General features: G+C 65.2%; 116 protein-coding genes, 1 tRNA gene and 1 pseudogene (2 of these 118 running past the window's edge). 36 read left to right on the top strand and 82 right to left on the bottom strand.

What is annotated here, in order from left to right:
* The 4 genes from BB28_RS09075 to BB28_RS09055 form a co-directional block, all read left to right on the top strand.
* On the top strand, nucleotides 1–1,358 hold the 3' portion of the coding sequence (locus BB28_RS09075; protein WP_046255682.1) for a hypothetical protein. 283 nt of this gene lie to the left of the window's left edge; 1,358 of the gene's 1,641 nt are visible here — the last part of the coding sequence; its start codon lies beyond the left edge, outside the window; its stop codon occupies nucleotides 1,356–1,358.
* Nucleotides 1,359–2,013: 655 nt separating this feature from the next.
* On the top strand, nucleotides 2,014–2,580 hold the full coding sequence (locus BB28_RS09070; protein ID WP_109550597.1) for an LppU/SCO3897 family protein: 567 nt from the start codon (nucleotides 2,014–2,016) through the stop codon (nucleotides 2,578–2,580).
* Between the two features lie 452 nt (nucleotides 2,581–3,032).
* Nucleotides 3,033–3,224: a hypothetical protein gene (locus BB28_RS25020; protein ID WP_157889432.1), complete on the top strand. Its 192-nt coding sequence runs from the start codon at nucleotides 3,033–3,035 to the stop codon at nucleotides 3,222–3,224.
* An 824-nt stretch (nucleotides 3,225–4,048) separates the two neighbouring features.
* Nucleotides 4,049–4,741, top strand: a complete 693-nt coding sequence (locus BB28_RS09055) for a hypothetical protein (RefSeq protein WP_225422014.1) — start codon at nucleotides 4,049–4,051, stop codon at nucleotides 4,739–4,741.
* A 943-nt stretch (nucleotides 4,742–5,684) separates the two neighbouring features.
* Here the strand turns inward: BB28_RS09055 and BB28_RS09050 are convergent.
* A tRNA-Asn gene (locus BB28_RS09050) sits at nucleotides 5,685–5,757 on the bottom strand.
* A 214-nt stretch (nucleotides 5,758–5,971) separates the two neighbouring features.
* Here BB28_RS09050 and BB28_RS09045 point away from each other — a divergent pair.
* Nucleotides 5,972–6,220 (top strand): hypothetical protein, encoded by a 249-nt coding sequence (locus BB28_RS09045; RefSeq protein ID WP_030095233.1) that lies wholly within the window; start codon nucleotides 5,972–5,974, stop codon nucleotides 6,218–6,220.
* Between the two features lie 11 nt (nucleotides 6,221–6,231).
* Here the strand turns inward: BB28_RS09045 and dnaG are convergent, their stop codons facing one another.
* Entirely contained in the window at nucleotides 6,232–8,136 is a 1,905-nt protein-coding gene (gene dnaG, locus BB28_RS09040; RefSeq protein WP_046253264.1) for a DNA primase, read from the bottom strand.
* 25 nt (nucleotides 8,137–8,161) lie between these two features.
* The gene (locus BB28_RS09035) at nucleotides 8,162–9,451 is read right to left on the bottom strand and encodes a deoxyguanosinetriphosphate triphosphohydrolase (protein WP_046253263.1); all 1,290 of its coding nucleotides are present in this window, start codon (nucleotides 9,449–9,451) and stop codon (nucleotides 8,162–8,164) included.
* A gap of 60 nt (nucleotides 9,452–9,511) precedes the next feature.
* Here BB28_RS09035 and BB28_RS09030 point away from each other — a divergent pair, with 60 nt between their 5' ends.
* The 3 genes from BB28_RS09030 to BB28_RS09020 all read left to right on the top strand — a co-directional run bounded on the left by BB28_RS09030 (nucleotide 9,512) and on the right by BB28_RS09020 (nucleotide 13,367).
* Nucleotides 9,512–11,545: a TPM domain-containing protein gene (locus BB28_RS09030; RefSeq protein ID WP_046253262.1), complete on the top strand. Its 2,034-nt coding sequence runs from the start codon at nucleotides 9,512–9,514 to the stop codon at nucleotides 11,543–11,545.
* Between the two features lie 69 nt (nucleotides 11,546–11,614).
* Nucleotides 11,615–12,295 carry a GntR family transcriptional regulator gene (locus tag BB28_RS09025; RefSeq protein WP_046253261.1) on the top strand — a complete coding sequence of 227 codons (681 nt, stop codon included), beginning with the start codon at nucleotides 11,615–11,617 and terminating at the stop codon, nucleotides 12,293–12,295.
* Between the two features lie 49 nt (nucleotides 12,296–12,344).
* Nucleotides 12,345–13,367 (top strand): 1-aminocyclopropane-1-carboxylate deaminase, encoded by a 1,023-nt coding sequence (locus BB28_RS09020; RefSeq protein ID WP_046253260.1) that lies wholly within the window; start codon nucleotides 12,345–12,347, stop codon nucleotides 13,365–13,367.
* On the opposite strand, the gene BB28_RS09015 is transcribed toward BB28_RS09020, so the two are convergent.
* The 24 genes from BB28_RS09015 to BB28_RS08900 all read right to left on the bottom strand — a co-directional run bounded on the left by BB28_RS09015 (nucleotide 13,364) and on the right by BB28_RS08900 (nucleotide 38,675).
* Nucleotides 13,364–14,758: an aspartate aminotransferase family protein gene (locus BB28_RS09015; RefSeq protein WP_046253259.1), complete on the bottom strand. Its 1,395-nt coding sequence runs from the start codon at nucleotides 14,756–14,758 to the stop codon at nucleotides 13,364–13,366. The genes BB28_RS09020 and BB28_RS09015 overlap by 4 nt on opposite strands.
* 13 nt (nucleotides 14,759–14,771) lie before the next feature.
* Nucleotides 14,772–16,178, bottom strand: a complete 1,407-nt coding sequence (locus BB28_RS09010) for a glycine--tRNA ligase (protein WP_046253258.1) — start codon at nucleotides 16,176–16,178, stop codon at nucleotides 14,772–14,774.
* A 100-nt stretch (nucleotides 16,179–16,278) separates the two neighbouring features.
* Nucleotides 16,279–17,175 carry a metal-dependent hydrolase gene (locus tag BB28_RS09005; protein ID WP_109550611.1) on the bottom strand — a complete coding sequence of 299 codons (897 nt, stop codon included), beginning with the start codon at nucleotides 17,173–17,175 and terminating at the stop codon, nucleotides 16,279–16,281.
* A gap of 3 nt (nucleotides 17,176–17,178) precedes the next feature.
* Nucleotides 17,179–18,378 (bottom strand): MlaD family protein, encoded by a 1,200-nt coding sequence (locus BB28_RS09000; RefSeq protein ID WP_046253256.1) that lies wholly within the window; start codon nucleotides 18,376–18,378, stop codon nucleotides 17,179–17,181.
* A complete protein-coding gene (locus BB28_RS08995) occupies nucleotides 18,375–19,520 on the bottom strand; it encodes an MlaD family protein (RefSeq protein WP_046253255.1) in 1,146 nt (381 codons plus the stop codon). Before BB28_RS08995 ends, BB28_RS09000 begins: the two co-directional genes overlap by 4 nt.
* Complete coding sequence (locus tag BB28_RS08990; protein WP_046253254.1) at nucleotides 19,520–20,629, bottom strand: MCE family protein; 1,110 nt, start codon at nucleotides 20,627–20,629, stop codon at nucleotides 19,520–19,522. Before BB28_RS08990 ends, BB28_RS08995 begins: the two co-directional genes overlap by 1 nt.
* Nucleotides 20,626–21,642, bottom strand: a complete 1,017-nt coding sequence (locus BB28_RS08985) for an MCE family protein (protein ID WP_046253253.1) — start codon at nucleotides 21,640–21,642, stop codon at nucleotides 20,626–20,628. Before BB28_RS08985 ends, BB28_RS08990 begins: the two co-directional genes overlap by 4 nt.
* Nucleotides 21,643–22,710 (bottom strand): MlaD family protein, encoded by a 1,068-nt coding sequence (locus BB28_RS08980; protein ID WP_046253252.1) that lies wholly within the window; start codon nucleotides 22,708–22,710, stop codon nucleotides 21,643–21,645.
* Nucleotides 22,707–24,149, bottom strand: coding sequence for an MlaD family protein (locus BB28_RS08975; protein ID WP_109550612.1), 1,443 nt, complete (start codon nucleotides 24,147–24,149; stop codon nucleotides 22,707–22,709). Before BB28_RS08975 ends, BB28_RS08980 begins: the two co-directional genes overlap by 4 nt.
* 67 nt (nucleotides 24,150–24,216) lie before the next feature.
* Entirely contained in the window at nucleotides 24,217–25,011 is a 795-nt protein-coding gene (locus BB28_RS08970) for an MlaE family ABC transporter permease (RefSeq protein WP_109365355.1), read from the bottom strand.
* Between the two features lie 62 nt (nucleotides 25,012–25,073).
* Nucleotides 25,074–25,802: an MlaE family ABC transporter permease gene (locus tag BB28_RS08965; RefSeq protein ID WP_412457871.1), complete on the bottom strand. Its 729-nt coding sequence runs from the start codon at nucleotides 25,800–25,802 to the stop codon at nucleotides 25,074–25,076.
* Between the two features lie 137 nt (nucleotides 25,803–25,939).
* Complete coding sequence (locus BB28_RS08960; protein WP_109550598.1) at nucleotides 25,940–27,601, bottom strand: fatty acyl-AMP ligase; 1,662 nt, start codon at nucleotides 27,599–27,601, stop codon at nucleotides 25,940–25,942.
* Complete coding sequence (locus BB28_RS08955) at nucleotides 27,598–27,840, bottom strand: acyl carrier protein (protein WP_030095215.1); 243 nt, start codon at nucleotides 27,838–27,840, stop codon at nucleotides 27,598–27,600. The genes BB28_RS08960 and BB28_RS08955 overlap by 4 nt, the downstream gene beginning before the upstream one ends.
* Before the next feature lie 13 nt (nucleotides 27,841–27,853).
* On the bottom strand, nucleotides 27,854–28,624 hold the full coding sequence (locus BB28_RS08950) for an ABC transporter permease (protein WP_046253249.1): 771 nt from the start codon (nucleotides 28,622–28,624) through the stop codon (nucleotides 27,854–27,856).
* Nucleotides 28,621–29,559, bottom strand: coding sequence for an ABC transporter ATP-binding protein (locus BB28_RS08945; RefSeq protein ID WP_046253248.1), 939 nt, complete (start codon nucleotides 29,557–29,559; stop codon nucleotides 28,621–28,623). The genes BB28_RS08950 and BB28_RS08945 overlap by 4 nt, the downstream gene beginning before the upstream one ends.
* 2 nt (nucleotides 29,560–29,561) lie before the next feature.
* Entirely contained in the window at nucleotides 29,562–30,314 is a 753-nt protein-coding gene (locus tag BB28_RS08940; RefSeq protein WP_046253247.1) for a hypothetical protein, read from the bottom strand.
* Complete coding sequence (locus BB28_RS08935) at nucleotides 30,311–30,829, bottom strand: SRPBCC family protein (RefSeq protein WP_046253246.1); 519 nt, start codon at nucleotides 30,827–30,829, stop codon at nucleotides 30,311–30,313. Before BB28_RS08935 ends, BB28_RS08940 begins: the two co-directional genes overlap by 4 nt.
* Nucleotides 30,826–31,536 carry a hypothetical protein gene (locus BB28_RS08930; protein WP_046253245.1) on the bottom strand — a complete coding sequence of 237 codons (711 nt, stop codon included), beginning with the start codon at nucleotides 31,534–31,536 and terminating at the stop codon, nucleotides 30,826–30,828. Before BB28_RS08930 ends, BB28_RS08935 begins: the two co-directional genes overlap by 4 nt.
* Nucleotides 31,533–33,041: a pyridoxal phosphate-dependent decarboxylase family protein gene (locus BB28_RS08925; protein WP_046253244.1), complete on the bottom strand. Its 1,509-nt coding sequence runs from the start codon at nucleotides 33,039–33,041 to the stop codon at nucleotides 31,533–31,535. The genes BB28_RS08930 and BB28_RS08925 overlap by 4 nt, the downstream gene beginning before the upstream one ends.
* Nucleotides 33,038–34,393: an aminotransferase class III-fold pyridoxal phosphate-dependent enzyme gene (locus BB28_RS08920; RefSeq protein WP_046253243.1), complete on the bottom strand. Its 1,356-nt coding sequence runs from the start codon at nucleotides 34,391–34,393 to the stop codon at nucleotides 33,038–33,040. The genes BB28_RS08925 and BB28_RS08920 overlap by 4 nt, the downstream gene beginning before the upstream one ends.
* The gene (locus tag BB28_RS08915) at nucleotides 34,390–35,448 is read right to left on the bottom strand and encodes a fatty acid desaturase family protein (RefSeq protein WP_046253242.1); all 1,059 of its coding nucleotides are present in this window, start codon (nucleotides 35,446–35,448) and stop codon (nucleotides 34,390–34,392) included. The genes BB28_RS08920 and BB28_RS08915 overlap by 4 nt, the downstream gene beginning before the upstream one ends.
* Complete coding sequence (locus BB28_RS08910; RefSeq protein ID WP_046253241.1) at nucleotides 35,445–36,425, bottom strand: NAD-dependent epimerase/dehydratase family protein; 981 nt, start codon at nucleotides 36,423–36,425, stop codon at nucleotides 35,445–35,447. Before BB28_RS08910 ends, BB28_RS08915 begins: the two co-directional genes overlap by 4 nt.
* On the bottom strand, nucleotides 36,425–37,621 hold the full coding sequence (locus BB28_RS08905) for an N-acetyltransferase (RefSeq protein ID WP_081252235.1): 1,197 nt from the start codon (nucleotides 37,619–37,621) through the stop codon (nucleotides 36,425–36,427). Before BB28_RS08905 ends, BB28_RS08910 begins: the two co-directional genes overlap by 1 nt.
* The gene (locus BB28_RS08900; protein ID WP_081252360.1) at nucleotides 37,593–38,675 is read right to left on the bottom strand and encodes a hypothetical protein; all 1,083 of its coding nucleotides are present in this window, start codon (nucleotides 38,673–38,675) and stop codon (nucleotides 37,593–37,595) included. Before BB28_RS08900 ends, BB28_RS08905 begins: the two co-directional genes overlap by 29 nt.
* A gap of 489 nt (nucleotides 38,676–39,164) precedes the next feature.
* Here BB28_RS08900 and BB28_RS08895 point away from each other — a divergent pair, with 489 nt between their 5' ends.
* The gene (locus BB28_RS08895) at nucleotides 39,165–39,524 is read left to right on the top strand and encodes an ArsR/SmtB family transcription factor (protein ID WP_030095203.1); all 360 of its coding nucleotides are present in this window, start codon (nucleotides 39,165–39,167) and stop codon (nucleotides 39,522–39,524) included.
* A gap of 35 nt (nucleotides 39,525–39,559) precedes the next feature.
* Nucleotides 39,560–39,952, top strand: a complete 393-nt coding sequence (locus BB28_RS08890; RefSeq protein WP_272936687.1) for a Fur family transcriptional regulator — start codon at nucleotides 39,560–39,562, stop codon at nucleotides 39,950–39,952.
* On the opposite strand, the gene BB28_RS08885 is transcribed toward BB28_RS08890, so the two are convergent.
* From BB28_RS08885 to recO, 3 genes are read right to left on the bottom strand one after another with little or no spacing between them, the layout of a single operon-like run.
* Nucleotides 39,949–40,356: a hypothetical protein gene (locus BB28_RS08885; RefSeq protein ID WP_046253238.1), complete on the bottom strand. Its 408-nt coding sequence runs from the start codon at nucleotides 40,354–40,356 to the stop codon at nucleotides 39,949–39,951. The genes BB28_RS08890 and BB28_RS08885 overlap by 4 nt on opposite strands.
* Nucleotides 40,356–41,264, bottom strand: coding sequence for an isoprenyl transferase (locus BB28_RS08880; RefSeq protein WP_030095200.1), 909 nt, complete (start codon nucleotides 41,262–41,264; stop codon nucleotides 40,356–40,358). Before BB28_RS08880 ends, BB28_RS08885 begins: the two co-directional genes overlap by 1 nt.
* The gene (gene recO, locus BB28_RS08875; protein ID WP_046253237.1) at nucleotides 41,227–42,012 is read right to left on the bottom strand and encodes a DNA repair protein RecO; all 786 of its coding nucleotides are present in this window, start codon (nucleotides 42,010–42,012) and stop codon (nucleotides 41,227–41,229) included. Before recO ends, BB28_RS08880 begins: the two co-directional genes overlap by 38 nt.
* 73 nt (nucleotides 42,013–42,085) lie before the next feature.
* Here recO and BB28_RS08870 point away from each other — a divergent pair, with 73 nt between their 5' ends.
* Nucleotides 42,086–43,486: an amidase gene (locus BB28_RS08870; protein WP_046253236.1), complete on the top strand. Its 1,401-nt coding sequence runs from the start codon at nucleotides 42,086–42,088 to the stop codon at nucleotides 43,484–43,486.
* A 78-nt stretch (nucleotides 43,487–43,564) separates the two neighbouring features.
* On the opposite strand, the gene BB28_RS08865 is transcribed toward BB28_RS08870, so the two are convergent.
* The 9 genes from BB28_RS08865 to hrcA all read right to left on the bottom strand — a co-directional run bounded on the left by BB28_RS08865 (nucleotide 43,565) and on the right by hrcA (nucleotide 51,708).
* A complete protein-coding gene (locus BB28_RS08865) occupies nucleotides 43,565–44,413 on the bottom strand; it encodes a DUF559 domain-containing protein (protein ID WP_046253235.1) in 849 nt (282 codons plus the stop codon).
* Between the two features lie 140 nt (nucleotides 44,414–44,553).
* On the bottom strand, nucleotides 44,554–45,468 hold the full coding sequence (gene era / locus BB28_RS08860; protein WP_046253234.1) for a GTPase Era: 915 nt from the start codon (nucleotides 45,466–45,468) through the stop codon (nucleotides 44,554–44,556).
* On the bottom strand, nucleotides 45,465–45,791 hold the full coding sequence (locus tag BB28_RS08855) for a cytidine deaminase (protein ID WP_030095195.1): 327 nt from the start codon (nucleotides 45,789–45,791) through the stop codon (nucleotides 45,465–45,467). Before BB28_RS08855 ends, era begins: the two co-directional genes overlap by 4 nt.
* The gene (locus BB28_RS08850; protein ID WP_046253233.1) at nucleotides 45,784–47,100 is read right to left on the bottom strand and encodes a hemolysin family protein; all 1,317 of its coding nucleotides are present in this window, start codon (nucleotides 47,098–47,100) and stop codon (nucleotides 45,784–45,786) included. Before BB28_RS08850 ends, BB28_RS08855 begins: the two co-directional genes overlap by 8 nt.
* Nucleotides 47,100–47,612, bottom strand: coding sequence for an rRNA maturation RNase YbeY (ybeY, locus tag BB28_RS08845; RefSeq protein WP_005060346.1), 513 nt, complete (start codon nucleotides 47,610–47,612; stop codon nucleotides 47,100–47,102). Before ybeY ends, BB28_RS08850 begins: the two co-directional genes overlap by 1 nt.
* Nucleotides 47,609–48,652, bottom strand: coding sequence for a PhoH family protein (locus BB28_RS08840; RefSeq protein WP_046253232.1), 1,044 nt, complete (start codon nucleotides 48,650–48,652; stop codon nucleotides 47,609–47,611). The genes ybeY and BB28_RS08840 overlap by 4 nt, the downstream gene beginning before the upstream one ends.
* Before the next feature lie 46 nt (nucleotides 48,653–48,698).
* Entirely contained in the window at nucleotides 48,699–49,499 is an 801-nt protein-coding gene (locus tag BB28_RS08835; protein WP_046253231.1) for a 16S rRNA (uracil(1498)-N(3))-methyltransferase, read from the bottom strand.
* A gap of 3 nt (nucleotides 49,500–49,502) precedes the next feature.
* The gene (gene dnaJ / locus BB28_RS08830) at nucleotides 49,503–50,648 is read right to left on the bottom strand and encodes a molecular chaperone DnaJ (protein WP_046253230.1); all 1,146 of its coding nucleotides are present in this window, start codon (nucleotides 50,646–50,648) and stop codon (nucleotides 49,503–49,505) included.
* 34 nt (nucleotides 50,649–50,682) lie between these two features.
* Nucleotides 50,683–51,708: a heat-inducible transcriptional repressor HrcA gene (hrcA, locus tag BB28_RS08825; RefSeq protein ID WP_046253229.1), complete on the bottom strand. Its 1,026-nt coding sequence runs from the start codon at nucleotides 51,706–51,708 to the stop codon at nucleotides 50,683–50,685.
* Nucleotides 51,709–51,832: 124 nt separating this feature from the next.
* On the opposite strand from hrcA, the gene BB28_RS08820 reads away from it, so the two are divergent.
* On the top strand, nucleotides 51,833–52,141 hold the full coding sequence (locus tag BB28_RS08820) for a type II toxin-antitoxin system VapB family antitoxin (protein WP_030095189.1): 309 nt from the start codon (nucleotides 51,833–51,835) through the stop codon (nucleotides 52,139–52,141).
* A 6-nt stretch (nucleotides 52,142–52,147) separates the two neighbouring features.
* On the opposite strand, the gene hemW is transcribed toward BB28_RS08820, so the two are convergent.
* Entirely contained in the window at nucleotides 52,148–53,323 is a 1,176-nt protein-coding gene (hemW, locus tag BB28_RS08815) for a radical SAM family heme chaperone HemW (RefSeq protein ID WP_046253228.1), read from the bottom strand.
* Between the two features lie 89 nt (nucleotides 53,324–53,412).
* On the opposite strand from hemW, the gene BB28_RS25805 reads away from it, so the two are divergent.
* The 7 genes from BB28_RS25805 to BB28_RS24500 all read left to right on the top strand — a co-directional run bounded on the left by BB28_RS25805 (nucleotide 53,413) and on the right by BB28_RS24500 (nucleotide 59,215).
* Nucleotides 53,413–53,553, top strand: coding sequence for an Ms4527A family Cys-rich leader peptide (locus BB28_RS25805; RefSeq protein WP_418039178.1), 141 nt, complete (start codon nucleotides 53,413–53,415; stop codon nucleotides 53,551–53,553).
* Between the two features lie 106 nt (nucleotides 53,554–53,659).
* Nucleotides 53,660–55,342, top strand: coding sequence for a nitrite/sulfite reductase (locus tag BB28_RS08810; protein WP_046253227.1), 1,683 nt, complete (start codon nucleotides 53,660–53,662; stop codon nucleotides 55,340–55,342).
* Complete coding sequence (locus tag BB28_RS08805; RefSeq protein WP_046253226.1) at nucleotides 55,339–56,052, top strand: phosphoadenylyl-sulfate reductase; 714 nt, start codon at nucleotides 55,339–55,341, stop codon at nucleotides 56,050–56,052. Before BB28_RS08810 ends, BB28_RS08805 begins: the two co-directional genes overlap by 4 nt.
* A complete protein-coding gene (gene cysD / locus BB28_RS08800) occupies nucleotides 56,049–56,978 on the top strand; it encodes a sulfate adenylyltransferase subunit CysD (RefSeq protein WP_046253225.1) in 930 nt (309 codons plus the stop codon). Before BB28_RS08805 ends, cysD begins: the two co-directional genes overlap by 4 nt.
* Before the next feature lie 37 nt (nucleotides 56,979–57,015).
* Complete coding sequence (locus BB28_RS08795; protein WP_046253224.1) at nucleotides 57,016–58,296, top strand: sulfate adenylyltransferase subunit 1; 1,281 nt, start codon at nucleotides 57,016–57,018, stop codon at nucleotides 58,294–58,296.
* Nucleotides 58,289–58,984, top strand: a complete 696-nt coding sequence (locus BB28_RS08790; RefSeq protein ID WP_046253223.1) for a sirohydrochlorin chelatase — start codon at nucleotides 58,289–58,291, stop codon at nucleotides 58,982–58,984. Before BB28_RS08795 ends, BB28_RS08790 begins: the two co-directional genes overlap by 8 nt.
* Before the next feature lie 78 nt (nucleotides 58,985–59,062).
* Nucleotides 59,063–59,215: a hypothetical protein gene (locus tag BB28_RS24500; RefSeq protein ID WP_057968846.1), complete on the top strand. Its 153-nt coding sequence runs from the start codon at nucleotides 59,063–59,065 to the stop codon at nucleotides 59,213–59,215.
* Nucleotides 59,216–59,288: 73 nt separating this feature from the next.
* On the opposite strand, the gene BB28_RS25800 is transcribed toward BB28_RS24500, so the two are convergent.
* The 7 genes and pseudogenes from BB28_RS25800 to BB28_RS08760 form a co-directional block, all read right to left on the bottom strand.
* Nucleotides 59,289–59,615 (bottom strand): TOBE-like domain-containing protein, encoded by a 327-nt coding sequence (locus BB28_RS25800; RefSeq protein ID WP_419952892.1) that lies wholly within the window; start codon nucleotides 59,613–59,615, stop codon nucleotides 59,289–59,291.
* A 30-nt stretch (nucleotides 59,616–59,645) separates the two neighbouring features.
* Nucleotides 59,646–60,308 (bottom strand): annotated as a pseudogene (locus BB28_RS08780) (sulfate/molybdate ABC transporter ATP-binding protein); the annotation flags it as partial.
* A gap of 14 nt (nucleotides 60,309–60,322) precedes the next feature.
* Nucleotides 60,323–61,138 carry a sulfate ABC transporter permease subunit CysW gene (gene cysW, locus BB28_RS08775; RefSeq protein ID WP_046253220.1) on the bottom strand — a complete coding sequence of 272 codons (816 nt, stop codon included), beginning with the start codon at nucleotides 61,136–61,138 and terminating at the stop codon, nucleotides 60,323–60,325.
* Nucleotides 61,135–62,031 (bottom strand): sulfate ABC transporter permease subunit CysT, encoded by an 897-nt coding sequence (gene cysT / locus BB28_RS08770; protein WP_081252234.1) that lies wholly within the window; start codon nucleotides 62,029–62,031, stop codon nucleotides 61,135–61,137. The genes cysW and cysT overlap by 4 nt, the downstream gene beginning before the upstream one ends.
* Nucleotides 62,028–63,071 (bottom strand): sulfate ABC transporter substrate-binding protein, encoded by a 1,044-nt coding sequence (locus BB28_RS08765; protein WP_046253219.1) that lies wholly within the window; start codon nucleotides 63,069–63,071, stop codon nucleotides 62,028–62,030. Before BB28_RS08765 ends, cysT begins: the two co-directional genes overlap by 4 nt.
* Nucleotides 63,072–63,203: 132 nt before the next feature.
* Nucleotides 63,204–63,299: an Ms4533A family Cys-rich leader peptide gene (locus BB28_RS25795; protein WP_367398660.1), complete on the bottom strand. Its 96-nt coding sequence runs from the start codon at nucleotides 63,297–63,299 to the stop codon at nucleotides 63,204–63,206.
* 167 nt (nucleotides 63,300–63,466) lie between these two features.
* Nucleotides 63,467–63,727 carry a hypothetical protein gene (locus BB28_RS08760; RefSeq protein WP_046253218.1) on the bottom strand — a complete coding sequence of 87 codons (261 nt, stop codon included), beginning with the start codon at nucleotides 63,725–63,727 and terminating at the stop codon, nucleotides 63,467–63,469.
* A gap of 60 nt (nucleotides 63,728–63,787) precedes the next feature.
* Here BB28_RS08760 and BB28_RS08755 point away from each other — a divergent pair, with 60 nt between their 5' ends.
* From BB28_RS08755 to BB28_RS08735, 5 genes are read left to right on the top strand one after another with little or no spacing between them, the layout of a single operon-like run.
* Nucleotides 63,788–65,338, top strand: coding sequence for a hypothetical protein (locus BB28_RS08755; RefSeq protein WP_046253217.1), 1,551 nt, complete (start codon nucleotides 63,788–63,790; stop codon nucleotides 65,336–65,338).
* Nucleotides 65,335–65,748: a hypothetical protein gene (locus BB28_RS08750; RefSeq protein ID WP_046253216.1), complete on the top strand. Its 414-nt coding sequence runs from the start codon at nucleotides 65,335–65,337 to the stop codon at nucleotides 65,746–65,748. Before BB28_RS08755 ends, BB28_RS08750 begins: the two co-directional genes overlap by 4 nt.
* A 43-nt stretch (nucleotides 65,749–65,791) precedes the next feature.
* Entirely contained in the window at nucleotides 65,792–66,907 is a 1,116-nt protein-coding gene (locus BB28_RS08745; protein ID WP_419894521.1) for a hypothetical protein, read from the top strand.
* Nucleotides 66,904–67,425 (top strand): hypothetical protein, encoded by a 522-nt coding sequence (locus tag BB28_RS08740; protein WP_052740175.1) that lies wholly within the window; start codon nucleotides 66,904–66,906, stop codon nucleotides 67,423–67,425. Before BB28_RS08745 ends, BB28_RS08740 begins: the two co-directional genes overlap by 4 nt.
* On the top strand, nucleotides 67,412–68,665 hold the full coding sequence (locus BB28_RS08735) for an FAD-dependent oxidoreductase (protein WP_046253214.1): 1,254 nt from the start codon (nucleotides 67,412–67,414) through the stop codon (nucleotides 68,663–68,665). The genes BB28_RS08740 and BB28_RS08735 overlap by 14 nt, the downstream gene beginning before the upstream one ends.
* Here the strand turns inward: BB28_RS08735 and BB28_RS08730 are convergent.
* Genes BB28_RS08730 through BB28_RS08710 form a run of 5 tightly spaced genes read right to left on the bottom strand, consistent with a single transcriptional unit; the run spans nucleotide 68,655 to nucleotide 73,419 of the window.
* Entirely contained in the window at nucleotides 68,655–69,443 is a 789-nt protein-coding gene (locus tag BB28_RS08730) for a hypothetical protein (RefSeq protein WP_046253213.1), read from the bottom strand. The two genes, BB28_RS08735 and BB28_RS08730, sit on opposite strands and share 11 nt — an antisense overlap.
* A gap of 14 nt (nucleotides 69,444–69,457) precedes the next feature.
* Nucleotides 69,458–70,222, bottom strand: coding sequence for a hypothetical protein (locus BB28_RS08725; protein ID WP_046253212.1), 765 nt, complete (start codon nucleotides 70,220–70,222; stop codon nucleotides 69,458–69,460).
* Nucleotides 70,219–72,189, bottom strand: a complete 1,971-nt coding sequence (locus tag BB28_RS08720) for a glycoside hydrolase family 15 protein (protein ID WP_030095163.1) — start codon at nucleotides 72,187–72,189, stop codon at nucleotides 70,219–70,221. The genes BB28_RS08725 and BB28_RS08720 overlap by 4 nt, the downstream gene beginning before the upstream one ends.
* Before the next feature lie 40 nt (nucleotides 72,190–72,229).
* Nucleotides 72,230–72,412 (bottom strand): hypothetical protein, encoded by a 183-nt coding sequence (locus tag BB28_RS08715; RefSeq protein WP_030095162.1) that lies wholly within the window; start codon nucleotides 72,410–72,412, stop codon nucleotides 72,230–72,232.
* On the bottom strand, nucleotides 72,409–73,419 hold the full coding sequence (locus BB28_RS08710; protein WP_046253210.1) for an NAD(P)H-dependent flavin oxidoreductase: 1,011 nt from the start codon (nucleotides 73,417–73,419) through the stop codon (nucleotides 72,409–72,411). The genes BB28_RS08715 and BB28_RS08710 overlap by 4 nt, the downstream gene beginning before the upstream one ends.
* A 55-nt stretch (nucleotides 73,420–73,474) precedes the next feature.
* Between BB28_RS08710 and BB28_RS08705 the strand changes: the two genes are divergently transcribed.
* Nucleotides 73,475–74,239 (top strand): DUF899 domain-containing protein, encoded by a 765-nt coding sequence (locus BB28_RS08705; protein WP_046253209.1) that lies wholly within the window; start codon nucleotides 73,475–73,477, stop codon nucleotides 74,237–74,239.
* A 19-nt stretch (nucleotides 74,240–74,258) separates the two neighbouring features.
* Here the strand turns inward: BB28_RS08705 and lepA are convergent, their stop codons facing one another.
* Nucleotides 74,259–76,112 (bottom strand): translation elongation factor 4, encoded by a 1,854-nt coding sequence (gene lepA, locus BB28_RS08700; RefSeq protein ID WP_046255676.1) that lies wholly within the window; start codon nucleotides 76,110–76,112, stop codon nucleotides 74,259–74,261.
* A gap of 77 nt (nucleotides 76,113–76,189) precedes the next feature.
* Here lepA and BB28_RS08695 point away from each other — a divergent pair, with 77 nt between their 5' ends.
* Nucleotides 76,190–76,789, top strand: coding sequence for a type II toxin-antitoxin system PemK/MazF family toxin (locus BB28_RS08695; protein WP_046253208.1), 600 nt, complete (start codon nucleotides 76,190–76,192; stop codon nucleotides 76,787–76,789).
* Nucleotides 76,790–76,808: 19 nt separating this feature from the next.
* Here BB28_RS08695 and gplR1 read toward each other — a convergent pair whose 3' ends face one another.
* The 4 genes from gplR1 to BB28_RS08675 all read right to left on the bottom strand — a co-directional run bounded on the left by gplR1 (nucleotide 76,809) and on the right by BB28_RS08675 (nucleotide 80,990).
* Nucleotides 76,809–77,456 (bottom strand): TetR/AcrR family transcriptional regulator GplR1, encoded by a 648-nt coding sequence (gene gplR1 / locus BB28_RS08690; RefSeq protein WP_046253207.1) that lies wholly within the window; start codon nucleotides 77,454–77,456, stop codon nucleotides 76,809–76,811.
* Between the two features lie 62 nt (nucleotides 77,457–77,518).
* Nucleotides 77,519–78,358, bottom strand: coding sequence for a transglutaminase family protein (locus tag BB28_RS08685; protein ID WP_046253206.1), 840 nt, complete (start codon nucleotides 78,356–78,358; stop codon nucleotides 77,519–77,521).
* Nucleotides 78,358–79,335 (bottom strand): alpha-E domain-containing protein, encoded by a 978-nt coding sequence (locus BB28_RS08680; RefSeq protein ID WP_030095155.1) that lies wholly within the window; start codon nucleotides 79,333–79,335, stop codon nucleotides 78,358–78,360. Before BB28_RS08680 ends, BB28_RS08685 begins: the two co-directional genes overlap by 1 nt.
* Nucleotides 79,335–80,990, bottom strand: a complete 1,656-nt coding sequence (locus tag BB28_RS08675; protein ID WP_046255675.1) for a circularly permuted type 2 ATP-grasp protein — start codon at nucleotides 80,988–80,990, stop codon at nucleotides 79,335–79,337. The genes BB28_RS08680 and BB28_RS08675 overlap by 1 nt, the downstream gene beginning before the upstream one ends.
* A 244-nt stretch (nucleotides 80,991–81,234) precedes the next feature.
* On the opposite strand from BB28_RS08675, the gene rpsT reads away from it, so the two are divergent.
* Complete coding sequence (gene rpsT / locus BB28_RS08670) at nucleotides 81,235–81,495, top strand: 30S ribosomal protein S20 (RefSeq protein WP_030095153.1); 261 nt, start codon at nucleotides 81,235–81,237, stop codon at nucleotides 81,493–81,495.
* 67 nt (nucleotides 81,496–81,562) lie between these two features.
* Here rpsT and holA read toward each other — a convergent pair whose 3' ends face one another.
* Complete coding sequence (gene holA / locus BB28_RS08665; protein WP_046253205.1) at nucleotides 81,563–82,513, bottom strand: DNA polymerase III subunit delta; 951 nt, start codon at nucleotides 82,511–82,513, stop codon at nucleotides 81,563–81,565.
* 131 nt (nucleotides 82,514–82,644) lie between these two features.
* On the opposite strand from holA, the gene BB28_RS08660 reads away from it, so the two are divergent.
* From BB28_RS08660 to BB28_RS08640, 6 genes are all read left to right on the top strand, one after another.
* A complete protein-coding gene (locus BB28_RS08660; RefSeq protein ID WP_046253204.1) occupies nucleotides 82,645–84,498 on the top strand; it encodes a hypothetical protein in 1,854 nt (617 codons plus the stop codon).
* Nucleotides 84,495–84,653: a hypothetical protein gene (locus BB28_RS25330; RefSeq protein WP_046253203.1), complete on the top strand. Its 159-nt coding sequence runs from the start codon at nucleotides 84,495–84,497 to the stop codon at nucleotides 84,651–84,653. Before BB28_RS08660 ends, BB28_RS25330 begins: the two co-directional genes overlap by 4 nt.
* A 19-nt stretch (nucleotides 84,654–84,672) precedes the next feature.
* Nucleotides 84,673–85,038, top strand: coding sequence for a hypothetical protein (locus BB28_RS08655; RefSeq protein ID WP_052740372.1), 366 nt, complete (start codon nucleotides 84,673–84,675; stop codon nucleotides 85,036–85,038).
* Entirely contained in the window at nucleotides 85,035–86,360 is a 1,326-nt protein-coding gene (locus BB28_RS08650; protein ID WP_046253201.1) for a hypothetical protein, read from the top strand. The genes BB28_RS08655 and BB28_RS08650 overlap by 4 nt, the downstream gene beginning before the upstream one ends.
* 84 nt (nucleotides 86,361–86,444) lie before the next feature.
* The gene (locus BB28_RS08645; RefSeq protein WP_046253200.1) at nucleotides 86,445–87,860 is read left to right on the top strand and encodes an FAD-dependent oxidoreductase; all 1,416 of its coding nucleotides are present in this window, start codon (nucleotides 86,445–86,447) and stop codon (nucleotides 87,858–87,860) included.
* Between the two features lie 6 nt (nucleotides 87,861–87,866).
* A complete protein-coding gene (locus BB28_RS08640) occupies nucleotides 87,867–88,601 on the top strand; it encodes a maleylpyruvate isomerase N-terminal domain-containing protein (protein WP_046253199.1) in 735 nt (244 codons plus the stop codon).
* Between the two features lie 7 nt (nucleotides 88,602–88,608).
* Here the strand turns inward: BB28_RS08640 and BB28_RS08635 are convergent, their stop codons facing one another.
* The 10 genes from BB28_RS08635 to BB28_RS08590 form a co-directional block, all read right to left on the bottom strand.
* Nucleotides 88,609–90,126: a ComEC/Rec2 family competence protein gene (locus tag BB28_RS08635; protein ID WP_046255674.1), complete on the bottom strand. Its 1,518-nt coding sequence runs from the start codon at nucleotides 90,124–90,126 to the stop codon at nucleotides 88,609–88,611.
* Nucleotides 90,127–90,140: 14 nt separating this feature from the next.
* Entirely contained in the window at nucleotides 90,141–90,935 is a 795-nt protein-coding gene (locus tag BB28_RS08630) for a ComEA family DNA-binding protein (RefSeq protein WP_046253198.1), read from the bottom strand.
* A gap of 87 nt (nucleotides 90,936–91,022) precedes the next feature.
* Complete coding sequence (locus tag BB28_RS08625) at nucleotides 91,023–91,859, bottom strand: DegV family protein (RefSeq protein ID WP_046253197.1); 837 nt, start codon at nucleotides 91,857–91,859, stop codon at nucleotides 91,023–91,025.
* 3 nt (nucleotides 91,860–91,862) lie between these two features.
* The gene (octT, locus tag BB28_RS08620; protein WP_046253196.1) at nucleotides 91,863–92,606 is read right to left on the bottom strand and encodes a diglucosylglycerate octanoyltransferase; all 744 of its coding nucleotides are present in this window, start codon (nucleotides 92,604–92,606) and stop codon (nucleotides 91,863–91,865) included.
* Nucleotides 92,593–93,258: a glucosyl-3-phosphoglycerate phosphatase gene (gene gpgP, locus BB28_RS08615; protein ID WP_046253195.1), complete on the bottom strand. Its 666-nt coding sequence runs from the start codon at nucleotides 93,256–93,258 to the stop codon at nucleotides 92,593–92,595. The genes octT and gpgP overlap by 14 nt, the downstream gene beginning before the upstream one ends.
* Nucleotides 93,255–93,668 (bottom strand): ribosome silencing factor, encoded by a 414-nt coding sequence (gene rsfS, locus BB28_RS08610; RefSeq protein WP_046253194.1) that lies wholly within the window; start codon nucleotides 93,666–93,668, stop codon nucleotides 93,255–93,257. The genes gpgP and rsfS overlap by 4 nt, the downstream gene beginning before the upstream one ends.
* Nucleotides 93,665–94,294 (bottom strand): nicotinate-nucleotide adenylyltransferase, encoded by a 630-nt coding sequence (gene nadD / locus BB28_RS08605; RefSeq protein ID WP_263854228.1) that lies wholly within the window; start codon nucleotides 94,292–94,294, stop codon nucleotides 93,665–93,667. Before nadD ends, rsfS begins: the two co-directional genes overlap by 4 nt.
* 71 nt (nucleotides 94,295–94,365) lie before the next feature.
* Entirely contained in the window at nucleotides 94,366–95,778 is a 1,413-nt protein-coding gene (locus tag BB28_RS08600; RefSeq protein WP_046253192.1) for a vWA domain-containing protein, read from the bottom strand.
* A gap of 31 nt (nucleotides 95,779–95,809) precedes the next feature.
* Nucleotides 95,810–96,658, bottom strand: coding sequence for an AAA family ATPase (locus BB28_RS08595; protein ID WP_046253191.1), 849 nt, complete (start codon nucleotides 96,656–96,658; stop codon nucleotides 95,810–95,812).
* A 38-nt stretch (nucleotides 96,659–96,696) separates the two neighbouring features.
* Entirely contained in the window at nucleotides 96,697–98,001 is a 1,305-nt protein-coding gene (locus tag BB28_RS08590; protein WP_046253190.1) for a glutamate-5-semialdehyde dehydrogenase, read from the bottom strand.
* A 56-nt stretch (nucleotides 98,002–98,057) separates the two neighbouring features.
* Here BB28_RS08590 and BB28_RS08585 point away from each other — a divergent pair, with 56 nt between their 5' ends.
* Complete coding sequence (locus BB28_RS08585; protein WP_075874199.1) at nucleotides 98,058–98,924, top strand: ribokinase; 867 nt, start codon at nucleotides 98,058–98,060, stop codon at nucleotides 98,922–98,924.
* 1 nt (nucleotide 98,925) lies between these two features.
* Here BB28_RS08585 and BB28_RS08580 read toward each other — a convergent pair whose 3' ends face one another.
* From BB28_RS08580 to rplU, 8 genes are all read right to left on the bottom strand, one after another.
* A complete protein-coding gene (locus tag BB28_RS08580) occupies nucleotides 98,926–99,468 on the bottom strand; it encodes a hypothetical protein (protein WP_046253188.1) in 543 nt (180 codons plus the stop codon).
* Nucleotides 99,469–99,537: 69 nt separating this feature from the next.
* Entirely contained in the window at nucleotides 99,538–100,131 is a 594-nt protein-coding gene (locus BB28_RS08575; RefSeq protein ID WP_030095134.1) for a hypothetical protein, read from the bottom strand.
* 172 nt (nucleotides 100,132–100,303) lie between these two features.
* The gene (locus BB28_RS08570; protein WP_046253187.1) at nucleotides 100,304–100,927 is read right to left on the bottom strand and encodes a hypothetical protein; all 624 of its coding nucleotides are present in this window, start codon (nucleotides 100,925–100,927) and stop codon (nucleotides 100,304–100,306) included.
* Nucleotides 100,928–100,955: 28 nt separating this feature from the next.
* Nucleotides 100,956–101,594: a hypothetical protein gene (locus BB28_RS08565; RefSeq protein WP_046253186.1), complete on the bottom strand. Its 639-nt coding sequence runs from the start codon at nucleotides 101,592–101,594 to the stop codon at nucleotides 100,956–100,958.
* Between the two features lie 89 nt (nucleotides 101,595–101,683).
* Nucleotides 101,684–102,790 carry a glutamate 5-kinase gene (gene proB / locus BB28_RS08560; RefSeq protein ID WP_046253185.1) on the bottom strand — a complete coding sequence of 369 codons (1,107 nt, stop codon included), beginning with the start codon at nucleotides 102,788–102,790 and terminating at the stop codon, nucleotides 101,684–101,686.
* On the bottom strand, nucleotides 102,787–104,235 hold the full coding sequence (gene obgE, locus BB28_RS08555) for a GTPase ObgE (RefSeq protein WP_046253184.1): 1,449 nt from the start codon (nucleotides 104,233–104,235) through the stop codon (nucleotides 102,787–102,789). The genes proB and obgE overlap by 4 nt, the downstream gene beginning before the upstream one ends.
* 54 nt (nucleotides 104,236–104,289) lie before the next feature.
* Entirely contained in the window at nucleotides 104,290–104,547 is a 258-nt protein-coding gene (gene rpmA, locus BB28_RS08550; protein ID WP_046253183.1) for a 50S ribosomal protein L27, read from the bottom strand.
* Nucleotides 104,548–104,560: 13 nt separating this feature from the next.
* Entirely contained in the window at nucleotides 104,561–104,872 is a 312-nt protein-coding gene (rplU, locus tag BB28_RS08545) for a 50S ribosomal protein L21 (RefSeq protein ID WP_030095128.1), read from the bottom strand.
* Nucleotides 104,873–105,195: 323 nt separating this feature from the next.
* Here rplU and BB28_RS08540 point away from each other — a divergent pair, with 323 nt between their 5' ends.
* Entirely contained in the window at nucleotides 105,196–105,525 is a 330-nt protein-coding gene (locus BB28_RS08540) for a hypothetical protein (RefSeq protein ID WP_052740170.1), read from the top strand.
* A gap of 46 nt (nucleotides 105,526–105,571) precedes the next feature.
* Nucleotides 105,572–105,904 carry a heme-binding protein gene (locus BB28_RS08535; RefSeq protein ID WP_046253181.1) on the top strand — a complete coding sequence of 111 codons (333 nt, stop codon included), beginning with the start codon at nucleotides 105,572–105,574 and terminating at the stop codon, nucleotides 105,902–105,904.
* A gap of 14 nt (nucleotides 105,905–105,918) precedes the next feature.
* Here BB28_RS08535 and BB28_RS08530 read toward each other — a convergent pair whose 3' ends face one another.
* From BB28_RS08530 to BB28_RS08505, 6 genes are all read right to left on the bottom strand, one after another.
* A complete protein-coding gene (locus BB28_RS08530) occupies nucleotides 105,919–108,759 on the bottom strand; it encodes a translation initiation factor IF-2 N-terminal domain-containing protein (RefSeq protein ID WP_109550600.1) in 2,841 nt (946 codons plus the stop codon).
* A 410-nt stretch (nucleotides 108,760–109,169) separates the two neighbouring features.
* Nucleotides 109,170–109,580, bottom strand: a complete 411-nt coding sequence (gene ndk, locus BB28_RS08525) for a nucleoside-diphosphate kinase (protein WP_046253179.1) — start codon at nucleotides 109,578–109,580, stop codon at nucleotides 109,170–109,172.
* Between the two features lie 10 nt (nucleotides 109,581–109,590).
* Entirely contained in the window at nucleotides 109,591–109,935 is a 345-nt protein-coding gene (locus BB28_RS08520; RefSeq protein ID WP_101312220.1) for a DUF4233 domain-containing protein, read from the bottom strand.
* A gap of 74 nt (nucleotides 109,936–110,009) precedes the next feature.
* A complete protein-coding gene (folC, locus tag BB28_RS08515) occupies nucleotides 110,010–111,446 on the bottom strand; it encodes a bifunctional tetrahydrofolate synthase/dihydrofolate synthase (RefSeq protein ID WP_046253177.1) in 1,437 nt (478 codons plus the stop codon).
* Nucleotides 111,443–114,082, bottom strand: coding sequence for a valine--tRNA ligase (locus tag BB28_RS08510; protein WP_046253176.1), 2,640 nt, complete (start codon nucleotides 114,080–114,082; stop codon nucleotides 111,443–111,445). The genes folC and BB28_RS08510 overlap by 4 nt, the downstream gene beginning before the upstream one ends.
* Before the next feature lie 125 nt (nucleotides 114,083–114,207).
* Nucleotides 114,208–114,799, bottom strand: the 3' portion of a protein-coding gene (locus BB28_RS08505) for a DUF937 domain-containing protein (protein ID WP_030095120.1). The gene runs 20 nt beyond the window's last position; only the last 592 of its 612 coding nucleotides appear in the window; the start codon falls outside the window, past its right edge — the gene reads right to left on this strand; its stop codon occupies nucleotides 114,208–114,210.

The following is a 114,799-nucleotide window of genomic DNA, read 5'->3' as shown; positions in this document are numbered from 1 at the left end:
ACTCCGGAATCTCCATCTATAACACGGGATCGCCTGGCGCACAACAGGTTCCGGGTCAACAAGCTGGCCCGCAGCCCCAGCAGGCGCAGCAGCCCGCCCATGGCACGCAGATCCCGGACTATCAGACCGCAACTCCCTACACACAGGGGCCAGGTAAGGCGAACCCCGACTACCAGGCGCCGCAACAGAACTCGCCGCAACAACCGCAGCAGGGACAGCAACAGCCAAACCAACAGCAGCCGCAAAACAAACAAGATGACACCACGCAGCAGTTGGATCAGCAGCAGCAACAGCGTCAGCAGCAGTGTATGTCTGCAGCCCAGGATTATGGGATAGCTGAGCAGATGCTCAGTTTCATGGCTTCGGCGGTCGGTGGTGCCGGGTCGATGTTTCAGCAGCCAAGCCGGAAAGTGGGTCCCGACGGCGAATGCAACTGCGCCCCCGAACAAGCAGGGCCGCAAGACTCCGAACCATCACAGGACCAGCCAAAGACAACTCGCTCTGACCAACAGATCAATTGCCAGCCGCCTACGCAGGGGGCGGTAGGTGATGATCTGGATTCCACGATCCCCAACACCGGCGAAAATATCGGCGGCGACCCCAAGCCAAGCCTTAAGAAACCGCCCCAACTCAACGGCCGCGACAACCCCTTAAACAAGGTGGTTCCGCCGGGAACTCGGCCCATCCCTACCGGCACAGCTCTAGGCCCCAACGGCGAGCATTACGCCTTCTATAGCCAACCGCAACTTCCGCCACCCGGCCAGGTAAACGACAACTACGTCACCAAGCCCTCAAAAATCGTCGATCTAGCCCATCCCGGCACGATCATCGGCGATTCACCCCTGGCGCAATCTAGCGGTGCGTACGACCCAGCCAGCAAGACCATGCTCGTCGCCGGAAACACCGGAACCCAGACCGGCGATACAGTTCGGGAGCTGTGGCAGTCCAATCCCATCAAAGACGGCGACAGCCCTACGAACTGGATCAAAACCTTGCACCGCGTAGGTAACATCTTGCCCGGCGACCGCGAAAGCCAACTCGTTGCCCTCGGCCCGAAAGGCGCGGACGGTTTCCTGTTCGTTAGCTCGTCAAACGGTCAACCAGTGATAGGTATTATCGCATCCACTGTGAAGGAACTCACTGAAAAGACCTCAAATGCGCAGACTTTGGTGCAAATTGATCCTACTAGCACCTTCGGCGTGGACATGCCTTATGGGCCGACTATCACCAGCCAAGCCCTCAATTCAACTACCGGTAAGGGCGACTTCGGACTCAGGGTCAGTCAGTTCTGGAAAACCGGAGACGCCACCCACGCATACGACCCCCGTGTCTACAACACCAACTGCACTATCCAATAGGAGGACCCCCGCGATGACTCAACCACGCAGGACCCGTATAGCCCTCACAATATGCGCCACCGCACTAATGACAGCGTGCCAACAAACCATCACCGCGGCCGCCGAACCCCCCGGCTTCCCCGACCTCAATACCTACGCCCAAGTACCAGTGGACTCCTACGTCCAGGCTGCCAGCAGAGGAGCATCGGCTATCGGTTTCTCGACAGCGGAGGGCGTTAGCTGCAGTATGAGTCATCCGCCACATCCGGGTGGTCAGAACCAGCTCATCAGCTGTTGGGGCCCGCTGCCGGGGCTTCAAGATATTCACGCCATCGGCTCGGGACCTTGCGATACAGGTCTCGTAAACAAATGGGGTGACAACACGTACGGCATATCCCATAAGAAGGAGGAATGCAAAAAGTATCCGCCTTCGTCGAAACTGCTTAATCCCGGACAAAAGATTTCCTACGGCGATCAGACCTGCGGGGTCGGCGACGGTGGATCGGTGGCCTGTATCGACAGATCTGTGGGCGAGAATGGGTTTGTGTTGCAGCCCTCCGGGTCATTTTCGTTCTAACCGAATTATATGAGAAATGCAACGGTGCGAGGTGCTGCGGGTACACGCACTACACGGGCATCGCCGCGAGACGCCCAGGCTGAAAATGGGGGAATTTCGTTGTTAAAGACAGTCGGGGTTGTTGCAAGCCTGTGTATTTTCGTGGCCACGGGATGCGCTAGTTCTGCTGACACGGCGCAACCGACGTCGCCTGCTGCACACCACGAGTCGACTGATTTCGCGAACATTCCGGGCCAATTTCCGTCGCCGGGTTCGTTGACGAATAATGGTCAGACAGAGGCTCCGGTAGGTGGATGTGTGAATTTGGGCGGCGAGCTGGTGAATGCGTCGTTGACAGTGGTGGATTGTGGTTCGGACCGAAATACCTACCGGATCGTTCAGCGTGTGAATGTTCCAAAAGAATGCGGCGACACCGATCGCTCCTTCTACCACAACTCCGAAGCCACCGGGCAGTACACCGCCTGCCTGGACTTGGCTTGGGACAAGTCCTCGTGCATCAGCGTGGGTCAGCCTGTAGCCAAGGTTGCATGCACAGACACCAACGCGCCCAAACGAATCAAGCCACTCAAGATCATTCTGGACACCACAAGCCTGGATGGCTGTCCCAGCGGCGGCTACAAGCATCCGCAGCGCCGGTTCACTGTGTGCACGGAGACCCAGCAGTAGCCTGTCGTTTGTGGCAGGTGGCTCAGGACTGTAGGCCTATGGGTAACCAGCCTGTCCCAGCTCGTGAGCGCTCTCGTCACCACGCTCGACCCGCCGCCGGAGGACTGGACTGGCTGGGCCAACCTCTCGCAGATCATCACCTACGTCTTAATGGTGGCGTCCTCCTGTATTTTCGCGCGTACGACAGGCAGGGTTACAGGGCTGAATGCCCTTGGGCCCTGGTTCTTACATGGGTTTCGATCATCGGCATGTCTGCCGTCTACTTACTCACGAACCTGTCCACCACCCCGAGCTTGGTAGTCGAGACCGAAGACAGCTCAGTGGCACAAGCGCTCTCTCATCGCATCGTTATGCAAGCATGTGAAGACAACGTCAGAGGCGATCGAGAAGGCCGAACGTCAGCTCCAGCGCGCCCAGCTGGCATCTGTTGCGCCTAAACCAACGTCTGCCGGGTGCGTGAGATGCGCAAGGACCTGCACGAAGCACACCGCTCATCCAAAACCGGCACCAACGCTTCCCTGCTACCCGCGAGCACCGCTACGGCGATCATCGTGCCGGTCAGTCAAAGGCGCAGACGTCAAGGTGCCCATGAGTATCGCGTGATTCGCAAGGATGACGGCCCGTCTCCCCCGCCGTGGGTGTAGGTGGATCGGTTGCCCATTCACGTCGATGTGCGGCATACCGGCAGCGTATTACTCCATTCGACATGCTATGAAGGCTTTCGGAGTTTGCGGCCACGGCTATCCGCTGCGAACACAGATCAGAGGGGTGACGATGATCGAGTGGCTCAGATTGAGAGAGACACGCTGGCGTTGCGCTAACACGTTCCGCGGAGCGCAACCACAAGGAATCGCAGCGGCACTAGCGGCAACAGCACTACTCTCCGGCTGCACCCCGTCGGCAGACGCCCCGTCGGCGACATCAACCAATTCAGGAGCTTCCGTGCAGGGTGACAGCAGCGAAAAATGGAATCCATTCGCAGACAAAGGATTAGCAAGGATTGCCGTCGACTTGCTCATCGGGGGCCTTTCACGATCTCAATCGATCGACTCATACCTATCCGATGCGCTACTCGCGAAGGTTCGAGCACTACCGGAGGCGGCGGCCCGAAACTATCTCCGGAGCATGATCTTTCGGGACGGCATGGAGCCGAACCTATCAAGCATCAAAACAAAGCTGGATCTCAACCGGGGAGAGCCCAGCTACATCAAAAGTGTCGCGTACTACGACCGCAACATACGCCCAGGCCTTAACCACGAGAACGTCCGGATAACCATGCTCTTCGAAGACGGAGCGTGGCACGTTGACGGATGGACTCGGTGGAGTTAACTGAGCAGATGGAGTCCACCACGCTGTTCAGATCGAACCCGGCACTCTTGGCAATCCTTCGCGCATTTCTCGCGGCGGTGCCCACTACGGCGATAGCGCTCACAGGGACGCCAACCGCCCAGGCTGATCCGATGGCGGTGTGCCCACCGAACCAGCCGAGCGGCTGGAACGGACAGCAATGCCTCCCGCAGCCGTGTACGCCCCCGTACATGCCGGGCACCCCGCCATGTTTCATGCCGTCACCGCAGATCGGGCCCAACGGCGTCTGGGTAATCGAGTGAGCCTCGTCGAGCTGACCAGTGCGCGCTACCTCATCGCCAGGGTCGCTCGCGTCACCGGGCACGTGTTGTGGTGGGTCTTTGTCGTCGCTCAGCTCATATCCGAGATGACCTCGTTCGGGTTGCCGCGACGCTATGCCGATTACGACGAATCGATCTTCGGTGTCGGCTTAGGCCAGGGCGACTCCGGTTGGGCCCCATACGTCCTGGTGACTGACGGTCCGCCGTCAGGTCTGAGCGACCCGTTCTACAACGCGAACATCATCGCAACCGTCGCGGCAGTCGCGCTTGCAGTGACCATGCTCGCCGCAGTCGTCGAAGCTGTCGCAGTCCGTAGGTGGCGAGCCGGGGTCGCAACGATTCTCACCCCGGTCGTGGGCGCTGGCGTGATCCTCTCCGCGCTCTACTACCGGAGCGGGGCTGCGCTGAACCTCGTCGCAGTGTTGGTGCTCGTGCTGTTCGGCATCGGCATCCGCGAGGTGTGGAGCCGCGTATGGGCGCCGCTGACCTCGCGGAGTCGACCAGACGCCCCGAGAAGGATGAGGCTGACGTGAAGAGAATCATGATCGTCACCGGCGCACTGCTCATCGCCGTGCTCGCGGCGCCGATCAGGGTCATATGCCCGAACGGACCATGGTCCACAGCGCCCTCAATCGCCGTGTAGTGCACGAACGCGTCCAGCCCATCGGGTAGCTCAGACGATGTGATCGCACCCCAGCGCAGCCGACGAGATTCCCACACCATGTGCAGTCTCAGCGATGGCGTAGCTGATACTCGCCGCACGTGGCCGCTTCAGCTATACGGCCGAGGAGGCTGACCTCGCCGCGACAGCCAGCAACATGCCATATGGTTTTGAACATGCGGAATGCAGTTGCAGCAAGATCATTCTGGCACTGGTGGGCGGATGGGCTCATCGGCTCCCCTCGGCGACGAGCAGTCGGTCATGCCCTGCAACAGTTCGTATCGATGACCGCCCTCTTCGCGGCCGTCGATGTGGCGACCTGGGAGAACGACAGATATACCTATGCGTTCCAGATCGCACTAATCGCTCTCATCGCGTACCCGGCCGGCCTACTTCTGAGCCGCATCCAAAGTGAACGTCTCACCGAACATCAATGGGCACTGTGGGGAGTATCGCCCAGCTTGTACGGCGAGGCGCTGCGCGCGTCTTACTTCGGCGCGGTGCCCACTGATCCGTATGTGCGTTCGTCTGCAATGCGGTTCATACAGATACGCCAACGCAGAGCGCTGAGCCCGCTCACCGTGTGGCTGTCTGTCGCCGGATTGGCCGCGATCACGGGTTTCGTGCGATATGCGCTCCCTAGCGAACGCCCATCCACAGATTGGTTCGGATATGTCGCGCTACTCGCCGCAATCGCGCTGTACACGTCGATCCAGCCCTGGATACTCCGTCGGCGGCTCACGCCGCTACTAGCCGGTGAACGCAAAACTCCGCCTCCAGGAGGAGACGGAGTTCAAGACGTGGTTCCTGTTGCGCTCCCCCGCTTGGACTCGAACCAAGAACCGTCCGATTAACAGTCGGAAGCTCTGCCAATTGAGCTACAGGGGACTACCGGATCGCGTCGGTTTGTACCGCGAACCGAGGCATGACTTTAGCCTACGGGTAGGGGTGAAAGCCAAACCGTATCGCCCGCCTAGGAGCGACAAAGACGGTGAACATCGCGGTTGTCGCATAGAAGTGGGCAGATGTGACCTGCCTGACGCAGCCGTTCACAGCTGCATCAGGCAGGATAGGGAGAACTTCGTTAGTTGGTGGAGGGTTCGTGATTCGGGTTTTGTTGGTGCTGGCCGCTGGCTACGTGCTGGGTGCGAAGGCTGGCCGTCGCCGATACGAGCAGATTGTCAACGGGTATCAGGCCGTCACCGGCAGCCCCGCGACCAAGAAGCTGATCGAGATCAGCCGACGTCGCCTGGCCAACTCGCTGTCCCCAGACCCCCACATGGTGGAGCTCACACCGATCGATGAGACAACCATGATCTTGGAGCCCGAGCCTCAGCTCGACAACAAGTAGGAACCCTGCCCCTACACCGAGAGATCGTCGCCGCTGACCTGCTCTAGCAGGCTGCGTCGATACGCCTCCAGCGCCACCAGGTCGCCGAACAGTGCGTGGTACTCGTCGGCGTGCTCCACCGGCGACATCCGCTGCAACTTCGATTTGACCTCGGCCACCTGCCGCCCGACCCACACCTCTTGCAGCTTGGCCAGCACCGACCCGATGTATCGCGGCAGCCGCTCATCGCTATCCACCTGAATGGCCTCGGCCGTCAGCGCGTTGATCAGCATCACCTGATTCTGCGACGACGCGCTCTGGCGCACCTTGTCGATCCACTCCGCGCCGACAACCCCCGCCGCGGCGCCACCAGCCACCTCGATCGCGGTGCGCACCGCCACATATCCGGGGTGGGTGAAGCTGTCGGCGGTCAGCGAGTCGAACACCGGACCGGCGAAGGCCGGGAACTGCAGCGCCGCCTTGAGCGCCTCGCGCTGCGGCCACAGCGTGGGGTCCTTGGGATCGGGCATCGCCACCTTGGGGGCCGCAGCAGGTTCAGCGCCGCGCACACGGCGCTCGGGTGACACCGATCCACCCTTGGCCGCCTTACCGGCCTCCTCACGCACCCGCGCGAGCACCTGGGCCACGTCGTCCCACCCCACCCAGCCGGCCAGCTGCCGCGCGTATTCGTCACGCAGCGTCGGGTCCTTGATCCTGGCCACCATCGGCACACACCGACGCAGCGCGTCCACGCGCCCCTCGGCGATCTCCAGATCCGACTCCGCCAACGCCGAACGGATCGCGAACGCGAACAGCGGGGTGCGACGCGCCACCAGATCCCGCAACGCCCCCTCCCCCGACTTGAGCCGCAGATCGCAGGGGTCCATGCCGTCCGGCGCCACCGCCACGAACGACTGGCCGGCCAGGTTCTGCTCTCCCTCAAAGGCTTTCAGCGCAGCCGCCTGACCGGCGGCATCCCCGTCGAAAACGTAGATGAGCTCGCCGCGGAAGTACGAGTCGTCCATCATCAGGCGCCGCAGCATCGAGAGGTGCTCATCACCGAAGGCGGTACCGCAGGACGCCACCGCCGTGGTCACCCCGGCCAGGTGCATCGCCATCACGTCGGTGTAGCCCTCCACGACAACGGCCTGGTGCCCCTTGGCGATATCCCGCCTGGCCATATCGAGGCCGAACAGCACCGAAGACTTCTTGTACAGCATGGTTTCCGGAGTATTGACGTACTTCCCCGGCATGGTGTCGTCGTCGAAGATCTTGCGCGCCCCGAAGCCGATCACCTCACCACTGCTGGCGCGGATCGGCCACAGCAGCCGCCGGTGGAACCGGTCGATCGGGCCGCGGCGCCCCTCCTTGGACAGCCCCGCGGCTTCGAGCTCCTTGAATTCGAATCCCTTGCGCATCAAATGCTTTGTCAGGGTGTCCCACCCCGACGGGGCATATCCGCAGCCGTATTGTTTGGCCGCCGCACCATCGAAATTGCGCTCGGTCAGGTACTGGCGCGCCGGTGCCGCCTCGGGTGAATCCAATGCGCTGGCATAGAACTCCTGCGCGGCCGCGTTGGCGGCGACGAGCCGCGCTCGGGTCCCCCGGTCACGCTGTGCGGCCGTGCCACCACCCTCGTAGTTGATGGTGTAGCTGATGCGGTCGGCCAGCCGCTCGACGGCCTCCACGAAGCTGATGTGCTCGATCTTCTGGATGAAGGTGTAGGCGTCGCCGCCCTCACCGCAGCCAAAGCAGTGGAACTGGCCGTGATTGGGCCGCACATGAAAGGACGGCGACTTCTCGTCATGGAAGGGGCACAGTCCCTTGAGCGAGTCGGCGCCCGCGCGCTTGAGCTGAACGTAGTCGCCGACGATGTCCTCGATCCGGGTGCGCTCACGGATCGCCGCGATATCGCGATCAGGGATGCGTCCGGCCACCGAGCCAGCTTAGCCAACCTCGCCGTCAGGCCCAGCTGGCTTGCACACCCTGACTATCGCGGTCTACCCGCTCGAGCCGGCTTTCGGTGTACGAGGCGATCTGATCGACCACCACCCGGGTGCGCGCCGCATCGTCGGCGGCGGCCTCGAACGCGGGCAGGAACACCGGATCCAGCGTGGCCGGAGCCCCCGCCGCCAGCCACTGCGCCACCCGATGAATGCGTTCACGCTGACGGGCCTGTACCGCGATATGCCGCGGATCGGACATGATGAATTGCAGCGCAAGCATTTTCAGCACCGCTACCTCGGCGGCAACCACCTCGGGCACGGTCAGCTCGACCTCGAACCGCACTAGCGGCCCGTCACCGGCTACCTTGCGGGTGGCCCCGATCGCGGCCGAGGCGAACCGGCCCACCAATTCGCTGGTCAAGCGCTTGAGACTGGTCGAGGCGGTCAGGGTGCCGTCATACGGGCCGATCGCGGCGACCACCGGCAGCGTGGCCAACCGTGCGGCGGCCTCCTCCAGCGCGCCCTGCTCCAACCCGCCGAACGACTTCACACCCAGCTCCGCGAGCACCTGGGCCTCGCCCCGCGAAGCCAGCACCCGCAGGTCGATGCGCCCGGAGATGACGCCGTCCTCGACGTCGTGCACCGAATAGGCGACATCATCGGACCAGTCCATGATCTGCGCCTCCAGGCAGCGACGCCGCGGCGGTGCCCCTGCACGCACCCAGTCCAGCGCCGCGCCATCCTCGACGTAGGCACCGAACTTTCCGCCGCCCGGCGGACGCAGCCACGGATACTTCGTCGCCGCATCCAGCGAGGCACGCGTGAGGTTCAACCCGGCGCTGTTGCCGTCGGCATCAACGACTTTGGGCTCCAGCCGGGTGAGGATGCGCAGATTCTGGGCGTTGCCCTCGAACCCGCCACGGTCGACCGCCACCTCATCGAGCGCGCGTTCACCGTTGTGCCCGTATGGCGGATGGCCGATGTCGTGCGCCAGCCCGGCCAGGTCCACCAGATCCGGGTCGGCCCCCAGGCCGGTGGCGATGCCGCGGCCGATCTGCGCCACCTCCACCGAGTGGGTCAGCCGGGTGCGCGGCGTGTCACCCTCGCGGGGACCTACCACCTGCGTCTTATCGGCCAGGCGCCGGAACGCGGCGCTGTGCAGAACCCGCGCCCGGTCCCGCGCGAAGTCGGTCCGGTACTCCGAAGACGGGATGTCGACGATGGCCGCCGTCTTGGGTGTTTCGGTGACGACGCGTTCACGGTCGGAATCGGTATAGGCGTCCTTATAGGCATCCTGTGTACGCATCGTGGGCACCAGTCTGCCAGGACGGGTCCAAGCGCCGCGCGAGGCATTAGATTGGCGACCATGCGTCTGCTGCGTGCCCTCGGGGGCCTGCTGGGAGTCATGATCGCGATGCTCACGGTGTTTGCCCCCACCCTGCTGCTGGCACCGGTGGCCAGTGCCGACCCGCCCTTCCGGATACCCGCTTACGTCACCGACCGGGCCGGGGCGCTCAAGAACCCGACGAAGGTACGCAACGCGATCGATCAGCTCTACGACGCACAGCACGTGCGGCTCTGGGTGGTGTACGTCAAGGATTTCGACGGCGCCGACCCGGTGACATGGGCCAACAAAACCCTCACGGCAAGCGGATTGGGAGATCGCGACGCATTGCTCGCCGTGGCAACCGAAGAGCGCAGTTACGCGTTCCAGGTCGCATCGGAGATCAAGAACGTCAGCGATTCCGAGATTGAGGAGCTGCGCACCAACACGATCGAACCGGCACTACGCGCATCGAATTGGGATGGCGCCGCCATCAACACCGCCAAGGGCCTGGAATCGGCCGCCGCCTCGTCATCCTCCATCCCCTGGAAGCCGATCCTGGCAGCGCTGGTCTTCGGAGCCGTCGTGGTCGGCGCCTTCATGCTGTACTCCTGGTTCCGTAGTCGATCCCGTCGGCGCGCAGAGGTCGAGGCCGCGAAGGGCATCGATCCGACCAACGCCGAAGCTCTTGCCGCGCAATCGGTCGACGCACTCGATGGCCTGTCGAAATCGATTGTGGTGAACGTCGACAACGCCGTGCGCACCAGCGAGGCCGAACTCACGCTGGCCGTCGAGGAGTTCGGCACCGAGCAGACCGCACCCTTCCAGCAAGCTGTCGATACCGCGAAAAAAGCCCTTGCCCAGGCATTCTCCGTGCGCAAGCAGCTCGACGACTCCGTCCCGGAGACGCCCACGGAGCAGCGGCGCCTGCTGATCGACGTCATCACCGCCGCCGCACGTGCCGACCGCACCCTCGACGATCAGTCCAATGCCTTTGACGCGCTGCGGAACCTGGTGATCAACGCGCCCACCAAGTTGGACACACTGACCCAGCAGGTGGTGGCCACGACCGCTCGGATACCCGAATCACAGCGGGTTCTGGAGCAACTGCGCACCGAGTTCGATGCCGCGGCCCTGGCGTCGATCGTCGACAACATCACCGAGGCCACCGAGCGCACCACGTTCGCCGACTCCCGGATTACCCACGGCCGGGAACTCGCTGCCCGCCCCCTGGAGGGCCAGCAGATGAATCTCGTCGACGCCGTGCGCGGAGCCGAATCGGCACTGAACCAGGCCGCTGCGCTCTTGGACGCGGTGGACAACGCCGCCAACAACATCCGTCGCGCCATCGACGCACTGCCCGCGGCGATTGCGGACACGAAGTCGGGTATCGCCCAGACCGAGGAACTTCAGCGGCAGGGTTCGGTGCCCCGTGCCGACGAGCTGACAAAGGCCCACGACAAGGCTGTCGCGGCCGTGACCGACGCCGAGCGAGTCGGGCCCACCGATCCGCTGACCGCCTTCACCCACCTGGCCACGGCCGACGCCGAACTCGACAAGCTGCTGGCCGCCGCGCGGGAAGAAAAGGACGCCGCCGAACGCCGCGCCCGCGCCCTCGATCAAGCCATCGCCACCGCCCGCCAGAAAGTGAATGGGGTCAACCAGTACATCGGGCTGCACCGGGGAGCCGTCGGCTCCGCCGCGCGCGGATACATCGCGGAAGCCGAACGCAGCATCGCGACGGCCGAGGCCGCACGTCAGTCAGATCCCTCGAACGCCATTCTGTGGGCCAATCGGGCCACAGAGCTGGCGACACGTGCCGAAGGCAGCGCGATCCAAGAGGTGCAAGCGGCCCAGTCCTATTACAGCAACGGGTACGGCAACTACCGCGGATACAGCGTGGCGGGCGATGTGGCTGGCAACGTCGCGGGTGCCGTGATCGGCGGCATCCTGCGCGGCATGCTCAGCGGCGGATCAAGCCACCACAGCTCCTGGTCCGGGTCGGGCTCGTCGTCGTATGGCGGATCGTCCCGATCCTCCGGCTCGAGCTTTCGGGGCGGCGGCGGCCGCTTCTAGCAGGCCGTCCCCGCTCGAAATTTCACCCAACACTTGACGGCACGCCGCTATCGATGTGCAATATATTGCATGCCAGTACCACCCTCGGAAGGCGTGATGGCACGCTCGCTACTCCGCGACGATGCCTACAAAGCGCTGCGCACGGCCATCGTGGACGGAACCCTGGCCCCCGGCGAGCGGCTGCGCGATGACGAGCTGAGCCGCTGGCTGGGCGTGAGCCGGACCCCGATCCGTGAGGCGCTCTCCCGTTTGGAACACGCCGGTCTGGTACAGACCCAACCGGGACGGCACACCATCGTCAGCCCCATCGACATCCGAGAGGCGCGTGCCGCGCAGTCCGTTGCCGCGGCGATGCACGAGCTCGCCGTGCGCGAGGCCATCACCAACATCTCTGCCGGTGATCTGGCCGCGATGCGGCTCGCCAATACACGATTCGCCGCCGCCCTGGATGCGCACGATCCCGACGCCGCCCTCGCCGCCGACGACGAATTCCATGCCGTCGCAGTCGAAGCCAGTGCCAACCCGTACATCGCTGCCGTGCTGGAGCAGGTGACGCCCGTACTGCGCCGCCTGGAACGCATCAGATTCGCCGGCCGCGACGGACGTCATTCCGTGGCCCTGCACGAGCAGATCATCGCGCGCTGCGAAGCAGGCGACAGCGAGGGCGCCGGACGTGCGGCCCGCGACAACTGGCACACCCTGATACCGGCGCCGGAGGCCGCCGAATCCGAGGAACGCGGCACGGGCTGAACACCGCTCCCCCACAACGCCATTCCCATAGCCGAGCCAGGAGAACGCCTTGTCGATCCATGATTTCCCCCGTTACCCACTGACCTTCGGCCCCAGCCCGGTGCACCCCCTGGAGCGCCTCAGCCGCCACCTCGGCGGCGCCAACATCTGGGCAAAACGCGAAGACTGCAACTCCGGGCTCGCCTTCGGCGGCAACAAGATACGCAAGCTCGAATACATCGTTCCCGACGTGCTGGCCAGCGGCGCCGACACCCTGGTGTCGATCGGCGGCTACCAGTCCAACCACACCCGTCAGGTGGCGGCCGTCGCGGCCGTGCTGGGGATGCGCTGTCACCTGGTTCAGGAGCGCTGGGTGGACTGGGAGGACCCCGTCAACGACAAGGCGGGCAACATCCTCTTATCGCGGATCATGGGAGCCCAAACCCAGCTCGACCCTTCGGGATTCGATATCGGCATCCGTCAGTCCTGGGAGGACGCGCTCACCGCGGTCGAGAACTCCGGCGCCAAGCCCTACCCCATCCCGGCCGGTGCGTCGGAACACAAGTACGGCGGCCTCGGCTTCGCCAACTGGGCGTATGAGGTGGCCGCACAAGAGGATCAGCTGGGCGTTTTCTTCGACACCATCGTCGTGTGCACGGTCACCGGGTCCACCCATGCGGGCATGATCGCGGGATTCGCCGCACTCGCCGATGCCGGCGGACGGCCACGGCGAGTACTGGGTATCGACGCGTCGGCCACGCTCCCGAAGACCACCGATCAGGTCACTCGCATCGCCCGGCACACCGCTCAGCAGATCGGCCTCGAACGCGACCTACGCCCTGACGAGATCACTGTCCTGGAGGGATGGGCGGGCGAGGAGTATGGCGTGCCCGTCGATTCCACCGTCGAAGCGATCAAACTCTGCGGGCGCCTCGAAGCGATGATCACCGACCCCGTGTACGAGGGCAAGTCGATGGCAGGCCTGATCGACCTCGTCAGTGACGGGACGATCGAGCGGCACTCGAACGTCCTGTATGCCCACCTCGGCGGCCAGCCCGCGCTGAACGCATACAGCAGCGTGTTTCCCGGCTAGCTCGCGTACCCGTCGGCGACGTTCAGCGCCTCGTCGATGATCGAGAGCCCCCGCCGCAGATCCTCCTCGCTGATGATCAGCGGAGGCGCCACATGCGTGCGGTTGAAATGCGTGAACGGCCACAGGCCACTCTTCTTGCACGCCGCCGCGAAGGCATTCATCGGCGCCGCGGCCTCACCACTGGCATTGAACGGAACCAGCGGCTCACGAGTCTGCTTGTCGCGCACCAGTTCCACGGCCCAGAACAAGCCGCGGCCACGGATTTCGCCGACGCTCGGATGCGTCTGCACCCAACGCTCCAGTTCCGGACGCACCACGCGCTCACCGAGATCGCGCACCCGTTCCAGGATCTTGTCGTCCTCGAACACCTTGATGGTCTCGACACCGACCGCGCAGGCCAGCGGGTGACCGGAGTAGGTCAGTCCACCCGGGTACGGACGGTGATCGAAGCTGGTGGCGATGGCATCGGAGATCACCACACCGCCCAGCGGGACATAACCAGAGTTGATGCCCTTGGCGAAGGTGATGAGGTCCGGCGTGACGTCAAAGGCGTTGATGGCGAACCATTCCCCGAATCGCCCGAAGCCGACCATCACCTCGTCGGCGATGAACACCAGGCCGTACCGGTCGCAGATCTCCCGCACCCCGGCCAGGTAACCGGGCGGCGGCACCAGCACACCGTTGGTGCCGACCACCGACTCCAGAATGATCGCGGCGATGGTGGGCGGGCCCTCCAGGTTGATCACCTGCTCCAGATGCTCCAGCGCCCTTTGGGTTTCCTCCTCCGGCGAGGTGGCATGGAACACCGAACGGTAGGCGTACGGCCCGAAGAAACGAACCACCGAGTTGTCCCCCGGGTCGTTCGCCCAGCGGCGCGGCTCACCCGTCAGCGACATCGAGGTGGTGGTGCCACCGTGGTAGCTGCGGTATGCGGAAAGCACCTTGCGGCGACCGGTGTGGTGGCGCGCCATACGGACCGCGTGCTCCACGGCCTCGGTGCCACCGTTGGTGAAGAACACCTTGTTCAGGGTTCCCGGTGCACGCTCGGCCACCAGGCGGGCGAGCTCGCCGCGCACATCATTGGCGAAGGCGGGCGCAATGGTGGCCAGCCGGCCGGCCTGACGCCCGATGGCCTCCACCAGACGCGGATGCTGGTGTCCCAGATTGAGGTTCACCAGCTGCGAGGCGAAGTCCAGGTACTCCTTGCCGGTGTAATCCCAGAAGGTCGCGCCCGCACCGCCGGCGATCGGCAGCGGGTCGATGGCCGCCTGCGCGGACCACGAGTGGAAAACGTGTCCACGGTCGTCGGCGCGAACCTGCGCCTCGGCCGCCGGTGCCTCGATCGGCGCGCTGGCGGGATCGATTCCGATGTGATTCTGGACGTCAGTCATTTCTGCTCCTCGGCTAGCAGCCCTTGAGAGATTTGGCGAGATGATCGGCCACGCCGCCGATCGGAATACGCTGCTGGGTCATCTCATCGCGGTCGCGAACGGTGACGGAGTCGTCTTCGAGCGAATCGAAATCGACTGTGACGCAGAACGGGGTGCCGATCTCGTCCTGTCGACGATACCTGCGCCCGATGGCACCGGCGTCATCGAAGTCGACATTCCAGCTCTGCCGCAGCTCGGCGGCCAGCGCCTTGGCGCGCGGGCTCAGGTCGGCATTGCGTGACAGCGGCAGCACCGCGACCTTGACCGGAGCCAGGCGCGGATCCAGGCGCAGCACGGTGCGGGTGTCCACGCCGCCCTTGGCGTTGGGGGCCTCGTCCTCGTGATACGCATCGACCAGGAAAGCCATGAACGAACGGGTGAGGCCGGCCGCGGGCTCGATCACGTACGGGGTGTAACGGCGGTCCTCGGCCTGGTCGTAGTACGACAGGTCTTCACCGGAATGCTTTGCGTGCGTCGACAAGTCGAAGTCGGTGCGGTTGGCGACACCCTCCAGCTCACCCCACGGGTTGCCGCTGAAACCGAACTTGTACTCGATGTCGACGGTGCCGTCGGAGTAGTGCGACAGCTTCTCCTTGGGGTGGTCGTACAGCCGCAGGTTCTCCGGGTCGATACCCAGGTCCACGTACCACTGCAGCCGAGTGTCGATCCAGTACTTGTGCCACTCGGGGGCCGTCGACGGCTCGACGAAGAACTCCATCTCCATCTGCTCGAACTCGCGGGTGCGGAAGATGAAGTTGCCCGGGGTGATCTCGTTGCGGAAGCTCTTGCCGATCTGGCCGATGCCGAACGGCGGCTTCTGTCGCGACGTCGTCACGACGTTCTTGAAGTTGATGAAGATGCCCTGCGCGGTCTCCGGGCGCAGGTAGTGCAGGCCCTCTTCGGTCTCGATGGGGCCAAGGTAGGTCTTAAGCATCATGTTGAAGTCGCGGGGCTCGGTCCACTGCCCCTTGGTGCCGCAGTCGGGGCAGACGATGTCGGTCATCGGGACCGACTCGGGGTCGTCGATTCCCTTCTTCTCCGCGTAGGCCTCCTGCAGGTGATCCTGACGGTGCCGCTTGTGACAGTTCAGACACTCGACCAGCGGATCGTTGAAGACCTCGACGTGACCGGAGGCCACCCAGACCTGGCGGGGCAGGATCACCGAGGAGTCCAGGCCGACGACGTCGTCGCGGCTGGTGACGACGGAGCGCCACCACTGCTTCTTGATGTTTTCCTTGAGCTCGACACCGAGCGGGCCGTAATCCCACGCCGACTTGGTACCGCCGTAAATCTCGCCGCAGGGGTACACGAGTCCCCGGCGCTTGGCGAGGTTGACGACGGCTTCGATCTTCTTACCGGCGGCGTTCGGCTTGGCGGCCACGATCTGCTCAGGCTCCTCTTGAGGTCCACAGGACTGCAGTAATTGTCCTGAACAGCCTAAGGGCCCGGCCAAGCGCGTTTTACCTCGGTGGCCGCAGCAGCTACTTCAGATGGTCCAGCAGGATGCCCTGAGGACCGAAGTACTCCTCGCGCCACTTCTCCAGCAGTGGGCCGTGATCGATGTCGTCGGGATGGAATCCAGGCCACAGGTAGCTGCGGATCTTGGCCCAGAGTCCGGCGAACAGCGGCGTGCGGGGCAGCCTGAGAACGCTGCGCAGGGTGCGCACCGGATGACGCCAGGCCCACGGATCGGTGACGATCGAGGCCAGCAGGATCACCGTCCTGCTCAGAAAAAGTCCCAGCGTGACGGCCATGGCCGCGATCCTCATCCGCTCGGAGCCCCCGACGTGGCGGTACACATCGAAGGCAACGGACTTGTGCTCCATCTCCTCGATGGCATGCCAATTGAGCATCGCCCGCACCTCGGGATCGGTCAGCTGCTGCTGTATCCACGCCACGCTGAGCACCTGCTCCCCGAGGATGGCCGTGAGGTGTTCGACCGGGGCCGTCACCGCGAGCGCGGATCGTGCCACCGGATCCGGCAGCCGGTCCCTGTGCTGCTTCATGCGCTTGACCAGCCGCGTGCCCATCCGGTCCATGAAGCCCGTCGCCCAGTAACCGCGGCGCACCAGCTGCGCGTTGAGCTCACGGTGCTGAATGCCGTGCGTCATCTCCTGTCCGATGAATCCGGCGACCTGTTTCCTGAGCACGGGATCACCGATCTGACCGTCATAGCGGCGCACGGACTGGATGAAGAACTCTTCACCCGAGGGAAAGAAGCCGGACAGCAAGGCCACCAGATGGCTCATCGCGATATCGCCCGCAACGAAGTGGCGCCGCGACGGGGACGCCCCGTCGAACGTGAACGCGATCCGGCGGGTGTGCACAGCGCGTCCGGCGGCCGATGACGGACGCGGTTGCGGATTGTTCGCCGGCATCATTTACCTCGGTGGCTCGATGGGCAGTGCTGGTCCGCCGTACGGCGTCGGGATCGTGTACCGGCCGGGCGGTGTCGGGTCGGATCGGGCACCCAGGTCGGCGCCCGGCGGCGGTCCGGCCGTGTCATCCCCTGCGGGACGCGGGGCGTTCTTGGCGCCCCGGACCAAGACGGCGGGATCGTCGTCGCGGCAGTACGTGTACAAGAAGGGCTCCGGATAGTCCGCCGAGGACGGCGGATGGCGAGGAGTGCCGTAGTCGCAGGCGTATCTCGGATACAGGTCAGCCGTCACCCACAGCCCGTGCTCGTGCATGGTGCTGATGAACGCCTCCAGGGCCGAGCCGCGATAGGTGGGAAACAGGGCGTTCAACGCCGGTACCCGCACATACGACAGGTGCGCGTTGGTGGCCAGGTTGGCCAGCAGCTGGACCATGGTGTCGGAGTTGTCGGTGAACAGGTTGTCGGTGGCCGCGAGCACTCGCGGAGATTGATCGATGAGTTTCCGGTAGCCGCCGTCCATAGCGTTCATACCCGCCAAGGTGCTGCGCAGATTGCGTGAGGTGACCGCGATTCCCTTGTTGACGTCCACCGCCGACGACAGCACCGTCCGGCTGTCCCTGATGGCGCTTACCGTCTCGGGGAGCACCGAATCCAGGGTGGACAGCAGGAACACTCCGCCGTTGACGATGTCGGTGAGCTTGCGGGGCCCCTGCGCGCTCAGGCTCAGTTCCGTCTTGATGCGCTCGATCTTGGCCGAATCCACTTGAGCGAGAACACCGTCGGCATGGGTCAGCAGCTGTGCCGGGGTGACCGGTATCGCGGTGCGGTCCCGGGCAATCACATCCCCGCCGGACAGGAACGGGCCCTCGTCGGTTGCGGCAGAGAAATCGAGGTACTGCTCACCGGCCGGGGACAGCCCGGACACCCGCACCGCCGCGGACGCGGGGACACGAACCCCGCTGTCGACGCTCACTGTCGCGTTGACACCGTCGCCGGTAAAGGTCAGTGACTCGACCGAGCCGATGCGCACTCCGTGCAGCGTCACGTCCTGGTTCGGCAGCAGGCCTCCGGACTCGGCGAGCTGGATGGTCAGCGGGTAACTCGATGTCAGCGGCCGGACATGCAGCACCCCCACCAACAGATAGGTGATCGAAATGGCCAGGGTGGCAACGAGTGACAGTCCACTTACCCACGCGCGGCTCATCGTCCGGGTTCCTGTACGTCGGGTCCCGAGGGCGGGAGGCCTTGCGCTTCAGGGCCCTGCCCGACGACGCGCTCCTGCAACCGCCACAGCGTGTACTTGAAGGTCCCCACAAGCTTGGCCCAGTCGTATCGCTTGGGGCCGTGCAATCCAGGATCTCCCCCGAAACCGGCATCCGGTATCGCGCCTAGCACCAGCCGGTCGATACCGGCACTGCCGGAAATAGCCGATCCCGCAGTGATTTTGATGAACGGCGCGTACAGCCGGTTCAGCGAGAGCAGGCTGGTCTGCGGATCGAGCACCACGTCATTCCAGGAGCGGGAGATCGCGTTGGCGTCGGCCACCACGCTGCGCCCACTGGTGTCAGTGCCCGCGATGGACGGGAACTTACCCAGCTCGCGTGCGGTATCACCCAGCAGCAGCACCAAATCGGAGATCTGACCGGCATTGTCTTGCAAGGTCGCGGTGGCCGGGCCCGCCGCGTGCAGCACCTCGGCAAGCTTCTCGCTTTTGCCGTCGAGTACCTCGGCCAGGTGGGTCGTCTCGGTAAGCGCGGTGTCCAGCTGCCCGGACCGTGCGTTCAGCTTGCCCAGCAGCTGATTGGACTTGCCGATCATCCGCCCGAATGCCTGACCGTCCTGGCCCGCCGCCCTGCCCATACCGTTGACGACGTTGGTGAGGTTGTGCACCGCTCCACCGTTCACCAGAATCGCCGCCGAACTGAGCACCGATTCCACCGTTGCCGCCGCGCCGGTCTGGTCGATGGTGATGGTGTCCCCCTCGCCGAGTGTGGCCGCGACGGGTTGTTCTGGCGGCGTGACGGCCACGAAGACATCACCCAGCGGCGTGGCCGTGCGCAACTGCGCCGTGCTGCCTACCGGAAGGGTGACATCGTGCCGGATGCGCAGCGTGGTCACCGCACGGAAATCCTTGGCCGCCATCGATTCCACCTCGCCGATATCCGCACCGGCGAGCTTTACCTTGGCACGCTCGGGCAGATTGAGCGCGTTCGCAAAGACTGCGGTCAGCCGGTATCCCCCGGCACCCAGGCCCGGGGCCGGCAGCGGCAGGTCGGCCAGTCCTGCAGAGGAACACCCGGCGCACAGGAGCACCACCGCCACCAAGACCGATAGCTTGCGCCCCATCACTTCTGCCCCATCGCCGCGAGCCCGTCAAGCATGTAGGTGAGTCCGAAGTCGGGGCCGTAGTCCTGCAACGTCCCTGTGCTGCAGCCCAGTTGACGCAGTCCCATCAGATTGCAGATCTCCTTGGCCATCTGCCCGTCGAAGACCATGCGGTCGGCCAGGAAGTGGGCGCGTATCGCGCCGTTGCGTTGATCGATGGCGTTGTAGAGATTGTCGGCCATCAGCGGCAGCACATCGAAGAACTCGGCGACCTCCCGCTGACGGTCATACACCGACTGAATACTTTTGTTGCCATTGGCAATACCGCGATGGATGGCATCCCGGTTGGCCTGCAGAATGTTTCCGGTCTGCTCGATCACCTCGTTGAACTGCCTCCCGGTACTGCCCGAACCGAAGTTCTCCTGGGCCAGGACGTCGCTGAGCTGGCGCACAGTGGAACCGAACTGGCGCAGGCTCGCGTCGTTGCGGGCGGCTGCATCCAGCAGGCTGCTGACATTCTTGACGATGGCGGTCATCTGCTCACGACTGCGCTCACCACCGTCGGCGCCAAGCCGCAGGGCCCGCGACAACTCATCGAGCGCCGTCTTGATCCGATCACCGTTACCCGCGGCCACCCCGTCACCGGCGTTGAGCACCGCGGCGATGGGCCCACCTCCGGCGCCGTCGCCGTGCAGGGACCCGGAAAGCATGTCGAGCATGCCGAGTACCCGATCGAATTCGACAGGGGTCTTGGTGCGGTTCAGTCCGATGGTGTCGTGGTCGTGCAGCACCGCCCCGCCGCGGTACGGCGGCGTCAGCTCGATTTGGCGGTCGGTCAGGATGGACGTCGAGAGGGTGACGGCCTGGGCGTCGGCAGGAATCTTCACCTGCCGGTCGACCGTGAACTGCACCTCGGCGTATCCGCCCCGGGCGGTAATCTTGGAGACCTGACCCACCGGCATACCCAGCACGGCCACCACATTGCCGGGGTACAGACCCGCAGCACTGTCGAATTGAGCTGTGAGCGTGATGGTTCCGCTCTCCCCGGTAACGGACCATGCCGCCCCGGCCGTCGTCGCGACGAGGATGAGTCCCACACAGGTCAGGAGCATCTTGCGCATCGTGGTCACTGGCAGTCCTTGAAGTACTGGATCATCCCGAATTGCTTGGCGCGCCCGCTGATCGCACACATCCACGAGTCGATGAGTGCGCCGCCCGGTGGATTGCCCTCGATGGAGTTGCCGAGTCCGGTGGCGTTGGCGATCTCGCGAATGGGGACCGGCGCGATCTGGAGCAGGTTGCGCAACAAGGCATCCTGCCCGGCAAGCTTGCCGCTGAGTTCCTCCAGGGTCTGGATGACACCGTCGAGTGCACGGTGATCGCCGACCACGATGGTGCGCAGCGACGCCACGATGCTCTGCAATGAGCGCATCATCGCGTGGAAGGCGGCCGAGCGCGCCACGAATTCGCCCAGCAGCTCCTGTCCCTGCCGGATGAAGGTGCCGATATCGGACTGCTGGCGGCGCAGCATGCCGGTGACCTTCTCGGTGCTGGCCAGCAGGGTGCCCAGCTGTTCGCGCCGCTGCGCGATGACCGCGGACAGGGCGCGCACGTTCTCCATGGCCTGTGGCACCACGTTGGGCAGCCCGTCCAGCTGGGTGCCCAGAACACCCAGCGAGGAGGCAATGCGATCGGCGTCCACCTGCTCGAAGGTTCGGGTGGAGTCGGCCAGCGCTGCCTGCAGGTCATAGGGAACCTCGGTGTGCTGCAGGCCGATCCGCCGCCCCGCTAGTGGCCCCGCACCCGCGGGGCGCAGATCGACATAACGAGAACCGAACAAGGTCGTGATCTTGATGGCGGCCCGGGACTCGGCGCCGACCGGCACGTTGTCACGCACCCGGAAGGTGACCTCCACGCGATCACCCTGCAACCGCACCCCGGTCACCGAACCCACCTGCACCCCCGCGACGGCGACGATGTTCCCCGGCCGCAGCGCGGCAGCCTGCAGGAACTCTCCGGTGAACTGCCGGTATCCGATTCCCAATTCCTTCACCAGCAGCAGAGCACCGATGAGCACGGCGACGACGGCCACGGCGATCACACCGAGCCAGGTCTTGTTGTAGGAGTCCAGCGGTCTCATCATTTAGCCACCGTCGCCTGCGTTCCTGCACCGCGCCGTGTGCTTGGCCTTACCGCCCGGAGTGGCTGCGTCGACGATGATCGGCACCACGTCGTTGAGCCCCGGGAAGAATCCGTAGGCGTTCACATCACAGGCGTAGGCGTTCATGTAGGAACCCTCCCCGAACATCCGGGCCAGTCCCTTGAGGAACAGCGGGGTGTTGAGTCCCGTGTAGGCGAGCTGCGGTTCGATGTTCAGCATGTGCCGGGTGTAACCCGGTTCCCGCGTGAGCAATTCGTGCACGGACGGATTCACGTCCTTGGCGATCCGGGACAGGTTCCTGACCACCTCGGTCATCTTCCCGACCGAGGACACCAATTCCGGACGGCGGCTATCGAACTGGCCGACCACCTGACGGGTGGCGGCGATGGCATCCTCGAAGTCCTTGTTCTGAGCCGCGAGGCTGCCCACCACGCTGTCCAGACTGCCGATCACATGATCCAACGCGTCATCGCGGCCGGTGAATGTCTTCGTCAGCGTCGATGTCTGGTCCACCAGCGTCGCGAACGCCGCGGTATCGCCCTGCAGCGACCCGATCACCGCCTGGGTGAGGTTGTTCACCTGAGCGGGGTCCAGCACCGCGAAAAGTGGCTCGTATCCGTTGAGCAGGGTACCGATGTCGAAGGAGGGTTCGGTCCGCTCGACCGGGATGACACCACCGGGCGCCAACAAGGCGCCGCTTCCTGAGTGTCCCTGTGCCAGTGCGAGATATCGCTGACCCACGATGTTCTGATACGTCACCGATGCGGTCGTGCTGTCGGGAAGCCGCTGATCGTCCTGGACGGCGAAACTCACCTTCGCGAGCGTCCCGTCGAGCTCGACACCCTCGACTCTGCCCACGCGAACCCCCGCGATCCGGACGTCGTCACCCTCGCGCAGTCCGAAGACGTCGGTGAACATGGCCGCGTAGGGCACCGTGGAGCCCCTGACGTCCCGGCGCAGCGTGACGTACACGAGCCAGGTGAGCACCGTGGCCATCACCAGGAAGACAATCAAACCGACGAGAGGGGCGCGTGTTGCCGAATGTCTCATTGGGCGCCTCCCTCGTTGTGCGCGTGCTGGTTACGGGTCACGGTCGTGCCGCGAGCGATGGGCCCGAGGATCAGCTGATCTGCCGCTGTGGCCGGCTGCCCGAGAATTCGGCCTAGCTGACCCCGCTCCTGCGCACTGCCGACGGGTCCCACGTTTCCACCGAAGGATGCCGGTGCGACGGCGATGTCCCCCGGGTCGGCGCTGCCGGGTACCGGTGGCGCCGGGGTGAGCCACGACGGCACCGGCGGATTGGGGTCCTGCAGGTTGGGATTGGGGTTGACCAAGGGCGGCCCAACGGCGACGAGATTGCCATTGTCACCGACCACAGTTCCCGGCGGAGGCGCCAAGCCGGCCGGCGGATGATAGTTCTGCGGCAGCAACACCTCGGGTAAGTCCGGGCGCACCGCGATCTGGGGAGCGGTGAAACAGCTGGGCCCCTTGAGTTCCCCGTAGCGCGGGCAGTCGGCGCGGGTATAGGAGTAGGAGGGCGTGAACGACAGGTTCACTCGGCCCCGGGCGGTAGCCAGTTCCGGGTCCCAGACTTCCTGGAAAAAGGTGTCCGAGAACTTGGTGATGCGCTGGGTGATCGGCACGAAGTGCTCGGCGTTGTCGGCCAGCACCCCCAACACAGGCGTCAGATCGGTGGTGATCTGAATGATTTGGTCGGTGTGGTTATGCAGCGAATCCACCGTGGTGCCGGTGGTGTGCACCCCGGCGCCGATGAATGTACGCAACTGTTCCCGCTTCTCGGCCAGAGTCTGCATGGGTTTCACCGCCTGATGCAGGGCATCCACCAGATCCGGCGCGGTCGCAGACAACCCGTGGGCAGCCTGCACCAATGCCGATACCGTGGAAGGCCCCTGGTCGGTCGCGACAATAGCGTTGAGCTGATCCAGTATGCGGTCGAGTTGCGCTGCACTGGTGAGTAGTTCGGCTCGGCGGTGATCTGTGGCCGCGCCAACCGCGGCCAGAACGCCCAGGGATTGATCCTCGCGGCCGCGACCTCCCGCGGTCAGGATCTCGCGCAGCTTGTTGACGGTGGTCTGAAACAGCACGGTCGGTAGGCGGGTGTCCTCGGCGATATGCCCGCCCTCACGGATCGGTGCGCCGGGTCCGTGGTCGACGAGTTGCAGGGCCGAGACCGCGAAGACATTGCTCGGGACCACACGGGCGGTGACGGTCCCGGGGATGGACGTGGCATACCCATGTTTGAGCCGCACGTGTATCCGGTTGGGTTGGGCACCGGCTGCCGGGGTGACGCTCTCCACGGCACCGACGAGCACCCCCCGATACTTCACATCGGAGCGCGGCGGCAGCCCGTCGCCGACGTTGCGGAGCTCGGCGACGATGTCGATGTACCGGTCCAGCACACCCGTCGACTTGATCAACAACGCCGATGTGATGGCGGCAACCGCGACCAACGCGGCACCTCCGCGCATCAGCAGCTGGCGACGGGTGAAGCGCACACCGTCCAGGTCATAATGAATGCCAAGCTGATTCGTCACCTCATCCCCCGAACCTTGCGCCGGAGTCGACACTCCACAGCGCCATGGTGAGCAGCATGTTGACGACGATCACCGCGGTGATGCTGGCGCGCATCGCGTGTCCCGCGGCGATGCCCACCCCTTCCGGCCCGCCGTCTGCGCAGAATCCGTAGTAGCACTGCACCGCCGAGGCTATCCAGACGAAGACGATGGCCTTGAAGACCGAGTAGGCGATATCCGTACCGCTGGACAGCAGCGTGAAGTAGTGCAGGTACGGGCCCAGCGAGCCGCCGCTGACGATGCTCACCATCACCTGGCAGGACAGATAACTGATCGTCAGGCACGCCACATACAGCGGGATGATGGCGACCACGGAGGCCAGCAGGCGGGTTGTCACCAGATACGGAATCGGCCGGATGGCAAGGGAATCCATCGCGTCGACTTCTTCGGCGATACGCATTGACCCAAGCTGGGTGGTGAAACGGCAACCCGCCTGCACGGCGAAGGCCAACGCGGCCATGATCGGAGCCAGCTCACGGGTGGTCACCAACGAAGAGATGACACCCGTGGCAGGACCCAGGCCCATCAGTTCCAGGAAGTTGTAACCCTCGATCGCCACCAGGGCACCGGTGGTGACACCCAGTACCAACACCACACCGGCGGTCCCGCCGCCGACAACGATCGACCCGTTGCCCCAGGTGATATCGGAAAGCAGGCGCAGGAACTCCCGCCGGTACCGGCGCAGCGCGATCGGGATCGCCAGGAAGGCGTGCAGGAAGAAGGTCACCATGTGGCCAAATCGCGCCAACGGTCTCATCGCGGCATCGGCGCGGAAGGTCCTCGGAGGCAACGCCACCCGAGGCTCTGTCAGGGTCGCCGTCACAGCACCCCCCGCGGGAACAACATGGTGTAGACCTGGCTGACCACAACGTTGACGATCATCAGGAGCAGCACAGATTCCACCACTGCCGCGTTGACCGAGTTGGCCACCCCGGTCGGCCCGCCGTGTGCGGCCAGCCCCTTCTGGCAGGCGATCACCGCCACGATGGCGCCGTACACCGCGGCCTTCAACAACGCCAGTAGCAGATCTCCCGTAGATGCGAACGATGCGAAGGTCGCGACGAAACTCCCTGGGGCACCGCCCTGTACGTAGACGTTGAACAGGTAGCTGGCCAGGAACCCGACAAAGCAGACCACACCGGTCAGGGCAATACCGACAACGATCGCCGCCGCGAAGCGCGGCACCACAAGGCGCCGCACCACCGATACCCCCATGACCTCCATGGCCGCGGTCTCCTCGCGCATGGTCCGGCACCCGAGATCGGCAGTCATCGCCGAACCCACCGCCGAGGCCAGCAGCATCGCCGCTACCAACGAGGCGGCCTGCCGCACCACAGCCAATCCACTGGCCGCGCCCGCCAGCGAGGTCGCGCCGACCTGGCCGGCCAGCAGTGCGAATTGGATCGAGAGGGTTACCCCGATGGGCAGTGCCACCAGCACCGTCGGCATCACCGCAGTGCCCGCCATGAAGGATGCCTGCCGCACGAACTCCGCCCACTGAAAGCGGCCCGTCACCACATCGACCGCGAAATACCGCAGCGTGTGCATGCCAAGAACGAACTGCTCACCCACTGTGGTGAGTGCGGCAATGGGATGGCGCCGCAGATAGCCCGCACTTTGATCACCCAGTGGGCGAACCACTTTGGACATGAGAGAGCGGACACGGACCTGTTGTTCCCGTGTCGTCATCGGGTCGGTTCACACCTCGCCAACCGTTCAGTGGTCGCTTTCCTGCGCAGCTTCCCCGAAGACGTCTTGGGGATCCACCCGGCGGGGACCACATGGACATCACGTGGACTCACCCCCAGACTGCGGTAGACGCGGTCGGCCACCTCGGCCCGAATGCGTGCGCTCTCATCGCTGTCGGCGTGCGACGCAGACTCCGCCACCATCGCGAACCCCTCGCCCGCCGCAGCAGTGGACAGACGTACCGCGGCGACACCGCCCGACCTCACGCCCGGGACTCCCACGACCGACCGTTCGATGTCCTCGGGGTGCACGTTGCGACCCGAGATGATCAGGATGTCCTTCTTGCGGCCGCAGATCACCGGCTGCCCATCCGCGGTGAGATACCCGATATCACCCGTGGACAGCCAGCCCTGCGCATCGAGCATCGATTCGAATCCCGCCGCGGTGCGGTACCCGGCGGTGACATTCTCCCCACGGATCTCGAGCTCACCGATCGCCCCCGTGGGCAGCACCGAGCGGTCCTCGGCCACCACTCGCACCTCACACCCCGGTAGCGGAAGCCCCAGCGCAACACGGGCGCTCGCCTCTTCTCCCGGGCCGGCGACCAGATCAGGATGCGGGGGCAATACCTGGTAACCGTCACCACGGCGCACAAAGGAAACCGCCAGCGTGGCCTCCGCCATCCCGTAGGCGGGGACGATCGCATCGGCCCGCATACCGAACCGGGCGCCCTCGGCCGCAAAGCGTTCCAGGGTGGCTACGTCGATGGCCTCGGCACCGCTGAGCGCGAACCGCAGTGAGGACAGATCGTAAGCACCGTCGGCGGCCTTACGCAGCCTGCGCGCCAGCAGTGAGTACGCGAAGTTCGGTCCGGCAGTCATGCTGCCCCGGTAGGTGCTGATCAGCTCGGCCCATAGCAGCGGGTTGCCCAGAAAATCCATGGGCGTCACGCTGACGGTGTTCATCCCCCGGCACATCGGGACGATGAGATATCCCATCATGCCCATGTCGTGAAAGAGCGGCAACCAGCTCACCACCACATCGGATTCCGGATCGGCGCCCGAGGCAATCACCATCGCCCGCAGATTGGCCTCGATGTTGCGGTAGGTGATGCTGACCGCCTTCGGCGTACCGGTCGATCCGGAAGTCAACTGCAAGAACGCAATAGCTTCCTCGCTGGTATCGATGATCTCTCCCGGTGCGCCAGTCAGCAGGCCGGGCAGCTCCAGAGCGCGAGCGCCCACGGCCGCGAACTGGCCCGTGGCCGCCAGGAACGGATCACCGACCACCACGATCGTGGAGCCCACCGCGGCAAGCGCCTTGCCGGTGTCCTCGATCCACAGTTGCATGTCGGAGCGGTGCGTGGGCTGATGCAGCATGGTCACCGAGGCGCCGGACATCCAGATGCCCTGCACCAACGGCGCGATTTCCCCAGGGGCACCGGCCAGTACGGCCACCGCATCGCCGGGTCGCACACCCGCCGCCTGCAGGGAGCCCGCGATGACCAGACCCTGCTGGTGTACGTCGGCCCACGTCACGGCGCGCAGCTCCTCCAACCGCGAGGTCCCGTCGGGGTTGATCGGCGCGCAGGTGAGACCGCGCTCGGTGACCGCAGCACTGGCGCGCAGTCTGTCGATCACCGGGTTCGTCGTCTTCACAGGCGGCTCTCCACCAACTCGATCAACGCCCCGAGTGTCTTGCACTCGAAGACATCGTCCTTGGTCAGCTGAATACCGAAGCGGCCCTTGATCTCCGAAACTCCTACCGCGAACGATAGCGAGTCGAATCCGAGATCACCCACCAACTCGGAGAAGTCGTTGACATCCCCGGTGGGCATCTCGAGTTCCTCGGCGATGAACTCGATGAGGAACTCGCGGACTTCTGACGTGGTTTCCATTATTTCCAAGCCTCTACTTGCCGATTTTCCGGCGGATCACCAGATGGATGGGGATTTGCAGCAGTGCGAACATGCCGATGGCCACCAGCGAACCCTTGACGACGAGCATCGCGTCGAATTCGCCGTACATGATCGTGGAGGCGGCGGACACGATGTGCGAGAAGGGGTTAGCGTTGATGCTGATCCTGAGCCAGTCGGACAGGAAGACCGAGGGCATGAGTGCCTGGCTGACGAACAGCACCGGCAACGCCAGTGGCAGCATCGCCACCGGAGCCTGTGGATTGAGAGTGCGCAATGCCACCAGGTAGAACAGCGAGCTGTACGCCGCCGACCACAGGAACATCACCAGGACCAGGAAAACTCCGGTGAGCAGACCGGCCCGCAGTGGTGCGTCGAGGAAGGCCAGCAGTGCGATGACGATGACCGCCGCCGGCAGGATGCGGAACATCTCAAAGCCGATCTTGGCTGCCATGATCTGGCCGGTGGACACACCGTACAGCCGCAGCCGGTCGGTGAATCCCGATCTGATCTCGTCGATGAGGGTGCCGGCGCCATATCCGGCCCCGAGCATCGGGATAAGCATGATGAGCCCCGGCGCGATGTACGCGGTGTACGAGGACAGCGGGAATCCCGGAAGATCCGCGACGCGCTGGAACATGGAGCGTACGAAGATCACGAGAACGACCGGGAACACGATCGGGAAAATGAACCCGAAAACCGGCTGCCGCAAGCCCACTACGACATAGCGGCGGAAAAGTCGTGCCGTGTTGGACAAGGCGGTCACTGGGTTACCTCCAGGAATGCGTCGCGCAGCGAGGTGGATCGCACTTCGATATTGGCCGCGCCCAGACCGATCCGGCCCAGTTCGGCGCTCAGTGCCCCCAGCTCCGATGCCGATGCGGAATCCACTGTTGCGGAGAGGGTCCCGGTGTCCGTGCGCTGCACCGCGTAGCCCACGGCCGACAATTCCTTGGCCGTGTCTTCGGAGATGTCACCGTCGGCGGAGATTTCGATCGCGTAGCCGTGACTGCGGGTGAACTCCTGAGTGGAACCCGAGGCGACAAGCTGACCACTCTTGACAATGCCGACCTCGTCGGCGAGCGACACCGCCTCGTCCATATCGTGTGTCGTCAACACGACGGTGCGCCCTTCGGCGCGTAGCAGCCGGATGGCATTCCACACCTCCTGTTTTCCTTCGATGTCCAGCCCGCTGGACGGCTCGTCGAGAAACAACATCTGCGGGTTGTGAGCCACCGCCAGTGCGACATCGACGCGGCGGCGCATGCCGCCCGAGAGGGCACCCACCTTCCGGTTCAGGTAGCTGCCCAAGCCGAACTGCTCGACCAGTTCTTCCTCGCGGGACTTTCGCTTCCCCTTGGGCCAACCGGCGATTGCCAGGCTCATCCGGATCTGCTCGACCGGCGACATCCACAGATCGAGCGCCACCTCTTGCAGCGCCACGCCGATCAGCGGGCGCAGCTCCTTGGTCTTGTCGACCGGAATCCCGAGTACCTCAAGCTCCCCGCTGGTGGGCGCCAGCAGTGTGGTCGCCATGCGGATGGTGGTGGTCTTGCCGGCACCGTTCCTTCCGAGCAGGCAGTAGACGATGCCCTGCGGGATCGTCAGATTCAGCCCGTCGACGGCTCGAGCCTCGGCGCCGGGATATTCCTTCACCAGGTCTGTCGCCCGCAGTGCGGGAGCGTTCGTGTCTGTGGCCATGCTCAGCCCTTCACTCTCGGGAGGACGTGGCGTTCCAGCTTCTCGGCGAGGCTGATGCCCTGAGCCGTCATGTTCACGTCGATCGACGTGTACAGCGGGAAGCTGCCGACCGTGCTGTCCTTGGGTACCTCGTTGATCTGATGGATCTGACCGCTGCTTGCGCCGGTGACGGTGAGATCCAGGACGGTCCGTACGAGTTCAACCGGCTTATCGCGCCAATTCGCCTTGCGGGTGCCCTCGGGTCTGATGTGACCGTGGGCCTTGGCTCCCCCACCACAGGTACCGCTGAGCTCACGCTCACTGTCTATGTCGGACAGGGTGATTCCGCCGTCGATGGTGCATTGCAGCGTCACCCGCGAATCCAGCGGGTTGACGATGGTGATGGCATCCAGGGTGCTGGGCTTACCTTCCCCGCCGGAGACGATCCCGGTCTCGTAGGGGAATCGGTCGCCCTGGTAATACTGTTCGATCTTTAGTTCCCCGCGCCGCGGACCCGGGCCAATAGTCATGACACCGGCACCGGGTAGCGCGGTGGTCTCGCCGAGGTAGGTTACCGAGCCGGAGACCTCCAGCGCATAGTCACCGAAGGGTGATTTACCCTGCGGCTCGGACGCCGGATCTCCTTGTGCAGATGGATACTTCAACAGCGCGAAGGCATGCCCGACGGGCTTCCCGGCCTCCTCGTTCACCGGTGCGCAGGCGGCGGCCAGCGCGGCCGACAGCGCAACGGCGGCGGCCGTGCCCAGACGTCTCATCGCAGAGCCCCGGTGACGGACAGAGTCCGGCTCAGCCGCCGGTGCCGATGCGCGAAGAAGGCCGCCAGAACCTTGCTCATCAATCTCCCCCATCCGGGGATCAAACCCAGCGGGGCCTGCGGGGCCAGGGTGATCTCGTCGGTCACCCGTGTCTTTTCGCCCGTCTCGGATGCCACCGGCTCCAGGGTGCGGTGGTGCACCCACACCCGCATACCGGTCATGAGCGACTCTTCACGGAACATCCGGCCGGGCTCGAGCCGGGCCACCGTGATGTCGTCGAACCCGAAGGGCAGAACACCGAACAACAGCAGGAAGCTCTTACCGATCCGGGTGCCCGGAGTGACGTCCGCGATGGACCGGCCCCGGAACTGCTTGGGCATCGTCATCTTCATGTACGGGCCCATCTCGTCGTTGATGCCCTCTTGCGTGGTCACCCGCTCCCACACTTTGTCTACGGGACAGTCGATCTCGCTGACCTTGCGAAAGACGTGTTCTTCGGTGTGAATCGATCTCATCTGGTTCTTTCCTTATCGGGGGACGGAAGTGCGGTAGTAGCGGTCAGCAGCGAGCCGTCTCGTACGGCGTCGGTAGCGTCGGGGACGAAGGAGCCACTGATGTCCAGAACGGCCGGCACGCTGTCGGCACCGATGTAGTCGGGCAGAATGTCACCGATCTGGTGCAACCGGTGCGGCAGCAGGTGCTGGTACCAGTTGAACAGCGGCACCACCAGCGCCACCGTCACAAACTGGACACCGTCGGCGGCCAGGGTTCCGAAGAATGCCTGCCAGATCTGCTCGATCATTCCGGCACGCCGGAACTTCTTGCGCACGCCCTGCGTCGCCAGCTCGGCGATCCGTTCCGGATCCAGCTCCGCGAAGAACGAATCCCACTGCGGGTAAAGATAATTACGCGCCGGGCCACCGTGCCCCGGGAAGCTCCGGGCGTCACGCAAGGTGCTGAAGCTGCCGAATCCGAGCTCGGGGTCGTATCGCAACGAACGCAATACACCAACAGGATGCTCGCGCGATTCCTCGGTGAAGCCGACGTAAATCTCCGAGGACCGCTCCCACGGGCGGTAATGCACCATCTCCCCCGCCGCGATATCGACATTCCCGGCGAAATCGTTCTCCAGGCCGAAAATCGTGAACTCGACATTCTTGGCCCAGGCAAAGCGGGCGTCGTCGGCCGACACACGCTCGACGCGTACCAACGGATTGCTCATACGGCGCTGACCTCCGGGACACGCGCAGACCAGATCCGGTTACCGTGGGCGGCTATCTCGCACACCATCGCTGCCGCCATCGACGCCGTGACCAAGGGATTGACGAAGGTGAGCTTGATCGCCTGTCCCCCGGCCGCACTGGAGCGGCCCACAATAGCCCGGCCGGTGCGCGCTAGCTCGGCGCGGACCGCGTCATTGACGCGGTCGCACGCCTCGGACTCGATGCCCGGCTGCCGCCAGCGCAACACCACAGTGTTGGTACTCACCGGCGCCGCCAGCTCCAGGTCCGCATGTTCGGCCGCTGCCTGCGCCGCGGCGTGCGCCGCCGCACAGGTGGCATCGATCATCGCCGCGACATGCCGCTGTCCCACCGCGCGCAGCGTGACCAGTACCTTCAGCGCGTCGAAACGCCGCGTGGTCTGCAGCGACTTACCCACAAGATTGAGCACATCGTGCTCGGAGTCACTCTCGGGGTTGAGGTAATCGGCATGTGCGGCAAGCACTCCGAAGCTCTCCCGGTTGCGCACCAGCAGGGCGCTGCAGCTGATCGCCTGGAAGAGCAACTTGTGGAAATCCAGGGCAACCGAGTCGGCCGATTCGATACCGCGCAGCAGGTTTCGGTGCTGCTCGCTGAAGATCAAGCACCCACCCGCGCACGCATCCACGTGGCTCCAGATCCCGCGCGCACGCGCCATGGCGATGGGTTCTTCCAGCGGATCGATCGCCCCGAAGTCCGTTGTCCCGGCTGTGAGTACGAGCGCGAATACGGGTGTGGCGGCGCGGTCCGCGTCCTCCAGGATTTCCACGAGCGCCCCGGCGCGCAGCCGTCCGGCCTCGTCGGTCGGTACCTCGAGAACCGCGGCGGTCCCGAGACCCAACACCCGCAGCGCCTGTTGCACCGAGAAATGCGTCTGCCGAGTGCACAGCACACGCCACGAACTGGCCTGGGGCGGCAACCCCCGGGCGGCTATGTCCCAGCCATAGGTTTTGTACGCGAACAGATCCCGCGCGAGCAACAAAGCCTGCAGGTTCGATTGGGTGCCCCCGCTGGTGAAGGTCCCATCCGATCCGGGACCGTACCCCATTCTGCTGCAGAGATATTCGACAACCTGCTGTTCGATCGCGGTGGCAGCGGGTGCTTGGTCGAAGGAGTCCATCGACTGATTGAACGCACTGATCAGTACCTCGGCGGCCAGGGACGGCAGCGCGGGCGGGCAGTGTAGATGCGCCAAGTACGCCGGATGCGTGACCACCACCGACTTCTCGGCCAGCAGCCCCGCTGCTTCATCCAAGGCCCGGCTCAGCCCGACCCCCTCGGAATCATCGAGGTCGAGCCGCCCGGCATCGTCTTTCAACGCCGCATAACCCTCTACCAGGCCCGGTTTGGTGGCACCGCCCAGCACGACGCTGGCTCGGTCGGCCGCCAGCATGACGGCCTCGCGGTACGCGTTGTCACTCTCCCCGGTGAGGAAATCACTCACGAAGGGGCTTGGGGTTGGCGTCATCGAGATTCCGCCAATGCCGGCTCGGCGGTCGCTCGAGTGCGCTCCACCGCCGCAAGTGCCGACTCAAATGCATTCAGCGCCGCAGCGATATCGGATTCTTCGATGGTCAGTGGTGGCAAGAATCGCACTACGTTGCCGTACTGGCCACCGGTCTCCACGATGAGGCCGTGGTGCAGGCACGCACGCTGAATCTCGGCGGCAAGCTCGGGCGCCGGGGCCCCAGCATCATCCCGCCACGGCAGATCGGGATCCACGATCTCCACACCCAGCATGAGCCCGACCCCGCGTACGTCACCCACCAGCTTCGAGCGGGATGCAAGGGCATTCAAGCCATCCAGGAAGGTTTTGCCCCGCGCGGTTACCTGTGCACGCAGACCGTTCTCCCGTGCGAAGCGAATCACGGCACTGGCGGCGGCGAAGGCCATGGCGTTCCCGCGGAACGTCCCAGTGAAAGCACCGGGTTCCCACACGTCGAACTCCTTGCGCACCACCAGGACCGCGATGGGGATGCCGGATCCAAGCCCCTTCGATATCACCACCATGTCAGGTTCGATACCGCAGTGCTGGAATGCCCACGCCGGGCCCGTACGGAACATGCCCGCCTGCACCTCATCGGCGATCAGCGGAACCCCGAGTGTCGATGCGGTGCGGCGCAGCGCCTGTCCCCAGCGCGGCGGCGCAGGAATCACCCCGCCCTCACCGAGCACGAACTCGGCGATCAGCGATGCCGGTGCCGTCACGCCACTGTGCGGACGCGCCAGCGCATCGGCCGCGGCAATGGCGAGCTCGACGCCTTGCTCCCCGCCCACCCCGAACGGGCTGCGATACTCCTGCGGGTAAGGCAGGAAGCTCGCCTGCGGTGACAGCACCACCGGCTGCTGACGCAGCCCCCCACCGGAGCTCGCCGCGCGTGCGGCCCGTGTGCAGCCATGGAATCCGCCCTGTACCCCAACGTGTTCGCGGCCGCCGGTGGCAACCTCGGCGAGCATGAGAGCGGCCTCCACAGCGCTGGCCCCGCTGGGCGAGCACAAGTGGATGCTGGCATCGGCGGCAAGCCTCACCGGCAGGATCGAAAGCAGCTCCTCGACGAACCGGTCGCGGGACGGCGTGTGAAAGTCCAGTGAGAGCAATGGCTCCCCGGAGGACACCGTCTTCATGACGGCCTCACTGATGACCGGGTGGTTCCAGCCCAGCGACATGGCACCGGCGGCGGCGAGGCAATCGACGTACCAGCGGCCGTCGTCGGCACGCACCCGGGCACCCCGCGCCTCGACCGGCCGTATCGGCAACCGGCGGGAGTAGGTAGCCGCCCGAGATTCCCTTGCCGTAGAAGTCAATTGATCGGCAGTCATGACGCCTCCTTGCGTGGGTGAGCCAGTAGCCGCCGCAACGATGAGGCAAGTGAACGATCTTCGGTGGTCCAGTACCCGGCATCGGGTGGAATCGCCGCCTCCAGCCGGCGGCGCGCCTCCCCCAACTGGTGGTACGGCAGCTGGGGAAAGAAGTGATGCACCGCATGGAAACGCAGGCCGACGGGGGCCCATAGTGCACCCAGTACCGGCACCGAGGGGTGATCGATGGAGTCCAGGATCTGCTCGGGGAAGGTCATGCGTTCGGTCGTGCCCTCGTACCGGTGCGCCGCCAGTACCCGCAACCAGTTCACGAACAACGCCAGCGCCATCACCAGATACGCCTCCAGCAGCCGCATCGGCGAGTAGGCGCCCAGGATCAGCAGCACCAGCAAGGCCGATGTGTATGCGAAACAGGCGATTTCCTGCATCAGCCAGGAGCGGGGTGTACCCGCGGGCGGCAACGGGCGCTCGAAGTCGGCGTCGATCATGAGCGACGAAGCCCGCGTCAGCACCGCGGGCCTGATCGCGGGAATCAACCAGCTCAGCGGCCCCAGCACCAAGAACCGGAAAACAAATGCCAGTGGCCCGACCGCCGCGGTGAACGGCAACAGGATGACACGCCAGCGCGGCTCGCTGCCGTAGGCCACATACTCGCCGTCCTCGGCGGTGCCGTAGGTGCGCGACGCGTGGTGTTCGTGATGGAACTCGAAGGTGAATTTCGGCACCAGCAGCGGGATTCCGCATACCACGTGCCACACCACCGAGAACCAGCGCAGGTCACGCTCGGCATGCACCAGCTCGTGGACGAACAGCACCGCGCGGTAGAACGCGAAGGCCGCCACCACGACGCAGGCCGCGGCCGGGAGCGAGAGTAGATCGCCCGCCGGGCACAACAGGAACGCGGTGTACCCGACTGTCACACAGGCGGCCAAGTCCAGCCAATAGATCCATTGGCGGCGGGCAGCCAGGTCTGCCACCAGTGAGCGCGCATCGGCCATCGAAATGCCGAGCACTTCCTTGGAGCCGCCCTGCACCTGCCGTGCCTCGACCGTCATCGCACAAACTCCGCTATCAACTCGTGGGTGGATACCTGGGGAATGCCCAGCTCTCGCACCGCCCTGTCGGGCGCGTAGTACAGCTCGCGGGCCATCAGTTCGACGTTCTCGGGAATCAGCGCATCGTCGGGGTCGAAGCGCAAGGAGATATCGCGGACCAGCCTGTTGCCCTTGCCCACCGCCCGGAACAGTCCCATGGGTGCGGACCGCACCGGATGCTCACGCCCCACCGCGGTCACCAGCAGCTCCCCGATCTGCCGGTAGGACAGATTGGCGGTGCTCAAGATGTACCGACGCCCGTTGTCACCCTTAGCCATTGCCGCAGTGATACCCACCACGAAATCCTGTGCCGAGCACACGGCGGTCCCGCCGGGTGGCACCACGCGCAGCAGGCCCTTGCGGGCGGCGACCAACAGCCCCTGCCAGGATCGGGCCGGCCCGGTGCCGGGCGCGAACACGGCGGCGGGGTTCACGACCACCACGTCCAGACCGCGCTCGGCGAAGTCCAGCATCAACCGCTCGCCGGCACGTTTGGTCGCCGAATACACGTTGTCCAGCACCGAATCGCGCAGGTCGAAGTCTTCATCGGCCACCACGCCGTTGCGTGGGTACCCGATGGCAGCGGTGGAGGAAACGTGCACCACGCGCTGCACGCCGTGTTCGAGGGCAGCGCGGGCCACGTGGTAGGTGCCGAGCACATTGGTCTGCCAAATCCTGTGTCCGAGTCGCGAGTTCGGTGATGCGATACCCGCCAGGTGATACACATGGGACACACCGCGCATCGCGTCGTCGATGCTCTGCGCGTCGGTGATGTCGGCGACGGCCACATCGACATGCGGGCGCAGCGCGTCACCAAGAACGGCGGGATCGTGCGGGTTCGTCAGGACCGTGACCTGCTCGCCGGCCTGCACCAAGGACTCGACGAGGGTGGAACCCAGGTACCCGGTAGCCCCGGTGACCAACGTCCGGCCGCCCATCACAGGGCCTTCTGGTAGACCCGATGGATTTTCTCCGGGTCTGTCTTCATTTGGGAGGTAAGCGAATTCGACCACACGTTGTCCTCGTGCACCCACGTGGTGGCCACCGACGAATAGCCGCTGCCGGTGATCGTCCGCACGATCTCCCCCGCCAGGATTCGTCCGATCCCGGCCCCGAACTGGGTCTGCACCGCGCCGATGAGCACCACCACAGCGGTGTCGATTCCCCGGATACGGCCGTGGCACCGGACCGCGAGCCGTGCCAGCAGCGCGGGGGTGAGCCGACCCGAGCGCCCGGTGACCTCGTTGACGTCCGGCAGCATCAGCAGGAATCCGACTGGAGTACCAGCGGATTCGACGATCCGCACGATGTTCGGGTCGATCAGCGGCCGCATCTCGGCGGCCATACCCGAGAACACCTCGCGGCTGAGCGGGACATTCTCGGGATGATGGGCGAAGGAGTCGTTGTAGAGCCCACGCAACATCTCCAGCTCGTCGGCGTAGTCGCGCATTCGCACCGAACGCACCGACACTCCCTGATCACGCATCACCGCGTCGGCGCGCTTGAGCAGGCGCTGCTGGACTTGCGGGTTGCCGTCGACATGCCAACGGAAGGAGGCGGTATCGAACTTCTTGCGATATCCGGCCGCCTCCACCAGCTCCGGGTAGTACTGGGGGTTGTACGGCTGCATGACCGCCGGTGGCTTGTCGTACCCGGAGATCAGCAGGCCCACCTCCTCACGTGAGGTGTAGCTGAACGGGCCGACCATTTTGGTGATACCCCGACGCACGGCCCATTGCTCGGCCGTTCTCAGCAGGGCGCCCGCAACCGCTTCGTCGTCCTCGCTCTCGAAGAACCCGAAGAATGCGCAGTCGCCGTAGCGCTGTACGTATGCCGAGTCGATGCTGGCGGAGATTCGGCCCACGGGGTTGTCGCCGCGATAGGCGACGAAGTTCTCGATCTGCACCTCCTGGTGCAGGGGGTTGTGCTTGGCGTTCATCTTCGCGTGCATGACGCGGCGCAGCGTCGGGCGCCACTGCGGGTCGTCACCGTAGAGGCGCCAGGGCATCGAGATGAACTGCCTGGCATCACGACGAGACTCGACGCGACGCACCGAGACCGGCGGGCGCCCCTGCCGCTGCCCGGCGGGCTGCTGGATCAGTTCGTTATCCAGCACGGACAATTCCGAGGTCATGGGCCAATTCGGGATTGCCCTTGCTCTTCCACAGCGCACCGTCCATGTAGAAGTGGTGCAGCACGAAGGTGAGCGGGACCGCGAAGATGACCGTGTCGAGCTGCCCGGCGAGGATGCCCAGCCCCCCGAAGAACGCGATGTACAGCGGCAGCGCCTTACGCGTCGAGAGCCGTGCCAGCAGCAGCTTCTTCTCACCCGGATCCTCGGTGTGCGCGAAACGGGTGTTGTTCCGCGTCCAGTTGATCAGGTGGTACTGCAGGCTGTGCGTTGTCGTCGCGATCAGGATGAGTGCGAAAAGGTCCGAGACCAGCAGGTAGGACAGGTTGTAGGACAGCGCCGCGATGATGAAGGTGGCCACCGCCATGGCCGGCAGCGTGCGCTGCCCTGCCCTCTTGAGCTGCACCTGCTCCCAGACCGCGATTCCCAACATTACTGCGGCACAGACGAATCCACCGATGACCAAGAATCCGGGAATGGGCGGCACCGGCACGCTCAGGTTCGAGAACGGCAGTCGATGACCGAAGACCACGTACTCGGAGAAGTTCAGGCCCTGGCTCGCCCGGTACAGCACCGGAGCCAGGCAGACGGCGTACAGCGCGTACTTGATCCGGTTACGCGGGCCCTTGTAACCGTTCTTCGCCGCGTAGATGTTGATGATGCCGAAGTGCTGTTTCAGCACGTGGAACACCTGCCAATAGGCCCAGATGGCCAGCAGTGGCACCATCCAGCCGCCGAACCACAACGTGCCGACGATCGCGGCGACCACCACGAAGCTGATCACGTAATGCGCCCAGAACCGGGACCGCTCGCGGGGATCCATCCACACGCGCGCCGTCGTCGTCAGCACATGCGGGAGGTCGGATAGCAGGGAAAAGGTCACCGCACCGACGAGGAATACGCCCTTGTGCCCGTCGGCCGCGAAGAGCACCGCGGACAACAACGCGCCCAAACCGAAGACGAAGAGGATGTCGACGCGTCTGCTGACAAACCACCCTGGCCGGTTCACACCGTCGGTGTTCTTTAGCTCGTCGGTGCCGGTAGCAAAGGTGGCCATGGCGATCATCCTCAGGTAGGCGTCATAGACTTAATTGGTAATGATTATCGTTTTCATAACGTAGAGACCGGGCAGCGCCGTGTCAACGCCGCGACCTGGGAGCAGGCTGTGACACTCCTCACCCACAACTGGCCGATTGAGGTGCATAAACCACGATGAGACACACCGGAAACCCCAATGGGACGACCTGGAGTGAACACCAGGACGCCGTGATCAAATCGCCGACCATGCCTAGATGTACAGGCCCTTCTGCCCCACCCGCCGCATCTGCGGCTGACGAATTCGTGTGTTTCAGCAAATTTTTGAAGATTCGGCGGCACGGTACTGTGATGACCCGAGTCGGCACCATCCCCCGGCCGCCACGGCGGCACCCTTACCACCAGATCGGGAATCGGCCACTACCCTCAATAGATGGGCCCGGTTTGCCGCCGGACCCCATGTTGGGTCTCCGGACAGGCCGGGGCGTGATTCAGGTTGAGGTGAAGCGCCGTGGTGAACACCGTGCTTAGTTCCGCACATGCCGAGCCACCGCATGCTCCGCTGACACCGCCCGGGCCGCTGCCCCCGCGCGAGATCCTCGAACAGTCCGGTGAGCTGCTCCGCGCGCTTGCCGCGCCGGTGCGTATCGCCATCGTGCTGCAGCTGCGCGAATCGCAGCGCTGCGTCCACGAGTTGGTCGACGCGGTCGGTGTCGCCCAGCCGCTCATCAGTCAGCATCTGCGGGTACTCAAGGCTGCCGGAGTGGTCTCCGGTGAACGTCAGGGACGAGAGGTCATGTACCGCCTCGTCGACGATCACCTCTCTCATATCGTCGTCGACGCGGTGGCGCACACCGAGGAACAGAGATGAACGTCCGCGAAGAGCGGGCAGCCTTGCCGGGCACCGTGCGGTCCACCCGACAGCGGGCCGCCATCACCGCGCTGCTGAACCGGACCGATGAATTCCGGTCGGCGCAGGAGCTCCACGACGAACTCAAACGCACCGGCGAAGGCATCGGTCTGACCACCGTCTACCGGACCCTGCAGTCGATGTCGACGTCAGGCGAGGTCGATGTGCTGCGCAACGACACCGGCGAATCGGTGTACCGACGCTGTTCGGACGGACACCACCACCATTTGGTCTGCCAGAGTTGCGGTTTCGCTGTCGAAGTGCAGGCCGGCGCGGTCGAGGCATGGGCCACCGATGTCGCCGAAGAGCACGGGTTCACCGCTGTCCACCACACGGTGGAGGTCTTCGGTCTGTGCAGTCGTTGCAGCGCCCTGCGCCGGAACTCCTAGTTACCCAGCGCCCTTCGCGCATCGGCCCCGGTGGCGAACACCATGAGTAAGAGCGTCACCAATGCCTCATCCGAGATCTCGGTGGCGGGAAAGTTGTAGCGCAGCAATACATCTGCCTTGCGCCCCTTGGCGACCAACAGAATGTTTCCGAAAAGGGACTTCTGCGCCAACCCATCGACCAGATGCCGCGATTTCGCGTTGACCGCCACATCCCAGGCCAACACCTGCGACAGCGACACCACATCCAGGCCCGCCGCGATGGTGACCGCGCGGATCGAGGTGAGCGTGCCCTCGTAGTCGGCCCTCAGCGCACCATCAGGCTCCTTGATGACCGGCAGCACCGGGTGCAGCACGCGGTACACGCGGTCCAGAATCTCGTCGGCTCCGTTATCGGGGTCGGTCATTACGCCGTACCGAATCGACGGTCGCGCTGCGCATACTCGAGGCAGGCCGCCCAGAGGTCGCGGCGGTCGAAGTCGGGGTACATCTTTTCCTGAAACACGAACTCGGCGTATGCCGACTGCCACATCATGAAGTTGCTCGACCGGAACTCGCCCGAGGGCCGCAAGAACAAATCGACGTCGGGCATGTCCGGCTCGTCGAGGTACTTGGCGATGGTCTCTTCGGTGATGCGGTCGGGCTTGAGCTGCCCAGACTCCACCAGGCGGGCGATCCTGCGTGTCGCCTCGGCGATCTCGGCCCGGCCTCCGTAGTTGATGCACGTGGTCAAGGTCAACGTGCTGTTGTTCTTGGTGAGCTCCTCGGTGATCTCGAGCTCCTTGTAGACGCTGCTCCATAGCCGCGTCTTCTGGCCCGCCCAGCGGAACCGCACGCCCATGTTGTTCAGATCATGGCGTCGCCGCTTCACCACGTCACGGTTGAAGCCCATCAGGAATCGAACCTCGTCCGCGGGCCTTCTCCAGTTCTCCGTCGAGAACGCGTAGGTGGTCAGCCACGGGATGCCCATCTCGATGGCACCACAGACCATGTCCATCATGGTGGCCTCGCCCATCTTGTGCCCCTCGGTGCGCGGCAAGCCACGAGCCCGTGCCCAACGCCCGTTGCCGTCCATCACCACCGCCACGTGCCGCGGTACCAGTTCCTTGGGGATGGCCGGCGGTACGGCACCCGAGGGATGCTTGGGCGCGGGATGTGGCCGGGTGCCACCGGGGCCCGATCCGGGCAGCAGCTTCGGGAAAACAGCAGGAAACACCGTCTTGTCCGGGAACGTCGGGGCGTAGCCGGGCGGGACGTCGGCCCAATCCGTGAAGTACTTATCCTGCTGCGGATCGGGCTGGCTGCTCTTCACCATGGGTCATATTTAACCTGGTCCCACGTTCGACGAGCGGGAGTGTCCGCAGCTTGCGCTCCAGGTGCCACTGCAAATGCGCCGCGATCAATCCGCTGGCCTGGGTGCGCTGGGTCTGCGGCACGTCATCGGTGGCCGCCCAGTCGCCGTCATGGAGCGCGGCCATCAGCTCCAGCACACCCGGCGGCGGGGTCGCCGCACCCGCGGGACGGCAGTGCACGCAGACGCTGCCACCGGCCGCCACATGGAAAGCGCGATGCGGGCCGGGAGTGGCGCAGCGTGCACACTCGCTGATGGCGGGCGCCCATCCGGCAATGCTCATGGCGCGCAACAGATATGCATCGAGAACCAACTCCCGCGGACGCTGCTGATCAGCGATGGCCCTGAGTGCGCCGACGGTGAGGCGGTGCAGGGCGACGGCCGGGGCGCGCTCTTCACCCGCGATCCGTTCGGCGGTCTCCAAGATGGCGCAGGCGGTGGTGTACCGGCCGTAGTCGCTGACGATGTCCGATGCGAAGGCGTCGATGGCCTGCACCTGCGTGACGATGTCGAGGTTGCGTCCCGGATGCAGCTGCACGTCGATATGCGCAAACGGTTCCAGCCGTGACCCGAACTTACTTCGGGTGCGGCGCACCCCCTTGGCCACCGCGCGGACCAGGCCATGCTGGCGGGTCAGCAGGGTCACGATGCGATCGGCCTCACCGAGCTTGTGCTGGCGCAGCACAACAGCACGATCCCGATAAAGCCGCATTCGAAGAGTTTCCCATCTGGTACCGACGAATCCCCGCATTGACGCACTATTTCGACGGCTTACCCTTCTCGTCATGTCGGGCTTTCCCACGCTGACGTCCCAGGCCTCCGCGCTGGTAGAGGGTTCGGTCAGCTCCGTTTCGTTGACCCTCGCGGCACTCAACGCGATCAAAGCCAGCCAGTCGACCCTCAACGCGTTCCGGGTGGTGTGCACCAAGAACGCCCTCGCCGACGCCGCAGTGGCCGACAAGCGGTTAGCTGCCGGTGACCGGCTGCCGTTGCTCGGCGTGCCCATTGCCATCAAAGACGACACCGACCTGGCGGGCACCCCAACCGCATTCGGTACCGCCGGGGCCGTCGGTTCGGAATCCGAGGACGCCGAGCTGGTGCGACGGCTGCGGGCGGCGGGCGCGGTGATCGTCGGTAAGACCAACACGTGCGAGCTGGGCCAGTGGGGCTTCACCAGTGGGCCCGGCTTCGGCCACACCCGCAACCCGTGGAGCCGCAACCACACCCCAGGCGGATCCTCGGGCGGCAGCGCCGCGGCGGTGGCGGCCGGGCTTATCGCCGGGGCCATCGGCTCGGATGGGGCTGGGAGCGTGCGGATTCCCGCCGCATGGACACATCTGATCGGCATCAAGCCGCAGCGTGGCCGGATCTCCACCTGGCCGCTGGCCGAGGCGTTCAACGGGATAACGGTGCACGGGCCCCTGGCCCGCACGGTCGCCGACGCCGCGCTGTTGTTAGATGCCGCGTCGGGAAACGTGGCCGGCGATTTGCACCAGCCACCGCACGTCCGGGTGCTGGATGCCGTCCACGAAGACCCGGGGCAGCTGCGCATCGCACTGTCGCTCAAGGTTCCGTTCTCGGCCTTTCCCGCCAGAATTCACCCGACGATCGAAGCCGCCACCCGCTATGTGGGCCATCAGCTGCGTTCCCTCGGGCACATGGTGTCCGAGGGCGACCCGGACTACGGCATCGGGCTCGGCATGAACTTCCTGCCGCGCGCCACCGCGGGACTGCTGCCGTGGCGCGACCGGCTCGACGCCGGGGCGAACTGGGACCAGCGCACCGTGACGAACATGCGCACGGGCCGACGACTGGCCGGCTGGGCGCTGCGGCGGGCGCGCGCGGCCGAGCCGCGGTTGCAGGCACGCGTCGGCAAGATCTTCGGCAGCTTCAACGTTGTGCTGGCGCCGACAACTGCCCAACCGCCAACGGGTATTTACGATTTCGACGATGTTGGCAGCATCGCCACGGATCGCGGACAGATCGCCGCCTGCCCCATGACGTGGCCGTGGAATGTGCTCGGGTGGCCGTCGATCAACGTCCCCGCCGGGTTCACCCAAGACGGGCTGCCCGTCGGCGTGCAGCTGATGGGCCCGGCGAACAGCGAGCCGCTGCTCATTTCGCTTGCGGCGCAGCTGGAGTCGATCAACGATTGGGCATCGGAAACCCCCGACCCCTGGTGGTGAGTGCCCGCCTCTGCGCCGACACGCCGTGTTGCGGCGTATTCGTATCGCACGTTCTCGCCACTAACGGGTGTGTCGACATCAGGCTGCCTGCGCTCGCGCTCGGTAGGCAGATCTGACCCGCTCGACAACCGCACCCGGGTCATTGGCCAGCTGGTCGCGGCTGACGCGCATAAGCTTCCAGCCCATCGTCGCGATGAACTCCTGCCGCTCGATGTCCCGGCGATGCTGCACAGAATCACCCCAGTGCTGCGCCCCGTCGAACTCGGCCGCCAAGCGTTCGGCTCGCCAGCCCATATCGAGGCGAACAATCCGCCCGTTCGGACCTCTGAGCTCAATCTGCGTCTCAGGACGTGGCAGCCCACCCCCGACAAGACAGAGCCGTAATCTAGTCTCTTGCACAGATTCTGCACCTGGGTCTGCAAGGAAGAGCACGTTCTGCAGACGCCGAAGACCGCGAGCACCGTGGTGTCGTGCGATCAATGAATCCACCTCCGCAGCATCACAATCACGGAGCAGCACATCCGTCAGCTCGACGGCCCTCGCTGAATGCACTCGTCGACCGATATCAAAGATCGTCCTCGCTGGGGTGGTCACCGCGACGTCTCCGACGATCGTGCATTCATCGGGCAAGAGGCAATCACCTCGGATGACAATTCCCTCTGGAGCATTACGTCGCGAGCGATTCAGCTCGACCACGCGTTCGGCAGAGATGTACCGATTGCCCAGTAACGCCGCCGCCGACACCCCGCACACCACCGCCTGACGGCCCGCCCACAGGTACGCCGCCTTCGCCCGCACGCTCGCCGTCAATTCAGTTCCGGCAGGAAGGTACACGTCGCGGAAAACCGGGTCGTAGTGCTGACGAAGCTCATGCCGTGTGAGCACACCCGCAGCGAGGGCCTCGCTGCCCACAATGAGTTTGTCCATGGCCGGACCCTGCCACGCACCACCGACAACACCTGCCCTCGCGCCGACACGCTTGTTAGTGGCGAGAACGTGCGATACGAATACGCCACTACACGGCGTGTCGGCGGAAAGGGGCGGCCGCGCGGAAAAGGCCCCCGCCCCTAGAAGCCGAGCTTGCCGAGCTGCTTGGGGTCGCGCTGCCAGTTCTTGGCGACCTTGACCCGCAGATCCAGGAAAACCTTGGTGCCGAGCAGCTTTTCGATCTGCTTGCGCGCGTTGGTCCCGACCTCGCGTAGCCGCGCGCCACCCTTACCGATGACGATGCCCTTTTGACTGTCCCGCTCGACATAGAGAATCGCGTGCACATCGATCAGCTCCGAACCCTCGGGGCGACCCTCGCGTTCGTTCACCTCGTCGATCACCACTGCCAGCGAGTGCGGCAGCTCATCGCGGACGCCTTCGAGCGCCGCCTCACGGATCAGCTCGGCCATGAGCACCTCTTCGGGCTCATCGGTCAGTTCGCCGTCGGGGTAGAACGCGGGACCCGGTTGCAGCTTCGACGCCAAAACCTCTGTCAGCACCTCGACTTGGGCACCGGAGACAGCGGACACCGGCACGATGTCGACGTCCGGCCCGACGAGCTGCGACACCGACAGCAGCTGCTCGGCCACCCGCTCCTTGCTCACCTTGTCGATCTTGGTGACGATCGCGATCAGCGTGGTACGCGGTGCGACGAGCTTGATCTGCTCGTAGATCCACTTGTCACCCGGCCCGATGCCCTCATCGGCCGGGATGCACAGGCCGATCACATCGACCTCGGAATACGTATCGCGCACAAGGTCGTTGAGCCGCTGCCCGAGCAGCGTGCGCGGTCGATGCAGCCCGGGAGTGTCGACAAGCACGATCTGGAAATTCTCGCGGTGCACGATGCCGCGGATCGTGTGCCGGGTGGTCTGCGGCCGGTTCGACGTAATGGCGACCTTCTGGCCGACCAGCGCATTGGTCAACGTCGACTTACCGGTGTTGGGCCGCCCGACAAAACAGACGAAACCCGAACGGAATTCGGGCGAGGTCACAGCTGCCCCGCAGGCACGCCGGTGCGATCGGTGACGATGACCGTCGCCGACGGCGAAAGCTCGCGCACCGCAGCCAGGCCCGGATCCTCGTGTGAACCGCCGACCAGCACCGCCGCCTCGATGACCGAGGCTCCACTGGACACCGCCGCCGCCACCGCCGCCTGCAACGCCGTCAACGACAGCGCCGAAAGCGACACCGGCGCACCGGCGTAGGTGCGGCCGTCGCCGTCGCGCACCGCCGCCCCCGACTTCGCTTCGGCACGCCCCATCGCTCCACGGGCCAGCACGACGAGCTTGTTGTCTTCCGCATCCAACTCAGTCATCTTTTTCCTCCGTTTTCTCGTCGCCTGCCGCCGTGCCGCTGTCGGGGTCGGGTTGCACCAGAATCGTGCCGATGCGCACCCGGCCGCGCGTATCGGGACCACCCTCGGCCTGTAACAAAAGTCCGTGCGAGGCAGCCTTGGCCCCCGGCAGTGGAACGCGCCCCAGCTCAAGCGCCAGCAGCCCGCCGACGGTCTCGACGTCCAAATCCTCGTCGAACTCGATGTCGTACAGCTCCCCCAGGTCCTCGATCGGCAGTCTGGCGGAGACACGAAACACCTTGTCGTCCAGATCTTCCACCGGGGCGACCTCGTCATGGTCATACTCGTCGGCGATCTCCCCGACGATCTCCTCCAGCACGTCCTCGATGGTCACCAGCCCGGCGATCGCCCCGTACTCGTCGACCAGCAGCGCCATATGCTTGCGGTGCTGCTGCATCTCACGCAGCAACGCATCCAGCGGCTTGGAGTCCGGGATGAAGACCGCAGGCCTCATCACCTGCGCCACGGTGACGTCGCGCCCACCATTGACCGAGTAGTACGTCTGCTGGACAAGGTCTTTGAGGAAGACCACGCCGACGACGTCATCCACGTTCTCCCCGACCACCGGAATGCGGGAGTGCCCGCTGCGCACCGCCAGAGAAGTCGCTTGACCAGCCGTCTTGTCGGATTCGATCCACACCATCTCGGTGCGCGGCACCATCACCTCGCGGGCCGGCGTATCGCCCAGCTCGAACACCGACTGGATCATCCGGCGTTCGTTATCGGCCACCACACCGCGCTGCTGTGCCATGTCGACCACCTCGCGCAGCTCGATCTCGGAGGAGAACGGTCCGTTACGGAAACCGCGTCCGGGCGTCACCGCGTTGCCGAGCAGAATCAGCAGCCGCGAAATCGGGCCCAGCAGCACCGAAATCACCTGCAGGGGAACGGCGGCGCCCAGCGCGATCGAGTACGCGTGCTGACGCCCCAACGTGCGCGGGCCCACCCCGATGGCCACGAAACTCGTCACCACCATGACAATCGCGGAAATCATCAGCGCCGCACCAAGGCTCATCCGCGCGGTGAGGTAGCCGACCAGGAACACCGTCGACAAGATCTCGCAGGTGGTACGCAACAGCACCACCAGGTTCACATAACGCGGACGCTCCCGGATCACCACCGAAAGCCGCACCGCACCGGGCCGCTCCTCGCGGACCAGCTCGTCGACACGCGCCGAGGACACCGTGTTGATGGCCGCATCGATGGCCGCGAACGCGCCGCCCAGGCCGACGAGCGCGATCGCCGCCAGCAGCAGCCCTATGCCAGACATCACTCGTCGAAGTTGCGCGACTTGTCGAGCAGACGGCTATCTCGGTACAGCTGGGCCTGCTGCTCGTACCAATCCTGCAGCAGCTGGTTCTGCAGCGCGAACATCTCGCGCTCTTCCTCGGGCTCGGCGTGGTCGTAGCCGAGCAGGTGCAGCACCCCGTGCACCGTCAGCAGCGCCAGCTCGTGCGCCAACGAATGTCCGGCTGCCTCAGCCTGTTCGGCCGCGAACTGCGGGCACAGCACGATATCGCCCAGCATCGACGGCCCGGGCTCGGGCGCATCAGGACGTCCGCCAGGCTCCAGTTCGTCCATCGGGAACGACATCACATCGGTGGGACCGGGCAGGTCCATCCACCGCATATGCAGGTCGGCCATCGCCGCCAGGTCGACAAGCATCATCGAAAGTTCGGCGGCCGGATGGACATCCATTGCCGCAATGGCGAATCGTGCGACGCTGACCAACTCGCCCTCGGCGACGTCGATACCCGACTCGTTGACTACCTCAATGCTCATCGGTGCCGGCTCCGGTTCCCCGACGCGCGTCGCTGCGCACGGTTGCCTGTCAAGTCCGAGTCCTCAAACCGCGCGTAGGCATCAACGATCTCCGAGACCAGCCGGTGGCGCACCACATCGGCACTGGTCAACTCCGAGAAGTGAATTCCCTCGATATTGTCGAGAATGTCCATGGCGGCGCGCAGCCCGGAACGGGCGTTGCCGGGCAGGTCGACCTGAGTGATGTCACCGGTCACCACGATCTTGGAGCCGAAGCCCAGCCGGGTGAGGAACATCTTCATCTGCTCGGCGGTGGTGTTCTGCGCCTCGTCGAGAATGATGAACGCGTCGTTGATGGTCCGGCCTCGCATGTAGGCCAGCGGCGCGACCTCGATGACCCCCGCATCCATCAGCTTGGGAATCAGCTCGGGATCCATCATGTCGTGCAGCGCGTCATACAGGGGCCGCAAGTACGGGTCGATCTTCTCGCTGAGCGTGCCGGGCAGGAACCCCAGCCGCTCCCCCGCCTCCACGGCCGGGCGCGTCAGGATGATGCGGGTGACTTGCTTGCTCTGTAAGGCGTTGACCGCCTTCGCCATTGCCAAGTAGGTCTTACCGGTCCCGGCCGGGCCGATGCCGAAGACGATCGTGTTGGCGTCGATCGCGTCCACATAACGCTTCTGGTTCAACGTCTTTGGCCGGATCGTCTTGCCGCGCCGCGACAGGATGTCCAGGCTCAGCACCTCGGCGGGCGACTCGTCCCCATCGCCGGTCAGCATCCCCACGGTGTGCCGCACGGTCGACGGCGTGAGCTGCTGACCGCGCCGGGCGATCACGATCAGCTCGGAAATCACCCGCTCGGCAAGCGCGATATCGGCGGGCTCGCCCGTGAAGGTGATGGTGTTTCCGCGGGCGTGGACATCGACGGGAAGGACGTCCTCAAGCTCTCGCAGGTTTTCATCGGCTGAACCCAGCAGGCCCATGATGAGGTCATTCGGAATCTCGACGCTGCTGCGTACTTCCGAAGCCGGCGCAGCGGCACCTTGTTCTCGGCTCGTCACGTGGTTACGGTCGCCTGCTTTCTTGGGTTGTGAAGTTGCTTCGAGTTTACCGCTGGCAACCGTCAGCCTCCACGCCTTTGTGCGTCAGCGGAGCGCCTGCCCACCGATCCGTGAGCACCCCGAGCGCGCCCAGCGCGACGGCAGCGGCACTGGACGTGCGCAACACCGTCGGACCCAAACGCACGGCGGCCGCGCCCGCGTCGGTCAAAACTCCCAGCTCCTCGTCGGCGACACCCCCCTCGGGGCCCACGATCAAGACCACCGACGACGACGCGGACAGCCGCTCACCCAAGACACTCAGCCCGGAATCCGCCGATTCATGCAACACCAGCACCACGGCACCGTCGGTGATCCGCGCCCGGACCAGCTCGGCCAGCTGCGCGGTCGAGTGCAGTGCGGACACCGCCGGCACGAAGGCCCGCCGGGACTGGCGTGACGCCGCCCGCGCCACCGCCTCCCAACGCTGCTGCCCCTTCGCCGCCTTTGCGTCCCAGCGCGACACACAGCGCTGCGCCTGCCACGGGACGATCTCGTCGGCACCCGCCTCCACCGCCAGGTCGACAGCGAGCTCGGAGCGATCGGATTTGGGAAGCGCCTGCACCACAGTCACTTTGGGCGCCGCGACGACCACGCCCCAGCGTCCGGTCACCTCGATCGACAACGTGGCGCGCTCAACGGAGGCGACCACGCCGTCACCGACCTCACCCGCGCCATCGCACACCATGACCGGCTCACCGACCCGCATGCGCAGCACCCGCGTTGCGTGATGTCCCTCATCGCCGTCGAGGATTACCCGTTCACCGGCGGCGGGGACGTGGTCAACGTAGAAGATCGTGGCTGCCGCCATCGATTACCGGCCCGTGAACGCCTCGCGCAGCCGCGAGAACACCCCGCCGGATGCGGATTCGGCCCACACGACCTCGGCGCCGTCCTTGTGACGGGTCCGGAAGTCCTTCAAGAGCTCGCGCTCCTTGGCGTCCAGCCGCGTTGGCACCACCACGTCCAGGTGGGCGTGCAGGTTGCCGCGCACACCGGTGCGCAGATGGGGCATGCCCTTACCGCGCAGCGTCACCACCGACCCGGGCTGCGAGCCTGGCTCGACCTTGATGGTGGTGTCGCCATCGAGGATCGCGTCGACGGACACGCTGGTACCCAGCGCCGCCTCCACCATCGGGACGCGGACCGTGAAGTGCAGGTCGTCCCCGTCACGAATGAACACGTCATGTGGCTTCTCGTGCACCTCGACGTACAGGTCACCGGCCGGTCCACCGCCGGGGCCGACCTCACCCTGCGCAGCAAGGCGCACCCGCATGCCGTCGCCGACACCGGCCGGGATCTTGACCGTGATCTCGCGACGCGCGCGCACCCGGCCGTCGCCACCGCACTTGTGGCATGGATCGGTGATGACCTCTCCGGCCCCCTGGCACGTCGGGCAGGGGCGCGAGGTCAACACCTGGCCAAGTAGGGACCGCTGCACCGTCTGCACCTCGCCACGGCCACCACAGGTCTCGCAGGCGCTCGGTGCCGAGTTTCCGTGGGTGCCCTTGCCCGCACATCCGTCGCACAGAATCGCGGTGTCGACCGTCACCTGCTTGCTGACGCCGGTCGCGCATTCCACCAGTTCCAGGCGCATCCGCAGCAGAGAGTCGGACCCGGGCTGCACCCGTCCGCGCGGACCGCGTGATCCGCCGGCCGAACCGCCGAAAAATGCCTCGAAGACATCGCCCAGGCCACCGAAGCCCGAACCGAAACCGCCGAACCCGTTGCCACCGCCGCCGTTCTCCAGCGGGTCACCGCCGAGGTCGACGATGCGCCGCTTCTCCGGATCGGTCAGCACCTCGTAGGCGACGCTGACCTCCTTGAACCGCGCCTGCGCCTGCTCATCGGGGTTGATGTCGGGGTGCAGCTCGCGGGCGAGCTTGCGGTACGCCCGCTTGAGTTCGCTGTCGCTGGCACCCTTGCTGACCCCAAGAATGCTGAAGTAATCACGCGCCACTGTGCCTGTTACGTCCTGTCTAGTTCACATACTGCTAGCGATTGGCTAACACTTCGCCGATATACATGGCAACCGCCGCGACGTTCGCGATGGTTCCCGGGTAGTCCATCCGTGTGGGCCCCAGCACACCCATACCGCCGAACACCGCTCCGCCCGCACCATACGGGGTGGAGACAACGGAGGTGCCGATCATCTGCTCAGCAGCGGTTTCGTGACCGATGTGCACGGTGACCCGGCCCGCCTCCTGCTGTGCGGCGAGCAAGCGCAGCACCACCACCTGCTCCTCGAGCGCCTCCAACACGGTGCGCAGCTGACCGCCGAAATCGCCCGCGTTGCGGGTCAGATTGGCGGTGCCGCCGAGCAGCAGGCGTTCCTCGTGATGCTCGACGAGCGTTTCCACCAGCACCGTCGCCGCGCGCGTCAGGGGGTTGCGCAGGTCATCGTCGGACTGTTCGGCCAGCTCGGCGACGGCCACCGAGGCCGCCGACAGCTTCTTGCCGTCCAGGGCCGCGCCCAGCAGCACCCGGAGGCGGCCCAGTTGCTCGTCGTTGATGACGTCGCCCAGCTCGACGATCCGCTGATCAACCCGCCCGGTGTCGGTGATGACCACCAACAACAGCCGGGCCGGGGTCAGCAGCACCACTTCCAGGTGACGCACGCTCGACGAGGACAGCGTCGGGTACTGCACCACGGCAACCTGACGAGTCATCTGTGCCAGCAGCCGCACCGCGCGGCATAACACGTCATCGAGGTCGACGCCGCCTTCCAGGAAGTTCAGGATGGCCTTGCGTTCGGCACCCGAGAGCGGTTTGACGTCCTCGAGCCGGTTGACGAATTCGCGGTAGCCCTTTTCGGTCGGAATGCGTCCTGAACTGGTGTGCGGCTGCGCGATGTAGCCCTCGGCCTCGAGTACCGCCATGTCGTTGCGGACGGTGGCGCTGGAAACGCCGAGTCCGTGCCTGTCGACCAGGGCCTTGGAGCCGATCGGCTCCTTGGTGGTGACGTAATCGGCGACGATGGCGCGCAGCACCTCGAAGCGTCTGTCATCGGCACTGGCCATGGTCACCTCCCTCGGAGCAGCGATTTGCCTCCCATTTTACGGGGCCAGGCTGCCTCAACCCTCCACCACGGCCGTCCACGCTAACCTCAGGTGTTATGGCGGGATCATTACGGAGTGGTTTGCGGTGATCTTCAAAGGTGTCCGCGAGGGGAAGCCGTATCCAGAACACGGGCTATCGACCAGGGATTGGTCACGCATCCCGCCCCGGCAGATCCGACTCGATGAACTCGTCACCACCACCACGGTGCTTGCCTTGGACCGCCTGCTCAGTGAGGACTCCACGTTTTACGGAGACCTGTTTCCGCACGCGGTGAAATGGCAGGGCGTCACCTACCTGGAGGACGGGCTGCATCGCGCCGTGCGCGCCGCGCTACGCAATCGGGTTGTGTTGCACGCCAGGGTTTTCGATATGGACCAGCTGCGGTCTGTTTAGCCGGCGCTAGTCCAGGATGGTGCGCACCACGCCATCGGCCAGCAGGCGCCCCTGATCGGTGAGCACCAGCCGGTCATCCACCAGTCGTGCCAGCCCCCCGGAAACTACCGCAGGCACTCGGCCACGCTCCTCAACAGTCAAGTCCGCCAAGGCGATTCCCGTATTCAGCCGCACCGCCAGCAGCACATCCTCGGTATGCCGTTCGGCCGGGCCGAGGACCTCGTGCCCGCCGACGGGAAGCTGCCCCTCACCCAGCTGCCTGGCGTAGGTGTTGGGGTGCTTGACGTTCCACCACCGCACCCCGTTGACGTGTCCGTGCGCACCCGGCCCGGCACCCCACCAGTCGCCGCCGGCCCAGTACCCGAGGTTGTGACGACACTGCCCGCCGGGGCGTGCCCAGTTGGACACCTCGTACCAGCTCAGTCCGGCCTGCGACAGCGCCGCATCCAGCAGCTGATACCGGTCGGCCAGGGCGTCCTCATCGGGATTAGGCAGCTCGCCGCGCCGCACACGCCGGGCCAGCGCGGTGCCCTCCTCGACGACCAGCGCATACGCCGACACGTGGTCCACCCCGGCGTCGAGCACCGCATCGATGGACCGGCGCAGGTCATCGTCGGTTTCCCCCGGGGTGCCATAGATGAGGTCGAGATTGACGTGCTCAAGACCGGCCGCACGCGCTTCCCGCGCCGCCGCCACCGCCCTTCCGGGCGCATGCACCCGGTCCAGCGTCGCCAGCACATGCGGGGCCGCAGACTGCATGCCCAACGAGACCCGGGTGTATCCGGCGGCCCGAATCGTCTCGAAGAACGCCGGCGAGGTCGATTCGGGGTTGGCCTCGGTAGTGACCTCGGCACCCGGCGCCAACGTGAAGTGGGCTCCGATCGCGTCGAGCACCTCTGCGAGCCCGGAACCACCCAATAGCGAGGGCGTCCCGCCCCCGACGAACACGGTCTCCACCGGCGGTTTTCCGTCCAGGGTCCGCGCGGCCAGGCCGAGCTCGGCACGCAGCGCCTCAAGCCAGCCCGCGGGCGAGGTGCCGTCGCCGAGTTCGTCGGCGGTGTAAGTGTTGAAATCGCAGTATCCGCAGCGTGTGGCACAGAAAGGAACATGCACATAGATCCCGAACGGGCGTCCCGGCGCCGGCACCAGGGGCGGCAGGGCGGCAATCGTTTCGGGTCTCACCGGTCCAGTGTGTGCCAGGGTCGACGGCAGAAAAAATCTGCGCGGTCAATAGCGGGAATCCCCCAAGCCCAATAGAGGTTTTGCTCACAATGAGCGGAATTACGACCCGGTCGTGTGGGGTGCCAGTTTCTCATGGCACAATTGGCCGGGTGAGCACACATCAGGTCCCTCTTGTCGCGCGGCGACACATCGACCTGAAGCGTGTCTGTAGCGCGTGTTGTCTCCCTTAGTGACGTAGTCCTACCCGTCTGCCACCCAAACGGTCGTGAGGATTTGCGCCTCCGGTCAGCCCCCGGTGTGTCGCCCACGACTGTGCCTGCCTTTCTGAGGAGCACCATGACCACCAGCGAGACCCGGCCCGCTCGCCCGAAGCCACAGCGCAGCGAGGGCCAGTGGGCCCTCGGAGAACACGAGCCGCTGAACCCCAATGAGCAAGCCAAGAAGGACGATCACCCGCTGAACGTGCGGGAGCGCATCGAAACCATCTACGCCCACAAGGGCTTCGAGAGCATCGACAAGACCGACCTGCGTGGCCGCTTCCGCTGGTGGGGTCTGTACACCCAGCGCAAGCCGGGTTTCGACGGCTCCTGGACCGGCGACGAGAACACCGACATGCTCGAAGACGATCACTTCATGCTGCGGGTGCGTTCAGACGGCGGCGCATTGACGACTCAGGCGCTTCGCACCCTGGGTGACCTGTCCACCACGTACGCACGGGACACCGCCGACCTCTCGGACCGCGAGAACGTGCAGTACCACTGGATCCGGGTCGAGGACATGCCGGAAATCTGGCGCCGTCTCGACGAGGTGGGTCTGCACACCACGCAGGCCTGCGGCGACTGCCCCCGCGTGATCCTGGGCTCGCCGCTCGCCGGTGAGTCCCTGGACGAGGTGCTCGATCCGACGCCGGCCATCGACGAGATCGTGCGCCGCTACATCGGAAAGAAGGAGTACGCGAACCTTCCCCGCAAGTTCAAGACGGCCATTTCCGGTCTGCAGGATGTCGTGCACGAGATCAACGACGTCGCCTTCATCGGCGTGGTGCACCCCGAGCACGGCCCGGGCCTGGACGTGTGGGTGGGCGGCGGCCTGTCGACCAACCCGATGCTGGCGCAGCGCCTCGGCGTGTGGGTGCCACTGGATGAGGTGCCCGACGTGTGGGAGGGCGTCGTCAGCATCTTCCGTGACTACGGCTACCGCCGTCTGCGTGCCAAGGCCCGGTTGAAGTTCCTGGTCAAGGACTGGGGCGTCGAGAAGTTCCGCGAGGTTCTCGAGACCGAATACCTGAAACGCCCGCTCATCGACGGGCCCGCCCCGGTGCAGCCGCCGCGGCCCATCGACCACGTCGGTGTGCAGCGACTCAAGAACGGGCTCAACGCCGTTGGTGTCTCCCCCATCGCGGGCCGAGTGTCCGGCACCATCTTGTCGGCGGTCGCCGACATCGCCGAGAAGGCGGGATCCAACCGGGTCAGGTTCACGCCGTACCAGAAGCTGATCATCCTCGACGTCCCCGATGAGAACCTGGCGGAGCTCACCGCCGCACTGGACGCGCTCGGATTGCCGTCACGTCCGTCGCACTGGCGCAAGAACCTGATGGCCTGCACCGGTATCGAGTTCTGCAAGCTGTCGTTCACCGAAACCCGCAAGCGGGCACAGGATCTGGTGCCCGAGCTGGACAAGCGGCTGGACGATCTCAACGCGCAACTGGATACTCCGGTCACCATCAACATCAACGGCTGCCCCAACTCGTGCGCGCGTTCGCAGGTCGCAGACATCGGCTTCAAGGGCCAGATGGTCGATGACGGCGAGGGCAACAGCGTCGAGGGCTTCCAGGTTCACTTGGGCGGAAGCCTTGGCCTGGATAGCGGATTCGGCCGCAAGCTGCGTCAGCACAAGGTCACCAGCACCGAACTCGGCGATTACATCGACCGGGTGGTCCGCAACTTCGTCAAGCAGCGCACCGACGGAGAGCGCTTCGCGCAGTGGGCAGTTCGGGCCGAGGAGGCGGATCTGCGATGAGCGTGCTGGAGGGCCAGAAGAACCTCGACCAGCTGCGCGAGCTGGCCGAGCGCGGCGCTGCCGAACTGCAGGATGCCTCTGCCGAGGAACTGCTGCGCTGGACCGACGAGAACTTCGGCGGCGAGTACGTCGTCGCCTCCAACATGCAGGACGCCGTACTCATCGACCTTGCCGTACAAGTGCGTCCGGGCGTCGACGTCTTGTTCCTGGACACCGGATACCACTTCGCCGAGACCATCGGCACGCGCGACGCCGTGGAATCGGTGTACGACATCCACATCGTCAATGTGGCTCCCGAGCAGACGGTGGCGCAGCAGAACGAGCTGGTGGGCAAGGACCTGTTCGCGAGCAACCCCGGCGAATGCTGCCGCCTCCGTAAGGTTGTGCCGCTGCGCAAGTCGCTCTCCGGATACTCGGCGTGGGTGACCGGGTTGCGCCGTGTCGACGCCCCGACCCGCGCGAACGCACCGCTGATCAGCTTCGACGAGGCGTTCGGGCTGGTGAAGATCAACGCGATCGCCGCATGGTCCGACGAGGACATGCAGAAGTACATCGACGAGCACGGAACCCTGGTGAATCCGCTTGTGGACGAGGGTTATCCGTCGATCGGCTGTGCCCCGTGCACGGCCAAACCGGCACTGGGCGCCGACGCGCGCAGCGGCCGCTGGCAGGGCATGGCCAAGACCGAATGTGGGCTGCACGCCTCATGACGACAACGGAGACCGAAATGGAGTCTGTGTTGAATCAGACGGAAACACTGACCGACCTCGAATCCGAGTCGATTCACATCATTCGTGAGGTGGCCGGCGAGTTCGAGCGCCCGGTGCTGCTGTTCTCCGGCGGCAAGGATTCGACGGTGCTGCTGCACACCGCGCTCAAGGCCTTCTGGCCCGCCCCGCTTCCCTTCGCGCTGCTGCACGTCGACACCGGACACAACCTGCCCGAGGTGCTGGACTTCCGCGACGAGATCGTCGAACGCCACAACTTGCGCCTGGTCGTCGCGAAAGTCGAGGACTACCTGGCCGACGGCCGCCTGACCGAGCGGCCCGACGGAATCCGCAATCCGTTGCAGACCATCCCGCTGCTCGAGGCCATCACCGACAACAAGTTCGACGCGGTGCTCGGTGGAGGACGTCGCGACGAGGAGCGCTCGCGAGCCAAGGAGCGCATCTTCAGCCTGCGCAACGCGTTCGGCCAGTGGGATCCCAAGAAGCAGCGTCCCGAGCTGTGGAGCCTCTACAACGGCCGGCATGCCCCGGGCGAGCACGTGCGGGTGTTCCCGATCAGCAACTGGACCGAGTTGGACGTGTGGCGCTACATCGCTCGCGAAAACGTACAGCTGGCCGACCTCTACTACGCCCACCAGCGCGAGGTGTTCAACCGCGACGGCATGCTGCTGACCCCCGGCCCCTGGGGTGGACCGCGCGATGGCGAAGAGCTGCAAACACTTTCGGTGCGCTACCGCACCGTGGGCGACGGCTCGACCACCGGCGCGGTGCTCTCGGATGCCGCCGACGTCCATGCCGTGCTCGCCGAGGTGGCCGCATCACGGATCACCGAACGCGGCGCGACCCGCGGTGATGACCGAGTGTCCGAGGCCGCCATGGAAGACCGCAAGCGAGAGGGCTACTTCTGATGATGGCTTGCACGAAGAAACAAGGACAGAGCTGATCATGAGCGATCTTCTGCGCATTGCCACCGCCGGCAGTGTCGACGACGGTAAGTCCACCCTGGTGGGTCGGCTGCTGTACGACACAAAGTCGGTACTCATCGACCAATTCGATGCCGTCACAAAGGCTTCCGAGTCACGCGGGCTCGATGCCCCCGACCTCTCGCTGCTTGTCGACGGTCTGCGCGCCGAGCGCGAGCAGGGCATCACCATTGACGTGGCGTATCGGTACTTCGCCACCCCGAAGCGTTCGTTCATCCTCGCCGACACCCCCGGGCACGTGCAGTACACCCGAAACACGGTGTCAGGGGCGTCGACCGCACAGCTGGTGATCCTTCTCGTCGACGCTCGTAAGGGTGTCATCGAGCAGACCCGCCGTCACGCGGCGGTGCTGGCACTGCTGGGGGTGCCACGGCTGGTGTTGGCGGTCAACAAGATCGACCTGGTGGCCGATAGCGCCCGTATCTTCGAGGCGATCAGCGCCGAGTTCAACGAGCTGACCAGCTCGCTGGGCTGGAAGCCCGAGAACGTCGTGGAGATCCCGGTCTCGGCGCTGCATGGTGACAACATCGCCACCCGCAGCGAGCGGACCGGTTTCTACAGCGGGCCCACCCTCATCGAACATCTGGAATCGATTCCGGCACATGAGGAGTCGAGCACCGTAGGCCTGCGTTTCCCAGTCCAATATGTGATCCGTCCGCGTACCGCCGAGTACCCCGACTACCGCGGTTACGCCGGGCAGGTCGCCGCCGGTGTGGTGCGGGTGGGCGACGAGGTGGTCATATCGCCCGCCGGGCAGCGCACCACGGTGGCGGGCATCGACACCGCCGATGGGCCGCTCGAGGTCGCCGAGGCGGGCCGCAGCGTGACATTGATCCTGGCCGATGATGTGGATGCCTCACGGGGCGATCTGATCGCAGCTCCCGACGTGTCCGAGCCGGTGTCGGAGATCGAAGGCACCGTGTGCTGGCTGGCCGACAAGCCACTGACGGCCGGCGCGCGCCTGCTGCTCAAGCATGGCACCCGCACCGTTCCCGCGATCGTCGGCGAGCTGGTGGAGCGCTTCGACGAGCAGAACCTGTCGGCCGATCCCGCACCGGAATCATTGAAGCTCAACGACATCGGACAGATCAGCATTCGCCTCGCGGAAGCGATCAGTGTGGACGAGTACGTCGATGACCGGACCGCGGGGAGCTTCCTGCTGATCGATCCGTCGAGCGGCAACACGCTGGCGGCGGGACTGGTCGGCGACGCGCTACGCGCCGTCGAACTGAATCGTGCCTAATCCGACGCTCCTTGCCGTCGCACACGGAAGCCGCGACCCACGGTTCGCGGAGAATGCGCGCCGATTGGTAGCGCAGGTGCGGTTGCTCCGGCCCGACCTTGATGTTCGGCTGGCGTTTCTGGAGCTCTCCGAGCCGAATCTGGTTGACGTGCTGGGCGATCTGAGCGGCGAGGCGGTGGTGGTGCCGTTGCTGCTGTCCGACGCCTACCACGCCCGGATCGACCTGCCGACGGTGCTGTCCTCGGCGCCCTCGCGGTTGCGAGTCACCCAGGCTCCCGTGCTCGGGCCAGATCAGCGGCTGCTGCGCCTGGCCCGGCGCCGGGTGGTCGAGCTCGGCAAGGACAACCCCGGCGTGATCCTGTCCGCGGTCGGATCCTCGGACTCCATAGCCAACGACCGCACCCGCTCGCTCGCCGCGCAGTGGGAGATCTCAACGACAGTTTTCGCCACCGGCGAATCGACCACCCTTGCCGACGCCGCGGACTCGCTGCGTTCCCGTGGCGCCACGGAAATCGTTGTCGCACCGTGGTTCCTGTCCTCCGGCCTGCTACTGGACCGGGTGCGCGCCGAGGCCGCAGACGCGGGCATCCACGTGGGGGCACCGCTGGGCTCTAACCGGCTGGTCGCAGAGGTCGTGGTGCACCGGTACGCGTCGGCGGTCGCGGCACCGGTCCCGGTAGCGCACTGACAAAACCCACAGCACGTCCGCGCCACACCCCGGACGAACGCATTGTTATATGCGCATGTCTGCCGTAGGGTCGAATGTGTGACCAGCACCGAGCACAAGACCCACGACCACCCCGACCACGTTCACGGACCTGACTGCGGCCACGAGGCAGTTGCTCACGAGGACCACGTGGATTACATCCACGACGGGCACCGCCACGCCCCGCACGGCGATCACTACGACGAGCACTAGAGCGCGATAGACAAATGGCCCCCGGAGAACCGGGGGCCATTTTCTTGTCGGCTTTCTGAAAAGCAGCGACGCCCTAGGACGCGACCTCGGCCAGATCGCCCAGATCGGGAACGCGAGTCACGCGCACATATACCTGGTCGCCTTCGTGCAACCCGAGCGCCTCGGCGTCTCCGCGGGTGATCTGGGCGGTGAACTGTTCCCCGGTCGCGGCACTGGTCAACTCGACCCGCACCTCGAAACCGAGGTACACGACGCGTCCCACCGTCGCCTTCGTCACCCCGGTGGTCTCGCCGGTACCCTCCGCCGCGGCGCGGGAGAGGTCGGCATTGCGCCCCACACGAATATCGTGCGGGCGCACCAGGATTCCATTCAGCTTGGCCACCGGCCCCAGGAAGGACATCACGAAGCTGTTCGCCGGGCGGTCGTACAGGTCGTCAGGAGAACCCACCTGCTCGATGCGGCCCTTGTTGAGCACCGCGATACGGTCGGCGACATCGAGGGCCTCGGCCTGGTCGTGGGTGACCAGCACCGTGGTGACATGCACTTCCTCGTGCAGCCGGCGCAGCCAGGCCCGCAGATCCTCACGCACCTTGGCATCGAGCGCGCCGAACGGCTCGTCCAGTAGCAGCACCTCCGGGTCGACGGCCAGTGCGCGTGCCAGCGCCATGCGCTGGCGCTGGCCACCGGAAAGCTGATTGGGGTAACGGGTGTGAAAACCCGCCAGCCCCACCACTTCCAGCAGATTGTCGACCTTCTCCTTGATCTCGGCCTTCGGCCGCTTACGGATCTTGAGACCGAATCCGACATTTTCACGCACGGTCAGGTGCTTGAAGGCGGCGTAATGCTGGAATACGAAACCGATGCCGCGCCGCTGTGGCGGAACCCCGGTGACGTCACGTCCATTGATGGTGATCGTGCCGGTATCGGGCTGGTCCAGGCCGGCGATGGCCCGCAACAGCGTCGATTTGCCCGAGCCACTGGGCCCCAGCAGTGCGGTCAGCGAACCCGAGGGCACCTCGAAGTCGATGTTGTCCAGCGCGGCGAAGTCGCCGTAATGCTTGTTCGCGCCGCGAACGGTAATCGCGTCAGTCATTCTGTGGCTCCTTGCTATTCGCTATTGGCTTTTGCTCGTCGCGCATCGATGACCACCTGCACCACCAGGACGATCACCGCAACAGCCATCAGTAGCGCCGAGATGGCATAGGCGCCGTATTCGGCACCGCGCTGATGACGATCGGACACCAGCAGGGTCAGGGTCTGCGATGTCCCGGGCAGGTTCGACGACACCATGATCACCGCGCCGTACTCACCGAGTGTGCGCGCGATGGTGAGCACGATGCCGTAGGTCAGCCCCCACCGGATCGACGGCAGCGTGATACGCCAGAACGTCTGCCAGGCAGTGGCTCCCAGCGTCGCGGCGGCCTCTTCCTGCTCGGTACCCAATTCATGCAGCACCGGCTCGACCTCACGAATGACGAACGGAATCGTGACGAAGATGCTGGCGAGCACGATGCCCGGGAACCCGAAGATGACCTTGAGCCCGAAATCGTTCTCGACAAACCCGAATACTCCCGCCGACCCCCACAACAGAATCAGCGCGACACCCACCACCACGGGCGAGACCGCGAACGGAAGGTCGATGATCGCCTGCAGCACGGCCTTACCGCGGAACTTATTCCGCGCCAAAACCAATGCCGTGGGGATGCCGAAGATGACATTCAACGGCACCACAATGGCAACCACCAGCAGCGACAGCTGCAAGGCCGATATCGCGGCCGGGGTGGCAATCGACTCGAAGAACGCACCGACCCCGGGCTCGAACGTACGCCACAAAATGAGGCCGACCGGAACGATCACCAGGATGCCGATATACAGCAGCGCCGCATAGCGGGCCACATACTTGACGAGCGGTGACGGCGTCACTGCGCCAGCTCCTCCCGCTTAGCCGCACGCGAACCGATGGTGCGCAAGACGAACAACACGACAAACGAAATAATCAGCAGCACAATCGAGATCGCCGCAGCACCGGTGCGATCGTCGTTCTCGATGAGCGTCCTGATCCACTGCGAGGACACTTCCGTCTCACCGGGCACCGCACCACCGATCAGCACCACCGAGCCGTACTCGCCGATGGCACGCGAGAACGCCAGTCCCGCACCCGATAACAACGACGGAAGCAGGGCCGGAAGGATCACCGCACGGAAGATCGTCCAGTTGTCGGCCCCCAGGGAAGCGGCGGCCTCCTCGACAGACTGGTCGAGTTCCAAGAGAACCGGCTGTACGGAACGCACCACGAACGGCAGGGTGACGAACAGCAGCGCAATCCCGATGCCCCACCTGGTGTGTTGGATATGGATGCCCACCGGGCTGCCCGGCCCGTACAGCGCGAGCATCACCAGGCTGGCCACAATCGTCGGCAACGCGAAGGGCAGGTCGATGACGGCGTCGACCAACCGCTTGCCGGGAAAGTCGTCACGAGTGAGCACCCAGGCGACCAGTAGCCCGAAGAACAGGTTGATGACGGCCACGCCGAACGAGACCCCGAGGGTCACCTTGAACGAACTCACCGCGGCGTTGGAGGTGATCGCGTTCCAGAACGCGGTCCATCCACCGCCGGCGGACTGCCAGACTATTGCGGCCAGGGGCAGCAGCACGATGATGCTGAGCCAGATCGATGCCGCACCGACCCGCAGCGAGGTACTGCCGTACCGACGCGTCAATAGGCCCCCCGTCTGCCCGGCACCGACCTCACGGTCGGGCCGGGCAGACGATTTCGGCTCGGAGGCCGGTTCCGTCGATTGTTCGGTCGCTGTCATCCGGTGGCCTTCTTGTAGATCTTGGTGATGCTGCCGTTTTCCTTGTCGAACAACGCGGGATCGACTGTCTTCCAGCCACCCAGCTCGGCGATGGTCCACAGCTTCTCAGGCGTCGGGAAGTCCTTGGCGAATTCTGCCGTAACAGCCGGATCGACGGGACGGAAACCTGCCTCAGCCCAGAGCTTCTGCGCCTCCGGGGTGTACAGGAAGTTCTTCAGGGCGTTCACCTTGTCCTGGTGGGCGCTGCCCTTGACGACGGCAACCGGGTTCTCGATCTTGAACGTCTGCGGCGGGTTGACGTGCTCGACGTCTTTACCCTGGCGTTCGACGTTGATCGCCTCGTTCTCGTAGCTGATCAACACATCACCGCTGCCCTGCAGGAAGACGTCGGTGGCCTCACGCCCGGAACCGGGACGCTGCTTGATGTGCTCGCCGACGAGCTTGCTGATGTAGTCGATGCCCGCCTGCTCATCGCGGCCACCGTTGCTCTTGGCCGCGTAGGGGGCCAGCAGGTTCCACTTGGCCGAGCCCGAGCTCAACGGGCTGGGAGTGATGACCGTGATACCAGGCTGGAGCAAGTCATCCCAGTCCTTGATGTTCTTCGGGTTGCCCTTGCGCACCACGAGAGAAACGACGGAGCCGAAGGGCACACCCTTGGTGGCGTCGGCGTTCCAATCCTCGGAAACCTTGCCCGCCTTGACCAAACGGCTCACATCGGGCTCCACCGAGAAATTGACGATATCGGCCGGCTTACCGTCGACCACGGCACGGGACTGATCGCCGGACGCACCATAAGAGGTAGTAACCGCGACACCCTTGCCCTCCGCGGTGTTCGCGAATGCCGGAATGATCTTCTTCCAGCCAGGCTCCGGCACCGCATAGGCAACAAGAGTCAAGGTGGTGTCGGCATCCGAATGCGACTCACCGCCGGCAACGTCACTGGATCCCCCACCGCAGGCGGCGAGAACTGTTGCCGCTGTGGCAAGAACTCCGATGTGGCGCCACCGGCGGGCACCGACCGTCTTCGCGATCTTGAGCATGAGGACCTTTCGTGGGATGACGATTACCTGGGACAGATATCTCATGTAATCCCGTGACGACAGAAAGGCAGCGAAACAGCCAGTGGGCTTCAAACTAGCCGCTACCGACACCAAACCGCGGACGGGATGGGTCTAGCGACAACAGTGAACGTCTGCAACCGCGCATGTACCGACCGCAATGAGCGCCAGGATGTGGCGCACGCGGTTACCCCGGGCGGCGGAATGCATGAGCGGAAGCGTAGCAGAGCCTCTTAATGCCGTCTTTACGGCTGAATCAGCAGGTAGAAGCACTATTGCGTCAACAGTCAGTAACTACCGGCTCAACAGCCAGGCGACTATGACCAGAACGGCCAGCGCAACCAGCGCCAACGTGACACGCGACTGCGGCATACCGCTCATGAAAGGTCCGCCTGAGTGGCCGGGGCTACCCGATTTTCCACAGCGTGGCGACGCGCGGCCTGGTACCAACGACCGAGCCGATTCGTCAGGCTGAGCAGCAGAAACAGGATCTTGTCACCGGCAACAGCCATCGCATAGGCCAACACCAGCACAACCGGCATCACGATGATCGTTTGAAGGATGAACCCGCGTCCGCTGAGCCACAGCTCCACACCGTCCCACCAACTCAGGAGGCCGATCACGCTGTCGCTGTTCACGCGGGCCAGTTTAAGCGGACCATGCCGCGGGCCTTTCGGCGCAGGGCAGACTGGATACCGATGAGTCACTTGCGCGCGAAGTGCCTGTTCCTGGTGCTCGCATTCTCCGCGCTGTTCAGCGGGGCCCACATCGCGGCAGCGGACTCTGCCGTCGCGGGCGCCGACGTGCAGGTCGCGCAGAGCCTTGGGGATCGCGAGCTCACCGTGGTGGCTCGCCGGGTGACCAGCATTCCCGGCCCGCTACGTGTCGACGTGATCGCTCACCGGGGCACCGCGGCCGGTCCACTGCGCGTGCAGCTTGTGCCCACCGGCGCCAGCATCGAGGAGTACCAGCCCGCGCCAGGTGTGCCCACCTCCACAGCGCTGGTCGTGCTCGGCGAGAAACCCGGCCCGTACGGCGCAACTCTCGATGTCGACCGCCCCGGGCCCACCGACCTCACCATCAGTGACGGCGTCCACACCGCCCGGATCCCGTTGGTCCTGGTCGGCCAGGCGATGTCGCCACCCGAGCGGGTGGCCTATCTGGGTCTGGCGACCACCGGGCTGCTGCTGGTGGTCTCGCTGGTGGTCGCCACTCGGGTGCGCTGCGGCGTGTGGATCGCGGTGCCCGTGACCGCGACCGTGACGGCCCTCGCGATCGCCATCACGGCGGCAGTGCTGTCTACGTCCGCCCCGCCACCGCCCGAGCCGGGTCCACAACGGGACCCCACTGTCGACAACGCCGCCAACCCTTACCTCCTCGATCGCCCCGCGGTCACCGACTACTCCCGGCCTTCGGCCATGCTCGTCGCCGAACAATCGGATGTGGATTCGGGACGCACGACAGACGTCGACTTTTCGCTGATCGACACCGCGACCGGGCTGCCCGCCGATGACCTTGTCATCCACGACAGTGCGTTGATTCATCTGCTGGTGGTGGCTCCGGATGGGCGGCTATCTCACCTGCATCCGATAAGGGTTGCACCGGGCCGCTATTCAGTGCAGTTGTCACCGGAAGGCGCCGGCCGGTATGCGGTCTCGGCAGAGTTCGTACGACGCGGAGGTGGCGTACAGACGGTGCGCCTGCCCGGTGGACTGACATCACGTGGCGGAAAACCCACGGCTCCGGCGCCGTTCGAAGGACCCGGCATGCGCATGCTCGACGGGCAGCATGTGCACGTGAAGGCCGTCGGCCTGCGCGCGGGACGACCGACAACGCTCTCGGTGACCATCGGGGCCGATCCCGTACTGCAACCGTGGCTGGGCATGCTCGGCCATCTGGTGATCGCCGGCCCAATCCCGCGCGACGTCCCCGTTGGCGAACTCGGCACCGCGGTGCAAGATTCGGCGGTCTGGGCCCACGCCCACTCCATGGGCGGGCATGGCGGTACCGACATGCCCGGCATGGACCACAGCACCGGCCATGTGCCCACGCAGGATGATGCGATGCCGCCCATGGTGGGGGCACCGCCCCTCAACGGCGACAGTCCACCCGACGAGACGGTGGCGGCCTTCGGCCCCGATGTGCCGTTCACCTTTACGTTCCCCAAGCCGGGCCGCTACCTCGCATGGATTCAGGCACAGCGCGACTACCGGGTGCTGACGATCCCGGTACGACTGGATATCTCATGACCCGTCAGGTGTGGGCAGGGCTCGCGCTGATCGTTGCCGCGATCCTGGGACTGGCGTGGATTGCCTGGCCCAGCGCACCCGAGACCGTCACGCTGCATTCGGGTACCGAGCACTACGTCGTCGCCGTGACAGTAGACAACCCCCGCGTCGGGATGACTGCGCTGGAAGTCGCCATCACCAAGCGAGAGGATGACGGTTTCCCCGAATCTCAATCGGTATCAGTGGAATTGGCCATGCCGCTGATGGGTCACGCCGTGCCGCCGCTGCGCGAGGTGATATCCGGCCGCACGAAGTTCGACCAGGTGATGCTGTCGATGGCAGGGCCCTGGGACATCATCGTGACCGTCACGCCACCCTCCGGCGATCCCGATGAGCGCACGACGATGCCACTATGGGTGAGTGGAGGTTGACATGAACGCCGAGACGGGCACCGCAGGCGCCGGTACCGAACAGATGCCGCGGATCACCCGCACCGTCATCGAGAAGTACGCGCCACTGGGCGCATACGGTGTGCTGCTGGGCAGCGTAGTGGGTGCGGTGGGGACCACCTGGGATGTCGAATGGCATGACGATGTAGGCCCGGATACGTTCTTCACGCTGCCACATCTGTTCCTGTATTCGGGCAGCGCGATCGGCGGAATCACCAGCCTCATTATGGTTTTGATGGTCACCGCCGCGCAGCGCGCGGGCGAGGACGTACCGCGCTGGGTGGGCGGTGTACCGATCCGGGTGTTCGGGGGAAGATTCACCGCTCCCCTGGGCTTCCTACTCTCCGGCTGCGGCGCCGCGTCGTTTCTCATGTACGGGCTGCTGGATCTGTGGTGGCACACGGTCTATGGGTTCGACGCCGTCCTGGCCTCTCCCCCACATTTCGCACTATTCGTGTCCGGAACCGTCACCGACCTCGGCAGCATTGTCACCTTTGCGGCGGCACGCCGATTCCGTTGGGGTGTAGTGGGTTTGATGGCACAGGCGTCACTGGTGGCGGCGATGACGGCCATTCCGTTCACGGCGCTGTTCCTCTTCAAGTTCGATTTCAACCCGATTTCGCTGGGCTCGGCGTTCATCGTTCCGCTCGTGCTGCTGCTCATCGCGGGCGTCGTACGCTCGCCGCTGGCGCCCCTCGGGGTCGCGGCGATCATGGGCGCCATTCAAGCCATCTTCTGGTGGTTTTCACCCTGGGCCGCACACGAATACGCCGCGGCAGTGGGGTTGCCGTTACGCGACGATCTCTGGGGCGGGCCACCCACGATCCCGGGAATGATGCCCATGTTCCTCGCGATCTTCGCGGTACTCGCCGCCGGGCTGCTGCACCTGGCCGGGGACCGAAAATGGCAACGGTGGCCGACTACCGTCATCGGCGCCATCCTGGGCTCGGTTGCGGGTGTGGGTTATCTGCTGCAGGGCGCGATGCTGTATCGGCAGGGCACCGAAACCGTGAGCAACTACGTCACCGTCGGCCTGGCCGGACTGGCGCTGGGCGCACTTGCCGGATTTCTGGCGCAACGCATCGCGCTGATGTTGCGGGTGCCCGGAAACGATGCCGACACCGCGGAGGCCGTCGCGTGAGACACATTCGAATCCTGTTGTCACTCATCACAGTCATCGGCCTGTCCCTGGGCCTTAGCGTCCCTGCCAACGCCTACGCACCCGTGAATGTGGTGCACACCGAACAGGTCACCGTCGGCCCCTATCCCCTGACCGTCGGGTTCTCGACCTGGCCGCTACGCGCCATGCAATCACTGGACTTCACGTTCATCCCCGCCGGCGGGATCGTCGGCAAGTCAGGCACCCTCACCATTGTGTCGCCCGACGGGAAGCAAGGGCATGCCGAACGGCTGGCCCGTCATCCGCGCAAGCGCGAGGTCTGGGGGCTGGATGTCCGGGCACTACAGGAAGAGGGGCATCACCAGTTCATCTTCGATATCACCGGACCGCAGGGCCCCGGGCAGGGCATTCTTGATCTGGAGGTGCTGCCCCAACCGGGACCACCGCTGGCCCTGAGTTGGATCGTCTCGTTGATACCGGTATTCGCCTTGGCGGGAGTATTGATCGTGGCGTGGAGGAGAACTCGTGACCAAACCTGAAAGCTCGCAAAGCACCACATGCGCTATCGCCGGCGGCGGACCGGCCGGAATGATGCTGGCGCTGCTGCTCGTACGCGGCGGAGTCGACGTCACGGTGCTGGAGAAGCATCCCGATTTCCTGCGCGACTTCCGCGGCGACACTGTGCACGCCAGCACACTGAATCTGCTGGATGAACTGGGGCTCGGCCCGAAATTCGCGGCCATGCCCCACAACTTGGTCGAACAGGTCACCGTCGACCTCGGGGAGCAGACATACCGCGTGGGCGATCTCAATCGACTTCCGGGGCCACACAAACACATCGCGATGGCACCCCAATGGGACTTCCTGGAGATGCTGGCCAGTGCCGCGGCAGCCGAACCCACCTTCACCTTGCTCCGCAGCACCGAGGTGACCGGGCTCCTGCGCGCCGGCGACCGCATCACCGGTGTCGAATACCGCACCGCCACAGGAGAAACCGGACAGCTCAAGGCGGACCTGACAGTGGCCTGCGACGGTCGCGGGTCGGTACTTCGCGCCGCCGCGGGCATGCGGCCGCGGCAGTTCGGTGTGCCCATCGATGTCTGGTGGTTCCGCCTTCCCAAGCATCCCGACGATCCTCAGGGACCACGCGCCCGGGTGGGCACCAACCGATTCATGGTGATGCTCGATCGCGGCGAATATTTCCAGTGCGGGTACCTGATCGGAAAGGGCACCGACTCGCAGATGCGCAGCGGCGACGTGCAGGTGTTGCGCGATCGGATCGCCGAAATGGTGCCCTGGCTAGCTGGCCGCACCGATGCCATCACCACCTGGGATGATGTGAAACTGCTTGATGTGCAGCTCAATAGGCTTCGTAAGTGGTATCGCGAAGGCCTACTGTTCATCGGCGACGCCGCCCACGCCATGTCTCCTGTCGGCGGGGTCGGCATCAACCTTGCGATCGCCGACGCGGTGGCGGCCTCCCGTATCCTTGCCGAGCCGCTGCGCACCGGGTCTCTCACCATCGCCGACCTGCGCAAGGTACAGCTGCGGCGGTGGGCCCCCACCGCACTGATCCAGCGGGTGCAGCGGGCCGTCCACCGGAGGGTGTTCTCGGCGGTGGGGTCGAACACCACTGTCACCCCCAGCACCAAAGTGGCATCGGTGTTGTCCATTGCCACCAAATACCCATGGCTACAGGCAGTTCCTGCCTACGGGGTGGCGATCGGGCCACTGCCCGAACACGCCCCAGATTTCGCGCGGCGTCCCCCTACTGGCTGAGTATCGCCTGCATTCCGGGGGCGACCCGATCACGAATCTTCGCCCACGGCACCGTAACCGGCACAAAATCTCCGGCGACGTGGGGAACGGAGACATAGAAGGTCAAACCGGTGGGCACCGGAAGCCAGTGCAGAAACTGTTCAGACTTCATGTCCCCGGCTGCCCTGATCCGATCGGGTGGCCCAAGCTCCTGAGCCAACTTCCGTAACTGCTCCCGTGCCGCACCCTGGTCCGCGAACACATCGCCGAACATGATCGGCTGCGCCGTATCGGTGTTGATCGTGATGGTCGCGACCCTGTTGCTGGGGTACGGGCCGCCGCTGTTCGAGAGGAAAACGGCGACTCCCGACAACACATGCGGACCGATGAACACGACCCGACTCGATTCTCCTGCCTGCAGCTGACCGTCACCTACTGTCGCGGGCTTCGTCCCCTTCGGATCGTCCAGGGTCCGCACGACGTCTTTCAGCGCCACGCGCATGCCGTCGTTGAATCGGTCCCTGGCACCGGCCTTATCGCCAGTGACCTGAGGCAATTTGACGTTGTAGTCGACCTTGCCTTGCTTTCCGCTCTCCTGCTGCAGCGTAGGACCAAAACCGAAGGCCGGCTTCGCCGTCGGCGGTGCTTGCGCAGGGGTAACGGACACAACCGGTTTGGATGGGGTCGTGGTGGTGGACGGCGGAGCTTCGGGCATCTGCGTGGGTTGGTCGGGTGGTTTGAGGCAACCGGCGATCACGCCACAGGTGAACACCAGCATCAACGCAACACCACATCGCACAGCCGACCCCCTTGTTACTGGCTCAACACCGGAATGATTTCGGATGCCACCTGATCACGAATCTTTTCCCACGGCACGGTAATCGGAACGAAATCACCGGCAGCATGTGACACCGGAACGTAGAACCGCAACCCGGTCGGCACGGGTATCCACTGTTCGAGTCGCCCATTGACGGTCTCCTGGCGCACCCGCGCGGTCGGGTCCAGCTCAGGTAGCACCTGCCTCAGCCGTTCCAGGGCGGCATATTGGTTGGAGAACAGATCGTCATAGGTAATCGGTTGCGCGGTATCGCTGTTGACGACGAACGTCGAGACCGACTGATTCGGATGCGCGCCACCGGCGTACCAGAAATACACCTGGATGCCCGCCACCACGTGCGGTCCGATCATCGCGACACGAGTGCTCTCCCGCTCAGGACCGATATCGCCCTCGCTGATCGAAACCTGCTGGCTCTTCGCGGGACCGGACAGCGCATCGATCACATCGCGCAGCGCGCTGCGCATGCCGTCGTTAAATCGATCGCGGACAGCGGGCACTCCGCCGGAGAGCTGTGGCAGTTGCACGTTGTAGGTCACCATCCCCTCGGCCCCCTTGACCGGCTCCAACACCGGCGTATACCCGAAGGCCGGGGCGGGGCTCGCCAGAGTCAGCGATGACGTTGTCCCCGAGGAAGACTCGGTTGTGGTGGGTGTCGGTGCCGCCCCATCGGCGGCACGTCCGCATCCGGACGCGACCACACACATCGCCACAGCGACCGCGACGCCGCCCCGGACGCTCACGTGGGCGCGTTCGCGGGCTGGAAGGTGCCGCTCACATCCGCTTCCTCCTCGGCCCGGATGACGTGCACGACCGCATTGATCAACGCCAGATGGGTGAAGGCCTGCGGGAAGTTGCCCAGATGCCGACCGGTGCGCGGGTCGATCTCCTCGGCGTAGAGCTGCAGCGGGCTGGCGAAGGAGAGCAATCGCTCGCACAGGTGGCGAGCCCGGCGAACCTCACCGATCTCCACCAACGCCGACACCAGCCAGAACGAACAGATGGTGAAGGTGCCCTCCTCACCCGAAAGTCCGTCGTCGGTCTCCTCCACCCGGTAACGCAGCACCAGGCCGTCGTGAGTCAGCTCATCGGCGATCGCCAAGACCGTCGCCCGAATCCGCGGATCGTCGGACGGCAGGAAACGGTTCAGCACCGCGAGCAGCAGCGAAGCATCCAAAGCCGTTGAACCGTAACGCTGTACCAACACCCCGCGTTCATCGACGCCATTCTCCAGGATGTCGTCCTTGATCTCATCGGCGACAGCACGCCACTGCTGGGCATAACTCTTCTCACCATGCATCTCGGCAAGTTTCGCGCCGCGGTCCATCGCGACCCAACACATGATCTTGGACGAGGTGAAATGCTGCGGTTCCCCGCGTACTTCCCAAATGCCACGGTCGGGCTCACGCCAATGCCGTGCCGCCTCTTCGGCCTGGTTCTTCAGGATCGGCCACAGCGTCGCGGGAATCTGTTCCCGCGACCTGGCGTGCACATACACCGAATCGAGCATGGTGCCCCAGATGTCGTGCTGGATCTGATCGAAGGCACCGTTACCGATTCGCACCGGCCGCGCCCCGTCGTACCCGGACAGATGGGGCAGCTCCCCCTCGGTCAGAGTGCGTTCGCCACCCACGCCGTACATGACCTGCAACGGATGTTTCTCGCCATTGTTCGCGCCCGAAGCATCGGCGATGAATGAGAAGAAGTCGTCCGCCTCACGGTCCAGACCCAGCGTGTAGAGGCCCCACAGCGCGAAGGTGGAGTCCCTCACCCACGAGTAGCGGTAATCCCAGTTACGCACTCCCCCAGGAGTTTCCGGTAGCGACGTGGTCGAGGCCGCCAGCAGCGCGCCCGTCGGCGAGTACGCCAGGCCCTTGAGGACCAGCGCACTGCTCTGCAGGTACGAGCGCCACGGATGGTCGGGAAATTCGCCGATGTTGATCCATTGCCGCCAGGCCTCGGCGGTCTTCCACATCTTATCGGCGGCCTCAGCATATGTCTGCGGCACAGGGTGTTTGGACCAGCTCAACGCAACGAACACGTTGTCGCCCTCGGTGAGCCGGGTGCGGGCACGCGCTTCCCGGCCCTCCAGCCCCAACCGAAGATTCGTGGTCAGCTTCAGCGTCGGATTGGCGTCGGGGTTCTTGGTGGCCCGGCAGGTCGCCTCACCGTAGCCGTCGCCGGAGTACTCCCAGGTGGCACCCTCACGGTGATAGTCGAACGCGGGCTCGCAGTTCATGAGCACTTCGACCGTCCCGCTGACACAGCGCACGGTGCGCAGCAGGATGTGCTCGGCATCCCAATCTGTCGGGGTGCGCTTATGCGTTTTCGACCGGGAATCGACGTCGTGCCAGGGCCCCAGCACCAACGCGTCGCGGACAGTCAGCCATCCGGTCTTGGTCTGCCACGTGGTTTCCACCATCAGGCTGCCCGGCAGGTAGCGGCGCGCGGCCGGCACATTGTGCCCGTACGGCGCGATCCGGAAATGCCCCGCCCCACGATCAAGGATCGCCCCGAAGATGCTCGGCGAATCCGGCCGCGGAACGCACATCCACTCCACCGATCCGTTGGCGGCGATCAGGCAGGTGTTCTCCCAATCCGAGAGAAATGCGTAGTCGGCAATGGGCGGAAACGGGCCGCGCCGCTGAACAGGAGACTGACTGGAAAGCAGTCCTTCTAGCGACAGCTCGGGATCAAGAGACGACACCATCCGACCATCGTAGGTGCGATCTGGCTACCCGCCCGGCTCATTAGCGTCTGCGAAGCAGGTAGATGCCGAGGCCACCGAAGAGCAGCAGGTTGAACACCAAAAGGGACACAAGGACACCGGTGGACCCTCCGCTACGCGGACCTGCCAGGTAGATCACCAGGTCGATGCCGACAAGCAGGCATGCGGCGACAAGTGCGGTCCAGATCAGGGTGGTCGGTTTCATGCTGTCGCCTGACCCCGCGCCGCGTCCAGTTCGCCGGCCAACACCGACATCAGTTCCGCCACCGGCAGGGCCCGGGCCCGATGATGTTCGGTGCCGGCCCACAGCGACATCACGTCCGGATCTCCGCTTGCCCGCAGCTCCTTGGTCGCCGAGTTCAGCGCCGGGAAGCTCACCGGGGCAACCGATTCCATATCCCGCTGGAATGCATTCGAGATGCTTCGCGCCGGGCGGCCCGAGAAGACCCGCGTCACCACCGTTTCGGCCGGTCGCAGCAGGGCGTCTTTGTAGACCTGTTTGGCACCCGACTCGTCGGTGACCACCAGCGCGGTGCCCAACTGGGCGGCCGAGGCTCCCGCGGCGAGTACCCGGGCGATGTCGGCGCCGTCCATAATTCCGCCCGCTGCCACCAGCGGTAACGCGGTGACCGCCCGCACGTTCGCGATCAGATCGGCCAGCGGCTCTTCGGGGGCACCGGCATCGAAACTGCTGCGATGACCGCCGGCCTCGGGGCCCTGGACAACCAGCGCGTCGGCTCCGATGCCCTCCGCGATCGTGGCCTCGACGGCACTGGTGACGGTGATCCACACCTCGGATCCAGCCTCGTGTAGCCGGTGCGCGTCCTGCGCGGACGGCACGCCAAACGTGAACGACACCACGGGGACAGGTTTGGCCACCAGGTACTCGATCTTGTCGGCATACGCGTCGTCATGCCAGACCGGATCACCCGGAGCCACCTCGAGTTTGTCGGCCCAGATCTTCAGCTTGTCCAGGTACTCACCCAGGTCGGCCCCCAGATCTGGCGTGGGAACGAAGATGTTGAAACCGAAGGGAAGACCGCCCATCGCCTCACGGTCCTGGTCCAGCTGCTCGACGCTGCGGTACCCCGCCGGCAACAGACCAAAACCGCCGGCCCCACTCACGCCGCGCGCCAACGCCGGAACGGTGATACCGCCGGCCATCGGGGCGCCGACAACTGGAAGACGAAGCCCGGCAAGCACGGTACTCATGTCGCTCAGCGTATCGACGCGATGAGTTTTCCGGCCGGGGTGGGTCGGTATCGGTATGACAACCTCATCCGCCTATCCCACCGCCGTCACCCGCGAGGAATGGCTGACGGCCCGCAAGCACCTGCTGACCCGCGAGCGCGAGGCCACCCATCTGCGCGATGCCGTCAACGCCGAACGCCGACGCCTACCCATGGTGAAGATCGAAAAGGATTACCTCTTCGAAGGCCCCGACGGGCCGGTGCGGCTCGTGGACATGTTCGAAGGCAGGCACACCCTGTACATCCACCATTTCATGTGGCTTGACGACGTCGATCGCGGCTGCCCCAGCTGCACCGGTGCGGCCGATATGACGTTCACCGAACGAGATCGCGCCTTGTTGACCGACAAGGGCGTCACCTTCGCCTGCGTGTCCCGCGCGCCCTACGCAAGCATCGCCCGATACCGCGACGAACACGGGTGGACCTTCCCGTGGTACTCGACCAATGACGGCGATTTCAGCTACGACTTCCACGTCACGCTCGACCCGTCACGTACGCCGATCGAGTACAACTACAAGTCGCTCGAGGAGCTACACGCCGACGGGTTCAGCGAGGAAGACCTGCGCGGGGATTGGCCCGGCGCCAGCGTCTTCCTCCGCCGTGGAAACGAGGTTTTTCATACCTATTCGGCCTTCGCCCGCGGGCTGGATCATTCCGCGGTCGGGTATCCGTTCCTGGACCTGACACCGTATGGGCGTCAGGAGCCGTGGGAGGAATCGCCCACGGGCTGGCCGCAGGGCGGGGCCGTCGTCGGGATGCCGAGTCAGGAGTGCGAGCACTGAGCCCGAACCTCCGCTAGGACTACTTCTTCGGCTTGTCCGCGGCGGACTCGGTGGACAACGCCGCCACGAAGGCCTCCTGCGGCACCTCGACCCGTCCGATGGTCTTCATGCGCTTCTTGCCCTCCTTCTGCTTCTCCAGCAGCTTGCGCTTACGGGTGATGTCACCGCCGTAGCACTTGGAGAGCACGTCCTTACGGATGGCCCGAATATTTTCGCGCGCAATGATTCTCGAGCCAACAGCGGCCTGCACCGGCACCTCGAACTGCTGACGCGGGATCAGCTCCTTGAGCTTGACGGTCATCTTGTTGCCATACGCGGAGGCACCGTCCTTGTGCACGATGGCACTGAACGCGTCGACCGCCTCACCCTGCAGCAGGATGTCGACCTTGACCAGGTCGGCTTCCTGCTCGCCGGCCTCTTCGTAGTCCAGACTGGCGTAGCCGCGAGTGCGCGATTTCAGCGAGTCGAAGAAGTCGAAGATGATCTCGCCCAACGGCATTGTGTACCGCAGCTCAACACGCTCCGGCGAGAGGTAATCCATGCCGCCGAGTTCACCGCGCCGTGACTGGCACAGCTCCATGATCGAACCGATGAACTCGCTCGGTGCGATGACAGTCGTCTTGACTACCGGCTCGAATACCGAACGGATCTTGCCCTCGGGCCAGATGGACGGGTTGGTCACCATCATTTCGGTGCCGTCCTCCTTGACCACGCGGTACACCACGTTGGGCGCGGTCGAGATCAGGTCGAGGTTGAACTCGCGTTCGAGTCGCTCACGGGTGATCTCCATGTGCAGCAATCCCAGGAAGCCGCAACGGAATCCGAAGCCCAGCGCCACCGAAGTCTCCGGCTCATAGGTGAGCGCCGCGTCGTTGAGCTGCAGCTTGTCCAGCGCCTCACGAAGATTCGGGTAGTCGGATCCGTCCACCGGATACAACCCGGAGTACACCATCGGCCGCGGCTCGCGATAACCGGTGAGCGGCTCGGTCGCACCCTTGCGGGCGGAGGTGACGGTGTCACCGACCTTGGATTGGCGCACGTCCTTCACGCCGGTGATCAGGTAGCCCACCTCGCCCACCCCAAGGCCCGCAGAGGGTTTGGGGTCCGGTGAGACGATGCCCACCTCCAGCAGCTCATGGGTGGCGCCCGTCGACATCATCGCGATCTTCTCGCGCGGGGTGATCTTGCCGTCGACGACACGCACGTAGGTGACGACGCCCCGGTAGATGTCGTACACCGAGTCGAAGATCATCGCGCGCGCCGGAGCGTCCGGATCACCTTGTGGCGCGGGAATGAGCCGCACCACCTCGTCCAGTAGTGCCTCGACGCCCTCGCCGGTCTTGCCGGAGACCCGCAGCACATCGGAGGGCTCGCAGCCGATGATGTGCGCAATCTCCTCGGAGTAGCGCTCGGGGTCGGCCGCGGGCAAGTCAATCTTGTTGAGGACCGGAATGATGGTCAGGTCCTTGTCCAGTGCCAGGTACAGGTTGGCCAGCGTCTGCGCCTCGATGCCCTGCGCGGCATCCACCAGCAGCACCGCGCCCTCGCACGCCTCCAGCGCCCGCGAGACCTCGTAGGTGAAGTCCACGTGCCCGGGGGTGTCGATGAGGTGCAGGACATAGTTCTCGGGCCCGTTCTCGCCCTTGAGCTGCCACGGCAGCCGCACATTCTGCGCCTTGATGGTGATGCCGCGCTCACGCTCGATATCCATGCGGTCCAGGTACTGGGCACGCATGGACCGCTCATCGACCACACCCGTCAACTGCAGCATCCGGTCGGCCAGGGTCGACTTCCCGTGGTCGATATGGGCGATGATGCAGAAGTTACGGATAAGCGCCGGGTCCGTGAACGTCGTGTCGGCAAAACTTGGCACGGCACCATGCTCCCATGCCGCGCGCCATGCTCCTGACACACACGTCGCGAGGGACTACCGGTCAGTATGCTCGCAGCATGGCGTCACAGTGGCAGACGCTCGGGCGGAGGCTCGGGAAGATCGCGGTGGACACTCTTGAACAAGTCGTGTTCCGCGAAGGCCCGAAGGTGCTGCGGCAACTACAGGGGTCGGAATTCGTTCAGCGGGGGTTGCAACGCGGGCTGGAAGCGATCGGCGTCGTGGAGACCGAGCAGCAGACCGCCATTCCGGGTCGCCCCGTAACCAACCGCAGTGTGCCCACGGCCCATCGGGCCCGTCGCATCGAATACACGCCCGACCTGGACGGTCGCGCCGATCCCGGCGAAATCGTGTGGACCTGGGTGGTCTACGAGGATGACCCGTCACAGGGCAAGGATCGCCCCGTGCTCGTGGTGGGGCGAGATGGCTCGGTGCTGTTGGGCCTGATGCTCTCGAGCCAGGAACGCCACGACACCGACCCGGACTGGGTGGCGCTCGGCAGCGGCAGCTGGGATTACGACGGCCGCCCCAGTTGGGTACGCCTGGATCGCGTGCTCGATGTTCCCGAGGAGGGAATTCGGCGCGAGGGCGCCATTTTGGACGTTGAGCGATTCAACATCGTGGCCATGCGCCTGCGTACGCACTTCTCCTGGAGCTGATCGAACCGATCAGCGCAGCTCAGTGCTCTACGGAGTTGCGTACCGGCAGAGGCGTGAACATGGCCTGATCAACGAACTGTGCGGTGTACTCAGCCAGTTCTTCACGCTCAAGACGCAGCCGTCCGTCGAGCCATGCCAACACGGTGCCGGCAACACCGGCAGCCAGGGCTTCGGCCTGTACCGCGGTGTAATTGGGGTCGGCGTCCGGATCGAACTCGGCGCGCGCGGCACCGAGCATCAACGCCATGTAGTGCGTCAACCGCATGCGGCGACGAGTAAGCCGTTGGCTGCCCATCGCCTCGGTGGCGATCACACGGGCGCGACGGGGATCGGCGGTCAGTGCGGTCACCGCACCCACGACACCGGCATGCACCTGCGAGCGTGAGTCCTTCTCGGCCGTAGCCATCGCAGAACCCGCGGTGGCGATGCTGTCCTCGATGATCCAGTCGAAAACGGCGACCAGCAGCTCGTCAAGGCCGTCGAAGCACTCGTAGAAGTAACGGGTGTTCAGTCCGGCCGTCTTGCAGATCTCCCGAACCGTTGTCGCCGCCCAGCCGGAGCTGGCCATAACCTCGAGCCCCGCCTCAAGAAGGCGTCGCCTCCGCTCCGCGCGGCGCTCGTCTGCCGTTCGTCCGCCGTATAGCCCGGTAGCTTGTTTGGTCACCATGGTCTACGCATTATTACTCCTCTTGCCAGACACCTGTGCAATAACTGGCTTTTCTGCGGTGTTTAGGCGAGTCGTGTGACTTCGACCACGACGTCCAAATCGGTCGAGCCACCCCCCGAGTAAATACCCTTGAGTGGACTGACGTCCGAGTAGTCACGGCCAACGCCCACGGTGATGTACTGCTCGTTGATCTCGCTGTCGTTGGTGGGGTCGTAATCCCACCACGCGCCGGCCCAGCCCTGGATCCATGCATGGCTCTGCCCGTCCACCGTCTCGCCCACCGCCGCATCGCCCTTGGGGTGCAGATACCCGGACACATAGCGCGCCGGGATCCCCATGCTGCGCAGCAGAACCAATGTCAGGTGCGCGTAGTCCTGGCACACGCCTTTTCTCTCACGCAGCGCATCCAGTGCCGACGAGTGCACACCGGTGGTTCCGGGCACGTAGTCGAGCTCCGAGTGCACCCATTTCGATGCCGCGACAATGGCCTCGGCGGGGGTGGCATCCTTAGCGATCCGCTTGCCCACCGACTGCACCTTCTTGCTGTGCGGGACGTACGCACTGGGCGACAGATACTCGTCGAATCGGTCGATGACGGCGTCGGCGTGGATGTCATCCCAGCCCACGGTTTCCTCCGGCTTCTCCGCGACATCGGTCTCCACCACCGACAGACCCGTGACCTCCAGCTCGGTATGGGGTGCGTGCAGATCGAACGTCGTGACGGCAGTACCCCAGTAGTCGACGTACCGATACGACCGGGTGGCCGGCACCGTCTCCACGCGATTGAGGATGACGTTCTGGCGACCGTCACTGCGCGGCGTCAACCGCGCCTCGTTGTAGGACGCGGTCACCGGCGTCTTGTACGCGTAACCGGTGGCGTGGACGACTCGCAAGCGCCACATCAGATCTCCCCTTCCTCAATGGGATCCACATCGTGGCGGCCACCGGCATCGGTCCACGCCACCCACGGCGCGGCGTGGAAGTACTGCAGCGCCACCGCCTCACCCAGTTCCCGGCAGGTCTGTTGCAGGCCGGCCAGTCGTGTCGGCAGGTCCTCCAGCAGCACTCCGGGACGCATGAACTCCAACTCACTGCGGGCCCGTCCCAGCAGCCGCTGGGCCTCGGCGCGCGCGCCAACTCGGCTGTGTGGCTGGTGATCCAGCTCCTCCAGACTCAGCTCGGCCTGGCGCAGTGAGTGGAACACCGAGCGCGGGAACAGCCGGTCCAGCAGCATGAACTCGACAACCCGGCTCGCGTCCAGAACCCCGCGATAGGTGCGCAGGTAGGTGTCGTGCGCGCCCGCGCTGCGCAACAGCGTGACCCAGGCGGGTGAGGACGCGCGGTCACCAACACGGGACAGCAGCAGCCGCACCGTCATATCCACCCGCTCGATGGAGCGGCCCAGCACCAGGAATCGATAACCGTCATCACGGCTGAGCGTCGAGTCGGCAAGTCCCGCGAACTGCGCGGCGCGCCCCTCCACGTAGGTGAAGAACTCATGCGGGCCCAGTCTGCGGGCGGCGCGCTCGCGATCGGCCAGCGCGTTGTAGGTGGTGTTGAGGCACTCCCACATCTCGGTGGATGTCACCTCACGTGCACCGCGGGCATTCTCACGCGCTTCGGAGATGGAGTCGACGATCGACCCACCCTGCACTCCCCTGCTGAACGCGACCAGCTCGGTGAGTGACCACACATCGAGCACGGTGTCGGGTGCGTCGATGCCCAGCACACGCAGCAGCACCCGGGAGGCATGATCGGGATCCACGCTGGCGTCCTCGAGCAGCTGATGCACCGTGACGTCGAGGATGCGCGCGGTGTCATCGGCACGCTCGACATATCGGCCAATCCAGTAGAGCGACTCAGCGTTTCGCGCCAGCATTAGGACATCACCTGCTGTTGTTGTTGCTGCTGTTGCACCTGCAGACCCGCAGTGGCCGCCTCGGGCCCCTGTTCAACCTCCGCCGCCTTCGGCAGCTCGGGGACCACCTCGGCCCCCGAAAGCTCACGCTCGGCGACAGAAGCCCGCGAGGCCAGCACCCAGGTGTCCTTGGAACCGCCGCCCTGACTGGAGTTGACCACGAGCGAGCCTTCCGGCAGCGCTACCCGGGTGAGGCCACCGGGCAGCACCCACACGTCATCACCGTCATTGACCGCGAACGGACGCAGATCCACGTGCCGCGGCACCAGCTGATCGCCGATTTTTGTGGGCACCGTGGACAACTGGACTACGGGCTGAGCCACCCAGCCACGCGGGTCCGCTCTGATCTTCTTGGCGATCGCGGCGCGTTCCTTCTCGGTGGCGTCGGGGCCGAATACGATGCCGTACCCGCCGGACCCCTCCACCGGCTTGATGACGAGCGCGTCGATGCGGTCAAGCACTTCCTCGCGCTCGTCGTCCAGCCAACATCGGTAGGTATCCACGTTCGCGACGATGGGCTTCTCGCCGAGGTAGTACTCGATGATGGTCGGCACGTAGGTGTAGACGAGCTTGTCGTCGCCCACCCCATTGCCGACGGCGCTGGAGATGACGACGTTCCCAGCGCGTGCGGCGTTGAGCAGACCCGCGACACCGAGCACCGAATCGGGGCGGAACTGCATGGGGTCCAGAAAGGTGTCGTCGATGCGGCGGTAAATGACGTCGACCTGACGCTCACCCTCGGTGGTGCGCATGTAGACCTGGTTGTCGCGGCAGAACAGGTCGCGTCCCTCGACAAGCTCCACACCCATCTGGCGGGCCAGCAAGGAATGTTCGAAGTAGGCCGAGTTCGCGACACCCGGTGTGAGAACCACCACGGTCGGGTCCGCCTCATTGGTAGCCGCCGACTTGCGCAGGGCGCGCAGTAGATGCGAGGAGTAGTCGTCCACCGCGCGCACCCGATGGGTGGCGAACAGGTCCGGGAAGACCCGTGCCATGGTGCGACGGTTTTCCATCACGTACGACACCCCGGACGGGGACCGCAGATTGTCCTCAAGCACCCGGAAGGTGCCCTGCGCGTCGCGCACAAGGTCAATACCTGCGACGTGGATGCGCACCCCATTGGGCGGATTGATTCCGGCGGCCTCACGGTGGAAGTGCTCGCAAGACGTGACCAGGGCCCGTGGGATCACCCCGTCACGCAGGATCTCCTGATCGCCGTAGATGTCGGCCAGGTACATCTCCAGCGCGCGGACCCGCTGCGCGATGCCCCGCTCCAGCCGTGACCACTCGGCCGCGGCGATGACGCGCGGCACCAAGTCCAGCGGAAACGGGCGTTCCTGCCCCGACAGCGAGAAGGTAATGCCCTGATCGATGAACGCCCTGCCCAGCGCGTCGGCACGCGCGGCCAGGTCGGCGGCATCGGTGGGCGCCAGCTCGGCGTAGATCCCCTTGTACGGCCCGCGCACGTTGCCATCGGCGTCGAACATCTCGTCGAAGGCCTTGGCGTAAGCACCCTTCTCGGACACCAGTTCGCGGTAACCGCCGAATATCTGGTCATCTCGCCGGGTTAGCCGTGGCGTTGCCGCCGTGCGTGTGGGTCGCCCCGAGTTCGGCATCACTGTTCGCAGGCTCACCTTGCCCATGCTGCACCAACTCGCCGGATTCGGCAGTGCGTGCGCGCGTATCGCCGATACTTGCTGGATACCTGGACGCAATCTGGCGTTGTGCGGCCACCCGCCGGTTTCAGGTTTCGGCCAGACCCCTGGTAGTCTCTTCCCTTGCGGCGCTGCTCAGCTGCCCCGGATCCAATGATCTGGAGGCCGCCGCCCTACCAGACGATTTACCGAAGGACTTAGACGCGTGGCCAATATCAAGTCGCAGGAAAAGCGCATCCGCACCAACGAGCGTGCCCGGTTGCGCAACCAGGCGACCAAGTCATCCCTGCGCACGGCCGTCCGCGGTTTCCGCGACGCGCTCGCCGAGGGTGACAAGGAGAAGGCGGGCGAGCTGCTCGTCTCGACCAGCCGCAAGCTGGACAAGGCCGTCACCAAGGGTGTCATCCACAAGAACCAGGCCGCCAACAAGAAGTCGGCGCTCGCCCTGGCTCTGAACAAGCTCTGACCTAAATTTTCCGATCAACGCCGAGCGCGCTCGGCGTTTTTCGCGTCTTCAGGCAGCCCCGGCCGGGTCAGGTGTTCACCAGCTCGGCAACCTTGCGCACCGCCGATTCCAGGGCGTAGTCGGCATCGGCCGCCACCCCCTTCACATCGGCGTTGAGCGCGGCCACCACCCGGATGGCCTCGGCCACCGCGTCACGCGACCACCGGCGCGCCTGCTTCTGGGCCTTCTCGATACGCCAGGGCGGCATCCCGAGCTCGGACGCGGCCGCGTAGGCGTTCTGTTTGATCGGTCCCACCCGGGCGATGGTGTGCACCGCCTCGGCGAGCGCATCGGCCAACAGCACATGCGGAACACCCCGCTGCATTGCCCAGCGCAGCGCCTCGGTCGAGCCGGCGACATCACCCACCACCGCCTTGTCGGCGATATCGAATCCGGAGACCTCGGCACGTCCGGAGTGGTAGCGGCGCACCGCAGCCTCGTCGACGTTGCCGTCGGTGTCCGACACCAACTGCGAACACGCGGCGGCTAGTTCACGAATATCGGAGCCGACAGCATCGATCACGATGGCGACCACATCGGCGTCCACCTTCTGCCCCAGGCGGCGGAACTCCTTGTGCACGAAGTCGGCTCGCTCGGCGGCCTTGGTGATACGCGCGCAGTCGTGGACCGCGGCACCGAGCTTCTGCAACGTGGCAGCGAGCGCCTTCGCGCGTCCACCCCCCGAATGTTGAACGAGCAGAAAGGTTCCCGGTGGAAGATCGGAAGCCGCCTGCTCGATGAGGATGACGGAATCCTTGCCCGCCTCGGCAGCGGCCTCCACGACGATGACTCTTTCGTCGGAGAACAGCGAGGGGCTCAGCAGCTCGGCCAGCTCCGCCACGTCGACCTGCCCCGCGCGCAGCCGATTGACGGGGATGTCCGCACCCGCCTTACCGCGCACCGCGTGCAGCACCGAGGTCACCGCACGCTCGACCAGTAGTTCTTCGTCTCCCAGGATCAGGTGCAGCGCATCGGTCACCTGACGATCGTCCCATGCCGCAGGGACAGGGAGTGATTAGCACGTACTCCTGTTTGAGCCGGGAAATTCTGGAAACATTACCGACCAGTAGCACTGTTGCTCCCCCACTCAGCGGACAGGATGGCCGGCCAATGACAACGGAGTCTCTGCACATCATCGCTGCTGCCGACGAAGGCGGCGGCGCCGCGCTCGACCAGGTGATCGGCATGTCGGTGGCTGCCACGATCGTCTCGGGCGGTCTGCTGTGGATTGGATATCTGCACCGCCAGCGACGCATCACCTGGCTCCAGAACCTGGCAGAGAAGATCGGCAACAAGTTCAATCGACCACCCTGGGTGGCCCTGCAGATCTGTCTGTTCGTCTCGACGATCGTCGCTGCGCTGTTCGGTTTCATCTGGGACGTCAGCCTGCACATCGGCAAGGGCCGTGACGCGGGCCCGCTGGCCAACCCCGCGCATTACTTCATCCTGTTCGGGTTGTTCCTGCTGTTCATCGCGGGCACGCTGGCGATAGTTCTGCCCTATGACAGACCCGGTTCGGCGGCGGTGCGCATAACCCGCACCTGGTACGCGCCGGTGGGCGGTCTGCTGATGGCGATGTGCGGCCTGTACGCGTTGATCGGGTTCCCGCTGGATGACATCTGGCACCGCATTTTCGGCCAGGACGTCACGCTGTGGGGTCCCACGCACCTGATGCTGATCGGTGGCGCCGGACTGTCGCTGGTCTCTGTGCTGATCCTGGAATACGAAGGCCGCAGGGCCATCGGCTTCAATGCAGATGACGACACCAATTTCGTGAAGTTCTTGCGCTACTTATCCTTCGGCGGCTTGTTCATCGGACTGTCGGTGTTCCAGATCGAGTACGACTTCGGTGTGGAACAGTTCCGACTGGTCCAGCAGCCCATGATGATCGCCGCGGCCGCCGCCTTCGCCGCGGTGTGCGCGCGGACCGTGATGGGCCGCGGTGCGGCCGTCTTCGGCGCCCTGCTCGCCATCGTCCTGCGTGCGGCGGTCTCACTACTCGCCGGACCCATCCTCGGTGGACCGACGAGTTGGTTCGCGCTCTACCTCGGGCCGGCTCTGGTCGTCGAACTCATCGCACTGACCCCGCTCATCAAGCGCCCCATCCTGTTCGGAGCCATTGCGGGCCTCGGTGTGGCCACCGCCGGCCTGTGGCTGGAATCGCTCTGGATCGGTGCTGTCTATCGTTACCCGTGGCCACTGAGCATGTGGCCGGAAGCGCTGGCGATGTCAGTGCCTGCCGCCATCGCGATGGGCGTCTGCGGCGCACTGCTGGGCATGGTGCTCACCGGCCAGAAGCTGCCGAAACGATCGGTCAGCATCACGGCGGTCGTCCTGACGGTGCTGGTGCTGGGTGCCGCGGTGGCCAACGGCCTGCGCACCGAGGTGCCCGAACACGCCACCGCGACAATCACATTGAACGACCTGTCTAACGACGGCGGTAAGCGGATGGTCTCGGCGGACGTGGTGATCAACCCGCGCGACCTCATCAGTGACGATCCCGAATGGGTGACAATTCTGTCCTGGCAGGGCGGCCTGGCCAATGACCATGGTCTGGCCATCGACAGACTGCAAAAGATCGGTGAGGGCCACTACCGTTCGACGCAGCCCATTCCGGTGTATGGGTCGTGGAAGACGCTGCTGCGTGTGCAGGACGGCACCACCATGACAGGGGTGCCGATCTTCCTTCCCGCTGATCCCGGCATCGGAGCACCGGAGACGCCAGCATTGGCTTCCAGCACACGGCCGTTCACCGAAGAGCTGACGATCCTGCAGCGTGAACGCAACCAGAACCATCCCTCGTGGCTGTTCAACGTGGCATCACTGGTGGTGCTGTTCTGCACGCTCGTGCTCATCGCCGCGTTGAGCTGGGGCGCCGGACGTATCAATGGCACCGAAACTCGCAGCGCCAGTGACGCATTGCCGACCCCGGATCCCAAGGAGCCGGTGTCGCACGGCCCATGACCGTCCAATACCTGGCCGATCACTCGCTGCTATTGGCGTTGCCCGCGTTCGCACCCGCGGTTGTGGTGGCGGGCGTGGTCATCTGGGTGGCGATGCGGGACCGGCGCCAGGCCGATGAGGACGATCCGCTCGGCGAAGAAGAACACCCCGATTAGGAGGAATACAAGGATGACGATGAGAGCCCTGACCGCGATCACCATCGCAGTGTTGGCGTGTGCCGGGTGCACCACTTCGACGAAGGCCCCGGCCACCGACTCCAGCGCGCCGCCCGCGCCGCTGACCATCAACGTCACCATCAAGAGTGGGGTCGTCACGCCGACCAACGCCACGCTGCAGACGCGCGTCGCCGAACCCATCGTGATCCGCGTAGACAGCGATACCGCCGACGAGTTGCACGTTCACTCGACTCCGGACCACAGCTTCGAGATCGCGCCGAAGAGCGGCCAGACGTTCCAGTTCAGCGTCAGTGTGCCCGGGAAGGTCGACGTCGAGCTTCACAAACTCAAGAAGACGATCGCGACGATCTCCGTCCAGCCGTGACAGCCGATCGGTCGACGGCGGTACTCGCCCACGGGCTGGGTGGTTCGTCCGATCTTCCGATCCCCTACTCCTATGCACTGATTGGCGCGGCGTGGGCGTTGACGTTCACCTTCGCCGTGGTGGCACTGGCCTGGAAAAAACCCCGGTTCGACGCGAGTCGGTCCGGGCGGCCGCTGCCCGCCTGGGTCACCGCCGCCGCCGATGGCCCGGTCACCCGCCGGGTCGGCACCGCGCTGGTGCTCCTGGCAACCGCGTGGATCAGCGTGGCCGCGACACTCGGCCCGCAGGATGCCGCGAATCCAATGCCCGGTGTCTTCTACGTTCTGCTGTGGGTCGGCGTGGTGGCGCTGTCGCTGCTGTTCGGGCCCGCCTGGCGGGCGCTGTCACCCGTGCGAGCCGTCTACCGAGTACTACCGTTCTCGCGACGGCCCCCGCCTGCCGATTACCCGCAGCGATGGGGATATTGGCCCGCGGCTGCGGGTCTGTACATGTTCGTCTGGCTCGAACTGGCCAGCGTCGACCCTGGATCGCTTGGCGCGGTGAAGATCTGGCTGTCGGTGTACGTGGCGATAACCCTGGCGGGCGCGCTGGCCTGCGGTACCCGCTGGTGTGCGCGCGCCGATCCGTTCGAGGTCTACAGCATGGTGGCCTCGCGATTGTCACCGTTGCGGCGCAACGCCGATGGCCGTATCGCTGTCGGCAATCCGTTCGATCATCTGCCGTCGCTACCGATCCGGCCGGGCATCGTGGCGGTGCTCGCGGTGCTGCTGGGTTCGACCGCGTTCGACAGTTTCTCGGCCATGCCCGGCTGGCGCGCGTTCGTCGACGAGCTCGCCGGCGATTCGACAGTCACGGCCGTCACGATCCGAACCGCTGGGCTGACGGTCTTTGTGGCCACGGTTGCCACCACCTTCTGGCTCGCCGCGCGCGCGACCGGGGGCGTCACCGCGTCCACTCGCCGCGCTCTGCCAGGGCTGCTGGCGCATTCGCTGATCCCAATAGTCATCGGGTATGTGTTCGCCCACTATCTGACCTATCTCGTGGAGCGGGGTCAGCAGACGCTGCTGCGCCTGGCGGACCCCCTCGGGCGGGGATGGCTCTCCGAGGTCGACGTCTCCTACGTCTTGTCGATGCACCCCGCCGTGCTTTCCACCCTCAAGGTGGGATTCGTACTGGCCGGGCATATCGCGGGTGTGGTCGCCGCGCACGACCGGGCGCTGCGTGTGCTGCCCAAGAAACACCAGGTGACGGGCCAGCTCGCGATGATGCTGACGATGGTGGGCTACACCTTCACCGGGCTGTACCTGCTATTCGGTGGCTGACGGCCCGGTCACCCAAATCTAAGGCTTTTCTAAGAAATTAAGAGGTTCGTAAGAGTAGGGTGCATCGGGACGAAAGGATCAGCGATGACACCTGACAACCGGGAACACAGAGATCACGCGGTAGTCCTCGGGGCCGGGATGGCCGGACTACTGGCAGCCAGGGTGCTGTCGGAGTCTTACGAAATGGTGACCGTGGTCGAGCGCGACGAACTGAAGACCGCCGCCGCACGCAGCGGTGTGCCCCAGGGGCAGCACATTCACATGTTCATGAGCTCCGGCACGCAAGGGTTGGAGCGGTTGTTTCCCGGAATCCGCGACGAGCTCCGCGCCAGCGGCGCCACGGTGTGCGACGAGGGCGACCTGTCGCGCATCACGATGTTGATCGGGTCTCGCGAGATCTTCTCTCGATCAGGGAAGTTCCGTGACCCGGAAACACTGCGGCTCTACCTCGCGACCCGACCGTTTCTGGAAATGCATGTACGGCAACGTGTTCAGCGCCTGGACAACGTGAAATTCCTGGACGGCCACGACGTCATCGAGCCGATGACCGAGGGGCATCGCGTGACCGGCGTTCGGGTGGCGCGACGATCTACCGGCCTGGTGACGACGTTGATCTCGGACCTGGTGATCGATGCCACCGGCCGCACGCCGCGGACCCAAACCTTCCTCGATCGGCTCGGCTATGCCCGGCCGGCCACGGTCCGCATGGAATCACCGGTGACCTACGCGAGCCAACTGCTGCATGTGTCCGACGACGCCGACATGGACAAACTCACCTTCTTCAACCCGGCGCCCGGACGCCCGTATGGCGGAGCCATTGCGCGCTGCGAGAACGGCACCGTGATGCTGACCCTGGGCAAGTTCAATCTGGAGGAGCCGCCCAGCACCTTCGATGAAATGATCTCATTTGCAGCGCAATTCGTGCCCGAACGGCTTCTGGACACCATTCGTTCGGCGGTACCGATAGGTGATGTGCACGTCTTCCGGTACCGCGAGGCCCTCTGGCGACGCTATGACCAGATGGAGCAGTTCCCCGAGGGCCTGCTGGTGATAGGTGATGCGATCTGCAGTCTGGACCCCATCAAGGGCCAGGGCATGACCATGGCGCTGCTGGAAGCCGTCGCGCTTCGGGGCTGCCTCTTCGAGGGGGATGCCGAGCTGGCCCTCCGGTACTTCCGCACCGTCGGTCGGCACATCAACACGGTGTGGCAGCACAACAAGCTATCGGCACCGCTGTTCACCGCAATGCCTTCCGACACCCGCCTCACCCAGCGCGTGCTGTGGAAGCTGACGGCATGGTGGTCGGACAGGGTCATGATCGCAGCGCACAACGACATTCAGATCACCGAAACGATTCTGCGTGTCAACAACATGCACGATTCGCCGCAGCTGATGCGGCGGCCCGCATTCCTACTACGGGTACTACGTCACTGCTGGCGGCGTCACGACACCCAGGTAACGACGGCACCTGAGCGTCAACTCGTCCTTGCCGGGACGTAGCCCACAGTGCCCGTCCACGAGCGGCGGCCGGCACTACGGCCGGGTGGTGAGGCCGTCGCCGCATACCGCCTTGTCTACCAACGTATTGACGCACTTCTTCGAGATCATGACCAGATCGCCGAACTACCTGTGCCCGCGTGTCCGGCCTGGACCGTGCGCCAGACGCTCGCTCACCTCGCTGGACTCGCGCAAGACATCGTTTCGTTCAATCTGGAGGGCATAGGTACCGAGGCGTGGACCCGCGCGCAGGTTGATCGCCTGGCAGATATGACTGTCGATGAGTTGCTCGACCTCTGGAGCGAGGCGATCGACACGGTGATCGAGCGGGTGGGCCAGGACGGCCTCGAAGCGCCGGCCGCCCAACTCGTCTTCGATTCCCTCACCCATGAACACGACATTCGCGGCGCACTCGGTCAACCGGGCACCCGCACCGAGGATCCGGCCTTCGCCGTCGCTCTGGAGTTCCTGATGACGAGATTCGACGGGATGGCTCGACAGAACGGGTTACTGACGCTCATGTTGAACACCCCAACGACCGGTTCCGTCCAACTCGGCGAACCCGCCACGGCCACAGATCCACTCGCCCTCTCGATTTCGGACTTCGAGGCGCTCCGCGCCTTCGGCGGACGACGTAGCGTGCGACAACTGTCGACCCTCCCCTGGCATGGAGATCCGGGGGATCTTCTGCCCACCCTCGGTAACGAGTCCATCCGGCCGCCGCGGAACGATCTGATCGAATGACGACCACTTAACCCGACAATCGTGCCGAAATAACCAACGCAAGTACGCACAGCGCTGCGGACCAGGCCAGCGCTCGAAACCACCTTCGGCGCCACAGCCATACCGAAATGCCCAGCAGCACAGCAACCATAACGAATCCAACCGCTCCTGAGGGCACCGGAATCGCCGTCGATCCACCCGCGGCCGCGTAGTCGGCGACGCGCAGCAGCCACCACAGTTCCGGGCCACAAAACCGCACCAGCACACCTGCGGCCAGCGGTGAGATGACGGCCAGCCCCGTAGCTGCGGTGCCGAGGATGGTGATGGGCGCGATCACGCACCCGGCGACCAGATTGGCCGCGATGGATGCCACGCTGACCCTTCCCGATATCGCGGCGATCAGCGGTGCGGTAACCACCTGTGCGGCCACCGCGATGCACAACGCATCGGCCAATGGCTTCGGCCAGCCCCGCGCGGTCAGGCGCAGCGACCAGCGCGGCGCCAACACCACCAACGCGGCCGTGGCGACCACCGACAGGGCGAAACCGATATCGACGGCAAGACCGGGCGAGAGGGCCAGCAGAATCAAAGTCGTTGCCGCCAAGGCGGGTATCGCCTGTCGTCGCCGCGCGGTCAACACGCCGAGCAGCCCGATCGCACCCATCACCGCGGCGCGCAACACACTCGGTGAGGGCCTGACCAGGATGACGAAGCCGACTAGGACGAGCCCCGCCAACACCACCGAGGTACGCAGCCCGATCAGCCGTCCCAGCAGCAGCATGGCCCCGCACACGATCGACACGTTGGCCCCGGATACCGCCATCAGATGGGTGAGTCCCGATGTCCGGAACATCGCGACGGTGCCCGCATCGAGCGCACCGGTGTCCCCGAGTACGAGGGCCGGCAGCAGTGCGGCTTGGTCGGCGGGCAGTACAGTTCGTGCCACCTCGACAAATCGATCGCGAACACCATTGGCCGCCCCGTGAATTGGCGAGCGATCGATAACCCTGGGCTCTCCTGTGGCGTTGAGTGTCGCGACAGTCAGGTCACGGCGGGTGGGGCGCGTGACCACCGCACGCAGCTGCACCGTGTCACCGACCGCCATCGCACTCAGTAGCGGTGCTGCCCCGAAGACGACCACGGGACCGGCGCTCGGCAGTGCGGGATCGCCCAGTGCGACAAGGTCGGCGCGCAGCATCGCCCGACCCCCGGCGATCGACCTCGGGTCATCGGAGACCCGCAGCTGCATCGCCACAACATCTCCCACGCGCGAGCGCAAAGGATGGCTCTGCACTCCGTCGCGCCGTATGGCCGCAGCCACTGAGAATCCAACACCGGCAATCAGGACGACGAGGGCCGCACCGGCGAGGGCCTTGTTCAGGCGGTGGCGGGACACGTGCACCGCGAGTGCCCCAACCCCCAGTACGGCAGCACTGAAATATCCTATTGGCCAAATGATTCCCGCGGCGGTCGCCGCCCAGGCGGCAAGCGCGGGGGGTACCAGCCGCAGATCCAGGACGGAATCTTTGCGGTGGACCCCGCTCACCGGATTGGTTTGAGTCACAGCACGACGAGGGCGCGCAGCTTGTCCAGCCGTGAGGGACCTATCCCGTCTACTTCCGAGAGCTGGTCGATACTGGTGAACTTGCCATGCTCGGATCTCCACCGCACAATCGACGCCGCCATGACCGGCCCCACTCCGGGTAACTCATCCAGCTCGGATTCCGTTGCCGTGTTGAGGTTTACCCGCCCCGGCGGTGCCGTCCCTCTGGCCGCGCTACCCGCAGACGGCGATTGCCCGGCGGCGATGATGGAACTCGCCATTCCCGCGGGCTGGTCGGGTGCCGGGGCCAGGCCGACCACTATCTGGTCGCCATCGGCAACCGGCCGAGCCATGTTCAGCGTCACGATATCGGCGCCGTCGGCGGCGCCTCCGGCTGCCGTCACCGCGTCGGCGACCCGCGCGCCGCTGGCCAACGTCACCAGGCCCGGTCTTCTCACCAAACCAGCAACACTGATGACCAACGAACTGGGTGCCGACACAGAACTCGATGAAACAGGTTGCACCGGAGGCAGATGTGCACTCACCGGAGGCGGCGGCTGACGCATCACGGTGAAGACGGTGACCAGTACTGCCAGCACGCCAATGGCGCCCAGGGCGACGACCCCGGCACGACCAGGGTCGGTACGGACGGACTCCAACCAGCCCCGTGCACCGTCCGTCGTCAGTGAATCCGGAAGCCAACGCAACGCGGAATCCGGCTCCGCACCTGTCGCCGCCCCCACGTCGTCGTCATCCTCATCAGGCTCGCGCCCGGGCGGTGCGAGGCGTCGGTGCAGCAGCTCGGAATCCATATTTCGACGCTAGAAAGCGCGACCGCATCCGAACAGGGACGAAGCGCGATCTGTGGATGAATACGGAACTGTGGAAACCGGACGCGGTCAATCCACAGGTTCGGCGCATACCCCGACGGCGCCAGGGCCCACATGCACCGCCAACACCGGTCCCATCTCCGAGATCACCGGATCATGAGCGGTGAGTAATCGCGAGCACACCAGCTCATTGACCTTCTCCGCGGTTTCGGTGTTGTCGACATGGTGGATCGTCACGGAGACACGGCGCTCCCCCACGAACTCGACGATGTTGTCGACCATCGCCCCGATCGCCTTGGTGGCGGTGCGAACACGTTGCGCCAGCACCAGCTTGCCGTCCTCGTCGATCTGCAGCACCGGCTTGAGCGCCAGTGCGGTACCCAACCACGACGAGGTGGCGCTGATACGCCCACTACGCCGCAGATGATCCAGCTTGTGCACCACCATGACGCATCGACTGCGTCCGACCGCATCCCGTGCCGCCTGGTATGCCGCACTCAGATCGGCACCGGCCGCCGCGGCCCGCGCCGCAGCCAGCGCGACGAAACCACTACCCATCGCGGCCGACCGCGAATCAACAACATGCACGCGATCGCCGTACTCACGGGCGGCCTGTTCGGCAGCCTCGAATGTGCTGGACAGTCTCCCGGACAGATGGACCGCGACCACACCGTCACCGCCGCTGTCGATCAGGGCCTGCCGATACACCTCGCTCAGCTCGGCAGGTGACGCACCAGCGGTGGTGGCACGTCCCTTCTCGTACACCGAGGCGGGGATCGGATCCACACCGTCACGCAGATCTTGCTCACCGGTCAACACGTGCAACGGCACTAGCCGAATACCCAGCATGCCGGCATCTTGCGGCTGCAGTCGCGCCCCTGAATCCGTCACCACCACGACCGGCATGGGTCACCGAACCCCAAGCTCGGGCAGCACACTCCGCAATGCGTTGATCATCAATTCGGCAACGCGCTCATGTGCGACAAAGTTCCAGTGGATCCCGTCCGGGTTTCCCCGGCCTGAGAAGATCTCCTCACCGACGGCCTCCTTGAGGTCCACCACGGGCATCTCGTGTTCGGATGCCCAGGTCTGGATCGCGGTCGCGGTGGCTTCCCTGCCGGAGTGCACACGACCGTACGACTCGGCGATGTGCACCGATGGCAGTGAGGCGATCATGGGCAGCCCGGGGCGATTGAAATCGAGTGCACCACGGGTCTTTTCGAGGTATTCCACGGTGAGCTTGGGTGGCAGCGCCACCCGCGCGATCGGCGAAAGCCGGGGCTGCAACCAGCCATAGCCGTCACGGACCCAGCTCCGCAATCTCGGTGGACGGATCAGTCTGATCGACTCACGCAGCGCCGTCGGGAGTGGGGACGGCAGCGAATCCATGCCGCTGGTCGCAAAGATGACGGCTCCGGCATGCGGGACCGCCGCCCACGCGCGTGGGTCCTGGATGGCCGCCCACCACACATCCCGGCAGGTCCAGCCGATGCGCGCGATCAGTTCGACGTCCCAATCAAGATACTGCCCAACGATATTGGGCCAAATCCTGGGGTCATCCGCGGGTAGGCCCCCCGTGGGCCCGTAGTAGGACAACGAGTCCGCGAAGATCAGAAGCTTCTTGCGCCCTGCACCTTCGTCAGAGGACGTCATTGGTCACCTGCGCCGAGGCGTTCCACACATCCAGGCGCCACCGGATGTCCTCGAATCCGGCGCCCTCGGCCGAATGTCCGCCCAGCTGAACCCAGCTCGCATTGCCCATCCCGCCGAGCACCGGCCAATTGCTGACATCCAGCCGCAGCAGTGCGGCGGTCAGCGCAGCGATCAGACCACCATGGGCAACAAGAACCACCGGGTGATCGCGCTCGTCTGTTCCCCATTCCGTCACCGACTCAACAAGTTCGGCGACCAGGGGCACGCTGCGATTGGCCACATCGATGCGGCTCTCGCCACCGTGCGGTGCCAGCGTCGCGTCATCGCGCCACTCGGCCCGGGCACCGGGGGCAATGGCGTCGACCTCGTGATGGGTCAGGCCCTGCCAATCGCCGAGATGTGTTTCGCGCAGCCGCTCATCGACGGACACCCCCACATGGCAGCGGTCCGCGAGGGCCGTCGCGGTGTCGTACGCCCGCTGCAGATCCGAGGACACAATCACCAGCGGAAGCCTCTTGGCCAGCACCTCGGCCGCAGCCACTGCCTGCGCCCGGCCCAGATCGGAAAGCCCGGTATCCAGCTGCCCTTGCATTCGACTGTCGGCGTTGAAGGTCGTTTGCCCGTGCCGCAGTAGCACCAACCGACGGATCATGCGCCGTCCTCCGCATCGGCCTCGCCATCGACGGACAGATCCGCCGGCAACGCGTCCAGGTCCACCGCAATGGTCGGGCAGTCACGCCAAAGCCGTTCCAGTGCATAGTAATTACGTTCGTCTTCATGCTGGACATGTACCACCACGTCCACATAGTCCAGGAGTGTCCAGCGGCCCTCGCGGCCACCTTCGCGGCGCACCGGCTTCTGCCCGGCACGACGCAGCACCTCTTCGACCTGGTCGACGATCGCGTTCACCTGACGCTCGTTAGAGGCGGATGCGATGACGAAACAGTCTGTGATGACCAGCTGTTCGGAGACGTCTATGACGACGACGTCGGTGGCGAGCTTGGAGGCGGCGGCCTGTGCGGCCAGCGTCGCCAGCTCAACGGCGTCTGTTGCGGCGGTCATGCGTGGACTCCTCGATCTTCCTTGTTTCCGCCGTAAAGGCGATGTTTGGCGACGTACTGCACCACGCCGTCGGGCACCAGGTACCAGATCGGGCGAGCCTGACCCGCCCGGACTCTGCAGTCGGTCGACGAAATGGCGAGCGCGGGCACCTCGACGAGCGAGAGCCCGTCAGGCGGCAGCTCGGCGTGGGCGATGTGATCGGAGCTCAGTTCGTACCCTGGCCGACTGACCCCGATGAACTTGGCCAGGGTGAACAGCTGCTCCCAGTTCTCCCACGACAGGATCGATGCCAACGCATCCGCGCCGGTGATGAAGTACAGGTCCGCATCGGGATGCGCGTCCCGCAGATCGACGAGCGTATCGACGGTGTAGGTCGCGCCGCCACGGTCGATATCGGCCCGGCTGACAGTGAACCGCGGATTCGAGGCCGTGGCGATGACGGTCATCAGATACCGATGCTCGGCGGCGCTGACCTTGCGCCCCTGCTTCTGCCATGGCTGCCCCGTCGGCACGAAGATGACCTCGTCGAGCTCGAATCGGTCGGCGACCTCGCTAGCGGCAACCAAGTGACCATTGTGGATGGGGTCGAATGTCCCGCCCATCACCCCAAGTCGGCGCCGCTGCACCGAGCCGCTTGCGCCAGGAGCGTCGGGGTCAGATTGCACGAATTGCCAGCTTACTGGACTAACGACCGGAGCTAGACCGGCAGCAGGTTGTCGATCACCGTGGCCAGCTGCTTGGCCGATCGGCATTCGTGCATGGCGATGGCGTCCTGGTACCGCCTGGCGGCCGAATCACCGGTTCCCCAGTGGTTCTTGGGCTCGGGGTTGAGCCAATGGGCGTGCCGGCTGGAAGAGACCATCGTCGAGAGCACCTCGACGGCCGGATTGCGGTAGTTGGTGCGGCCGTCACCCAGGATGAGCAACGCGCTGCGCGGGGAAAGGACCGTCGGGAACTTCTCGACAAACGTCTTGAACGCGTGCCCGTAGTCGCTATGTCCGTCGCCGGTGAACACCTGGGCCTCCCGGGTGATCCGCACAATGGCCTCCGCCAAGTCGGTATCGGGCGTGAACAGGTGGGTCACCTCGTCGGTGGTGTCGATGAACGCGAAGACACGAACCCGCGAGAACTGCTGGCGCAATGCGTGCACGAGAAGCAGCGTGAAATGCGAAAACCCTGCCACCGACCCCGACACATCGCAGAGCACTACCAGCTCGGGCCGCGCCGGGCGTGGCTTCTTCTGTACGACATCGATGGGCACACCGCCGGTGGACATGGACTTACGCAGGGTGCGACGCAGATCGATCTGACCGGTGTGCGCACGCCGGCGCCGTGCCGCCAGCCGGCTGGCCAGCATCCGCGCCAACGGGTGCACCACTCGGCGCATGTTGCGCAGCTGCTCCCCCGAAGCACGCAAGAACTCCACGTTCTCGGCCAGTTGCGGCACCCCGTAAGCGGTGACGCGCTCGCGCCCCAGCTGTTCGGCGGTGCGACGCTTGGTCTCCGCCTCGACGAGCTGACGCACCTTCGAGATGCGTTGTTTGGCAATCGCTTTCGCGACAGCTTCGTCCGAGGGTGATGCATCGTCGCCACTGCCGAGCAGGCCCAGCAGTAGCTTGGCCTCGATCTGGTCCAGGGACAGCGACTTCATGGCCTGGTACGCCGAGTACGACGTTCCCCGGGTGGAGTTGTACTTACCGTAGGCCTCCACGATCTGCGCGATCAGCGAGTTCAGCGGTAGGTCGCCGGCATCGGAGGCCAACAGGTCCACGAGCTGATCACGCACCTGATCGATGTCCTGAATATCAACGCTGTCGTCGTCAACCTCGACGAAACGGGCACCGAGCGCGGGCGGGAACCACAGGTCGAACAACACATCGAATGTGGGCCGGTGATCGGCGCGGCGCAGCACCGCACATGCCAGACCTTCGCGGAGTTCGGTGCGGCTCTGCAGCCCCAGCACTGTCATCACTCGCCCCGCGTCCACCGTCTCCGACGGCCCCACCGAGATGCCCTGTTCGCGTAAAGCTTCCACGAAACCCACCAGATGACCCGGCAGACCGTGCGGCGCCAGGGGCAGCACCACCTTCGCAGGCTTACGCGCGGGCATTAGTGCCGTCTCTTCTTCGCTCGAGCGCTCATCAGTTCAGCCTCAGCTCTCCCGCGGCCCGCTGCTGGTCGGAGTGATGTTTGAGAATCACGCCGAGCGTCGACGCGATGACGGCGTCGTCGAGGGTATCCAGGCCGAGCGCCAAGATGGTGCGCCCCCAGTCGATGGTCTCGGCCACCGAGGGAACCTTCTTGAGCTGCATGTTGCGCAGCACACCGATGATGCGCACCAGCTCTTCGGCCAGCGTGGCCGGCAGCTCGGGCACCCTCTTGAGCAGGATGCGCCGCTCCAGCTCGGCATCGGGAAAGTCGATATGCAGGAACAGGCAGCGCCGCTTGAGGGCCTCGGACAGCTCGCGGGTGGCGTTGGAAGTCAGCAGCACGAAGGGCTGCCTGCTGGCCTTGATGGTGCCCAGTTCGGGAACCGTGACGGCGAAGTCGCTGAGCACCTCCAAGAGCAGGCCCTCAATCTCGATATCGGCCTTGTCGGTTTCGTCGATGAGCAGAACCGTCGGATCCTCGCGGCGGATCGCCGTCAACAGCGGCCGTGACAGCAGGAACTCCTCGGCGAAAACGTCGGTCTTGGTCTCATCCCAGTCACCTGATCCGGCCTGGATGCGCAGAATCTGCTTGGCGTGGTTCCACTCGTACAGGGCACGCGCCTCGTCGACACCCTCGTAGCACTGCAGACGTACCAGACCAGAACCGGTGGTTTGTGCCACCGCCCTGGCCAATTCGGTCTTGCCAACACCTGCGGGGCCCTCCACCAGGAGCGGCTTGCCGAGCCGGTCGGCAAGGAATACCGCTGTCGCCGTGGCAGTGTCGGCGAGGTATCCGGTCTCTGCCAGCCGGGCGGTCACGTCGTCGATGCTGCTGAACATCGGCGCGGTCTGCGTTCGGTCCACTCGTACTCCAGGTGTTAGGCGGGGCGGATCTGACCGTCTCCGAGGACGATCCACTTGGTGGTGGTCAGTTCAGGCAGCCCCATGGGGCCACGGGCGTGCAACTTCTGGGTGGAGATGCCAATCTCGGCACCGAACCCGAACTGCTCGCCATCGGTGAACGCGGTGGAGGCGTTAACCATCACGGCCGCGCTGTCGACGCGGTCGGTGAACTCCTGGGCCGCACCGAGATTCGCGGTGACGATGGCGTCGGTGTGGCCGCTGGAATGCCGCTCGATGTGACGGATCGCAGCGTCAAGGTCATCGACGACGGCGGCCGCGATATCCAGAGACAGGTATTCGGTGTCGAAGTCCTCCTCGGTTACCGGGACGACACCCGGTACCGCAAGATCGGCGTGAACCGTGACCCCGGCGACCTGCAGTGCGCCGATCAGTCGCGGCACCGCGACCTCGGCAATGGCCCGGTCGATCAGAAGCGTCTCCGCGGCGTTGCACACGCTGGGCCGACGGGTCTTGGAGTTCAACAGGATCCGCTCGGCCAGGTCGAGATCGGCGTCGGCATGCACGTACACGTGGCAGTTACCGACCCCGGTTTCGATGGTGGGCACCTGCGCGTCACGGACCACCGCGTCGATAAGGCCCGCTCCGCCGCGCGGAATCACGACGTCGACAAGGCCGCGGGCCTGGATGAGGTGGGTCACCGTCGCCCGGTCCCGGCTGTCGAGCAGCTGCACGGTGTCGGCGGGCAGCCCGCTGGTGATCAGCGATTCACGCAGCACCCGCACGAGTTCGGTGTTGGAGGTTGCGGCCGAAGAGCTGCCGCGCAGCAGCACCGCGTTGCCCGACTTAAGCGTCAAGCCGAATGCGTCGACCGTGACGTTCGGGCGCCCTTCGTAGACCATGCCGACCACCCCGAGCGGCACTCTGAGCTGACGCAGGCGCAATCCATTGGGCCGGGTTGAGCCCCGCAGCACCTCGCCGACGGGGTCCGGCAGGCCTGCGACCTGACGCAGTCCCTCGGCAATACCGGCGATCCGGCGATCGTCCAGCGCGAGCCGATCAAGCATGGCCTCACCGATGCCGGCATCGCGTGCGCGCCACAGGTCATCGGCATTGGCCGCGATGATCGACGCGGTGGCGCCGACGATCGCGTCGGCCGCCGCGAGCAGTGCGGAATTCTTCGTATCGGCGGTCAGCCTGGCCAGGTCACGGGCCGCGACCCGGGCCCGCCGGGCGGCATCATGAACGTCCGCGCGCAGATCCGTGGCGACGCCAGAGACGTCCCCCGTGGGTGCGGCCAACTCGTTGGTTGAAACGCTCATCGTGTCAGGGTATCCGGGTGCCCGAAATGTAGCTGCGCCAGGACTAGCCTAGTCGGGTGACTGAGTTAGCCACGGTATGTGTCCTCGGCAGCGTCAACATGGATTTGACGTTGCGGGTGGAGGAGCTGCCCGCCCCGGGTGCGACGGTGCTGGCGACGTCAGCCCTGCCCGCTCCGGGCGGTAAGGGCGCCAATCAAGCCGTCGCCGCGGCGCGCGCAGGCGCCTCAGTGCAGTTCATCGGCGCCGTGGGCTCTGACGGTGCCGCACCGATGCTGCGATCTCACCTGGCAGACAACAACATTGGCCTCGACGGGCTCGTCGAGGTCGACGGGCCCAGCGGAATGGCCGCCATTACCGTGGAGGACTCCGGCGAGAACAGCATCGTGGTGGCCCCCGGCGCCAACAGCGCGTTCACCTTGGACGAGAAGCTGCACAAGGACATCATCTGTTCGCACGATGTGTTGCTGTGCCAGCTGGAGATCCCGGTTCAGGTCGCGCTGACAGCGGCGCGGTGGGCCGCCGAGGCCGGAAAGCAATTCGTACTCAACGCCTCGCCGGCCCCGGTGCGCTCACCGGACCTGGCCGAGCTGGCGTTTCGCGCGAGCGTGGTCGTCGTCAACGAGACCGAGGCCAAATCCTGGCTGTATCCGTCGCGGCACCTGGTGACCACGCTGGGCGACGAGGGATCGCGCTACCGCAGCCCACAGGGTGAGATCACGGTTCCGTCGTATCCGGTGCGGCCGCTCGACACCACCGGCGCCGGCGATGTGTTCGCCGGGGTGTTGGCTGCCTGGTGGCCGCACGGAGCCGAGACGGCGCTGCGCCGGGCGAATGTGGCCGGCGCGCTTGCGACCCTGCGCTCGGGCGCCGGGAACTGCGCGCCGTCGGCCGCCAGGATCGAGCTGTCGCTCAAGGGGGCCTAAGTCAGCGGACCGTCAGCACGGGGTTGCAGTAGCGCCAGGCGTCACGCTCGTAGGTCAGATACCAGTCGGAGGTGGTGGTCTTGGGCGCGTCATTGCCCCACACCGACGACGTGGTCACCGTCGCCGTCGCGTTCTTGGCCTCGATGACGTTGATCTTGTCGATATTGGTGACCGTCAGATGCGCGTTCTCTCGCACTACCTGCACCGATGCCTGCCGGAAGGCGGCGGCGTCCTTGCGCTTGGCGGCGTCGAGCAATTGGTCGAGGGTCCCTTGCGAGAGCTTCGGGAACTTGGCGTACAGGTCCGACGGCTTGACGAAGTCGTCCCACGTGGGGATTCGCGACTCGTTGTTCGCCATTTCGCGGTCACGATACTTATCGCAGGTCAGGTCGCCGATCTTGTTGGTATCGACATCGTTGTATGCCTTTTCCCAGGCCCGCACATGCTCTGTCACCGCATCGCGGTTGGGCGCCGCATCGGCAATGGGAACGACGAAAGTTGCCAGTGCGGCAGCCGCTGCGGTGATGACGAGCGTGCGCTTCACGGTTCCCTCCCCTGGTTGGCAGTACTTCATGACGTTATCGCCGCAGGACACCGGGTCCGTTACGTCCGGCTAGGCACCGCCGGTCGGCGGCGCGCAGTCCAGCCACTTTCCGTCTTCCTTGACGTACTTGACGGTCTGCTTCTCCTCGGAAGGTGTCTTGTTCCCGGAGGTGGTGGTGATCGTGATGTCCGCGGTGGCCTGGTCGCCCTTGACTTCGATGTTCTGGACATCGGTGACCTTGACGGTGATGAGCGATTTCAGCAGATTGCGCATCGCCGCTTGGTACGCCTGCTCATCCTGGGCGACGAGGCTGTCGACCACGGCATTGATGACGTCTTGAGGCACCGTCGGGAACTTCTGGGCCAGCAACCCGCGCAACGCATCGCCGGCACCGGGCACCGTGGCGATCTCAGGCGGCGCGATTTCGCTCATCGGCGGGATGGGCGGTCCGCTCTGGGCGGTCGCGTCCCGATACTTGGCGCACTTGGTCTCCGCCAGCTTCGCGAAGTCGAAGCTGGCGGTGTAGGTGTTCTGCTGCGCAATCAGCGCCTTGATCTGATTCTCGTCGCGTGCGGTCGCGAGCGCCTCAGCGTTGGGCTGACCGTCCCCGTCCACCGTTTGCGTACACCCCACACCACCGAACAACAGCGCCACCAACAGCACCGCTTCGGTCCATCTCCGGCAAACCATGACAACCCTCGCTCGTATCGCCCACTCGTCTCCGAGCTAATTTCTATCAGTACAGATCAGCTCGTGCACCCTCACCGAGCAAACTTACCAGTGAATAAGGTGCGCGGATCCTGCTCGTGGGCACCGGCGACCGACCGGGAGCTTCTTAGCCCTCAGCGCCGGTCAAAGCCTCCAGTAGAGGCTCATCGTTACCGATCGCCGTCTCAGTCTGTGTGGCTTCGGGTGTGCAGTCCTTCCAGAAGCCGTCCTCGCGCACGAACTTCCTCGGCTCGTTCCCGCGTCCACTGGTGTTACGGAACGCGATGGTCGCCTTGGCGGTATCGCCGGTCACCGTCACCTTGCTGACCTTGAAGGTCAGGTGCGCGAAAGTCTCCACCCAGAAACGGTGCCAGGCCGCCGACAACGCCTGCTGGTCCTGGTTGTCCACCGCGGTCACAAAGTCCTCGACGGCGGTATCCGAGGCGAGTGGGAACACCTCGTGAACCTTGGCGCGCAGCTTCTTGAGGTTGGCACCCTCCAATCGGCCGACCTCCGGCGGGGAGAAGGACTGCCCCCAATCCGATTCGATCTTGTCCCGGACATCGGCGCAGAAGAACGACGCGTACTGGATCGCATCTACCGCCTGCAATGCCGAAAGCCGTCCGGCGGTGACATCCCGGATCTCGGTCTCATCGGCCGGCGTGGCACTCGCGACCGCGGTCTGTGCGACCAGCCCGAGGGCTACGAAAAACGCGGCCAACCATGTGAAGACGCTCTTTGACACGATCATTGTCCTCCGATCTGGAATTTCCTCGTCCCTATCCCGCGGCACGCACATCGTCGATCGCACCGAGAAGCCCCTGGGGCGCTTCGCCCTTCAATGAGGGCACCGCCGACTCGGACTCGGCAGGAGGCGCCGTGCAGTCCTTCCAGTCGCCGTCCTCACGATGGAACTGCCATTGGACCGTGCCGGAGGCCCTGCCCAATCTGGCTTGAACCGTCACGTCCGCCTGGTCGCCGGTGATCTCTACCTGTCGCACCCGATAGGAGTAGTGGGAGAACTCTTCCCGCAGAATCCCCAGCCACGTCCGGTGATACGCGTCGCGGTCGCCGTCAGCGACGGCGTCGACGAAAGCCTTGATCGCGGCATCCGATACCGAAGGGAAGTTCTTGCGTAGCACCGACGTCAGGCGCTTGGAGTTGGCGCCCTCAAGGTCTTCAAAGGGTGGCGGCGTGATGTTGCGTTGCATCCACGCTTCGTATGCGTCGCGGTGCTCGGCGCAGAAACTCTGTGCGTAGGCGGCAGGATCGAGCGCCCTCAGTGCGGTCAGCTCGGCGGCGACAACCTGCCGGATCTGGCTTTCGTCGGCCGATGTCGCGGTGGCAACTGCCGGCGAGGTCAGCGCTCCAAGCACGAGTGCCACCGCACTCACAAATCCGGTGAATCGCCTTGCCATCGATAGCCTCCCCAAGCTGTGAACCAGCTGACAAGTTCTATCAGGCGCGGTTGCGATGCGCCACTCTTTCGAGCAAATGCGCGAAGCGCTCAGGTGACGAGGTCGTCGGCGTGCACGGCCGGGCGCCGCAGATCCTCGGGCAGCTCACCGCTGGATCGGCCCAGCATGGTCCCCAATTCGGCCGCGTCATAGGCCACCACGCCACGGCCGACCATGGCGCCCTCGGCATCGCGGAGTTCGACGACATCGCCGCCGTGGAAACGCCCGGATACCTCGGTGATCCCGGCGGGCAGCAACGAACGTCGCGAGGCCACCACCGCGCGTACGGCGCCCTCGTCCAGGGTCAGCGATCCGGTCGCCTCGGCCGCGTACCGCACCCAGAACTTGCGCGACGACATGCGTTGCGGTCGCGCGGCGAAGACCGTCCCGCAAGAGCCGTCCCCCAACGCGGCCGCCGCCTCGGTCGCCGAAGCCAGCAGCACCGGGACACCGGCGTCGGCGGCCAGTAACGCCGAGGAAAGTTTCGAGGCCATTCCCCCGGTGCCGCGGGAACCACCCGGCCCGGCGATCACACCGTCCAGATCTTCCGGGTCGGCCACCTCAGAAATAAAGCGCGCGTTCCCCTTTCGAGGATCAGAGTCGTAAAGCCCGTCGATATCGGAGAGCAAGATGAGCGCATCGGCACCCACCAGATGGGCGACGAGCGCCGATAGCCGATCGTTGTCACCGAAGCGAATCTCGTTGGTGGCCACGGTGTCGTTCTCGTTCACGACGGCGACCGCGTGCAGCGCGCGCAGCTTGTCGAGCGTGCGCTGCGCGTTGGTGTGATGCACGCGCATCGAAATGTCATGTGCCGTCAACAGCACTTGGCCCACGGTGCGCTGATAGCGCGCGAACGCCGCGCTCCAGGCACTGATGAGCGCAACCTGTCCCGCGCTGGCCGCCGCCTGTTTGGTCGCCAGATCTGTTGGGCGCTTGGTCAGTCCAAGCGGAACCATGCCGGCCGCGATGGCTCCCGAAGAGACGATCACCACATCGGATCCGGCCTTCATCCGGCCCTCGATGGCCTCGACGAGGTATTCCATCCGGTCGGCACTGAATGTTCCGGTCGCATCGGTGAGGGCAGCGGTGCCGACCTTCACCACGACGGTGCGTGCCGCCTGAATTGCCTGGCGCGCGTGCACACCCGTGTTCACTCCGGCTCCACCTGCCCGCGGCGTACCCTCCGGGCCTGTCGACGCTCGGCCGCACCCACGCGGTCGGTCTTGTCGATACGGGCATCGGTGCCGCGCCCGCTCATGGTCACATCGACGCCAGCCGGGGTCTGCGGCTCCCAGTCAAAGGTCATATCACCGATGGTCACCGCGCAGCCGGGCTGTGCCCCCAGCTTGAGCAACTTGTCTTCCACTCCCAGGCGTGCCAGCCGGTCACCGAGATAGCCGACGGCCTCGTCGTTTTCGAAGTTGGTCTGACGGATCCAGCGCTCGGGGCGCACTCCGCGCACCACGAAGCCACCAGGATTCTGCGGGTCGGGAGTCACCGAGAAGCCACTCTCGTCGACCGGGATGGGCCGAATGACGGGGCGGGTCTTCACCGGCGCGGGCTGTGCTGCACGGGCCGCCTCAATCATCTCCCACAGCGCGAAGGTCAACGGACGCAGTCCATCACGGGTCAGCGTCGACACCTTGAACACCGGCCAACCACGCGTGGAGACCTCTTCGGTGACGAAGTCGGCAAGCTCAGCGGCTTCCGGCACGTCAACCTTGTTGAGCACTACCGCGCGAGGCCGGTCGGCCAGATCACCCAGCACAGAGTCAGCTTGCAACGTCGGCTGGTACCGCGCCAACTCATTTTCCAGGGCGTCGATATCGGAGACGGGGTCACGGCCCGGTTCCAGTGTCGCGCAGTCAACGACGTGAACCAGCACCGCGCAGCGCTCGATGTGCCGCAGGAACTCCAGACCCAGCCCGCGCCCGTCGGCAGCGCCGGGGATCAGGCCCGGGACATCGGCCATCACGAAGGAGTGCTCGCCGGTGGTGACCACGCCCAGGTTGGGCACCAATGTCGTGAACGGATAGTCGGCGATCTTTGGTTTGGCCGCCGAAAGGACTGAGACCAGCGAGGACTTACCGGCCGACGGAAATCCGACCAGCCCGACATCGGCGACGGTTTTCAGTTCGAGGGTGAGATCGGCTTCGGCACCGGCCTCACCGAGCAAGGCAAACCCGGGGGCCTTACGGGCGCGGGACGCCAATGCGGCGTTCCCCAATCCGCCCCGGCCACCGGCGACGGCGTCGAAACGTGTACCGGCCCCTACCAAGTCGGCGAGGATACGGCCGTCATCACCGAGCACAACGGTGCCGTCGGGAACCTTGAGAATCAGATCGTCGCCGTTGGCGCCGCTGCGGTGGCCACCCATGCCCTGCGAGCCGTTGGGTGCCTGCACGTGCGGATGAAAATGGAAGTCCAGCAGGGTATGCACCTGCGGGTCTACTTCCAGAATCACACTGCCGCCGCGACCGCCGTTACCGCCGTCGGGCCCACCGAGTGGTTTGAACTTCTCGCGATGTACGGACGCACAGCCGTGCCCGCCGGTACCGGCTTTGGCATGGATGACTACGCGGTCAACAAACCGAGGCATGGAACGCCTCCTTCAAATGTTCTGTGCCGGTCAGCGCCGAGCGCAGAACACCAATTAAGCGTCGACAGGCAGGATGTTGACGACCCGGCGACCACGCTTGGCGCCGAACTCAACGGTGCCGGCCGAAGTCGCGAACAGGGTGTCGTCGCCGCCCCGTCCGACGTTCACGCCGGGGTGGAAGTGGGTGCCGCGCTGGCGGACCAGGATCTCGCCGGACTTGACGAGCTGGCCACCGAACCGCTTGACGCCGAGGCGCTGCGAGTTCGAGTCACGACCGTTGCGCGAGCTGGACGCGCCCTTCTTGTGTGCCATGTGTCAGACGCTCCTACTTGATTCCGGTGACCTTGAGCACGGTCAGCCGCTGACGGTGACCCTGCCGCTTGTGGTAGCCGGTCTTGTTCTTGAACTTGTGGATGCGGATCTTCGGGCCCTTGGTGTGCTCGACGATCTCACCGGTCACCGAGACCTTGGCCAGCTTGTCGGCGTCGGTGGTGACGGTGGCGCCGTCCACGACCAGGGCGACGGGCAGCTGCACCGAGGAGCCGGGCTCCGACTCGATCTTCTCGACCTTGACCAGGTCACCAACGGCAACCTTGTACTGCTTGCCGCCGGTCTTGACGATTGCGTAGGTCGCCATCGTTGCGTCTACCTCTGCTCTGCTGTTCGGACGCGCGCAACCAGGTCGGCTGACGCATCTGGATCGTGGGGTGGGCCCGCTCGGTTGTTCCACTGGGCCACATGCCGCGGGCCGGAAGCCTCGCGACAACTGCTCAAGGCTACGTGACCAGCGGGCTAAGGGTCAAACCGACACCCGCCGTGCGGCGCTCTCGCAATCCGTTCGCACTCTCACGGGCCGTGATCGGAACTACACTCACCTCACCGAGCCCGGGACGTCGCTGATCAACCCTATAGGTCAGCCGACGATCAGCTCCTCTAAGTGCGGAGGTAACGACCGTGCCCATGATCCGGCCCTGCCTCGCGGCCGCCCTGGTCGCAGCCCTGCCCATGTTGAGCCTGACCGCGGCACCGCCCTCCACCGCCGACTGCGTGAACGCCAACGGCACCACCTTGTGCGCACAAGGCGATGTGCGCGGCGGTGGCAGCACCGCCCCTTCGACGCCGTATGTCCCCTACCCCTGCGAAAACGACTGGTACTGCGACAACTGGGGAATGGACGTCATCCTCGGTTCCGAGTACAGACCCCCCACCGTCAATCCGTCGCCACCCCCCGATTTCGGGCGCCCCGGCCGACCGGGTGGCGGAGGAGGCGGTGGCGTCGGTCCACGTTGATCAATATTGTTCTCGCAGTGAAGAATTCGATTGCAGAGGAGTCACGATGACAGCATGGACTGCGGGCCGGACAGCCGTGGGGCTACTCGGTGCGGTCGCCGCGCTAGCGCTGAGCGGGACCGCTATCGCAGCGGCCGATCCACCGCCCAACTGCACCGCCGCCGACATGGCGGGTGTCGCGACAGGCGTGTCGGCGGCCACGTCGACATACCTGTTCACACACCCCGACGTGAACGAGTTCTTCACGAGCCTCAAGGGCCAACCCAAGGACCAGGTCCGCGACAAGGCACGGCAGTACCTGGACGAAAATCCGCAGGTCAAGGCAGATCTACAGGAGATCCGTCAACCCCTCGGCGATTTCCGGGAGCGCTGCAAGTAGTCGCAGGCCCGGGCCTAGTGCTCGACCGGAGGCCCGGCCGCGCGTGCGGCGGACCGCCTGCGGCGGGGCCTGGTAGGTGCCTTCGCGGCGGGCTCGGGTTCGGGCGCAGCGGGCTCCTCTGAGTCGCCGGAAGAAGCCTCTGGCACGTCTTCGGCCTCGGTGTCCTGCGCGACGTCACCGTCAGCGTCCTCGGGCGTCGTTTCCGGGTCGCCCGGAGCCGGCGCGCTCTGGACGACCTCAACAATCTCGTCGACCTCGTCGATCACGTCGTTATCCGGCTCGTCCTCCGCCGAGACGCCCTCTTCGTCGTCCTCGTGGTGGCCGTTCGCCGCCGCCATCGCCTTGAACATCGGGTGCTCGCCCTGCGGATGCGGTGGGGTGCGGGCGACCACTACTTCGGGCTCATCTGCCTTGCCCTTGCGGGAACGCTTGGCACGCCGCCCCGTCTCCGGCTTCTTGGCGCCGGTCGCCGCGGTGCCGGCGTTATCGACCGGGTCGACGTGCAGCACGATGCCGCGCCCCGCGCAGTGCGCACAGGTCGACGAGAACGCCTCGATGAGGCCTGTGCCGAGTTTCTTACGAGTCAGCTGCACCAGGCCCAGCGATGTCACTTCCGACACCTGGTGGCGGGTGCGATCGCGGCCCAGCGCCTCGGTCAGACGCCGAAGCACCAGATCCCGGTTCGATTCGAGCACCATGTCGATGAAGTCGATGACGACGATCCCGCCGACGTCGCGCAGGCGCAATTGCCGAACGGTTTCCTCGGCCGCTTCCAGGTTGTTGCGGGTGACCGTCTCCTCCAGGTTGCCGCCGGCACCGGTGAACTTTCCGGTGTTGACGTCGACAACCGTCATGGCCTCAGTGCGGTCGATGACGAGCGTGCCGCCGGAAGGCAACCACACCTTGCGGTCCAGCGCCTTGGCCAGCTGCTCGTCGATGCGGTGCACCGCGAAGACATCCGGACCGTCGGCGGGCTCATAGCGATTGATACGCGAAAGAAGATCTGGAGCAACGGTTTTCACGTATTCATCGATGGTGCCCCACGCCGCATCACCTTCGATGATGAGCTTGGAGAAGTCCTCGTTGAACAGGTCGCGGACCACCTTGACCAGTACATCGGGCTCCTCGTAGAGCGCCACGGCAGCACCGGATGCTTTAGCGGAAAGGTCCGTCGAGCTCTGCTCGATGCCCTGCCACTGTTCTTGCAGCCGCTGCACGTCGGCGCGAATGTCCTCTTCGCGCACGCCTTCTGACGCGGTCCGAATGATGACGCCGGCATCCGAGGGGACGATATCGCGCAGGATCTCCTTGAGACGCTGCCGTTCGGTGTCCGGGAGCTTGCGGCTGATTCCGGTCGAGGACGCACCCGGCACGTACACCAGGTAGCGACCCGCTAGCGAGATCTGGGTGGTCAGTCGGGCGCCCTTGTGCCCCACCGGGTCCTTGCTGACCTGGACCAAGACATAGTCGCCCGACTTGAGTGCCTGTTCGATCTTGCGGTTCGAACCGCCCAGACCGGCAGCGTCCCAGTTGACCTCACCGGCGTACAGCACACCGTTGCGACCACGGCCGATGTCGACGAAGGCGGCCTCCATCGAGGGCAGCACGTTCTGCACCACACCGAGATAGATGTTGCCCACCAGCGAGGCGGACGCGGCCGAAGTCACGAAGTGCTCGACGAGCACACCGTCCTCCAGGACCGCGATCTGTGTGTACCGGGCGCCCTCGTGCGGCGACTCGGTACGGGTCTTGTCCCGAACCACCATCACCCGGTCGACGGCCTCACGCCGGGCCAGGAACTCCGCCTCGGTCAGGATCGGTGGGCGGCGCCGTCCGGCATCACGCCCGTCGCGGCGGCGCTGACGCTTGGCCTCCAGGCGGGTGGACCCGGAAATACCCTGAATCTCGTCGCCTCGCTCAGCGCGGGGCTTGCGCTCATGCACGACGGTGTTCGGCGGATCGTCCTCCGACGCGCTGTCACCCTCGTCACCACTTCCGGCCTTGCGCCGGCGGCGGCGGCGCCGACGACGGCTGGCGCCCTCGGGCGTGTCGCCATCTTCGGCATTCGATTCGTCGCCGTCTGCCGCAGCGTTGTCACCATCAGCGTTCTCGGCAGCGTCCTCGTCATCGGCGGTCTCGCCGCCCTCGGCTGTGGAGTCCTCCGAGGATTCGTCGGAACCGTCGCCACCGGCCTGCTCGCCACGGCCCCGTCCGCGCCCGCGACGCCCCCGCCGCCTGCGCCGGTTGGCCGGACGGTCACCGTCGCCCTCGGCTTCGGCCTCGGGATCGTCTCCGTCGCCGGAGTCCTCATCGACGTCCTCGGCGCTCGCCGCTACGGCGGGCGCGGGGCGATCCTCCTGCGGCTCGGGAGCCTGCGGGGCCACGAAAAGCGGCCCGTAGTCGTATGCGGTGGGTCCCGCGCTCGCCGGTGTCGGTACCGCCGCGGCCTCGATGATGGTCGGTTCCGCGACAAGGATCGGCGCGGTCGGCGGGGCGTCGGGATCCTCGGCAGGGCTTTCGGCGACGGCCTTCGCCGGGGCCTCGGTCTCTGCCGGTGCCACGGGCTCCGCAGCAGCGGTGGGTTCCGCCTCGCCGGCAAGCGCCTCGCGCACCTTCGCGGCGTCCTGCTTGTCGACGTTGGAATGGGGGCTGCGGGCGCGACCGTCCAGCTTGGACAACGCGTCGAGCACGCGGCGGGTGGAGGTCCCGAGGACTCGCGCCAGGGTGTGCACCCTCAGCTTCTCGGGTAGTTCTCCCTGCTCAGCAGGGGCTTGCGGGGTGTCCGGCGCTAGCGCGGCGTGGTCCCCTTCTGGAGCGCTGGTGTGTAGGTCTTCTGGTAGCTCATAGTCGGCCACTTATTCTCCTCAAGCCCCCGGGCGCGTCCTTCAGACGCGGCCACGCGAGGGCTTTTCTCTCTATGTACCCGGGCTAGGTCCGGGTTTGTGGGGGTCTTGCTCCGAGCGATCCGTAGCTGCGATGCCGCAGTTCCGAACCCACCCAGTGCCTGGCTGGAATGATGGCTTGACGTGCTGCAATGGTAATCGCGCTCGCCGTGTCGTCATTCGGGCTTCCGGCCGGCCCCTATTGGGGTCGAAGTGCCGTGGCCCACACTCAGTATCCCATACGAATCAGACGGCGGGCACCAAGCCATGAACCCGCGCGATCCGCAGGGTCACAAAACGAAGCGAGTGTGCGATTTACGTCGAGATTTCAGGAGAAACCGACGCAAACCGCACACTCGCGGATTCAGATCAGATGGATTGGGTCAGAGGGCCGGGAACCAGAGCGCGATCTCACGCGCCGCCGACTCGGGTGAGTCGGATCCGTGCACCAGGTTCTCCTGGGTCTCCAGGGCGAAGTCGCCGCGGATGCTGCCGGTCGCGGCCTTCTCCACGGGATCGGTGCCACCAGCGAGCTGACGGAAGGCGGCGATGGCGCGCGGCCCCTCCAGCACTGCTGCCACCACGGGCCCCGAGGTGATGAATTCCAGCAGCGAGCCGAAGAACGGCTTGTCCTTGTGCTCGGCATAGTGCGCGCTTGCCAGCGACTCCTCGACGTTCTTGAGCTCGAGGGCAGCCAGCGTCAGGCCCTTGCGCTCAATACGGTTCAGCACCTCACCGACAAGTCCCCGCCGCACACCATCGGGCTTGATCAAAACCAGCGTCCGCTCAGTCACGGGCGACAGCCTACTGGTCGGTAGTAGTCCCCCGCTGACCCGGCAGCTCCCCGCGGCCCTGACGGTCCCGGACCTGGTTGCGCATGTACCAGATCAGCAACCAGACACCTAGAAACAACAGCCCGACGAAGCCGATGGCGGCGTGCACGAAGAAACCTGCCACCAGCACCACCTGGAGTGCCAAGTTGGCCTGAAGCGCCCACGGCCGGCCCTGCATGCCCGAGAGCAGGATCATGGCGACGGCGACCCCGATGAGGTAGATCAGCGACAGCGGCGAGAGCCCGCCGCCCACCATCTTGACCACCGGTACCGCCAACAACACCACGATGGTCTCCAGGATGAGCGTGCCCGCCATCACCCCACGAAATCCCCGCCAAGGGTCAACCGGAGCTTGGCCGTCCGTCTCCTGATTCTCGCCCTCGGGGTTGCTCACTGCGGGTCCTTTCCGAACAGTGTCCGTGCCGCACCCGCGGTGACGACCGACCCGGTGATGACGATGCCAGTGCCGGAAAAACCTTCCGCTCCCCCATCTTCGGCGGCCTCCTCCACCATCGCGGTGGCGGTTTCGATGGCGTCGAGCAATGTGGGCGCAACGACCACACGGTCCTCACCGAAGAGTTCCAGAGCGATACCGGCCAAGGCATCCGTCTCCAATGCGCGCGGAGAACCGTTGTGTGTCACCACGATCTCGTCGAACGCAGGCTCGAGGGCGGCGAGAATCCCGGGCACGTCCTTATCGGCCATCACGCTGATCACACCGACCAGACGCCGGAAATCGAATTCGGACTGCAGGGTGTCCGCCAGCGCGGCCGCACCATGGGGATTGTGCGCGGCGTCCAGGAAGACCGCGGGCGCACTGCGCACTCGCTCAAGCCGCCCGGGAACGATCACCGATGCGAATCCTGCTCGTATCGCATCGATATCGAGCTGACGGTCGCTGCCCGCACCGAAGAACGCCTCCACCGCGGCCAGCGCGACAGCCGCGTTATGCGCCTGATGCTCACCGTGCAGCGGCAGAAATATCTCCGGGTAGACCCCGCCGAGCCCCTGCAGTTCGAGCACCTGCCCGCCCACCGCGACCTGGCGCGACAACACCGAGAACTCAGAGCCTTCGCGAGCCACTGCCGCATCCGCTTCCACTGTTTGGCGCAGCAGCACTTCCATCGCCTCGGGGGCCTGTTGGGCGATAACGGCAACCGTATCGGGACCCGCCTCACCGGTCATCGCATCAAGCTTGTGCCGCTTGATGATTCCGGCCTTCTCATTGGCGATGGACGCGAGGTCCGGGCCCAGGAACTCAACATGGTCGATACCGATCGGAGTGATGACAGCGACCGGGGCGTCGATGATGTTGGTGGCATCCCAACGCCCGCCAAGCCCGACTTCCACCACTGCGATATCGACGGGCGCGTCCGCGAACGCCACAAATGCCATGGCGACCAGCACCTCGAACTTGCTCATCGCGGGCCCGCCCTGCTCCTGCGACCGCTTGTCCACCAACTCCACGAACGGCTCGATCTCGGAGTAGATCTCCACGTACTTCGCCGGTGAGATCGGTTGACCGTCGATGGCGATGCGTTCGACGGCCGACTGCAGATGCGGGCTGGTGGTGCGTCCGGTGCGCCGGTGCAGTGCCGTCAGCAGGGCGTCGATCATCCGCGTCACCGAGGTCTTGCCATTGGTCCCGGCGACATGGATGCACGGATACGCCCGCTGGGGCGAACCCAGCAGTTCCATCAGCGCGACGATGCGGTCGGTGGACGGCTCGATCTTCGTTTCGGGCCAACGCTGGTCAAGCAGATACTCGATCTGCAGCAGGGCCGCGATCTCGTCGGGCGAGGGCTCGATGCCCAGTGACTCGCTCACGCCAGCCCTGCCAAACGAGCGGTGATCCGCTCGACCTCCTCGGTGGCCACCTGCTGACGAGCCCGAATCTTCTCGACGACAGCGTCAGGCGCCTTCGCCAGGAACGCATCGTTGCCCAGTTTGCTTGTGGTGCCGTCGAGTTCCTTGCGTGCGGCAGCCAGATCCTTCTCCAACCGTCGCCGTTCCGCCTCGACGTCGACGGTGCCGGAGGTGTCGACCTCGACGGTCACGGTGGCGCCGGACAATCGGACCTCCACCGAGGCTGTCGGGCTGAAACCCTCTTCGGCCGGGGTCAGCCAGGCCAACGACGTCACGGCGGCGAGCTGGCCTTCCAGTCCGGCAGCCGAGACACCGGCCAGCCGCGCCGCGACCTTCTGCCGGTCGCCCAGACCCTGATCGCTGCGGAACCGGCGGACCTCGGTCACCAGCTTCTGCATGTCGGCGATGCGTTGCACGGCAATGTCGTCCAGCTCGATACCGGATTCGGTCGGCCACGCGGCGATGACCACCGACTCCTGGCCGGTGACCGTCTTCCACAGCACCTCGGTGACGAACGGGATCACCGGATGCAGCAGCCGCAGCAGGGTGTCCAGCACCGTCGCCAGCACAATCCGGGTGCTGTCGGGCTTCTCGGCCAACTGCACCTTGGCCAATTCCAGGTACCAGTCACAGAATTCGTCCCAGGCGAAGTGGTACAGCCCCTCGCAGGCCACGCTGAATTCGTACCGATCGAGCGCGGTGTCCACCTCGGCTCGCACCTGTTCCAGGCGGCCCAGGATCCACCGGTCAGCGTCGGTGAGGTCGGCGGCGTCGGGCAACTCACCCAGCGCGGCACCGTTCATCAACGCAAATCGGGTGGCATTGAACAACTTCGTGGTGAAGTTGCGCGAGGCGCGCGCCGCGTCCTCGCCGATCGACAGGTCACCGCCGGGGCTGGCGCCACGGGCCAGAGTGAAGCGCAACGCATCCGCGCCGAACATCTCCACCCAGTCCAGCGGGTCGATGCCGTTGCCCTTGGACTTGCTCATCTTCTGGCCGAACTGATCGCGGATCAGACCGTGCAGGAAGACGTTGTCGAAGGGCACCTTGCCCCCATGTAGCACCGGATCGTCGGCCACGAAGGTGCCGAACATCATCATCCGAGCCACCCAGAAGAAGATGATGTCGTAGCCGGTGACGAGAACGCTTGTGGGATAGAACTTCTCCAGCTCCGGGGTGGCATCGGGCCACCCCATGGTGGAGAACGGCCACAGCGCCGAGGAGAACCAGGTGTCGAGCACATCGGGGTCCTGCACGTAACCCTCGGGCGCGGTCTCGTCGGGTCCCAGACACACGATCTCGCCGCCCGGGCCATGCCAGATGGGGATGCGGTGGCCCCACCACAGCTGACGAGAGATGCACCAGTCGTGCATGTCGTCGACCCAGGCGAACCAGCGCGGCTCCAGGCTGGCCGGGTGAATCACGGTGTCACGGTTGCGGACCGCATCGCCGGCGGCCTTGGCCAGCGACTCGACCTTCACCCACCACTGCAGGGAAAGACGTGGCTCGATGGGCTCACCCGAGCGTTCGGAGTGCCCGACGCTGTGTAGGTACGGGCGCTTCTCGGCGACGATGCGGCCCTGCTCGGCCAGCGCCTCGCGCACCTTCACCCGCGCCTCGAACCGGTCCATCCCGTCGAATTGCGTTCCGCTGTCACAGATGCGGCCGTGGATGTCCATGATGGTGGGCATCGGCAAGCCGTGCCGCAAACCGATCTCGAAGTCGTTCGGGTCGTGGGCGGGCGTGACCTTGACCGCGCCGGTACCGAATTCGGGGTCGACATGGGTGTCGGCGACGATCGGGATGCTGCGGTCCTGGAACGGATGCGGGAGCTCGGTGCCGACGAGATGCCGGTAGCGCTCGTCATCGGGATGCACAGCGATGGCGGTATCACCCAGCATCGTTTCCAGACGAGTGGTCGCCACCACCAGGTGCGGCTCATTGTCGTCGAGGGAGCCGTACCGGAAGGACACCAGCTCGCCCTCGACCTCGTCGTACTTGACCTCCAGGTCCGATATCGCGGTCTTCAGCTCGGGCGACCAGTTGACCAACCGTTCGGCCCGGTAGATCAGCCCGGCGTCGAAGAGCTTCTTGAAGATGGTGCGCACCGCCCGGGACAGGCCCTCGTCCATGGTGAATCGATCGCGGCTCCAGTCCACACCGTCACCGAGACGACGCATCTGCCCCCCGATGGTGCCGCCGGACTCGCGTTTCCAGTCCCACACCTTGTCGATGAACAGCTCGCGACCGAAGTCCTCTTTGGTCTTGCCGTCGGCAGCCAGCTGCTTTTCCACCACCGATTGGGTGGCGATGCCCGCATGGTCCATGCCCGGCAACCACAGCACCTCGTAACCCTGCATACGTTTGCGGCGGGTCAGCGCGTCCATGAGGGTGTGGTCGAGCGCGTGGCCCATGTGCAGGCTGCCGGTGACGTTGGGGGGCGGCAGCACAATCGAGTAGCCAGGCTTGTCACTGGTGGGATCGGCGGTGAAGTACCCGGCGTCCACCCAGCCCTGATAGAGATCCGCCTCTACCGCTCCCGGGTCCCATGAGGTGGGCAGGGAGCTGGCGGCGTTCGTATCAGGGCTTTGGGTCACCCATCAGATTCTAGAGTTGTCTGTCGCGCCCATTTTCACGGGCGTTTTCACGCGCCCAGAGATGACGAAACCACCCGGCGAACAACGCACCGGGTGGTTTCGTGTGAAGGTGTGCGGCGGTGCGGCTACTTCTTGCCGCCGAGGAGTCCGCCCAGGATGCTGCCGAGGGCGTCGCTCCCGCCCTTGCTGCCGAGCACGCTGCCCAGGATGCTGCCGAGCGGGTTGTTACCGCCCGCAGCGGCCCCGCCACCGACGGCGCTGCCGAGGATGTTGCCCAGGATGTCACCGATGCCGCCGCTGGCCGCGGGGGCCTCGGCAGGCGCGGGCGCGGCGCCGCCGCCGGTGAGCTTCTTGGCCACGAAGGCCAGGACGATCGGGGCCAGAATCGGGAGCAGCTGCTTGATCAGGTCGCTGTTACCCGCACCGGCACCGGCCAGCTTCTGGGCGACATCGTCGGCGTTGTTGTCGCCGAACAGCGAGGCGACCACCGCGCTGCCCGCGTTCTGGTCGACGTCCTCAACGTTCACTCCGCCGTCGAGGAGAGTGCTCGGGGCGCTGCTGACATTGGCCTGCAGATCAGCGGCCTTGTCCGGGTCGTCCGCGTTGGCCTGCAATCCGCCCACCAGCAGCGGAACCACGGATTTGATCGCCTTGTCGGCCGTCTCGCTGTCGACCCCGAGCTTCGCTGCGATCTGGTCGGTGGGAATCTCGTTGAGC

The organism is Mycobacteroides chelonae CCUG 47445 (genome assembly GCF_001632805.1).
In the GTDB taxonomy this organism is placed as follows: Bacteria; Actinomycetota; Actinomycetes; order Mycobacteriales; family Mycobacteriaceae; genus Mycobacterium; species Mycobacterium chelonae.
The sequence above is the reverse complement of the archived record's forward strand: the minus strand, read 5'-3'. Positions and strand labels throughout refer to the sequence as shown.

Coding starts and splice junctions, on each gene's coding strand:
- BB28_RS09035 (WP_046253263.1), bottom strand. CDS start 9,451: ATGCGTACACAGGATGCCTATAAGGACGCCTATACCGATTCCGACCGT.
- BB28_RS09030 (WP_046253262.1), top strand. CDS start 9,512: ATGCGTCTGCTGCGTGCCCTCGGGGGCCTGCTGGGAGTCATGATCGCG.
- BB28_RS09025 (WP_046253261.1), top strand. CDS start 11,615: ATGCCAGTACCACCCTCGGAAGGCGTGATGGCACGCTCGCTACTCCGC.
- BB28_RS09015 (WP_046253259.1), bottom strand. CDS start 14,758: ATGACTGACGTCCAGAATCACATCGGAATCGATCCCGCCAGCGCGCCG.
- BB28_RS09005 (WP_109550611.1), bottom strand. CDS start 17,175: ATGCCGGCGAACAATCCGCAACCGCGTCCGTCATCGGCCGCCGGACGC.
- BB28_RS09000 (WP_046253256.1), bottom strand. CDS start 18,378: ATGAGCCGCGCGTGGGTAAGTGGACTGTCACTCGTTGCCACCCTGGCC.
- BB28_RS08995 (WP_046253255.1), bottom strand. CDS start 19,520: ATGGGGCGCAAGCTATCGGTCTTGGTGGCGGTGGTGCTCCTGTGCGCC.
- BB28_RS08985 (WP_046253253.1), bottom strand. CDS start 21,642: ATGATGAGACCGCTGGACTCCTACAACAAGACCTGGCTCGGTGTGATC.
- BB28_RS08980 (WP_046253252.1), bottom strand. CDS start 22,710: ATGAGACATTCGGCAACACGCGCCCCTCTCGTCGGTTTGATTGTCTTC.
- BB28_RS08975 (WP_109550612.1), bottom strand. CDS start 24,149: ATGCGCGGAGGTGCCGCGTTGGTCGCGGTTGCCGCCATCACATCGGCG.
- BB28_RS08970 (WP_109365355.1), bottom strand. CDS start 25,011: ATGAGACCGTTGGCGCGATTTGGCCACATGGTGACCTTCTTCCTGCAC.
- BB28_RS08965 (WP_412457871.1), bottom strand. CDS start 25,802: ATGCACACGCTGCGGTATTTCGCGGTCGATGTGGTGACGGGCCGCTTT.
- BB28_RS08955 (WP_030095215.1), bottom strand. CDS start 27,840: ATGGAAACCACGTCAGAAGTCCGCGAGTTCCTCATCGAGTTCATCGCC.
- BB28_RS08945 (WP_046253248.1), bottom strand. CDS start 29,559: ATGGCCACAGACACGAACGCTCCCGCACTGCGGGCGACAGACCTGGTG.
- BB28_RS08940 (WP_046253247.1), bottom strand. CDS start 30,314: ATGAGACGTCTGGGCACGGCCGCCGCCGTTGCGCTGTCGGCCGCGCTG.
- BB28_RS08935 (WP_046253246.1), bottom strand. CDS start 30,829: ATGAGATCGATTCACACCGAAGAACACGTCTTTCGCAAGGTCAGCGAG.
- BB28_RS08930 (WP_046253245.1), bottom strand. CDS start 31,536: ATGAGCAATCCGTTGGTACGCGTCGAGCGTGTGTCGGCCGACGACGCC.
- BB28_RS08925 (WP_046253244.1), bottom strand. CDS start 33,041: ATGACGCCAACCCCAAGCCCCTTCGTGAGTGATTTCCTCACCGGGGAG.
- BB28_RS08920 (WP_046253243.1), bottom strand. CDS start 34,393: ATGACTGCCGATCAATTGACTTCTACGGCAAGGGAATCTCGGGCGGCT.
- BB28_RS08915 (WP_046253242.1), bottom strand. CDS start 35,448: ATGACGGTCGAGGCACGGCAGGTGCAGGGCGGCTCCAAGGAAGTGCTC.
- BB28_RS08910 (WP_046253241.1), bottom strand. CDS start 36,425: ATGGGCGGCCGGACGTTGGTCACCGGGGCTACCGGGTACCTGGGTTCC.
- BB28_RS08905 (WP_081252235.1), bottom strand. CDS start 37,621: ATGACCTCGGAATTGTCCGTGCTGGATAACGAACTGATCCAGCAGCCC.
- BB28_RS08900 (WP_081252360.1), bottom strand. CDS start 38,675: ATGGCCACCTTTGCTACCGGCACCGACGAGCTAAAGAACACCGACGGT.
- BB28_RS08885 (WP_046253238.1), bottom strand. CDS start 40,356: ATGACCGACCCCGATAACGGAGCCGACGAGATTCTGGACCGCGTGTAC.
- BB28_RS08880 (WP_030095200.1), bottom strand. CDS start 41,264: ATGGTGAAGAGCAGCCAGCCCGATCCGCAGCAGGATAAGTACTTCACG.
- recO (WP_046253237.1), bottom strand. CDS start 42,012: ATGCGGCTTTATCGGGATCGTGCTGTTGTGCTGCGCCAGCACAAGCTC.
- BB28_RS08870 (WP_046253236.1), top strand. CDS start 42,086: ATGTCGGGCTTTCCCACGCTGACGTCCCAGGCCTCCGCGCTGGTAGAG.
- BB28_RS08865 (WP_046253235.1), bottom strand. CDS start 44,413: ATGGACAAACTCATTGTGGGCAGCGAGGCCCTCGCTGCGGGTGTGCTC.
- BB28_RS08855 (WP_030095195.1), bottom strand. CDS start 45,791: ATGACTGAGTTGGATGCGGAAGACAACAAGCTCGTCGTGCTGGCCCGT.
- BB28_RS08850 (WP_046253233.1), bottom strand. CDS start 47,100: ATGTCTGGCATAGGGCTGCTGCTGGCGGCGATCGCGCTCGTCGGCCTG.
- ybeY (WP_005060346.1), bottom strand. CDS start 47,612: ATGAGCATTGAGGTAGTCAACGAGTCGGGTATCGACGTCGCCGAGGGC.
- BB28_RS08835 (WP_046253231.1), bottom strand. CDS start 49,499: ATGGCGGCAGCCACGATCTTCTACGTTGACCACGTCCCCGCCGCCGGT.
- hrcA (WP_046253229.1), bottom strand. CDS start 51,708: ATGGCCAGTGCCGATGACAGACGCTTCGAGGTGCTGCGCGCCATCGTC.
- BB28_RS25805 (WP_418039178.1), top strand. CDS start 53,413: ATGAGCGGAATTACGACCCGGTCGTGTGGGGTGCCAGTTTCTCATGGC.
- BB28_RS08810 (WP_046253227.1), top strand. CDS start 53,660: ATGACCACCAGCGAGACCCGGCCCGCTCGCCCGAAGCCACAGCGCAGC.
- BB28_RS08805 (WP_046253226.1), top strand. CDS start 55,339: ATGAGCGTGCTGGAGGGCCAGAAGAACCTCGACCAGCTGCGCGAGCTG.
- cysD (WP_046253225.1), top strand. CDS start 56,049: ATGACGACAACGGAGACCGAAATGGAGTCTGTGTTGAATCAGACGGAA.
- BB28_RS08795 (WP_046253224.1), top strand. CDS start 57,016: ATGAGCGATCTTCTGCGCATTGCCACCGCCGGCAGTGTCGACGACGGT.
- BB28_RS25800 (WP_419952892.1), bottom strand. CDS start 59,615: ATGTCCTTCCTGGGGCCGGTGGCCAAGCTGAATGGAATCCTGGTGCGC.
- cysT (WP_081252234.1), bottom strand. CDS start 62,031: ATGACAGCGACCGAACAATCGACGGAACCGGCCTCCGAGCCGAAATCG.
- BB28_RS08765 (WP_046253219.1), bottom strand. CDS start 63,071: ATGCTCAAGATCGCGAAGACGGTCGGTGCCCGCCGGTGGCGCCACATC.
- BB28_RS25795 (WP_367398660.1), bottom strand. CDS start 63,299: ATGCATTCCGCCGCCCGGGGTAACCGCGTGCGCCACATCCTGGCGCTC.
- BB28_RS08755 (WP_046253217.1), top strand. CDS start 63,788: ATGAGTCACTTGCGCGCGAAGTGCCTGTTCCTGGTGCTCGCATTCTCC.
- BB28_RS08750 (WP_046253216.1), top strand. CDS start 65,335: ATGACCCGTCAGGTGTGGGCAGGGCTCGCGCTGATCGTTGCCGCGATC.
- BB28_RS08745 (WP_419894521.1), top strand. CDS start 65,792: ATGCCGCGGATCACCCGCACCGTCATCGAGAAGTACGCGCCACTGGGC.
- BB28_RS08720 (WP_030095163.1), bottom strand. CDS start 72,189: ATGGTGTCGTCTCTTGATCCCGAGCTGTCGCTAGAAGGACTGCTTTCC.
- BB28_RS08715 (WP_030095162.1), bottom strand. CDS start 72,412: ATGAAACCGACCACCCTGATCTGGACCGCACTTGTCGCCGCATGCCTG.
- BB28_RS08710 (WP_046253210.1), bottom strand. CDS start 73,419: ATGAGTACCGTGCTTGCCGGGCTTCGTCTTCCAGTTGTCGGCGCCCCG.
- BB28_RS08705 (WP_046253209.1), top strand. CDS start 73,475: ATGACAACCTCATCCGCCTATCCCACCGCCGTCACCCGCGAGGAATGG.
- BB28_RS08695 (WP_046253208.1), top strand. CDS start 76,190: ATGGCGTCACAGTGGCAGACGCTCGGGCGGAGGCTCGGGAAGATCGCG.
- gplR1 (WP_046253207.1), bottom strand. CDS start 77,456: ATGGTGACCAAACAAGCTACCGGGCTATACGGCGGACGAACGGCAGAC.
- BB28_RS08685 (WP_046253206.1), bottom strand. CDS start 78,358: ATGTGGCGCTTGCGAGTCGTCCACGCCACCGGTTACGCGTACAAGACG.
- BB28_RS08680 (WP_030095155.1), bottom strand. CDS start 79,335: ATGCTGGCGCGAAACGCTGAGTCGCTCTACTGGATTGGCCGATATGTC.
- BB28_RS08675 (WP_046255675.1), bottom strand. CDS start 80,990: ATGCCGAACTCGGGGCGACCCACACGCACGGCGGCAACGCCACGGCTA.
- BB28_RS08660 (WP_046253204.1), top strand. CDS start 82,645: ATGACAACGGAGTCTCTGCACATCATCGCTGCTGCCGACGAAGGCGGC.
- BB28_RS25330 (WP_046253203.1), top strand. CDS start 84,495: ATGACCGTCCAATACCTGGCCGATCACTCGCTGCTATTGGCGTTGCCC.
- BB28_RS08655 (WP_052740372.1), top strand. CDS start 84,673: ATGAGAGCCCTGACCGCGATCACCATCGCAGTGTTGGCGTGTGCCGGG.
- BB28_RS08645 (WP_046253200.1), top strand. CDS start 86,445: ATGACACCTGACAACCGGGAACACAGAGATCACGCGGTAGTCCTCGGG.
- BB28_RS08630 (WP_046253198.1), bottom strand. CDS start 90,935: ATGGATTCCGAGCTGCTGCACCGACGCCTCGCACCGCCCGGGCGCGAG.
- BB28_RS08625 (WP_046253197.1), bottom strand. CDS start 91,859: ATGCCGGTCGTGGTGGTGACGGATTCAGGGGCGCGACTGCAGCCGCAA.
- octT (WP_046253196.1), bottom strand. CDS start 92,606: ATGACGTCCTCTGACGAAGGTGCAGGGCGCAAGAAGCTTCTGATCTTC.
- gpgP (WP_046253195.1), bottom strand. CDS start 93,258: ATGATCCGTCGGTTGGTGCTACTGCGGCACGGGCAAACGACCTTCAAC.
- rsfS (WP_046253194.1), bottom strand. CDS start 93,668: ATGACCGCCGCAACAGACGCCGTTGAGCTGGCGACGCTGGCCGCACAG.
- BB28_RS08600 (WP_046253192.1), bottom strand. CDS start 95,778: ATGCCCGCGCGTAAGCCTGCGAAGGTGGTGCTGCCCCTGGCGCCGCAC.
- BB28_RS08595 (WP_046253191.1), bottom strand. CDS start 96,658: ATGTTCAGCAGCATCGACGACGTGACCGCCCGGCTGGCAGAGACCGGA.
- BB28_RS08590 (WP_046253190.1), bottom strand. CDS start 98,001: ATGAGCGTTTCAACCAACGAGTTGGCCGCACCCACGGGGGACGTCTCT.
- BB28_RS08570 (WP_046253187.1), bottom strand. CDS start 100,927: ATGATCGTGTCAAAGAGCGTCTTCACATGGTTGGCCGCGTTTTTCGTA.
- BB28_RS08565 (WP_046253186.1), bottom strand. CDS start 101,594: ATGGCAAGGCGATTCACCGGATTTGTGAGTGCGGTGGCACTCGTGCTT.
- obgE (WP_046253184.1), bottom strand. CDS start 104,235: ATGCCTCGGTTTGTTGACCGCGTAGTCATCCATGCCAAAGCCGGTACC.
- rpmA (WP_046253183.1), bottom strand. CDS start 104,547: ATGGCACACAAGAAGGGCGCGTCCAGCTCGCGCAACGGTCGTGACTCG.
- rplU (WP_030095128.1), bottom strand. CDS start 104,872: ATGGCGACCTACGCAATCGTCAAGACCGGCGGCAAGCAGTACAAGGTT.
- BB28_RS08540 (WP_052740170.1), top strand. CDS start 105,196: ATGATCCGGCCCTGCCTCGCGGCCGCCCTGGTCGCAGCCCTGCCCATG.
- BB28_RS08535 (WP_046253181.1), top strand. CDS start 105,572: ATGACAGCATGGACTGCGGGCCGGACAGCCGTGGGGCTACTCGGTGCG.
- BB28_RS08520 (WP_101312220.1), bottom strand. CDS start 109,935: ATGGCGGGCACGCTCATCCTGGAGACCATCGTGGTGTTGTTGGCGGTA.